This is a genomic window from Streptomyces sp. NPDC008121, assembly GCF_042957155.1.
Classification (GTDB): domain Bacteria; phylum Actinomycetota; class Actinomycetes; order Streptomycetales; family Streptomycetaceae; genus Streptomyces.
In genome coordinates, this window is record NZ_JBIBHT010000008.1 from 1 (window position 1) to 98,917 (window position 98,917).

Here is a 98,917-nt window from a genome sequence, read left to right on the forward strand (position 1 = left end):
GGTACTGCAGGGGGGACCCTGTGGGAGAGTAGGACGCCGCCGAACAATCATTGTGGGAAAGCCCCGCACCTTATGGTGCGGGGCTTTTCTGCGTTCAGCCCCGGGTCGTCGGGGAGACCAGGCCGGCGTCGTACGCCAGGATGACCGCCTGGACACGGTCCCGGGCGGCGGTCTTCGCCAGAATGCGGCTGACATGGGTCTTCACCGTGGACTCCGCCAGGTGGAGACGCTCGGCGATCTCCGTATTCGTCCAGCCCTGGGCGATCACCGTGAGGATCTCGCGCTCCCGCTCCGTCAGCGACGCCAGACGCGGCTCCGGCCGCGCGGAGCCGGCCCGCTCGGCCTGGCCGGCCTCGTCGTCCGCACCCGTGGGCAGATGGTGGATGTAGGCGTCCAGGAGACGCCGGGTCAGGCTGGGAGCCACCACCGCGTCGCCGCTCGCGACCGCGCGGATGCCCGCCAGCAGCTCCTCCGGCTGGGCGTCCTTCACCAGAAAGCCGCTCGCGCCCGCGCGCAGACCGTCGTACGCGTACGCGTCGAGGTCGAAGGTCGTGACGATCAGAACCCGGCTCGGGGCACCGAAGGCGATGATGCGGCGCGTCGCCTCGATGCCGTCGAGGCCCGGCATACGGATGTCCATCAGGACCACGTCCGGACGGTACCGGTCCACCAGGCGGACCGCCTCCGTGCCGTTCGACGCCTCGCCGACGACGGTCATGTCGTCCTGGCTCTCCAACAGCATGCGGAAGCCGAAGCGTTGCATCGCCTGGTCGTCCGCGATGAGCACAGTCGTCACGAGGGGGAATCCTCCAGCGGAAGTCGGAGCCGAACGCGCCAGCCACCGGACGGCAGCTGGCCCGCCTCGAGTGTGCCCGTATACAGGGTCGCGCGCTCCCGCATGCCGGCGATTCCCCGGCCTTCGCCCCGCGGAGCCCCGCCGCCGCTGCCCGAATCCGTCACCTCCACCGCCAACCCGCCCTCCCCGCAGGCGAGGACGACCGAGGCCCGCGCTCCCGGGCCCGCGTGCTTCAGGGTGTTCGTCAGGGCTTCCTGGACCACCCGGTAGACCGTCAGCTGCGCGCCGGCCGACACCTCCCCCGCCGCCGGCTCGTCGCGGGACTCCAGGCGTACCGGCAGACCCGCCGACCTGACCCCCGCGATCAGGGACGGCAGATCGGCGAGCGTCGGCTGCGGATCGCGCACCGCCTGCGGGGACTCGTCGCGCAGCACCCCGAGCAGCCGGCGCAGCTCCGTCAGGGCCTGGCGGCTGGTCGTGCCGATGGCGTCGAGGGCCTCGGCGGCCCGCTCGGGGCGCCTCGCCGCCGCATACTTACCGCCGTCCGCCAGACCCGTGATCACGGAGAGATGGTGGCCGACGATGTCGTGCATCTCCCGGGCGATCCGGGTGCGTTCGGCCGCCGCCGCCAGCCGCGCCTGCTGGTCGCGCTCCACCTCGAGGCGCCGGGCACGGTCGACGAGCGCGGCGGTGTAGTCCTGGCGGGAGCGGACCGCGACGCCGAGGAGGGCGACCATCGCGTACGCCCACAGCGCCGGTACGACCTGCTGGTCCCAACTCCCCTGCGGGAAACGGACCGCGCCGACCACCAGCGGCGCGGCGAGGAACACCGCACTCCAGGCCAGGAACCGGGGCGGCAGGCGCAGCGAGACATGGAAGACGAGGATCAACTGGAGATAGCCGGCCTGCAGAAAGGCCCCGCTCCACGTGCTGACCAGACAGGCGCAGGCCATCACCGCGAGCACCCTCATCGGGTGGCGGCGGCGCCACAGCAGCGGGACCGACAGGGCCAGGCTCAGGGCGAGCACCAGCCAGACCGGTACGGAGGGGTCGCGGGCGATGTTCCGCCAGCCGCCCGCCGCGTCCGTGAGGGCGGCGCCCGTCCAGAAGAGGGTCAGTACGGCGTCCCAGACCCGGGGCCGGCGGGCATCGAACTCCCGTACGCGCCGGGCCTGGAGCTGGAGGTACCGGCTGAGCGGCGGGGCGGCCGCGGGCCAGTCCGCGTCCTGCCCCCGGGTCGCCCCCGCGTTCTCCACCAGGGCGGACCCGTCGTCCGTCGGCCCTGGCCGCATGTCGCCCGTACCCGCCTCTGTGATCACGGGCTCATCGTCATACGTCACGGCGCTTCAGCAACAGAGCCGGTACGGCCAGAGCCACGGCCGCCCACAGGCAGAGGGCGAGCAGCGCGGCGCCGGGGGAGGCAGCGCCGGGCATCGGGGCGGCCGAACCGAGGGCGCCGGCGGCCTGGGTGGGGAAGTACCGTACGGCCGTCTCCACGGCGTCGTACGGCAGCGCTCCGAGAACCTCCGGCAGGACCATCACGCCGCCGATGAACGCTCCGATGGCGCCCGGTACGGAGCGCAGTGCGGCGCCGAGGCCGAGGGCGACGAGACCGAGGAGGGTGACGCCCGCGGCGTTGCCCGCGAGGGCCCCCAGGACACCGTCGTCGGTGAGGGAAGCGGCCTGGTCCGTGTCTCCGAGGAAGACCTGTGCGGTGAGGAAGGTGACGAGGGCGGCCACGAAGGAGACCGTGAAGACGGTGGCCGAGAAGACGGCGGCCTTCGCCCACAGCACGGGGAGACGGCGGGGGACGGCGGTCAGGGAGGCGCGGATCATGCCCGTCGCGTACTCACCGGCGGTGACCAGGATGCCGAGGACGGCCAGGCAGATCCCGCCGAGCTGGGAGCCGTAGAGGGAGAGGACGACGGTGTCGACGTCGGAGTCGCCGCCGTCGCTGGTGTACGTGGCGCCCATCAGGATGCCGACGCCGAGCACGAGGGCGGCGGAGGCGAGGAGGGTGATCCAGGTGGAGCGCAGGGTCCGGAGCTTGTGCCATTCGGAGCGCAGCACCCGAGCGGGCGTCACGCGGTAGGCGGCGGCGGTCATGGGCGCGGCGGTGCGGGTGGGGCCGGGGTGGGTGAGAGACGTGGTCACGCTGCTGCTCCTGCCGTGGTGGTGGCCTGGTACTCGACCGAGTCGTGGGTGAGGTCCATGAACGCCTGCTCCAGGGAGGCCTCCTGGGGGGTCAGTTCGTACAGCGGTACGCCGTGCCCCGCGGCCGTGCGGCCGATGGCGGCGGCTTCCACACCGGTGATCCGGAGGGTGTCGGGTCCCTCGTCGGTGATGCGGGCGGCGGCCGGCAGCAGGGTGCGCAGGCGGTGGGGGTCGGGGGTGACGACCTTGACCGAGCCGCCTCCCGCCTCCCGGACGAGCGCGGCGACGGTGGTGTCGGCGAGGAGGCGGCCCTTGCCGATGACGATGAGGTGGTCCGCGGTCAGGGCCGTCTCGCTCATGAGGTGGGAGGAGACGAGGACGGTACGGCCTTCGGCGGCGAGCGACCTGAGGAGGGTGCGGATCCAGAGGACGCCGTCCGGGTCGAGGCCGTTGACCGGCTCGTCGAGGATGACCGCGGCCGGGTCGCCGATGAGGGCGGCCGCGATGCCGAGCCGCTGGCCCATGCCGAGGGAGAAGCCCTTCACGCGCTTGCCGGCGACGTCGGCCAGGCCGGTGAGGCCGAGGACGTGCTCGACGCGGGAGCGGGGGATGCCGTGGGTGTGGGCGAGCGCCATGAGGTGGTGGAAGGCGGAGCGGCCGGGGTGCAGCGAGCGGGCTTCGAGGAGCGCGCCGACCTGGGTGAGGGGGGCCGGGTGGGTGGCGTACGACCGGCCGCCGATGGTGGAGCGGCCGCGGGTGGGGGCGTCGAGTCCGAGGAGCATCCGCATCGTGGTGGACTTGCCCGCGCCGTTGGGGCCGAGGAAGCCGGTGACCGTGCCGGGGCGGACGGTGAAGCCGAGGTCCTGGACGACCGTCTTGTCGCCGTACCGCTTGGTGAGTTTCTCTGCTCGGATCATGCTGACGACGCTAGGGAGCGGAGGGCGTCGGATCGTCCGACCGTGGGGGGAAGGGCGGCGCGGGCGTAGTACCGGGGTACGACGGGGGCGGGCAAAAGGCGTTGTCAGGGGGTGGCCGGATGGTGATGATCCCCGTATGGACTACACGATTCGAGCCATCCGCGCCGACGAGTGGGAGAAGACCCGCGCCATCCGGCTGGACGCCCTGCGGGACCCGGCCGCGGGCATCGCCTTCCTGGACACCTACGAGGCCGCCGTCGGGCGGCCCGAGTCGTTCTGGCGGGAGCGTGCCGAGGGGTCGGCCGAGGAGTCCGGCAGGGCCCGGCAGTTCGTCGCCGAGGCGCCGGACGGGAGCTGGGTCGGCACGGCCACGGTGCTGGTCGAGCGGCCTTCGGACGAGACGCGCTTCGGTGCGCCGGCGAAGGTCGACCAGACGCATGTCGTGGGGGTGTACGTACGGCCCGGGGCGCGGGGCACCGGTCTGACGGAGCGGCTGTTCCAAGGCTGTGTGGAGTGGTCCTGGGGGCTGTCGGAGCCGGTGGTGCGGCGGGTCCGGCTGTACGTCCACCAGGACAACGCGCGGGCTGCCGCGTTCTACCGGCGGTTCGGGTTCGTCGCCACGGGGGAGCGGGTCCCGGTGCCGGGGGACGCGTCGACGTACGAGTGCGAGTACGAGATCCGGCGGCCGGCGGCTCGGGCCTGAAGCGTGAGCCCCGGCTCGGGGCCGGTGGCGCTGGGTCAGGTGTGGGGCAGGGGTTCCGCCCAGCGGGAGCGGGCCTGTTCCCGGGATCGGAGGAGGACCGTGGTCGGCAGGCCCTCGTCGTGGCCGCGGGCCAGGAGGTCGGGGAGGCGGGGGAGCGGAGCCACGGCGGCGATGTCGTCGAGGACGAGCGTGAGTGGTGGGTCGAGCCGACCGTCGGTTGACCGTGCGGCCAGGCGGCGGCCGTGCTCGACCACGCTCGCGGTGAGGGCGGTCAGCAGAGGCATCGCACCGGGACGTGCGCGGGGGTCCTCGACCGGTTCACCCACCACGTAAAGGGTGCCCCCCTCGGCGATGAAAGATTCCAGCGTCAACGAATCCGTTCGATTCGGTGTGCACGCTTCCCGGATGTGGACCGAGGAGAGCGACGACAGGGCGCGTGCCGTCAACTCTTGCGCCATCTCGCGGCGTTCCGGGTAGGCGGTCAGCGCCGACTCCAGGAGTCCGGCGTGGCCGCCGGCCGCCTTGGGGTGGGTGCGGAGGATGCGTACGGGCTCGTGGGCGCCCGTGCCCTGAGCCCAGCGGTGGATCTGCCGGAACGGACGCTCGTCCACGGCGGCCGCGTGCAGCCAGCAGCGCAGGAGCGTTTCGGCGGTCTCGGCGACCGCGGCGTCGAGGCGGGACGGCGGGCGTACGGGGGCGAGGAGCGCGCTCGCCCGTTCCTGGGCCGTGGCCGGGTCCTCGCACCGGGTGGCCGGCGACCAGTGGAGCCGGGCGGGGGTGTCGCAGAGGTGACCGGGGTCGTAGACGAGGACGGGGCCGAGCTTGCCGCGGGCGTCCTTGGTCTCGGCCCAGACGGTCGGGTCGGAGGTCACGACGAGCGCGGGGCCCTCGGCGTCCTGGACGGCCTGGAGGGCGGAGGGGCGGCGGGCGGCGGGGGAGCCGTAGAGGAGGCGCGGTGCGCGGGGGGAGGGGAGGACGGGTTCAGGGGCGAAGGGCCCGGCGGCGAAGGGTCCGGCGGTGGAGGGCTTGGCGAGGGGGGCGGGGGCGTGGGCGGGGGCGGGCGCCTCGGGGGCCCACTCGTGGGTCGGCGCCGGGGCCGGGACCCGGCCGTGGTCCTGCGTCGGGTCCTGTCCTGGTTCCTGCGCCCGTACCGCTGCCGGCTCCCGTACCGTCTCCCGTAGCTCGGCCGGGCCTCCGGCGGGCAGGGGCGGTTCCGGCTCCCGTACTTCCCGTCCCGGCTCCCGTACCTCGGTCGTGGCCTGCGTCGGCTCGTACGCGCCGCGTCCGCCGGTCCGTCGGGCGGCCCGTACCGCTCTCCACCGTGCCAGCGTCCCCACCGCGAACACCACGAGGACCACCAGCACCATCAGTTCGCCGATGAGCAGGCCCCAGAACAGGCCGTACCCCGACAGCTCGGCCGCCGGGGTGTCGGGCCAGGCGCCCGGGAGGTCCTGCGGGCTGCCGATCAGGGCGCGGAGGGCGAGCGGGGTCCGGGTGAGGGTGACCCCGGTCGGCCATCCGCCCTTCGCGAGCAGACCGGCCAGGCCGGTCGCCGTCCACACCAGCACGCTCAGCGCGAACAGGAACCCCAGGAGCCCCACGAGAAGCCCGTCGGAGACCCCGCCCGACCGCTGGTCCTTCGCCATGTCATGCCACCGTTGACTCGGAGGGGCCGTTCACCTGCTGCTCGATGAGGGCGGCCCGTTGCTCGGCTTCCCACTCCGCGGCCCGCAGGTCCTCCGGGAGGTCGTCCGGAATCGAGGACTCGGTCATGGCGCGGTCGGTGTAGACGAGCGGGCGTTCCTTCTCGGTGATGAGGTGTTTGACCACCTGCACATTGCCGTTGACGTCCCACACGGCGATGCCGGGGGTGAGCGTCGGGATGATCTCGACCGCCCAGCGTGGCAGGCCGAGGACCCGTCCCGTGGCCCGGGCCTCGTCGGCCTTCTGGGCGTAGATGGTGCGGGTCGAGGCCATCTTGAGGATGGCCGCGGCCTCCCGGGCCGCCGCGCCGTCGACGACGTCGGAGAGGTGGTGGACCACCGCCACGAAGGAGAGGCCGAGCCGACGCCCGAACTTGAGCAGGCGCTGGAACAGCTGCGCGACGAAGGGGCTGTTGATGATGTGCCAGGCCTCCTCGACCAGGAAGATGCGCTTCTTCCGGTCGGGGCGGATCCAGGTGTGTTCCAGCCACACGCCGACGATCGCCATGAGGATCGGCATGGCGATGGAGTTGCGGTCGATGTGCGAGAGGTCGAAGACGATCAGCGGGGCGTCGAGGTCGATGCCGACGGTGGTCGGGCCGTCGAACATGCCGCGCAGGTCGCCGTCGACCAGCCGGTCCAGGACGAGCGCGACGTCCAGGCCCCAGGCGCGGACGTCGTCTATGTCGACGTTCATCGCCTCGGCCGATTCGGCCTTGGGGTGGCGCAGTTGCTCGACGATGTCGGTGAGGATCGGTTGGCGGTCGGTGATGTGTTCGTTGACGTAGGCGTGGGCGACCTTCAGGGCGAAGCCGGAGCGTTCGTCCAGGCCGTGGCCCATGGCGACCTCGATGATCGTACGGAGCAGGGCGAGCTGCCCGGTCGTGGTGATCGACGGGTCGAGCGGGTTGAGGCGGATGCCGGCGTCGACGGCGACCATGGGGTCCAGGCGGATGGGGGTTATTCCCAGCTCCTGGGCGATGAGGTTCCATTCGCCGACGCCGTCCTCGCCCTGGGCGTCGAGGACGACGACCTGCCGGTCGCGGAAGCGGAGCTGGCGCAGGACGTATGTCTTCTCCAGCGCGGACTTGCCGTTGCCGGACTCTCCGAGGACGAGCCAGTGGGGGGCCGGGAGCTGTTGTCCGTACAGCTGGAAGGGGTCGTAGATGTATCCCTTGCCGCTGTACACCTCGCGGCCGATGATGACGCCCGAGTCGCCGAGGCCGGGGGCGGCCGTGGGCAGGTAGACGGCCTGGGCCTGTCCGGTGGAGGTGCGTACGGGCAGCCGTGTCGTCTCCACCTTCCCGAAGAGGAAGGAGGTGAACGCCTCGGTGAGGGCGGAGAGCGGATCTCGCATGGCACGGGCCCCTTAGCGGCTAGCGGCGGATGCCGGTCGCGAACGGCAAGGTGTTCACAAAGGCCCGGTGGTGCTCGCGGTCGCACCACTCCAGCTTCAGGTACGACTTGCCGGCGGAGGCCCTGATCGTGCGCTTGTCCCGGGCCAGGGCCTCGGGTGAACGCGACGACACAGTGATGTACCCGACGAGGTTGACGCCCGCCGCGCCGCTGGCGAGATCTTCACCCCGCTGGTCGAGCCGGCCGTGGGCGGCGATGTCGCGGGGGTCGACGGTGCGGTTCATCTTGGCCTGGCGGGAGGCCTCGGCCTCGTCGTTGGTCTTCTCGGTGAGCATGCGCTCGATGGCGACCTCGGTGGGTTCGAGGTCCATGGTGACGGCGACGGTGCGGATGACGTCCGGGGTGTGGACGAGGAGCGGGGCGAGGAAGTTGACGCCGACGGGGGTCATCGGCCACTCCTTCACCCAGGCGGTGGCGTGGCACCAGGGGGCGCGGGTGGAGGACTCGCGGGTCTTGGCCTGGAGGTACGTGGGCTCCATGGCGTCGAGCTCGGCGGGCCAGGCGTTGCGCTTGGTCATGGCCTGGATGTGGTCGATGGGGTGGTCCGGGTCGTACATGGAGTGCACGAGGGAGGAGAGCCGGGACTGTCCGAGGGGCTGGCGGACCCGGATGTCTGCTTCGGCGAGGCGGGCGCAGATGTCGGTGAGTTCGCGGGCCATGACGACGGCGAGGCCGGCGTCGCGGTCGAGCTTGCGGGCGCCGGAGGCGTGGCGGGCGGCGCGGGCCATGGCGTTGGCCTCGGCGGCGAGTTCGCGGGTGTAGTGCATGCAGGCGACGAGGTAGGCGCGGTGCTGCTCGCTGGAGGTGGAGACCATCGACTGGAGCTGGTCGTACGACTCCTGGAGCCAGCCGGGTGCTTGCGGGTCGCCGCGCTGGCCGACGTCCTTGGCGTGGGCGTCGGGGTCGGCGGGGAGGGTGCGGGCGAGGATCTGGAGGCGGGTGACGAAGCCGTCGCCGTTGGCGACGTGCTTGAGGAGCGTGCCGAAGCGGTCGACGAGGGCTTCCTGGTCCTCGCTGTCGCGCAGACCGACGCCGGGGCCCTCGATCTCGATCGCGGCGGTGACCGTGCGCCGGTCGGCGTGGAGGAGGACGGCGATCTCGTCCGGGCCGAAGGGCGCGGACATCCAGCTGATCCTGCCGATGCCGGGTGGCGGGCCGACCTCGACCTCGCGGCCGTCGAGGCGGGTGCCGGCCTCGACGGCGGTGGAGCGGTAGGCCGTGCCGCGTTTGAGGGAGCGCTTGTAGCTGCGGTTGATCTCGAACCACTTGTAGAACGTGCGGTGCTTGTACGGGACGTAGACCGCGGCGAGCGCGAGCATGGGGAAGCCCGTGAGCAGCACGATCCGCAGGGTCAGGACGGGGACGATCAGACCGCTCATCATGCCGAGGAACGCGCCGGCGATGATCAGCGCGATCTCGCCCGTCTCGCGGTTCTTGCCGACGATCGCGTTCGGCCGGGCGCGGCCGATGAGATACGTGCGGCGGGGCGTGACCGGATGGGACTGGGTCGTCAACGCCCTCCACCTCCAGAGTGCTTTCGGTTGCTGTGCGGTGTGCCTGACGTGGGGCTGCTGCTACGCGGCGGGGGTGCGGCGGAGGGGACAGTTCCGCCGCCGCCCCCGGCCGCGCCGCCGCGGCTGCTGTGGGCCGCGACGCCGCCGGCGAGGGGGTTGGCGGGGCGGGCGCCGCCGCTGTTGGAGGCGGACTGGCCGCCTCCGCCGTCGCCGCGGCTGCTGTGGGTCTTGATGCCCTGGGAGACGAGGGAGGCGGGGGAGGAGAGGACGGCGGCGGCCGCGTTCTCGCCGGAGCGGTGGAGCCGGTTGTTGCGGGAGGCGACGATCTCGTCGCCGAAGCCGGGGACGAAGCGGTAGATCATGGCGGAGGCGAAGATGGCCAGCAGGATGATCGCGAGCCCGGAGACGACGGCGGAGAACGAGTCGGGTCCGGTGCCGGAGGAGAGCGCGCCGGCGAGTCCGAGGACGATGACGATGACGGGCTTGACGAGGATGACCGCGATCATGACCCCGGCCCAGCGGCGGACGTGGCCCCACATGTTCTTGTCGACGAGCCCGGCGTAGACGACGACGCCGAGGAGGGCGCCGACGTAGAGCAGCACGGCGCGCAGGAACAGCTCCAGGTAGAGCACGCCGGCGGCGAGGACGGTCACGAGCGAGACGATGATCAGCATGATGGGGCCGCCGCCGATGCTGTCGCCCTTCTGGAGCGCTTCCTTGAAGCTCCCGAAGAAGACGTCGGTCTGCCGGCCGGTGCCGGAGGCGATGACCTCGGTGACGGCGTCGGTCGCGGAGACGACGGTGTAGAGGATCAGCGGGGTGAAGGCGGAGGCGAGGACGGTCAGCCAGAGGAAGCCGATGGCCTCGGAGATGGCGGTGGTGAGGGGGACGCCGCGGATGGCTCGCTTGGCGACGGCGAGGAGCCAGAGGAGGAGGGTGAGGACGGTGGCGGCGGCGAAGACGACGGCGTAGCGGGCGAGGAAGGCTGAGTTGGTGAAGTCGACCTCGGCGGTCTCCTTCACGGCCTTGGAGAGCGCGTCGACGATGGAGACGGCGGCGTCGGCGCAGCCGTGGGCGAGGGAGGAGAGGGGGTCGAGGGCGGAGGTGGGGTCGTCGATGCGGGGGGAGCGGGTGCCGGCGGAGTCGCCGTCTTCGCAGTAGTCCCTGGCCTGGCCGACGATGAGGTCGCACGGGTTGTCGCTGCGGCTGGGCGACGGGGAGGGTGTCGGGGTGGGGGCGGCGTAGGCGCGCGCCGACAGCAGGACGACCGCGCTGGGCAGCGCGGCGGCCAGGGTGCCGAGCCTACGGAGACGGGTACGCCGGTCAGCGGGCATAGGTGAACCCTCCGTATCCCTCGACGGCCTCGGCGATCTCGTCCGCCACGGAGGCGCGGTTGTCGCCGTTGACCGGCGTGGGGCCTTCGGTCTGCTCGGACGTGACGATCTTCCAGTCGTTCTCCACCCACCGGAGCTTCTGGGTGATGGTGAACCAGTTGGAGGTGACCGGCTTGGTGGAGCCTTCGCCCGCCAGGCCGACGAGGCCGGTGCACCAGACGTCGACGGTGGCGGAGTCGGCGGTGAACTCCCGCACCTTGGCGCCGACGGGGACGGTGCGGGACACGAAGGTCATGCCGGTCGGCGCGGTGCCGTTGGCGTCCAGCCCGATGTTCGCCAGGAAACCGGGGGAGTAGGACTCGTCCAGCCTTTTGAGCAGGCCGCTGACCACCGCGGGGTCGTGGGTGGTCTCGACGATGGCCTGCCGGGGCCCCGCCTGGAACATGTCGACGGAGCCGAGCGCCACGGCGTAGTTCGACGCCGCGCTCTGCGCCCCCTGTTCGTCGTGGGCGAAGCCCGTGGGGATCTCGCCCGTTCTGCCCGTCACCGGGCGGACTCCCGTCGCCGAGGTCGGGGCGCCCGCGTCCGCGGGGGACTTGCCCTGGGAGGCGGCCGGGCCGTCCGTCGGGTCGCCGTCGCCGCGGTTGGCGAAGGCGATCGCGGCGATCAGCAGGACCACCACGCCCACGACCGTGATCAGCGAGCGCGAGCTCCGCGTCGGGGGGCGCCGGGCGCCGCCGCCGTGGACGTCGCCGCTGCCGCCCTCGGGCAGGCGGGTGCGGGTCTGGCCCGAGCCGCCCACGCCGCCGAAGCCGTCGTGCTCATCGCCGAGGCTCATGACGGGTACGCCCCCTCAACCGTTCGCGGGTACGACAGAAGTCGTGCTGTGCTCCGCGCGGGCGCGGTGTGGTGACTGGACATCAGGGATCGTGACCTCGGTGGTTAGACGGCCATCCCGTACACGATGGTGAACAGCGTCCCCAGTGACCCGATGATGAAGACGCCGGTGAGACCGGCCACGATCAGGCCCTTGCCCTGCTCGGCGCTGAACGTGTCCCGCAGGGCGGTCGCGCCGATGCGCTGCTTGGCCGCGCCCCAGATGGCGATGCCGAGGCAGAGCAGGATGGCCACGGCCATCACGACCTCGATCATCACCTTGGCCTCGTTGCCCAGGCTTCCGAATGGCCCCCAGTTCGGGGCGATTCCACCGATGATGGTGGTGATGTCGCCCTTTGGCGCCGCCAGGTACATGTAACTCACCGCCCCTGTTGGGTAGTTCGTCGCCCCTGCCGGATGGCATGGGTCATCGTCCTATCTTCGCTGATGAAACCGCTCGCGTGTGACGGCTTGACGGCTCTCTTTACCCGATCCCCGCACACGTGACCGATTCGGCCGCCTTGACCTGCGGCGGTGTGGCCGGTTTCTCTACGAAGAAGCGTATGGTCACTCTGTGTATCACGGGGTGTGACTCCGGGCAATGATTGTCGTTGTTGCACTCTTGGGGGTGTGGCGGGCCCGGGGCAGGGCGGCGCGGCGGTGGCGGGTGGTGCCGGAGGGTTTCTGACACATCCGGTCCGTCCTGTTCGTCCACGCCCCCGGCGGCCCCCCGCCGCCTAGACTCGACGGGTGGCGGACTGCCGGGACCTCGGGGGTGTTTGACGGTGCGAAAGGCGTGGCTCGTCGGCGGTGGGGCCATCGGGGTGTGCCTCGGCTTCGTCGCGCTGCTCGTCGTGGGGACGTACTCCGCCGCCGCCGGACTCCTCGGGGGCGCGGGGGACGCCAAGAACGGCACCGTCGGGCTGGCCAAGGGGGCCGTGCCCGCCGCGTACCAGAGCCTGGTGCAGAAGTGGGGGAACCTCTGCCCCGCCATCAATCCCGCCCTGCTGGCCGCGCAGTTGTACCAGGAGAGCGGCTGGAACCCGAAGGTCGTCTCCCCCGCCAACGCCATGGGCATCGCGCAGTTCATCCCCGGCACCTGGGCCGGGCACGGCATCGACGGGGACAAGGACGGCGACCGGGACGTCTGGGACCCGAAGGACGCGATTCCGTCCGCCGCCTCGTACGACTGCGAGCTGGCCGGCTATGTGAAGGACGTCCCGGGCGACCCGACGAACAACATGCTCGCCGCGTACAACGCCGGGGCCTACCGCGTCATCAAGTCCGGCGGGGTGCCGCGGATCCACGAGACGCAGAACTACGTACGGATCATCCGCTCCCTGGAGAAGAGCTTCGCCCGCCCGGTCGGCCGGGTCGAGCCGTCCCGTCAGGCCGCCGCGGCCATCTACTACGCCCAGCAGAAGCTCGGCACGCCCTACCTCTGGGGCGGTACGGGAACGGCGGCGCAGAATGGCCGATTCGACTGCTCCGGTCTGACCCAGGCCGCGTACGAGAGCGTCGGCATCCAGCTGCCGCGCGTCGCCAACGACCAGTACAACGCCGGGCCCCATCCGTCGCGTGACGAACTGTTGCCCGGCGACCTCGTCTTCTTCTCCGACGACCTCACCGACTCCCGTGCCATCAGGCACGTCGGCATCTACGTCGGCGGCGGCTATATGATCGACGCGCCTCGAACGGGGGCGGTGATCCGGTTCGACAAGATCGATACGCCGGACTACTTCGGTGCCACCCGGGTCACCAAGGACGGTGCGGCGGCGCTGCCGACCGGGCTGCCGCAGGCCTGACGCGGTGTCCGGAACCACCGGCCGCATGGCCGGAACTCTCCGTTAGGCGATGGCCCTGAGCTGCGACGACGTGTCACTCTTCGGTAACGTCGTGCCGATTCTCGGGGAAGAGCGGAACGCTCGCCTCAGGCGGTTCGTTCCCTGATCCGACCGCCCACGGTCGACTCACATGACAAGGCAAGGGGCCGCGGCAGATGGCTGGACTCGCATCGGACGGTTCGAACCCCGATGTCGGCCTGCTCTACGACATCAACGGACTGGCCAAGGACGCGCCGCCGTGGTTCGACCGCGTCATGGAGTTCGTCGGCGAGTACGGCATCATGCTCGGCCTCGTCCTCGTCGCCCTCTGGTGCTGGGTGAGCGTCCGCAGGCGCGGCACCCTCGCCGAGTCCGTCTCCGGCGTCGTGGGCCTCGTCTGGGCCCCCCTCGCCGCCGGTGTCGCCCTCCTCGTCAACATCCCCATCCGGGGCTTCGTCGAGCGCCCCAGACCCTTCAACGACCACCAGGGCCTCGAAGTCCTCATCGGCGGCAAGACCGACTTCTCCTTCGTCAGCGACCACGCCACCATGGCGATGGCCATCGGCGTCGGGCTCTTCGTCGCCCACCGCAAGTTCGGCCTCGCCGCCATCGCCCTGGCCTTCGCCGAGGGCTTCTGCCGCGTCTACATGGGCGTGCACTACCCCACCGACGTCATCGGCGGCTTCGCGCTCGGTACGGCGGTGGCCCTGCTCCTCGCCCCGCTCGCCCACGCCCTGCTGACGCCGGTCGTCTCCGCCGTCGCCCGCTCGTCGTACGGCGCCCGCCTCGTCCGCTCCCGGCGCGCCGCCGAGCGCTGCCCGGTCCCCGAGACCCTCGGCATCGCCGAGCCCCGGATCGGCTCCGGCTCGGGCGAGAGCGACCTCGCCGCCTAGGCGGCGACCGGACGGTTCCGTCACCCGGCCGTCTGGCGGTCGCCTCTCGCCACTGGGGCAGCCGTGTGGGCCTCCGCGTCCGTGCGGGCCCGTTCGCGTGATCGCCGGGCCGGGCCCGTCCAACCGCAGCCGCAGCGGGCTATCGCGAAGGAGCCGCGTTCCGTCGTGGTCGTGTGATGCGGAGCCTGCTCGTGCACCTCACCACCGTACTGCGCGTGACGGCGCGCCGGGACCGTCGTTATCCCGTCGGGCGGTCCCGGCAAGCAGCGGCACGGCGTTGGGGGTTGGCAGGCGATGGTGGTGCGGAGGTACGGACGCGGAACCGGGGCGATCGCCGTCGCCGCCGCTCTGGTCGGGGCGGCGGCGAGTGGGTGTTCCGCCCCCGCCGACGCCAAGCCCGGCGGCGACCCCACGGCGACCGTGCGCGGCGCGGCCGACGTGCTGGCCCGGGCCGGGACGTCCAAGGCGACCACCTCCATGGAGATGGCGGCCGGCGGGACCCGCGTGACCATCCGCGGCGAGGGCGGCTACGACTTCCGCAGGCGCACCGGCCGGCTGGAGGTCGTCCTGCCCAAGGACGCCGCCGGAGCCAGCGAGCACCGGCCCATCACCGAGCTCCTCAGCCCCGGCGCCCTCTACATGAAGAACCGCGGCGCCGGGGTCCCCGCCGACAAGTGGGTCCGCGTCGACACGACCACCCTCGACGACGGCAACCTCGTCACGGGCGGCGCCACCGACCCGGCGGCCGCCGCCGAGCTGCTGCGCGGCGCGCAGCGGGTGACCTACGTCGGCGAGGTCGATCTGGCAGGGGTGAAAGTCGGCCACTACCGCGGGACCGCCGACATCGCGGCCGCCGCCCGCACCGCGTCCCCGCAGGTGCGCGGGGCGCTCGCCGCGGCGGCGAAAGGGTTCGCCAAGGACACCGTGCCCTTCGACGCGTACCTCGACCACGACGGGCGGCTGCGCAAGGTCCGGCACCAGTTCAGCTTCACCAACCAGGGGCGCACGGTCGCGGTCGCCTCGACCACCCTGCTGTACGGATTCGGCACCCCCGTCGACGTACGCCTGCCGGCCCGGAAGGACCTCTACGCCGGGCGGATCAAGGGGTGACGGGGCGGTCGTAGGCCACGAGGGCGCCCTCAAATGGTCCGGACGTGTCATGCGCGGTGCGTGGCGCGCTCCCTACGCTGGGAGACCGACGCCGGCAGGAAGAGGTGACAGCGCGTGGCTCCGCCCCGTACCGCGACATTGCCCATCGAGCAGGACCGCGTCGCACTCGCCGAGATCGAGCTGTGCGGTGAGCTGATCATCGCGGCGTCGGCAGCCGACGGGGAGCGCCTCAGCGCCGACCGCATCGACGAGGTGCTGCGGGTCTCCGCCGAGCAGGACCGCTGACCGGCCGCCCCGCCGGCCCTGGCCGGCGGGGTATCCGGCCCGGAGCCCGCCGCCCGCCCCGGGGCCGCTCAGGTCCGCATCATCCGGGCGATGGCCTTCGTGGCCTCCTCGACCTTCGCCTCGATCTCGTCGCCGCCCTTGAGCGCCGCGTCGGCGACGCAGTGGCGCAGGTGCTCCTCGAGGAGCTGGAGCGCGAAGGACTGCAGGGCCTTCGTGGAGGCCGAGACCTGGGTGAGTATGTCGATGCAGTAGACGTCCTCGTCGACCATCCGCTGCAGACCGCGGATCTGCCCCTCGATCCGGCGGAGCCGCTTGAGGTGCTCGTCCTTCTGCTTGTGGTAGCCGTGCACGCCGTGGTCGTGGTCGGCCGGCGTGACGGTCGGCTCGACGGCCTCGGTGGTGACCTGGTCCGCCTCGGTGGTCGTCATCGCGTCCTCCCGTTGTCCATAAAGGGTTGGTATACCCCTCGTGGGTATATGGTACCGAGCTTCGCCGATCCCGGCGGGGGCCCGTGCAGATCACTGTGCCTGATGGGCGACACTGAAGGGACGCCGGTTAGCCGTGGCCGGATGATGCGCCTAGCATCAGCCTGACCGAAACCCAGTACCCCGAGGACCCCACGTGCGATTTCGTCTGACCCCCAGGGAGACGAGCTTCTACGACATGTTCGCCGCGTCCGCGGACAACATCGTCACGGGCTCGAAGCTCCTCATGGAACTGCTCGGAGCGGAATCCTCCGCCCGGGCCGAGATCGCGGAGCGGATGCGGGCAGCGGAACACGCCGGTGACGACGCCACCCACGCGATCTTCCACCAGCTGAACTCCTCGTTCATCACGCCCTTCGACCGCGAGGACATCTACAGCCTCGCGTCCTCCCTCGACGACATCATGGACTTCATGGAGGAGGCCGTCGACCTGGTCGTCCTCTATAACGTCGAGGAGCTGCCCAAGGGCGTCGAGCAGCAGATCGAGGTCCTGTCCCGGGCGGCCGAGCTGACCGCGGAGGCCATGCCGCACCTGCGGACCATGGAGAACCTCACCGAGTACTGGATCGAGATCAACCGTCTCGAGAACCAGGCCGACCAGATCCACCGCAAGCTGCTCGCCCACCTCTTCAACGGCAAGTACGACGCCATGGAGGTCCTGAAGCTCAAGCAGATCGTGGATGTGCTGGAGGAGGCGGCCGACGCCTTCGAGCACGTGGCGAACACGGTGGAGACCATCGCGGTCAAGGAGTCCTGAGCTTCGTGGACACCTTTGCCCTGATCGTGACCATCGGTGTCGCGCTCGGCTTCACGTATACGAACGGCTTCCACGACTCCGCCAACGCGATCGCCACCTCCGTCTCGACCCGGGCGCTGACCCCGCGGGCGGCGCTGGCGATGGCCGCGGTGATGAACCTCGCGGGCGCGTTCCTCGGCAGCGGGGTCGCCAAGACGGTCAGCGAGGGCCTGATCGAGACGCCGCACGGCGACAAGGGGATGGGCATCCTCTTCGCCGCGCTCGTCGGCGCGATCATCTGGAACCTGGTCACCTGGTACTTCGGTCTGCCGTCCTCCTCCTCGCACGCCCTGTTCGGCGGCATGGTGGGCGCGGCGCTGGCGGGCGGCACGGAGGTCATCTGGGGCGGCGTCCTCGACAAGGTCGTCATCCCGATGTTCATCTCGCCGGTCGTCGGCCTGGTCGCCGGTTACCTGGTCATGTGCTTGATCATGTGGATCTTCCGCAAGTCGAACCCGCACAAGGCGAAGCGCGGCTTCCGTATCGCGCAGACGGTGTCGGCGGCCGGTATGGCGCTCGGTCACGGTCTGCAGGACGCCCAGAAGACGATGGGCATCGTGGTGATGGCGCTGGTCATCGCCGATGTGCAGCAGGCCGGCGACGACATCCCGGTGTGGGTGAAGATCGCGTGCGCCGTGATGCTGTCGCTGGGCACCTACGCGGGCGGCTGGCGGATCATGCGCACCCTGGGCCGGAAGATCATCGAGCTGGACCCGCCGCAGGGCTTCGCGGCGGAGACGACGGGTGCGTCGATCATGTTCGGCTCGGCGTTCCTCTTCCACGCGCCGATCTCGACGACGCACGTGATCACCTCGGCGATCATGGGCGTGGGGGCGACGAAGCGGGTGAACGCCGTGCGCTGGGGCGTCGCCAAGAACATCATCATGGGATGGTTCATCACCATGCCGGCCGCCGCCCTGGTCGCGGCGGTCAGCTTCTACGTCGTCCAGCTGTTCTTCGGCTGACCCCGGAAGCACCCGGAACGTGTGTGGGCCCGGCTCCCCTGTGGGGGAGCCGGGCCCTTCGCCGTGCGGTGGCACCGCCATGCAGCACCGCAGGACGCCACGCGGCCGGGCCGCATGGTCCAGGGGCTATCCGAAGCGGCCGGAGATGTAGTCCTCGGTCGCCTGGACGCTCGGGTTGGAGAAGATGCGCTCGGTGTCGTCCAGCTCGATCAGCTTGCCGGGCTGGCCCACCGCGGCCAGGTTGAAGAAGGCCGTACGGTCCGAGACGCGCGCCGCCTGCTGCATGTTGTGCGTCACGATGACGATCGTGAAGCGCTCCTTCAGCTCGCCGATCAGGTCCTCGATCGCGAGCGTGGAGATCGGGTCGAGGGCCGAGCAGGGCTCGTCCATCAGCAGGACCTCGGGCTCGACCGCGATCGCGCGGGCGATGCAGAGTCGCTGCTGCTGACCGCCGGAGAGGCCGGAGCCCGGCTTGTTCAGGCGGTCCTTGACCTCGTTCCAGAGGTTGGCGCCCTTGAGGGAGCGCTCGACGATCTCGTTGAGCTGGGACTTCTTGTACGAGCCGTTGAGGCGCAGGCCCGCCGCCACGTTGTCGAAGATCGACATGGTGGGGAAGGGGTTGGGGCGCTGGAACACCATGCCGACCGTGCGGCGCACGGCGACCGGGTCGACGTGGGAGCCGTACAGGTTCTCGTCGTCCAGCATCACCTTGCCCTCGACGCGGCCACCGGGGGTGACCTCGTGCATCCGGTTCAGGGTGCGCAGGAACGTGGACTTGCCGCAGCCGGAGGGGCCGATGAAGGCCGTCACCGAGCGGGGCTCCACGGTCATGGAGATGTCGTCGATCGCCTTGTGGGCGCCGTAGTAGGCGGAGAGGCCGCTGACGTCGATTCGCTTGGCCATATCAGTTCACTTCCAAGGTGGCCGCGGTCAGCGGCCGGTCTTCGGGGCCTTCCAGCGGGCGATGCCGCGGGCCACCAGGTTGAGGATCATGACGAAGGCGATCAGGACGAGCGCGGCGGCCCAGGCGCGGGCCACGGCGGCGTCGGTGCCGACCGCGTACTGCTCGTACACGTAGAGCGGCAGCGAGGACTGGGCGCCTTCGAAGGGGTTCGGGTTGATCAGCTTCGTACCGAACACGAGGAGCAGCACGGGGGCCGTCTCACCGGTGATGCGGGCGACCGCGAGCATGACGCCCGTGGTGATGCCGCCGATCGCGGTGGGCAGGACCACCTTCAGGATCGTGCGCCACTTGGGGATGCCGAGGGCGAGGGAGGCCTCGCGCAGCTCGTTCGGGACGAGCTTGAGCATCTCCTCGGTGGAGCGGACCACGACCGGCATCATCAGGATGGCGAGCGCCATCGCGCCGGCGAAGCCCGAGGGGCCGAAGCCCAGCATCAGGTACCAGGTGGCGAGGATGAACAGGCCGGCGACGATCGACGGGATGCCCGTCATGACGTCGACGAAGAAGGTGACGGCCTGGGACAGCTTCCCGCCGCCGTACTCGACGAGGTAGACGGCGGTCAGCAGGCCGATCGGCGCGGCGATCAGGGTGGCGATGCCGACCTGCTCGATGGTGCCGAGCAGGGCGTGGTAGACACCGCCGCCGGCCTCGGCGTCGAGGACGCCGTTCATCGAGTGGGAGAGGAAGTACGGGTCGAGGACGGCCATGCCCTTGCTGATCGTGACCCAGGCGAGGGAGAGCAGCGGGATGACGGCCAGGACGAAGCAGACCCAGACGAGGCTGGTGGCGACGCGGTCCTTGGCCTGGCGGCTGCCCTCCACCTTGGAGGTGATCGCGTACGTGGCGAGGACGAAGAGGAGCGCGGCGATCAGACCCCACTGGATCCGGCTGTGCCAGCCGGCGGCGAGTCCGAGGCCGACGGCGGCGGCGATCGACCCGACGGCGATGGCGGCCGGGGTCCAGCGCGGGAGGCGGGCGTGGCGCAGCGGGTCGTGGCGCACGACGGCGGTCGCCACCGGCGGACGGTCCTGTACGGCGTTGCTCATGCTGTGCCCCCAACCGTGGCTTCTCCGCCGACGCGGTGCGAAGGTGCGGCTTTCGCTGTGGTCTGCGGCCGGCGGGCCGCGAGTGCGTCGCTCACGCGTTGGCCCCCGAGTACTCCTTGCGGCGGCCGATGATCCACCGGGCCGCGCCGTTGACCAGCAGGGTGATGGCGAAGAGGACGAGGCCGGAGGCGATCAGGGCGTCGCGGCCGAACTCGTTGGCCTCGTTGAACTTCGCCGCGATGTTCTGGGCGAAGGTGCCGCCGCCGGGGTCGAGGAGGTGCCCCGAGATGAGGAAGCTGGGGGAGAGGACGACCGCCACGGCCATCGTCTCGCCGAGGGCGCGGCCCAGGCCGAGCATGGAGGCCGAGATGATGCCGGAGCGCCCGAAGGGGAGGACCGACATGCGGATGACCTCCCAGCGCGTGGCGCCGAGGGCGAGGGCGGCCTCTTCGTGCATCTTCGGGACCTGGAGGAAGACCTCGCGGGTCACGTTGGTGATGATCGGCAGGATCATGATCGCCAGCAGGATGCCGACGGTGAACAGCGAGCGGGCGGGGCCGTCGCTGGACTTGTCGAAGAGGTACGTCCAGCCCATGTAGTGGTCGAGCCATTCGTTCAGCCCGGCCAGATAGGGGACGAGGAAGATGGCGCCCCACAGGCCGTAGATGATGCTGGGGACGGCGGCGAGCAGGTCGACGACGTACGCGAGCGGCTTGGCGAGCCTGCGCGGCGCGTAGTGCGAGATGAACAGCGCGATGCCGATGGCGACCGGCACGGCGATGACCATGGCGATGACCGACGAGACGACCGTGCCGAAGGCGAGGACGGCGATGCCGAAGACCGGCGGCTGGCCGGAGGGGTTCCACTCGGAGGTGGTGAGGAAGTTCGTGGAGTCCTGCGAGATGGCGAGGACGGCGCGGTAGGTGAGGAAGACCGCGATCGCGGCCATGATCACCAGGAGGGTGATGCCGGAGCCGCGGGACAGGCCGAGGAAGACCTTGTCGCCGGGGCGGGTCGCGCCCTTGGCGCGGCCGCTTTCACGTATGGGTGGTGGGCTTGTCGTAACCATCGGGTCTCTCCGGTCTGCGGAGCCGGTACGTGCGTACGGGTTCCTGGCGGCGGTGCACCGGATGCCGGGGCCGGCCCGTCGGTGTGGCTGACGGGCCGGTCCCGGCCGGGGATCAGGACAGGGTGGGGACGATCTCGCGGACCTTGGTCGCGATCTCGGCCGGGAGCGGGGCGTAGCCGGCGTCGGTGAGGACCTTCTGGCCCTCCTCGCTGACGGTGTAGTTGAGGAACGCCTTCAGGGTCGGCAGGGTCTCCGCCTTGTTGCCCTTGTCGCAGGCGATCTCGTAGGTGACGAGGATGAGCGGGTAGGCGCCCTCGGCCTTGGTGGCGTAGTCGAGGGAGAGGGCCATGTCGCTGCCGGTGCCCTTGACCTTGGCGGCGGCGATGGCCTTGGAGGCGTTGGCGGAGGTGGCCTCGACCGGGGCGGAGGCGCCGGTGTTCAGGTCGACCGTGGAGATCTTGTTGGCGGTGGCGTAGGAGAGCTCGAAGTAGCCGATGGAGCCCTCGGCGTCCTTGACCGCGGTGGCGACGCCGGAGGAGCCGTTGGCGGCCTGGCCGCCGGGGGCGGGCCACGACTTCGTCTTCGGGTCGTGCTTCCAGTCGGCCGGGGCGGCCTCGGAGAGGTACTTGCCCAGGTTCTGGGTGGTGCCCGACTCGTCGGAGCGGTGGAAGGCCTGGATGGTGGAGTCCGGCAGCTTGACGCCCGGGTTGAGCTTGGCGATCGCCGGGTCGTTCCACTTCTTGATCTTCGTGTCGAAGATCTTGGCGAGGGTGGGGGCGTCCAGGACGAGGTTGTCGACGCCGTCCAGCTTGTAGCCGATGGCGATGGGGCCGCCGACCATCGGGAGGTTGATGCCCTTGCCGCTCTTGCAGATCTTCTGCGACTCGGCGACCTCCTCCTCCTTCAGCGCGGAGTCGGAGCCGGCGAAGGCGACCTGGCCCTGGTTGAACTTGGTGATGCCGCCGCCGGACCCGATGGCCTGGTAGTTGACCTCGACGCCGGAGCAGGCGGCCTGGAAGTTCTTGACCCACAGGTCCATGGCGTTCTTCTGCGCGCTGGACCCGGCGGCCAGGAGCTGGCCCTTGGCGCCGTCGCACTTGACGTTCGACGCCGCGGCGGAGGTCTTGTCGCCGGTCGGGGTCGTGCCGGTGTTGTCGTCCGAACCACACGCCGAGAGGACCAGGGCGCCGGAGACGACGAGGGCACCGATCGCGGAGGCGCGAAGCCCGTTCTTGCGCGAAAGCTTCACTGTCGGGTGTTCCTTCCAGAAGCCGCCCACGGGGACCGGGTGTCCTCATCGTTTGTACGGCGGCGTGTGTCGGGGTCGAGGATGCGGCGCGGTGAGCGAGCATCTTGTACGGCCGAAATTAGGCAGAACAGGTGAAGCCGTCGACCGAGGAGAGTGAACGGCAGGTGAACCGTGCCGTAAGCCCCGGTGCGGGGTGGCGGGAAGGGGTGCGGGGAGCACGAGAGGGGCCTTCGAAACACGCCTCAGCGGGCCGTCGTGGCGAGCAGGGCGTCGAGGAGGTCGCGGTCTCTCGGCTGGGTGAGGCGGGCGCGGGCCGAGGGCGGTGCCAGCCACAGGAGCCGGTCGACCTCGCGGCTGGGCGTGAACGTGCCGCCCAGGGCGCGCGCCGACCAGTACACGACCTCCTTCGGGCGGCCGTTCGCGACGTAGCGGAGCGTCGGGAGGCGACGGCCCAGCTCACACGCCTGTCCGGTCTCCTCCATGATCTCGCGGAGCGCGCACTCCCGGATCGTCTCGCCCGGCTTCAGCTTCCCTTTCGGGTGGGACCAGTCGTCGTATTTCGGCCGGTGGACGAGGGCGATCTCCACGCCGCGGCCCGACGCGTCCGGCCGCCACAGCACCCCGCCCGCGGCCCTGATCACGGGACGGCCGCCGTCGCTCTGTGCCAGGTCCGCTGGAAGGTGAACCTGGCCGCCTCGACCTCGTGGCGCTGGTCGGCGTGGAGGACGCCCAGGGCGTAGGCGGTGGCCGGGGCGATGCGGGGGGTGCGGGCCGCCGTGGCCGCGGCGGCGGCCGCCTCGGAGGCGTCGCGGTGGCGGTCGAGCGCGCGACCCGCCTCGTACAGGACGGGGTCCGGTCCGCTGCCCCCGTGCAGGACCTCGCAGGCGTACCGGTGCAGGCGCAGCAGGAGCCGGGTCTGGTGCCAGGGCGCGTCCTGGGACTCGCCGGTGGCGAGGGCGAGGGCGTCGGCGTTGTACGGGTGGGCCGCCCGGGCCAGCGGCAGGGCCGCCACGGCGTCGTGGAGCCGGCGCTCGACGGTCTCGGCCGGCGTGTCCAGGACCTCCAGCGCAGGGGCCGCGGCCGCGGGACCCAGCGGGACCTCGGAGGCCAGGAGCGCGACCGCGTCCGCGACGGCGTGAAAGCGGGAGGAGCCGAGCGCCTGGAGCGCGGCCGAGTGGGCGCGGGTACGGGCGAGGGTGAGCTGACGTTCGAGGAGGGCGCCGGCGCGGGCGGCGCCGACGCTGAGGCCCGCCGTGTCCGCGCCCCGCGCCGCCGGTACGGGACCGCCGCCGTGCGAGAGGCGGGACAGCGCGTCCACCAGCCGGACCAGGCGCGAGGTGCAGGCGTGCTCCAGGGCCAGGGTGCCGGAGAGCCAGGCGAGCTCGGTGCGGAGCTGGTCGGCCCACGGGGCGTCGAGGAGCGGCCGGAAGGTGTGCAGGGTCCCGCTGATCCTGCGCGCGGCGGCCCGCAGCGACCAGGCCGCCTCCTCGGCGCCGGTGGTGTCCGCGCCCCGCTCGGCGTGGAGCCGCAAGGCGCGCAGGAAGTCGGCGGCCCGGGCGTGGAGGTAGGGGGAGAGGACCTCGCCGGCGGTGACGCCCGCGGTGACACCCGTACCGATCACGCTGCCGTGCCCCGCCGGGAGCCCGGCGCTGCCCGGCCCCGCGGCGGCCCCTGGGGCGAGTCCGGCGCGAGCGCCGGCCGGGACGCCGCCGGTGACCGCGGTCGCGAGTCCGGCCGGCGGGGCGGTGAGGGCCGCCCTCGTCATCCGGCCGGTGTCGGTGCCGGGGGCGGCTCGGCCGCCGCCGTCCGTGTCGGCGTTCGCCGTGGCCCGGCCGCCGCCGTCCGCCGCGGTGTCCGCCGGCGTGGGGAGGCCGGGCGAAGGGGCCGCCGGGCCTTCCGGGGTGAGGTCGTGGTCAGGTTTGGGCACGCCTGCGCCTCCGCGCGTCGATGAGCATCTCCTGGACGTGCCGTAGCGGCTGGCCCTCCGGGTCGGTCGCGTGCCGCGTCCAGTTCCCGTCCGGGCCGAGGTGCCAGGAGGAGGTCGTGTCGGACATCCCGGTCTCCAGGAGCCGGGTGAGGGCGGCCCGGTGGGCCGGGTCGGCGACCCGTACCAGGGCCTCGATGCGCCGGTCGAGGTTGCGGTGCATCATGTCGGCACTGCCGAACCAGACCTCCGGGTCGCCGCCGTTGCCGAAGGCGAAGATCCGGGAGTGCTCCAGGAAGCGGCCGAGGATCGAGCGGACCCGGATGTTCTCGGAGAGGCCGGCGACCCCGGGCCGTACCGCGCAGATGCCCCGCACCCAGATGTCGACCGGCACGCCCGCCTGCGCCGCGCGGTAGCAGGCGTCGATGACGGCCTCGTCGACCAGCGAGTTGACCTTGATGCGGACGTAGGCGGGCCGCCCGGCCCGGTGGTGGACGATCTCCTTGTGGATCCGCGAGACCAGCCCGTCCCGCAGGGACTTCGGGGCGGTGAGGAGCCGGCGGTAGGTCTCGCGGCGGGAGTAGCCGGAGAGCCGGTTGAACAGGTCGGAGAGGTCCGCGCCGACCTGCGGGTCGGCGGTGAGCAGGCCGAGGTCTTCGTAGAGCCGGGCCGTCTTGGGGTGGTAGTTGCCGGTGCCGACGTGGGAGTAGCGGCGCAGCAGCTCGCCCTCCTGCCGGACGACGAGGGAGAGCTTGCAGTGCGTCTTGAGGCCGACGAGGCCGTAGACGACGTGGCAGCCGGCCTCCTCCAGCTTGCGCGCCCACTTGATGTTGGCCTGCTCGTCGAAGCGGGCCTTGATCTCGACGAGGACGAGGACCTGCTTGCCGGACTCGGCGGCGTCGATCAGCGCGTCGACTATCGGCGAGTCGCCCGAGGTGCGGTACAGCGTCTGCTTGATCGCCAGGACGTCCGGGTCGCCGGCCGCCTGCTCCAGGAACGCCTGGACGGAGGTCGAGAAGGAGTCGTACGGGTGGTGGAGCAGGACGTCCCGCTCGCGCAGCGCGGCGAATATGTCCGGCGCGGAGGCGGACTCGACCTCGGAGAGGTCCCGGTGGGTCCCGGCGACGTACTTCGGGAACTTCAGCTCGGGCCGGTCCAGGGAGGCGATGCCGAAGAGGCCGGTCAGGTCGAGCGGTCCGGGCAGCGGATAGACCTCGGCGTCGGAGACCTTCAGCTCGCGGACGAGGAGGTCGAGGACGTACGGGTCGATGGACTCCTCGACCTCCAGCCGGACCGGGGGTCCGAAGCGGCGGCGCATCAGTTCCTTCTCCAGCGCCTGGAGCAGGTTCTCGGCGTCGTCCTCCTCGACCTCCAGGTCCTCGTTCCGGGTCACCCGGAACATGTGGTGGGCCAGCACCTCCATGCCGGGGAACAGCTCCTCCAGGTGTGCGGCGATGACGTCCTCGAGGGGGACGTACCGCTGCGGGGAGGCCTCCAGGAAGCGGGAGAGCAGCGGCGGGACCTTGACGCGCGCGAAGTGGCGGTGACCGCTGACGGGGTTGCGGACGACCACGGCGAGGTTGAGGGAGAGGCCGGAGATGTACGGGAAGGGGTGCGCGGGGTCGACGGCCAGCGGGGTGAGGACGGGGAAGATCTGCTGCCGGAACAGGGTGAAGAGCCGGGCCTGCTCCTTCTCGGTCAGCTCGGGCCAGCGGATGAGGTGGACGCCCTCGTCGGCGAGGGCCGGGGCGACGTCCTGCTGGAAGCAGGCGGCGTGCCGGGCCATCAGCTCGCGGGACCGGGTCCAGATGAGGTCGAGGACCTCCCGGGGCTGGAGGCCGGAGGCGGAACGGGTCGCGACGCCGGTGGCGATACGGCGCTTGAGGCCGGCGACGCGGACCATGAAGAACTCGTCGAGGTTCGACGCGAAGATGGCGAGGAAATTAGCCCGTTCGAGGAGGGGGGTGGCGGGGTCCTCGGCCAGTTCCAGGACCCGCTCGTTGAACGCGAGCCAGCTGCGCTCGCGGTCCAGGAAGCGGCCCTGGGGCAGCTCGCCGGTGGCGCCGTCGTCCTCGTACGCGTCCGGATCGGCGTCCAGGTCGGGGGCGAGGTCGGAGACCGGGCCCGGCTGGACGGCGTGGGGGCGGTGCGCGGCTATGGATCCGACGGTCGGCTGGCCGTTCCGGCCGCTCTGGCCGTGAGGGGCGTTCTGACCGTGCGGGGTCGGCGTCGCGGACGGCTGTGCGGAGGGCTGGACCGGGACCTCGGCGGGCTGCTGGCTCATGGCCCCATTCTTCCGCGCGAAGGGCTGGTCAAGCGCGTCGGAGCGGGCCGCGGTGGAGGGAAGTCTCCCTTTCGGGAGCGCCTGGCGGGGCGCGTGCGCGGCGGGCTTCATTGCGTGAGCGTCGCAAGCGCGTCTGAATGGCCGGTAACGGGGACGTGTCGTCCGGGGATCGGCGGCGGATCGGCGAGCGGACCGTGGCGGGGCGGCGGCGGGGCGATGGCGGGCCCGGGCGGGCAGGCGGGGGCCGGCCCCGCGCCCGCCACGGTCCGCCCCGCCCGGGCCCGGCCCGCCCGGCGCCGGACCGGCCGTATGGTTCCGCCCCGCCACGGCCCGCCCCGCCCGGAACCGCCCCGCGCGCGGAGGTCAACCGCCCCCTGTTCGGCGGGGTTTCGGGGGGACCCGGCGGGCCCCGGACCTCAGGACTCCGTGCGGTACATGAGGTCCACCTCGTGTGTGACGAAGCCCAGCCGTTCGTACACCGTCACGGCCGCCGTGTTGTCGGCGTCCACGTAGAGCATCGCCGTCGGCAGGGTCTGCGCCGCGAGGTGCCGCAGTCCGATCGCGGTGAGCGCCTTGCCGAGGCCGCCGCCCTGGGCGTCCGGCAGGATGCCGACCACGTACACCTCGCCGAGCTGCTCCTCGGCGTGCACCTTCGTCCAGTGGAAGCCGATCAGCCGGCCCTCCTTCTCCGCGAGGAAGAAGCCCTTCGGGTCGAACCAGGGCTCGGCGATCCGGTCGTCCAGGTCGCGCTGGGTGAGCGAGCCCTGCTCGGGGTGGTGGGCGAAGGCGGCCGCGTTCGCCGCCAGCCAGGCCGCGTCGTCCTGGCCGGGGACGAACGTCCGGACGGTGACGCCCTCGGGCAGCACCGGCTCGGGGATGTCGAGCGGCACCAAGGGCCGGCGGAGCTGGCGCAGTTCCCTGAAGAGGGTCAGGCCGAGGACCTGGGCCAGGTGCCGCGCGGCCGACTTCCCGCCGTGCGCCCACACCCGCAGCCGCTTCCCCGAGGCGGCCAGCAGCGCCGTGCCGAGCGCCCGGCCGTGCCCGCGGCCGCGGTGCGAGGGGTGGACGACCAGCTCGGCCGCCGGGGCCTCCACCGGGTCGGTGTCCTCCAGCTGGGCGTAGCCGTAGAGGTGGGGGCCGACCGTGAGCAGGAAGTGCCGCACGCCCTCGCGGCTGCCGCGGCGCAGGTACAGCCGCCCCTGCTCGGACACGGCGTGCATGCCGTCCGAGTGCTCAGCGGCTTCCAGCAGGGCGAACACGTCCTGGACCTGCCCGGGGGAGAGCTCGTCGAGGGTATGGATCTGCCGGCCGGGTTCGAGGGCCGGCGCCACGTCAGAAGTCATGGTGCGAGCCTACGGAATCAACCGAGTCGTAACCCACTACCCCCTGTTGCGCTACGCGCGTTGACTCTAGGCTGCGCGGCAGACTGACTCACAGGAACCAAGGGGAGCGATGTCAGCGACACCGAAGAAGAACAGGGCGAGGCGGCGGATTCTCGCCGCCGGTGCGGGACTTGCCACCGTCGGCGCGCTGGTGGCCGCGATGCCGGCCGGCGCGGCCCAGGACCGGGACCGGTCGTACGGCCACGGCTGGGGCCGGACCGTCGACGTCCAGCTGCTCTCCTTCAACGATCTGCACGGCAATCTGGAGCCGCCGGCCGGCTCCTCCGGCCAGGTCACCCACCTCCACGAGGACGGGACCACCTCGAAGATCGACGCGGGCGGCGTGGAGTACCTCGCCACGCACCTGCGCCAGGCGCGTCAGGGGAATCGTTACTCCATCACCGCCGCGGCGGGTGACATGATCGGCGGCTCGCCGCTGCTCTCGGGGCTCTTCCATGACGAGCCGACCATCGAGGCGCTGAACAAGATGGACCTCGACGTCACCTCGGTGGGCAACCACGAGTTCGACGAGGGCGCGCGCGAGCTGGCCCGGATGCAGAACGGCGGCTGCCACCCGGTCTCCGGCTGTGCCGCGCCGGGCAAGAAGTTCCGTGGCGCCGACTTCCCGTACCTCGCCGCCAACGTGACGAAGGAGAAGACGGGGAAGCCGCTGCTCGACCCGTACTTCGTCTGGGAGCGGAACGGCGTCAGGATCGGCTTCATCGGCGTGACCCTGGAGGGCACCCCGAACATCGTCACCGCCGAGGGCGTCAAGGGCCTGAAGTTCGGCGACGAGGTCGAGACGATCAACAAGTACGCCAAGATCCTGGAGCGCAAGGGCGTCAAGTCCATCGTCGCCCTGGTCCACGAGGGCGGCGCGCCCGCCTCGGCCGCGTACAACTACGACTGCGACAGCCCCGGCCCGGGCGACGGCATCTCCGGTCCGATCACCGAGATCGCCAAGAACGTGACCCCGCAGGTCGACGCGCTGGTCACCGGCCACACGCACCAGGCGTACGTGTGCACCGTCCCGGACCCGGCCGGCAAGCCGCGTCTGGTCACCTCGGCGTCCTCGTTCGGCAAGCTGTACACGGACACCACGCTCACCTACGACCGCCGCACCAAGGACATCGTCCGGACGACGGTCGCGTCGGCCAACCACGTCGTCACCCGTGACGTGCCCAAGGCCGGGGACATGACCAAGCTGATCGGCGACTGGAACACGCTGGCCGCCCCGGTCGCGAACCGGCCGCAGGGCTGGATCGCCGCCGACATCAACGGCCGCGGCTCGACGGCGTACGAGAAGCCGCTCGGCGACCTGATCGCCGACGCCCAGCTGGAGGGCCTCGCCCCGGCGGACAAGGGCGGCGCGCAGCTGGCCCTGATGAACCCGGGCGGTATCCGCGCGGACCTGGTGCACAAGGCGTCCGGCGCCGAGGGCGACGGGGTGGTGACGTACGGGGAGGCCTTCACCGTGCAGCCGTTCACCAACATGATGAACGTCGTGGACCTCTCCGGCGCGAACCTGCTGGCCGCGCTGAAGCAGCAGGTCAGTGGCGCGAACGCGACCTCGGTCAAGATCCTGCAGGTCTCCAGGGGCCTGACCTACACGCTGGACATGACCAAGAGCGGCGCGGACCGCGTCGTGGACGGCTCGGTCAAGCTGAACGGCGTGGCGATCGACCCGGCGAAGACCTACCGGGTCGCGATGAACGAGTTCCTCGCGGGCGGCGGCGACGGCTTCCCGGCCCTGGCGGCCGGCACGAACAAGCTGGTCGGCGCGTCGGACCTGGACCTCTTCAACGCCTACCTGGCGGCCCACTCGACGGCCGCCTCCCCGCTGCCGGTGCCGGCGGCGGACCGGATCACGGTCGTCCAGTAGGACCCGCGGACGAGGCGGCCCGTTTCGACGGGCCGCCTCCTCTCTCTGGCGTTGTTTGACGCGTACCCGTCATACTCGCGTGCCATGGACCGACGAAGCTTTCTCGCGGGAGCCGCGGCGACCACCGCCACCGTCCTCATCGGAGCCCCGCCCGCCCGGGCGCGCTCCCGTGTCCTCGGGACGCAGGACTGGATGGCGGGCCACGGCGACCCCACCCCGCTCCAGAAGCTCACCATCCCCGGCACCCACGACTCCGGCGCCCGGTTCGGCGGCCTCTGGGCCGCCTGCCAGAACACCACCATCGCCCAGCAGCTGGACAGCGGAATCCGCTTCCTGGACATCCGCTGCCGGGTCACCGGGGGCTCCTTCGCCATCCACCACGGCGCCGCCTACCAGAACATGATGTTCGGCGACGTCCTCGTCGCCTGCCGCGCCTTCCTCGCCGCCCACCCCTCCGAGACCGTCCTCATGCGCGTCAAACAGGAGTACTCCGAGGACTCCGACGCCACCTTCCGGCAGATCTTCGACGACTACCTCGACGTGCGCGGCTGGCGCTCCCTCTTCCGCATCGGCGCCGGGATCCCCGCCCTCGGCGAGGCCCGCGGCCGGGTCGTCCTGCTCGCCGACAACGCCGGCCTGCCCGGAGTCCGCTACGGCGACGGCGCGCTCTTCGACATCCAGGACGACTACATGGCCGAGCCGGGCGCCAAGTACCCGAAGATCGAGTCCCACTTCCGCAAGGCCGCCGGCCAGCCGGGCAAGCTCTTCCTCAACTACGTCTCGACCTCGGCCTATCTCCCGCCCCGCTGGAACTCCGACCGCCTCAACCCCCGGGTCCACGCCTTCCTCGACGGCGCGGAAGCCGCCGGCTGGAAGGGCCTCGGCATCGTCCCGCTGGACTTCCCCGCCACCCGCTCAGGACTCGTCGAATCCCTCATCCGGCACAACTGACCCGTCCGGCGGGGGAGTCGGCGCGCCCGGCAGGCTGATCACCGCCGCCGTGCCGCCGCCCTCCGCCGGCGTCAACGCCACCGTGCCGCCCGCCTGCTGGACCGTACGGGCCACGATCGACAGCCCCAGGCCCGACCCGGGCAGACTGCGCGCCGACGGCGAACGCCAGAAGCGGTCGAAGACGTGGGGCAGCTCCTCGGCCGGGATGCCCGGCCCGTGGTCGCGGACCGTCAGCTCGCCCCGCATCAGGCTCACCTCCACCACGCCCCGCGGCGGCGAGAACTTCACCGCGTTGTCCAGGACGTTCACCAGGGCCCGCTCCAGCGCCGCCGGCTCCGCCCGTACGTACCAGGGCGCCAGGTCGGTACGGAAGGTCAGCTCCGGCCCCCGCAGCCGGGCCCGGTCGAGCGCCGAGCGCAGAATGCCGTGCAGCGGCACCACCTCCAGCGGCCCCCGCTCCACCGCCTCCGGACGGGCCAGCTCCTGCAGGTCGCCGATGAGCGCGGCCAGCTCCGTCATCTGCGCCTTCACCGAGGCCATCAGCGCGGCCCGGTCCGCCGCGGGCAGCGCACGGCCCGTCTGCTCGCTGCGGACCAGCAGCTCGATGTTGGTCCGCAGCGAGGTCAGCGGGGTGCGCAGCTCGTGGCCCGCGTCGGCGATCAACTGCGCCTGCAGGTCCCGCGAGGTGGCCAGCGCCGCCGTCATCGCGTTGAAGGAGCGCGACAGCCGGGCCACCTCGTCCTCGCCCTCGACGGGGATGCGGACCGTCAGGTCCTCCGTCCGCGCCACGTGCTCGACGGCCTCCGTCAGCCGGTCCACCGGCTTCAGCCCGGCCCGCGCCACCCACAGCCCGGCCGCGCCCGCGCCGACCACCCCGATCCCGGAGACCAGGAGCAGCACCCAGCCGAGCGTGGACATCGAGTTGTCGATCTCCGCCAGCGGCCGGGCGATGCTGATGCCGATCCCGCCCCGCAGCGGGTCCTGCGGATAGGTGTGGACGCGCATCTCGACGCCGTTGTCGGCCTTCGTCGTGTGCAGCGCGTAGGCCGCCTCGCCCCGCGCCACCGCGAGATCGCCCGGCTGGACGGGGATCGGCGAGGAGCCGTACGTACAGACCTTGCCGTCGGCCAGCACGATCTGCCAGGTGTACGCCGAGCCGGTCGCCGGGACGACCGTGTCCCGGCTCTGGGCGCAGTTGAGGATCAGACTGCCCACCGAGCGCTCGTCCAGCCTGCTGTCGCGCAGCGACGAGTCCATCTCCGCCTCCAGCTGCGCGCGGGTCACGAACCAGCACGCCGCCGACACCGCGGCCACCGCGAGGGCCACCGCCAGCGCCGTGAGCAGCGCCAGCCGGGACCGCAGCGGCCGCGACCGGAACCAGGCGACCGGACCGCTCACTCCGGTCCTCCGCCGCGCAGCACATAGCCCACGCCCCGCACGGTGTGCACCAGACGCGGTTCGCCGCCCGCCTCCGTCTTGCGCCGGAGGTACATCACGTACACGTCCAGCGAGTTCGAGCTGGGCTCGAAGTCGAAGCCCCAGACGGCCTTCAGGATCTGCTCCCGGGTCAGCACCTGGCGCGGGTGGGCGAGGAACATCTCCAGGAGCGTGAACTCCGTCCGGGTCAGCTCCACCGGCCGGCCGGCACGGGTCACCTCGCGCGTCGCCAGGTCCATCCGCAGGTCGCCGAAGGACAGCACGTCGCCCGCCGGTTCCGCGGCCCCGGCCGCCGTCGCGGCGTACGAGCTGCGGCGCAGCAGGGCCCGGATCCTGGCGAAGAGCTCGTCCAGCTCGAAGGGTTTCACCAGGTAGTCGTCCGCGCCCGCGTCGAGCCCGGTGACCCGGTCGCCGACCGTGTCGCGGGCCGTCAGCATGAGGATCGGGACGGTGGAGCCGGAGGAGCGGATGCGGCGGGCCGCCGTCAGGCCGTCCATGCGGGGCATCTGGATGTCGAGGACGACGAGATCGGGGGCGTACGTCCCCATCTTCGCGAGGGCGTCGAACCCGTCGACGGCCTCCTCGGTCCCGTACCCCTCGAAGGCGAGGCTGCGCCGCAGGGCTTCCCGTACGGCGGGCTCGTCGTCGACGATGAGGATGCGGCCGCCTTCATTCACCGGACCTGTCATGACCCCAGCGTCGCACGGCTCGCCCGGGCCCCCGTTCAGTTGCCGCCGCCGGAGCGCAGGCCGTCCAGGTCGGCCTTCAGGGTGTCGACCGGGATGGCGAATCCGAGGCCGACGCTGCCGGCCGCGGAGCCGGTGGCGGCGCTGGGGGAGTACATGGCCGAGTTGATGCCGATGATCCGGCCGTTCATGTCGATCAGCGCGCCGCCGGAGTTCCCGGGGTTGAGCGAGGCGTCGGTCTGGATCGCCTTGTAGGTCGTCTTGGACGAGCCGGTGTCGCCGTTGAACTCCCGGCCGCCGAACTCGAAGGGCCAGCCCTGCCGGGGGTCGTACTGCTGCTGCCCCTGCCCCTGGCCGCCTTCGTCCTTGGCGACGGTCACGTCGCGGTCGAGGGCCGAGACGATGCCGCTGGTGACCGTGCCGGTCAGGCCCTCGGGCGAGCCGATCGCGACGACCTCGTCGCCGACCTTGACGTCGTCGGAGTCGCCCAGGGTGGCCGCCTTCAGGCCGGAGGCGCCCTTCAGCTTGATCAGCGCCAGGTCCTTGTCGGGGGCCGTGCCGACGACCTCGGCGGCGTAGGTCCTGCCGTCGGAGAGGCGCACGGACAGCTGGGTGGCGCCGGAGATGACGTGGTTGTTGGTGACGATCTCGCCGTCGCCGGTGATGATCACGCCGGAGCCGGTGGACTTGCCGGCGGCGGAGGTCGCGGAGATCTCCACGATGGACGGGGAGACGGCCTTGGCGACGCCGGCGACCGTGCCCTTGTCGCTCGCGGACACGTTGGTGCCGCTGACGCCGGAGCCGGCCGTCGGGGCGCCGTCCGCGGTGAGCTGCTGGACCAGGGTCGCCGCGCCGCCGCCGATCGCGGCCGCGGCGATCGCCACGGCGGCCATCAGGCCCACGCCGCGCCTGGCGCGGCGGTGCGGCCGGGCGGCCGGGACGGGCGCGGGCGCGGCCAGGGCGACGGGAGGGCCGGCCGGCGGGGGCACCTGACCGCCGTGGCCACCGCCCGGCCAGACCGTCGTGCCCGGCTCGGTGACGACCGGCCCGCCGTGACCCGGCGCCGCCGCCTCGTACGCCGTGCCGTACGTACGGTCGTACGCCGGGTCGTACGGCGGGTGCGGGGGCTGCGGCGGGAAGTACGGCTGCTGCGGCTGCTGCTGGGAAGAGTCCGTCATGGGGACGACTCTCGGATCGACAGATGAGAGGCCCCTGAGGAACGCCTGAGAAGCCCGGCAGAAGTGCGTATGCCCGATATAAAGGCGGCCCGGCCCGCGGTGCGAAGGGACGGCGGGCGGTTATCCGCAAGCGCGGCGGGCGGTTATCCGCAGCCGCAGGAGCGGCGGACGATCAGCGCGGAGGGGAACTGCTTCACCCGCTCGCGCTTCGACCCCGCCACCCGCAGCGAGTCGTCGAGGACCAGGTCGACCGCCGCCCGGGCCATCGCCGGGCGGTCGGAGGAGATGGTCGTCAGCGGCGGATCGGTGAGCGCCGCTTCCTTCACGTCGTCGAAGCCCGCCACGGCCAGCTCGCCGGGCACGTCGATCCGCAGCTCGCGGGCGGCCCGCAGCACGCCGAAGGCCTGGTCGTCGGTGGAGCAGAAGATGGCCGGCGGCCGCTCGGGTCCTGAGAGGATCTCGAGCGCGATCCGGTAGGCGTCGTAGCGGTTGTACGGGGCCTGGAAGAGCCGGCCCTCGATCGAGCGGCCGGCTTCCAGCATCGCGCGCCGCCAGCCCTCCTCGTGGTCCGCGACCGGGTCGCCGACGGCCGGGGTGTTGGGGACGCCGCCGAGGCAGGCGACGTACGGGTGCCCGTGCTCCAGGAGATGCCGGGTGGCGAGCTGGGCGCCGCCGATGTCGTCCGTGACGACGGCGACGTCGTCGAGCGCCTCGGGCCGCTCGTGCAGCAGCACCACGCGCGCGTCCCACGCCTCGATCTCGCTGGCGGCCCGCTCGCTCATGCCCTGGCTGACCAGGATCAGACCGGAGACCCGCATGCCGAGGAAGGCCCGGAGGTAGTGGACCTCGCGCTCGTCGCGGTAGTCCGAGTTGCCGACGAGGACCATCTTCCCGCGCTCGGCCGCGGCCTGTTCGACCGCGTGCGCCATCTCCGCGAAGAACGGCTGCCGCGCGTCGGGGACGATCATGCCTATGAGGTCGGTGCGGCGGGAGGCCATCGCCTGGGCCACCCGGTCGGGGCGGTAGCCCAGCTCCTTGATGGCGGCGAGGACACGCTCGCGCGTGGCCGGGGCGACCGGCCGGGGTCCGTTGTTGATGACGTAACTCACGACCGCGGTCGAAGTACCCGCCAGTCGCGCTACGTCATCCCGCGTCACCTTGGCCACGCGCGGCAGTCTACGCGGGGGGACCTAGCCATTGGCAGGGCGGACTGTGGCGTGCGCCACGTCGGCCGGTTCCGCCGTCGGGGTGACGGAGCGGGCCGTGCCCTTGGCGCGGTCGTCCTTCGCCCGCGCCTCCTCCTTCGCCCGTGCCTCCTCGGCCGCGCGCTCCACCTTCTCCGGCGTGACGAAGCGGTATCCCACATTCCGGACGGTGCCGATCAGCGACTCGTGCTCGGGGCCGAGCTTCGCCCGCAGCCGCCGGACGTGGACGTCGACCGTCCGGGTGCCGCCGAAGTAGTCGTACCCCCACACCTCCTGGAGGAGCTGGGCGCGGGTGAAGACCCGGCCCGGGTGCTGGGCGAGGTACTTCAGGAGCTCGAACTCCTTGAAGGTGAGGTCGAGGACGCGGCCCTTGAGCTTGGCGCTGTAGGTCGCCTCGTCCACGGAGAGGTCGCCGTTGCGGATCTCCATCGGGGAGTCGTCGGCGACGATCTGCTGGCGGCCCATGGCGAGGCGCAGCCGGGCCTCGACCTCGGCCGGGCCCGCGGTGTCGAGGAGCACGTCGTCGATGCCCCAGTCGGCGGTGACGGCCGCGAGGCCGCCCTCCGTGACGACGAGGATCAGCGGACAGCCGGGGCCGGTGGAACGGAGGAGCTGGCACAGGCTGCGGACCTGCGGGAGGTCGCGCCGGCCGTCGACGAGGATGACGTCGGCACCGGGGGTGTCGACGAGCGCGGGGCCCTCCGCCGGGGCCACCCGCACGTTGTGCAGCAGCAGGCCGAGTGCGGGGAGCACCTCGGTCGACGGCTGGAGGGCGTTGGTCAGGAGCAGCAGTGAGCTCATCGCCTCCCGCCCTCCAGCTCTTCGCTGCGCTCGGGCAGGGGGTGCCCCCACTCGGTCGTCGGTCGGTCGTGCTTCGTTCGCTCGCCCATAACGTCGGTTCCTCCTCGGTCCCTGCGAGGACGTTCTGCGGCACTTACGCACTGCTGGTCACACCACTGCGGTCACGCGGCTCTCTCGCGCCCTGAGAGCTTTTGTTCACCCGGTCGTAACACCGGGCGGAAAAGACAAAAGGACCCGGGGGCTGCGTCGCCCGGATCCTCTGCCGAGCACAATAGCCCACATGAGTTCCGAGGCAGAGGGCCGATTTCACATGGTGGATGTTTCCTCGATCACGTACGGCCCTCGGCGCGCCACTCTCCTCACGGACGACGGTGTCCGTATCGAGGCGGTTTACGAACCGTGTACGGCAAGTGTCACCGAAACGGGCGGTGCCGCAACGGCTGTCGTCGTGGCGCACGGTTTCACCGGTTCGGTGGACCGGCCGGCGGTACGGCGGGCGTCCCGGGTCCTCGCCGAGCGGGCGGCGGTGGTCACCTTCTCCTTCCGCGGTCACGGCAGGTCCGGGGGCCGCTCCACCGTCGGGGACCGGGAGGTCCTGGACCTTTCGGCGGCGGTCCGCTGGGCGCGGGAGCTGGGCCACGCGCGCGTGGTGACCGTCGGCTTCTCCATGGGCGGGTCGGTGGTCCTGCGCCATGCCGCCCTCGAGCGGCCGACCGGGGACCGCGCGCCGGGCGACGGGGAGCCGGAGGAGGGCGGGAGCCCGGAGAAGGGCGGGGAGCGCGCGCGGGACGGCAGGGGGTACGCCGGGGGCGCGCGGCAGCGCCCCGGGGCGTACGCGGACGCGGTCGCCGCCGTGAGCGCTCCGGCCCGTTGGTACTACCGGGGGACGCCGTCGATGCGCCGGGTCCACTGGGTGATCACCCGGCGGGCGGGCCGTCTGGTCGGCCGCCTCGGCCTCCGCACCCGGATCCACCACCGGGACTGGGACCCGGTGCCGCTCTCCCCGGTGGAGGCCGTCCCGCTGATCGCGCCGACGCCGCTGCTGATCGTGCACGGCGACCGCGACCCGTACTTCCCCCTCGACCATCCGCGGATGCTGGCGGCCGCCGGGCCGGCCGAGCTGTGGCTTGAGCGGGGCATGGGCCACGCCGAGAACGCGGCCGGTGACGAGCTGCTGCGCCGTCTGGGGGACTGGCTCACGCGCGCATAGCCCATCATGGGGAGCGGCGCGCACACGAACGAAGGGAGCGCCGCTATGGCAGCGGGAACCATCCGCTACTGGGCCGCGGCCAAGGCCGCCGCCGGTACCGCCGAGGAGCCGTACACCGCCGAGAACCTGGCGGAGGCCCTCGACGCGGCCCGCGAGAGGCACCCGGGCGAGCTCGTCCGCGTCCTCCAGCGGTGTTCGTTCCTCATCGACGGCGACCCCGTCGGGACCCGCGCGCATGAGACCGTACGGCTGGCCGAGGGCGGCACGGTCGAGGTGCTCCCGCCGTTCGCAGGAGGGTGAACCCCACAGCATGAGCAGCGATCAGCAGCATCCGTACGACCCGTCGTACCAGCCGCCGTACGACCCGTACGCCGACCCGTACGCCGCGCGCCCGGCGGCGCCCCAGGCGCCCGGGCAGCAGCCCGGGTACGACCAGCGGGCGTACGGAGAGCAGTACGGCCAGCAGCAGGCGTACGGGCAGCAGCCCGGATACGGGCAGCAGGCCCACGCACAGCAGGGGTACCCCCCGGCGGGCGGCGAGCAGCAGCCGTACGTGCAGCCGCGGCACGCCCAGGACCCCTACGCCCCCCAGGCGCACGGTCCGCAGGACCCCGGCGTCACCCAGACGTGGGAGGGCCAGACCTGGGACACGCAGTACCAGCCGACCGTCCGGCCGCAGCCCGCCGCGCCGCAGCCGGCCGCTCACGACACCGCGTACCCGCCTCCGCAGGGCCCGTCCGGCTACGAACCGCAGCCCCCGACGCCCCCGCAGCACCACGAGCCTCAGGCACCCGACCCGTCCGCAGCTGTGTCCGCGTCCGCGTCCGTGGCCGAGCCGGGGTACTCCACGCCGACCACCGGCGGCGACACCCGGATCACCGACGCGCAGCGCGCCCGCGCCGAGGGCCGGTCGCCGATCATCGATCCCGGGATGCGGCCCGCCGCGCTCACCGCCGTCCTCGGCGGCCTGCTCGCCGCCGGAGCGGCCGTCGGCCCGTACGCCCTGCTCGTACCGCTCGTCCTGCTGCAGGCCGTCACCGCCGCCGGCTGGTTCCGGCTCAACGGCATGTGGCCGGCCCGCCAGGGCATCGCCCTCGCCTTCCTCGGCGGCGTCACCGCCGACATCGCGCTGCTCGCCGCCGGCCGGGAGCACGCCCCCGCCGCGATCCTCGGCACGCTCGGCGTCTGGGTGCTGCTGACCCTCGTCCTGCAGCTGCGCAGCCGCGCCGACGCGGACGAGCGGATGTACGGCCTGATGGCGACCGTCGCCTCCGCCGCCCTGACGATCGTGGCCGCCGGGCATCTCGGCGCCGACCCCGACGCCGTCGTCGTCGGCGGGATCGCGGTCGCCATCGCCACCCTCACCCGCGCCCTGTCGCTCCCCGGGCCCGTCTCGGTCGTCGTGGCCCTGCTCGCCGCGGTGGGCGCCGGGATCGCGGCCGGCGGGGTCACCGACCTGGGCTCCTCCGGGGCGCTCCTCGGCCTGGGCGCCGGGGTCTGCGCGCTGGTCGGCCTGCGGGCCGCGGCCTACGACTATCCCTCCCGCTTCGTCCACATGACGGCCGGTGTCGCGCTGCCGCTGGCCGCCGCCGCCCCCGCCGTCTACCTGCTGGGCCGCGCCCTGGCGTGACGCCCGTCGCAGCGCCTCCGGGAACCAACCGGCCCCCCGACACGTCGATCAACGTGTCGGGGGGCCGGAGACTTTGGGGGGATGTACGGGCCATGCGAGCACTGCGCGTACTGCTGATCACGGCCGTCGTACTGGGCGGCCTCTTCGTCGGTGTGGACCGGCTCGCCGTCTCCTACGCCGAGTCGGAGGCCGCCGACCGGGTGCGGCTCGGACCGGCCAGGGCCGGCTCGACCGAGGTCGACATCAAGGGCTTCCCGTTCCTGACGCAGCTCATGGACAAGCGCCTCGACGACGTCGACGTGAAGCTGACCGGCGTCCAGGCGACGGCCGGCGAACGCCGGATACGGATCAGCGAGCTGTCCGCCGCCCTCCACGACGTGACGGTGACCGAGGACTACGCGAGCGCCCGCGCGGGCAGCGCCACCGGCACCGCGCTGATCTCCTACGCCGACCTGACCGCCGCCTCCGACAGCGACGTGACCGTCGCCTACGGCGGCGACGGCAAGGTGAAGGTCACCGGCGGCATCGAGATCCTCGGCCGGAAGGTCACCCGCAGCGTGCTCTCCACGGTGACGGTGACCGGCGGCGACACGATCCGGGTCCGCGCGGACGAGGTGCCCGGCGAGGGCATCCCCGGCATCGAGGGCCTGATCCGGAAGCGCACCGATTTCGACCGCACGATCGGCGGTCTGCCGCAGGGCATGAAGCTGGAGAAGGTCGAGGCGCGCGAGGACGGCGTCGCGATCGCCGTGAACGGCAAGGACGTGGCCCTCTCGGGCTGACGCCCCCTCGCGACGGCCCGGGCGACGCGGAGGCCCGGGCGGACGTTTCCGGCCACCGAAGCCCGCCCCCGGACCGCCCCCGCGCCCTCTCGGCCACATGGTGAGACGGCGCCGTCCGAACCGTAGATACAGCGCCCCGACGCCCCCGCGCGGAGACGTCCCGAGCCCCGGCGCGCCCGCAGCCCGTCTCGTATCTCGGACGATCGCGTCTCAAAATACGACACACCGGTGACACGGCCGCCCGTCCGTCCCTACGATCGTGGGCATGAAGCGACAGGCGGATCTCACGAAGCGGCGGGCAGTAGACCTGTGCCGCGTCGCCGCCATGCTCTGTCGCCCCGTCTGAGCGGAGCCTCCGCGCCCCGCATTCCCCAGGCCCCGCGCCCCGCACGGTCGGGGCCCCTGTGTAGCCGTACGCACGCGATGCCGCGTACCCGCACCACCTGCGCCACACCGCCGAACACTGCCCCGGAGGAGAACAGCATGAGCCGCAGCGACGTCCTGGTAGACGCCGACTGGGTCGAGGCGAACCTCGACAACCCCCAGGTCGCGATCGTCGAGGTCGACGAGGACACCTCGGCCTACGAGAAGAACCACATCCGCAACGCGGTCCGGATCGACTGGACCCAGGACCTGCAGGACCCGGTCCGCCGCGACTTCATCGACCAGGAGGGCTTCGAGAAGCTCCTCTCGGCCAAGGGCATCGCGAACGACACCACGGTCGTCCTCTACGGCGGCAACAACAACTGGTTCGCCTCCTACGCCTACTGGTACTTCAAGCTGTACGGCCACCAGGACGTGAAGCTCCTCGACGGCGGCCGCAAGAAGTGGGAGCTCGACTCCCGCGACCTCGTCGACGGCTCCGACGTGCCCGCCCGCCCGGCCACCACGTACAAGGCCAAGGCCCAGGACGCCTCGATCCGCGCCTTCCGCGACGACGTCGTGTCCGCGATCGGCGCCCAGAACCTCGTCGACGTCCGCTCGCCCGACGAGTTCTCCGGCAAGCTGCTCGCCCCGGCGCACCTCCCGCAGGAGCAGTCGCAGCGCCCCGGCCACGTGCCGAGCGCCCGCAACATCCCGTGGTCGAAGAACGCCAACGACGACGGCACCTTCAAGTCGGACGACGAGCTCAAGGCCCTCTACGAGGCCGAGCAGGTCGACCTGGCGAAGGACACCATCGCGTACTGCCGCATCGGTGAGCGCTCCGCGCTCACCTGGTTCGTGCTGCACGAGCTGCTCGGCGTCGAGAACGTCAAGAACTACGACGGCTCGTGGACCGAGTACGGCTCCCTCGTCGGCGTGCCGATCGAGCTCGGCGCCAACAAGTAGGACCCCGGACCTCCTCCCTCTCCGGACCCCTCGACCGTAAGGACAGAACAGACATGTGTGGAGCGCAGCCCGGCGGCCCCGACGCCTCGACGATCAAGCCCGGTGAGACCACCATCCAGGGCTTCGTGACCAAGGACGGCCAGCCCGTCACCGGTTACGTCCGCCTCCTGGACTCGACCGGCGAGTTCACGGCCGAGGTCCCGACCTCCGCCACCGGCCAGTTCCGTTTCTACGCGGCCGAGGGCACCTGGACCGTCCGCGCCCTGATCCCCGGCGGCACCGCCGACCGTCAGGTCGTGGCGCAGCACGGCGGCCTCGCCGAGGTTGCCATCGCGGTCTGACCGACGCGACGCGAACCGGCCGAAGGGCCGTGCCTCCTGGGGGGTTGGACGCCATTCCCGGGACTTGAGGCACGGCCCTTCGGTCTGCCCGGCGGCGGATCCCGGTCGTACGCTGGAGGCATGTACGCACGCCGGCGGCATGTCTACTTCTGGATGATGGGCATCTGCCTGGCGCTCTTCGTGGGCGCCTGGGCCGTGGTGCGGCTGTTCTCGATGCCCGTCGCCGTCGGCATGTGCGTGGTCGCCATGGTCCTCCCGCCGGTCGCCGCGGTGGTCGCGAACCGGCGGGGACCCGAGGACCGGTGGTGGGACGATCCCTCGGGCGACCCGAAGTCGGACGAGTGGTGGGACGAACTCGACGGCAAGAAGCGCCGGGGGCGGTGAGAGGGAGCCGGCCGGACGGCCGGCCGGCGGCCGGAGATCAGTAGACGAGCGCCTGGGCGCCGTCGGTCATGGCCTCCTGGACGAAGACCTGCGCGCCGGCGATCCGTACGCCCTCCAGGACGTCCTTCTCCGTGATCTCGCGACGTGCCGCGCACTGCGTGCACAGCGTGATGCGGCCGGCCGCCAGGATCGAGTCGATCAGATCGGGCAGCGGAGCCGCGTGCGGCAGCTCGAACTCGGCCGCGCGCCCCGGGAGCGCGAACCACGACGACTCGCCCGTCAGCCAGAGCGACACCTCGACCCCGCTGGCCACGGCGACGGCCGCCACGGTGAAGGCCTGCGAGCAGCGTTCGGGGGCGTCGGCCCCTGCGGTCACCTTGATCACGAGCTTCTTCGCCATATACCGAACTGTAATGCGAACCGCTGCAACCCCATGCATGACTCACGTGTCAGTTGGGTGCGCGGGTTACGGAATCCGCGCTTCAGGTCTCGTGGGGGGACTTTTTGAACGTCGAAGGAAACACCCCGGATCCGCTGTCGCCTCCTCCGCCGGAGGAAGCGCCGGAAACCGCCCCGGAGCCGGCGCCGGCACCGCGGCGGCGGGGCGCCCGGACCATCGGGCTGATCGCCGTCGCGGCCGTCCTCGGTCTCGTGGGCGGTACCGCGGTCGGATACGGCATCCAGGCCGAGCGCGAGCCGACACCGCTGCCGGCGCTGAACCAGCTCGACCTCGCCTACCCGGCGAAGCCGCTGCCGAAGGGCCAGGAGCCGAAGCCGCTGTCCGCGGCCGAGGACCGCGGGGTCAGGATGGACGGCGATCTGCGCAAGCTGCTGCTGCCCAAGCCCGCGGGCGCGCGGGCCGCGGAGTTCCGGGCGGCGGACGGCTGGATGCGGGTGGCCTCGTACGCCGGCGGATTCAAGGACGAGGGCTACATGCTCGAGTTCCTGAACGAGAGCCGGGTCCGGCGGGTCGCCGAGCGGAGCTGGCAGACGGGCGAGCACCGCGAAACCGTCATCCACCTCGTGCAGTTCAGCCCGAGCGACACCCTGGGCGCGGCCGACCATGCCGAGGGCCAGATGGACTACATGCCCGAGGACGACCACGCCGGGAACGCGGGCGATCCGGTCAAGGGCAGCGGCAACGGCCGCTACTACCTCTACCCGGTGGAGAAGAAAGCCGGATACCTGGACTTCTACGAGGCCCGGGCGATCCTCCACCGCGGCGACGTGATGGTCGACATCCACGTCTTCGACACGGAGAAGATCAGCAAGAAGGACATCCGCACGCTGGCCGAGCGACAGCTGGAGCGCCTGTGAACGACGACCGGACTCCAGAGCAGGCTCCGGAGCAGGCGGACGGCCCCGAGGCCGCCGGCCAGGCGGCGGGCCGTGCGGGTACGCCCCGCAGGGGGCGGGCACGCACGCTGCTGCCCGTGGTGCTTCCCGTGGTGCTCGTCCTCGGGGCCGTCGGCGGCGGTGTCACGTACACCGCCGTCACCGTGGACGGGGCCGACCGTTCCGCCCCGACGATCGTGTGGGAGGCCTCCGACACGACCGGCGGCGAGGACCCCGCCCTCGGCGCGGCGCGGGGCGACGCCTCGACGCCCCTCAGCAAGCTGCTGTTGCCGGCGCCCGAGGGGTACCGCCTCGGCCCGGACGTCGAGTCGTACGGGAACGACGGCGAACTCGGCGATCAGGAGGCCGTGGCGCTGTTGAAGAGCGAGGGCCGCGGCCTCGCGGGCAAGAAGCGCCGCGACTACGAGAAGCGCGTCGACAAGCTGGGCGTGCAGGGCATCGCCGTCCGCTCCTTCGCCTCCGAGGACGACGAGCTCCTCGTGGAGGTCCAGGTCATCCGCATGAAGAACAAGAAGCGGATCCACGACATGTACGAGATCAAGCAGGAGCTCGCCGAGCTGTTGGAGTTCCCGAAGGGCCCGAAGATCCAGGGTCACCGGAACTCCTTCTGCCACTCGATGCCGGACTGGGGCGTGAAGGACGACGACAAGACGGCGGAGCTCGACGGCATGAGCTGCTCCGCGTACGACTCCGAGCTGCTGGTGACGGTCACGTCGTCGGGGTCGAAGCCGTTCGACAAGGCGGCGGTCGCCGCGCTGGTGAAGAAGCAGCTCGACCACATCAAGTCCCCGGGGGAGTACGTATGAGCGAGCGGACCGACACCGTTCCGGAGCGGTCGGACACGGCGGCGCCCGCCGGGACGGAGGCCGCTGTCACCGCCGTTCCCGAGGCGGTCACCGCCGTCCCGGAGGCGGCCGTCGCCGAGCCGGGGCCGGTCACCGCGGTGCCGGCGGGCGAGGCCGCCGCGCCGCAGGCCGAAGCCGTGCCTCCAGTCGCCCCCGCCGCGACGCGCGGCTCCGCCCGCCGGGTGCTGTGGGCCGTCGCCCGCTGGACCGCGGCCGTGGTCGTGTGCGGCGGCCTCGGCGCCGGGACCGCGATCGGCATCACATCGATGGAGCGCACCGACGTCCCCGGTCTGGAGACCGAGCACGACGGCCGGTGGGAGTACCCGAAGCTGAGCCTCCCGGCTCTGCCGCAGGGCTCCCCGCGCCCCTTCAGCGAGGGCAACGAGGGCGAGGTCCACCACGCGGACCCACGCGCGCTCCTGCTGCCCGCACCCGCCGGTGCCACCGTCGATCCCCGGTCGAACGGTGGATGGGTCAGCGTGGACCAGTACCTGGCGACGTACCAGAAGGACTACCGGACCGAGCTGAGGCAGACCCTCGCCGACTCGGCCCTCCGCCACGTCGCGGCCCGCGCCTGGACCACCCCGGACGGCACGACGACCCGCGTCCACCTGCTGCGGTTCGCCTCCGTGGCCTACGCCGAAGCTTTCAAGGACGACGTCGGCTCGGTCGACGGGCCGGCCCTCGAAGGGGTTGGCAACGTGCGGATGGACACCTCCCTCATGGGCGTGATCAGTGTCCAGTACACGGCTCGCTACGCGTTCGTGGAGGAGCCCGCGGACACCGAGCAGACCCGCTGGGCCTACGTCCAGGCCGGCGACACCGTCGCCCTGATCACCCAGACCCGCAAGGGCGAGGCGCTCACCGTCCCGTTCCAGCAGACCGTCGCCCTGCAGAACCAGCTCCTGGGATAGCGGGCCGGGGACATCGAGGGGGCTTGAGCCACCTCACAGAGAGGGCCGGGCGCCAGGCCACTAAGCTGGGGTCCGGCCCGTTCCGCCTTCATCGCTCATTCGAGGAGCACCTGTGATCATCTTCTTCGAAGCCCTGCTGATCCTGGTCTGCGTCGGCGTCCTCGCCTTCACCGGCCTGGCCGTGAAGAAGCTGTACCAGGGCCAGCGTTAATCCCCCTACAGATCGACAGAGCTGCTCATGATCGAGATCCCGTCCGACCTCAACCCGGACCTCGTCCCCCTCGCGTTCCTCCTCGGGACGTGGGAAGGCGCGGGCGTCTCCGACTTCCCCGGCGCCGAGAAGTGCAACTTCGGTCAGTCCGTGACGTTCAGCCACGACGGCCGGGACTTCCTCGAGTACGTCTCCCACTCCTGGGTCCTGGACAACGAAGGCAACAAGGTCCGCCCGCTGGAGAGCGAGAGCGGCTACTGGCGGATCGACAAGGACCGCAAGGTCGAGATCGTCATGGTCCGTGACCAGGGCATCGTCGAGATCTGGTACGGCGAGCTCGCCGACCAGAAGCCGCAGATCGACCTCGTGACCGACGCCGTCGCCCGTACCGCCGCCGCCGGCGCGTACAGCGGTGGCAAGCGGCTCTACGGCTACGTCAAGGGCGACCTGATGTGGGTGGGCGAGAAGGCCACCCCCGAGGTCCCGCTGCGGCCGTACATGTCGGCGCACCTGAAGAAGGTCGTGTCCCCGGAAGAGGTCGCGGAGATGGCCCGCGGCCTCGGCGACCTGCCGGACGACGGCATCGCCTTTTTCAAGTAGGTCCGCCGAACCCCTCGGGATGCCGCCACGCCCTCCTACACTGGGGGCGTGGTGAGCACCGACTGGAAGAGCGACCTGCGGCAGCGCGGCTACCGGCTGACGCCCCAGCGCCAGCTTGTCCTGGAGGCCGTCGACACGCTCGAACACGCGACGCCCGACGACATCCTCGGCGAGGTCCGCAAGACCGCGTCCGGCGTCAACATCTCCACCGTCTACCGCACGCTGGAGCTGCTGGAGGAGCTGGGCCTGGTCAGCCACGCCCATCTGGGCCACGGCGCCCCGACGTACCACCTCGCCGACCGGCACCACCACCTCCACCTGGTGTGCCGTGACTGTACGGACGTCATCGAGGCGGATGTCGACATCGCCGCCGAGTTCACCGGCAAGCTCCGCGAGACGTTCGGCTTCGACACGGACCTCAAGCATTTCGCGATCTTCGGCCGCTGTGCGGACTGTTCGAACAAGGACGAGGCCGCGCGGTCGTAGGCTGGTCCCCATGCAGCGTCATTCCACGCACAGCCCCCTGCTCTCCCTGCCCGGCGCCGTCCCCGCCGAAGGCCGTGACGAAGGCGTCGCCGCGCACTACGGCGACCTGTTCCGCGAGCAGCGCGCCCTCGCCGGCGGCACCGGCTTCGTCGATCTCTCGCACCGCGGTGTCGTCACCGTCACCGGGGACGACCGGCTGAGCTGGCTGCACCTGCTGCTCACCCAGCACGTCTCCGAGCTGCCGGTCGGCCAGGCCACCGAGGCGCTGATCCTCTCCGCCAACGGCCACATCGAGCACGCCCTCTACCTCGTCGACGACGGCGAGACCACCTGGGCGCACGTCGAGCCCGGCACGCAGGACGACCTCATCGCCTATCTGGAGTCGATGAAGTTCTTCTACCGGGTCGAGGTCGCCGACCGCACGGCGGACGTCGCCCTCGTCCACCTGCCCGCCGGCTCCATCGCCGAGGTGCCCGACGGCGTGGTCGTACGGGAGACCCCGCACGGCCGCGACCTGTTCCTGCCCCGCGCGGAGCTGGAGGCCTTCGGCGCCGCGCACGGCCCCGCCGCCGGGATCTTCGCGTACGAGGCGCTGCGGGTCGAGACGCACCGGCCCCGGCTCGGCTTCGAGACCGACCACCGGACCATCCCGCACGAGCTGGGCTGGATCGGCAGCGCCGTGCACCTCCAGAAGGGCTGCTACCGCGGCCAGGAGACGGTGGCGCGCGTCCACAACCTGGGGAAGCCGCCGCGGCGGCTCGTCTTCCTGCACCTCGACGGCAGCGAGGTCCACCTGCCCGGTCACGGCACCCCGATCCGGCTCGCCGCGGACGGCGCCGAGGGCCGCCAGCTCGGCTTCATCACCACCTCGGCGCGCCACCACGAGCTGGGGCCGATCGCCCTGGCGATGCTGAAGCGGAACGTGCCGGTGGACGCGGAGCTGCTCGCCGGCGACACGGCGGCCGCCCAGGAGACGGTCGTCGAGCCGTAAAGGCCGTCGCGTCGAGCCATAAGGGCCGTCGTGTCGAGCCGGCAAGGGCCGCGAACGGCCCGCGGGGCCCCGAGCGCCCTCGGGGCCCGGCGCTCAGACCTCGATCAGGAGGGTGAACGGGCCGTGGTTCGTGAGCGAGACGCGCATCTCCGCTCCGAACCGGCCCGTCTCCACCGTCGCCCCCAGCTCGCGCAGCCGCGCCACCACCTCGTCGACGAGCGGTTCGGCGACCGGCCCGGGCGCGGCGGCGTTCCACGTGGGCCGGCGACCCTTCCGCGCGTCCCCGTAGAGGGTGAACTGAGAAATCACCAACAAGGGCGCATTCACGTCCGAACAGGATTTCTCGTCCTCCAGGATCCGGACGGACCACAGCTTCCTGGCCAACTGGGCGGCCTTCTCCGGTGTGTCGTCGTGGGTCACTCCCACCAGCACACACAGCCCTTCGCCGGCGATCCCGCCGACCGTCTCTCCTGCGACGACGACGCTCGCGCCGTCCACTCTCTGCACCACTGCACGCATACGGACCAACCTACAGACCGACGCATCTGGGGCTGAACGGGTGCAGAGCGCCTGCACACACACGTGCGGGGGTGGCACGATGCGTGTCAGGCGGTGCGGCTCCGCACCGGTCGAGGGGACGATTCACATGAGTGCACATGGCGCCGGGCAGACGCCGTCCGGTCCCGTACCGCTGACCCGAGTCGGCGCGGCCGTACGTCCACCGACACAGCGCACGGCGGCTCCGTCGCTGCCACCACCGCCACAGCCGGACATCGCCGCCCTCCGGCTGCCCGAGCTGCGCGCCCTGCGCCGGGACGCGCAGGGCGACGAGGCCGACCTCAGCTACGTCCGGCGGATGCTGCAGGGCCGGATCGACATCCTCCGGGCCGAGCTGGCCCGGCGTACCGATCCGGAGGCGCCGGTCCTGGACCGGCTCTCGGAGATCCTCGCGGACGCGCCCTCGCGGCTGCGGACCTCGGCGCGGCACGTGACGCTGTCGACGCCGCGGAGCGAGGAGTACCGGCGGCTCGCCAACGAGATGCTGTCCGAGGTCGAGTTGTCGGACCTCTGCGCGCGTACGGACGACGAACTGCACACGGCGATGGGCCGGCTCGCGGGCTACGAACAGCAGGTCTCGCAGCGCCGGCAGCAGCTCCAGCGCACCGCCGACGACTGCAGCGCGGAGATCGCCCGGCGGTACCGGGAGGGCGAGGCCCAGGTCGACGACCTGCTGATCTGAGGGGCCGGACCCGGGCCTTCCGGCCGGGCGGAAACTCGCGTGCGGCGCCCAGAGGCCCCGCATAGCCTCGGGGCATGGTCCTCGAAGTGCGCCCCGTCGCCGAGTCCGAGTACGCCGAATGGCTGCGGGCGGCCCGCGCCGGCTTCCTGCTGCCCCCCGTCGTCTCCGACGCCGAGGTCGCCGACCGGCTCCCGCACATCGACCTGGCCCGTACCCTCGGCGTCTTCGACCGGGGCCGGGCCGTCGCCACCTTCCGGTCCTTCACCCAGGAGCTGTCGACGGTCGGCGGCGGCACGCTCGTCGCCGACGCCGTCTCCAACGTCACCGTCTCCGCGACCCACCGCCGCCGGGGCCTGCTCCGGCGCATGATGGCGGCCGACCTCGCCGCCGCGACGGAGCGCGGCGACGCCGTCGCCACCCTGATCGCCGCCGAGTACCCGATCTACGGACGGTACGGCTTCGGCCCGGCCACCTGGACCACCCAGTGGACCGTCGACGTCCGCCGCGCCGGCCTCGACCCACGCCGCTCCGGCCGTCCCGAGGACGGCGGACGGATCGACTTCGCGGACGGCGAGGAGATCCGGAAGACCGGCCCCGGACTGCACCGCCGTCTGGCCGCCGCCCGCGCCGGGATCGTCGGCCGCGACGCCCGCGGCTGGGACCTCGGCACCGGCCTCGGGCACCACACCACGCCCTGGACCGAGCCGTTCTACGCCGTCTACCGCGACGAGGACGGAACTCCGCAGGGCTACGCCGCCTACACCTGCGACGACAAGTGGGAGGACGGCAAGCAGCCCCTCAACACCGCCGCCGTCCGCGACCTGATCGCCGTCACCCCGGCCGCCGAGCGCGCGCTGTGGACGTTCCTGTGCTCCCTGGACTGGGTCACCACCGTCACCTCCGGCCATCGCGCCCCCGACGACCTCCTGCCGCTGCTGCTCCCGGACCCGCGGGCCGCCCGCGTCACCACCCACGCCGACATGCTGTGGGTCCGGGTCCTGGACGTCGCCAAGGTCCTGGAGGGCCGTACGTACGGCACCTCGGGCGGACTCGTCCTCGACGTGCGCGACGCCGACGGGCCGGCCGGTGGCCGCTACCGCCTCGACGCCTCCCCGGACGGCGCGGCCTGCACCCGTACCACCGAGTCCGCCGATCTCGTCCTCGACGTCGCGGAGTTGGGCACCCTCTCGCTCGGAGACGAGTCGGTCGTACGGCTCGCGGCCCTGGGCCGCGTGGAGGAGGTCACCCCGGGCGCCGCCGCCCTCGCCGACCTGCTGCTGCGGAGCCCGCGCCGCCCCTGGTGCCCGGACGTGTTCTGACGTGTTCTGGCGTGTTCTGACGCCGACGTGTCCCGGCGCTGGGGCCGTCCGGGCGGGGACGCGACGGGGCCGTCACCTCGTACGCAGCCGGAACAGGCTCTCCGACGCCGCCACCGCCAGGGCGAACAGCCCGGCGCACCAGGCGAGGGCGATCCAGGGGGTGTTGCCCACCGGCTGGTCGAGGAGCAGCCCGCGCAGGGACTCGATGACCGGGGTCACCGGCTGGTGTGCGGCGAAGCCGTGCAGCCAGGTGGGCATGGTGTCGATCGGCACGAACGCACTGCTCGGGTACGGCAGGAACATCATCAGGAAGGTGAACCCGCCGGCCGCCTCCGGTGTTCTGGCGAGCAGCCCGGCCGCCGCCGACAGCCACGACACGGCGGTGATGAAGGCGACGAGCAGGCCGAGGGCCGCGAGCCACCCGGAGGCGCTCGCCGAGGGGCGGAAGCCGATCAGGAAGGCGACGCCGAAGACGAGGACGGTGGCGAGGAGGTTGCGGGCCACGCTGGCGCCGACATGTCCGGCGAGGATGGGGGTACCGCCGATGTCGAGCGAGCGGAACCGGTCGATGATCCCGCCCTTCATGTCCTCGCTGACGCTGACGGCGGTGCTCGCGGAGCCGAATCCGGCGCAGAGGAGGAGGACGCCGGGGACGACGTAGGTCACGTACCGCGTCCCGGTGTCGATGGCTCCGCCGAAGAAGTAGACGAAGATCAGCATCAGCATCACCGGCAGCAGCATGGAGGTGATGACGGCGTCCAGGTTGCGGCGGCTGAGGCGGATGCCGCGGCCGGTCAGGACGCTCGCGGTGGTCAGCGCGTCAGACATGGGCGGGCTCCTGAGGGTCGCGGTCGGTGGGTGCGGGGGTGGTGGGCTCGCCGGCGGGGGCGTGGGTTGCGGCGTCGGTTCCGGTGAGGGTCAGGAAGACGTCGTCGAGGGTCGCGGTGTGCAGGGTGAAGCGGAGGATGTCCCGGCGCTCCGGGTCGAGTTCGTCGAGCAGGGCCCGGACGTGGGCGGCGCTGCCGTCGGTGGGGATCCCGAGGGTGCGCGTCTCCGGGGAGCGGTGGACCGCGCGGCCGGTCAGTCGGAGGTAGGCGGCCTCGTCGGCGAGGACGAGGTCGAGCCGGTGGCCCGCGACGCGTGACTTGAGCGCGTCGGCGGTGCCCTCCGCGACGATCCGCCCGGAGTTCATGACGGCGATCCGGTCGGCGAGGCGGTCGGCCTCCTCCAGGTACTGGGTGGTGAGGAAGACGGTCGTGCCGCCGGCCGTCAGGTCGCGGACGACCTCCCAGAGGTCCTGGCGGCTGCGGGGGTCGAGGCCGGTGGTGGGCTCGTCTAGGAACATCACCTCGGGCGCGCGGACCAGTCCGGCGGCGAGGTCGAGGCGCCGGCGCATGCCGCCGGAGTACGTCCTGGTCAGGCGGCCGCCCGCGTCGGTGAGGCCGAAGCGGTCCAGGAGCTCGGCGGCGCGCCGGGCGGCGTCCCGGCGGGACAGTCCGCTGAGCCGGGCGGCCATGCGGAGGTTCTCGGCGCCGGTCTGCATGGCGTCGACGGCGGCGAACTGCCCGGTGAGGCTGATGGCCCGGCGGACGGCGGAGCGCTCCCGGACCACGTCGAGCCCGGCCACGCGCGCGTGGCCGGCGTCGGGCGGGGTGAGCGTGGCGAGGATGCGGACGGTGGTGGTCTTCCCCGCGCCGTTGGGGCCGAGGAGGGCGAAGACGGAGCCCCGGTCGACGCGGAGGTCGAGGGAGTCGAGGACGGTGACGGCTCCATAGGCCTTGCGGAGGCCGACGGCCTCGATCGCGGGGGCGGGGCCGGCTGCCGTGGCATGGGCGTGGTGGGCGGGTGGCGCGGTGGGCTGCATGGCGGCTCCTGCTCGGTGAGCGGGGACTCGTACCGCGTCCGGACGCGGGTCGTCGAGGCCCGGGCCGGCACGCACTACGTACTGCGTATGGTCTACGCGTTACTGTGTAAGGGTTACGCATTACTAGGATGGTCGTCAAGCGCGCAGGGCGAACGCGATCCATGGAGGCGGCGACCGATGGCGGACGACAACGGCGGGGGCGGCACGTTCCTGCCCGCGAGCATCGAGGCCGCCTGGGGCCTGCGGGAGCGGCCCGCCAAGGGCCCCAAGCCCGGGCTGACCCTGGACCGGATCGTCACCGCGGCCGTGGGCATCGCCGAGGCGGAGGGGCTGGACGCCGTTTCCATGGGGCGGATCGCGAAGGAGCTGGGCGTCTCCCCGATGTCGCTCTACCGCTACGTCGGCGCGAAGAGCGAGCTGTACGTCCTGATGCAGGACGCGGCGACGGGCGCCCCGCCGGAGATGTTCGCGCCGGGCGCGCCGTGGCGGGAGGCGATGGAGGCGTGGGCGTGGGCGATGCGCGAGATCTACCGCCGCCACCTCTGGATGGTCCGCGTCCCCCTCACGGGCCCGCCCGCGACGCCCCGCACCGTCGCCTGGTGGGAGCGGGCCATGGTCGCCCTCGGCGGCACCGGCCTCGACGAGGGCGCCAAGATCTCGGTGATCCTGCTGGTGAGCGGCTTCGTGAAGAGCGACGCCCTGATGCTGGCCGACCTCGCCGCCGCGATCGACGCGAGCGGTGAGGAGGCGCCCGTCGTGATGGTCCGCTACGCCGCGACCCTGCGCCGCCTCGCCGACCCGGCCCGCTTCCCGGCGGTGGCGCGGATGCTGGACTCGGGAGTGCTCGACGAACCGGACGAGCCGGACTACGAATTCCGCTTCGGCCTGGCCCGGCTCCTCGACGGGGTCGCGGTCCTGATCGACGGCGGGGCGGGGGGCGGGTGACCCGACCGGGCCGAGTCGGTGCGTGCGGTGCGACACACTTGCAAGCGAGTGCTTGCAATAGTTAGCAGGAGCTGGCAGGGTCGCAGCATGGCATCACTCAACGTCGGCAATCTTGGCGAGTACCTCCGCGAGCAGCGGCGCACCGCGCAGCTGTCCCTGCGGCAGCTCGCCGATGCCGCCGGGGTGTCGAACCCGTACCTCAGCCAGATCGAGCGCGGGCTGCGCAAACCCAGCGCCGAGGTGCTGCAGCAGGTCGCGAAGGCGCTGCGGATCTCCGCCGAGACGCTGTACGTGCGCGCCGGGATCCTCGACGAGAAGGAGCGGGACGAGCTGGAGACGCGCGCCGTCATACTGGCCGATCCCTCGATCAACGAGCGGCAGAAGCAGGTGCTGCTCCAGATCTACGACTCCTTCCGCAAGGAGAACGCCGCCGAGAACGCCGCCGAGAGCGCCGCGGAAGGCGCGGCCGCCTCCGGTGCGGACACGGGTGCCGACGCCGACACGGGTGCCGACGTGGATGCCGAACGATCCTCGAACGACCCTCGAACCAGTACGTGACGTCCGGGAGGACCACAACCATGGCCATCATCGAAGAACTGCGTACCCCCCTCTACTTCGCCGCCGGTACCGCCGATCTCGCCGTCCAGCAGGCCAGGAAGGTCCCCGGGCTGATCGAGCAGATCGCCGCCGAGGCCCCCGCGCGGTTCGACGCCGTACGCAAGACGGACACCAAGGCCGTACAGGAGAAGGTCTCGGAGCGGGCCAAGGAGGCGCAGTCCACGGTGCAGTCGAAGCTCGCCGAGGTCGTCGGCACCTTCGACACCGACCTGAAGAAGCTGGGCGAGACCGCCCAGGACTTCGCCCTCCGCTCCGTCGGCGTCGCCGCCGAGTACGCCGTCAAGGCGCGGGAGAAGTACGAGGAGGTCGCCGCCCACGGCGAGGAGACCGTGCGCGCCTGGCGCGGTGAGGCCGCCGAGGAGATCACCGAGATCGCCATCGCCGTCGAGCCGGACTCGAAAACGGACGCGGAGAAGGCGCGGGAGCAGAAGGCCGCGCAGGCGGAGACGACCGAGGCCACGGCCGGCGCCGACGAGTCCAAGGCCGCCCGCAAGCCCGCCGTCCGCAAGCCCGCCGCCAAGAAGACCGCGGACGCGACGGAGCTCTGACCCCGACCGTTCATCGAAGCCCGGGCACCAATCGGGGTGCCCGGGGCGTTGGACCGGGTACGTTGGCCGCGAGGCGCTCCATCCACTCACGAGGCGGTGCTACGCATGTTGCGCGCGGGATTCGACTCCATCATCTGGCTGGTGATCGGCCTGGTCTTCATCGGCTTCGCCATCACCGCGCTCGTCTTCGCGGCGATGGCGCGCGAGGACGCCTACCGCGCGGCCGACAAGCAGACCAAGAAGTTCTGGCTGATCCTCCTGGGCATCAACCTCGCCCTGAACCTGCTGCTGCCGATGCTCTTCCTGCAGATCGCCGGCCTGATCGCGGCCATCGTCTTCATGGTCGACGTCCGGCCCGCCATCCGGCAGATCTCGGGCGGCGGCGGCCGTCGCGGCGGCTCCAGCAGCGACGGGCCCTACGGCCCGTACAACGGCGGCCGCTAGCGGCGGCCTACAACGGCAGCCCGTACAACGGCGGCCCGTACAACGGCGGTCGGTCGCCAGCTGCCGGACGTACCGCACGCGCCGTACGAGCAGCGCGAGCGGGATCCGTACGGTGAGGGCCCGGGCTTCAGCCCCGGGCCCTTTCCAGTGCCAGGACCGCCACGTCGTCCGTCAGCTCGCCGCCGTTCAGCGACCTGACCTCCGTCACCGCCGCCTCCAGCAGCTCCTCGCCCCGCAGGCCCTCCGCCAGCTGCCGGTTGATCATCGCGACCATCCCGTCCTGGCCGAGCCGCGGCGAGTCCGGGCCCGCCGAGCGGCCCTCGATCAGCCCGTCCGTGTACATCAGCAGACTCCACGTCCCGCCCAGCTCCACCTGGCGGCGCGGCCAGCGGGCGCGGGGCAGCAGGCCGAGGGCCGGGCCGCTGTCCTCGTACGGCAGGAGCCGCGCCGCGGCCCCCGCCCGGGCGATCAGCGGCGAGGGGTGCCCGGCCAGGCAGAGGCCGGCCCGGCGCCCGTCCGGCGCGATGTCGACCGTGCAGAGCGTCGCGAAGATCTCCTCGCTCTCCCGCTCGTGCTCCAGGACCTGCTGCAGCGTCGACAGGAGCTCGTCCCCGCACAGACCGGCGAAGGTCAGCGCCCGCCACGCGATGCGCAGCTCCACGCCGAGCGCCGCCTCGTCCGGGCCGTGCCCGCAGACGTCGCCGATCATGGCGTGGACCGTGCCGTCCGGGGTGCGGACGGTGTCGTAGAAGTCGCCGCCGAGCAGCGCGCGCGAGCGGCCGGGGCGGTACCGGGCCGCGAACCGCAGGTCCGAGCCCTCCAGCAGGGGGGTGGGCAGCAGCCCGCGCTCCAGGCGGGCGTTCTCCTGGGCCCGCAGCCGCGACTCGGCCAGCTTCACCTGGACCGCGTCGGCCCGCTTGCGCTCGACCGCGTACCGGATCGCCCGGCTCAGCAGCCGCCCGTCCAGCTCCTCGCGGAAGAGGTGGTCCTGCGCCCCGACGCGTACCGCCTCCGCCGCCAGCTCCGCGTCGGCCGAGGCGGCCAGCGCCAGGACGGCGTGCCGCGGCGCGAGCCGCAGGACGTGCCGCAGCGGCGCCAGCGGGTCGTCGGCGGCCGCCCGGGGCCCGGGGAGGGCCAGGTCGACCAGGACGCAGTGCACGTCGTCGGTGAGCAGCCGCTCGGCCTCGGTGAGGTTGCGGGCGGTACGGATCCGGACGCGGGTCCCGTCGGCGTCGAGCATTTCGGGTACGGCGAGGGCCCCCGCCGGGTCGTCCTCGACGACCAGCAGGGTCAGATCGGTGCCGGTCGTCGCCGTGGCGACGGTGGCGGGCGTGCCGCCGGGGGCACCGGCGGTACCGGCGGCAGCGGTGACAGCGCCTGGCGCCGCAGCAGAGACGGTTCTCTGACGCGGTACGGGTACGGGCATCGGCTTTGTTTCCTTCCCTCCCCCCGAGGGCGCGGCGCGACGACGAACGACGTCCCGCCAGACGGGGACCATAGCGCCACCCCGCCGGACAACGGAATGGTGATCACGGCACGAGCACGGAAGCGAGGTTGGCATATGCCGCGCATGGGGAGGTTGTCGCCCGTCGGGCCATGACGAACATCACGCGCCGACGGGCTTGGAAGCCCTCGTTCCGCGAGCCGGCGCCACGGGCGGTCCGCAGACCGTGGTCACAGCGACGCCCCCGCGGGTCCGGTCCGTCACTCCGGCCGGACGACTCCCAGGATCTCCATCGAGCCCGCTCCCGCGATCGTCACGTTCCGGCCCGGACGCGGGGCGTGCACCATCGCGCCGTCGCCGATGTACATCCCGATGTGGCTGGCGTCCTTGAAGTAGACGATCAGGTCGCCCGGCCGCATGTCCTTGATGTCCACGCGCGGCAGCAGCCGCCACTGCTCCTGCGAGGTGCGCGGGATGTTCCGGCCCGCCGCGCCCCAGGCGCTCTGGGTCAGTCCGGAGCAGTCGAACGACCCCGGCCCCTCCGCGCCCCAGACGTACGGCTTGCCGATCTGCGCCGTCGCGAACGTGACCGCCGCCTTGCCGCGGGCGGTCGCCGTCCCGTCGAGCCCCTTGAGGACGCCGGTGTCCAGCCAGGCGGACTGCGCCCGGTGGCGCTCCTGCTCCTCCAGGCGCAGCAGCCGCGCCCGCTCCTCGGCCTCCAGCTCGGACTCCAGCTTGCGGGCCGCGGCGATCTTGGCGTCGATCTCCTTCTTCGCCTTGGCCTGCTTGACGCGGTTGGCCTCCAGCTTGGTCCAGTTGGTGCCCGCGTCCCGGGCGTAGACCGTCAACTCCGTCTGCGTGCGGTTCATTTCGCCGAGGAGGTCGCTGGTGGCCTTGTGGCCCTGCTTGAGTCGGCCCGCGTGGTCGAGGAAGAGCTGCGGGTCGTCGGTGAGGACGAACTGCGCGCCGTCGGGGAGGCCGCCGTTGCGGTACTGGGCGCGGGCCGCCGCGCCCGCCTGGGCCTTGAGCCGGTCGATCTTCTCGCGGCCGGCCACGATCATCCGGGCCAGCTTCACGATCTCGGCGGACTGTTCCTTCGTCTGCTCCTCGGCGAGGTTGTACGCGTCGGTGGCGACGGCGGCCTGGCGGTACAGGCCGTCTATCTCCTTGCGGACCTCTTCGAGGGTCTTCTTCGGCCCGGCGGGCGCCCCCGGCGGCAGCGGCGCGGCCGACGCGGACAGGGTCAGCGCGGGTGAAGCCAGCACCGTCAGGGCGCAGACCACGGTGATCGCGGTGGTGGCACGGCGGCGTCGGTTCACTTATCTCCCCCTTGGACGGCCTTGCATCCCGCATCTGATTTACCGTCAGTAACTTGTCGGTGACCTTGGCGATAGTGCCATGCGAAACGGGAAAACGACAGGGGAAACCCGGTCTTGTCGGGTCACGTCCCCCGACCAGGGACGAGTGCACGGCGTGTCGCGTTCCGTCGGCACCGGAAATTCGACGGGATGTGACGAGAACGACGCGCGCGGCGCCCGGTCACGGGGCGGCCCCCGGGGCCCGACGGGCGGGGGAGGGGGGCGTACGGCGGGGGAGCGGGGCGCTCAGGAGGCCGGAGCCAGCGCCTCCCAGCGCACCGTCACCTCTCCCTGCCGCCACCGCCCGTGGCCGTCCGTCAGGGGCCAGTCCGCCGCCAGGTCGCGTACCGCCCGGATCCAGCGCTGCCGCGCGCCGAGCGAGGCGTACGGAGCCGCCGCCGCCCACGCCCGGTCGAAGTCGCGCAGGAAGGCGTGCACCGGCTCGCCCGGCACATTGCGGTGGATGAGGGCCTTCGGCAGCCGCTCCGCGAGGTCCGACGGCCGCTCCAGCGAACCGAGCCGGGTCGCGAAGGTCACGGTGCGCGGCCCGGACCGGTCGAGCGCCACCCAGACGTGCCGCCGCCCGATCTCGTCGCACGTCCCCTCCACGAGCAGCCCCCCGGGGCCGAGCCGCGCGCACAGGCGCGCCCACACCGCGGCGACCTCGCCCTCGTCGTACTGGCGCAGCACGTTCGCGGCCCGGATCAGCGAGACCTCGCCCGGCACCGGGACCTCGAAGCCGCCGTGCCGGAAGGTCAGGCCCTCGCGCTCGTACGGGCGGGCGGCCGCGACCCGGGACGGTTCGATCTCGATGCCGACGACCTCGGTGCGCGGATCGGCGGTCCGCAGCCGGCCGAGCAGCTCGACAGCCGTCCAGGGGGCGGCTCCGTACCCGAGGTCGACGGCGACGGGCGGGACGGGCGACCGGCGCAGCGCCGGGCCGTGGACGGCGGCGATCCAGCGGTCCATGCGGCGGAGCCGGTTGGGGTTGGTGGTCCCGCGGGTCGCCGTGCCGACCGGCCGGGCCCCGGCGGGCGGGGAGAGAGGTGTGCGCCCCCGGGCGGAGCTGGGGGTCAGGGGGGTGCGCGGGGCCATGGAACGAGCGTAAGCGGTGCGCCGGACCTCGCCCCCACGCCCCATTCGCCTCACCCGTCCCGCCCCCGCCCCCCGTCGACGAACCGGCCGGGCAATGAATTGGCAAAACGGAAATGGATGGCGGTATTCCGGTGTTGTGCCGCCTGGAGGGCGACGTAGGCCGTCCGGTTCGCCGTGCCCGTACCCGCGCGGTGCTCCGGGACCGCGCTCGCGGCGCCCCCGCTGACCGCTGCAGCAAGCCCTGCCCTCCCTCCGAGCGGAAGGACCGTCGACGTGAGCCAGTACGTGTCCCGGCTCGCCGGCTCCCTGGCGACACCGTCCAGGCTCCGGCTCCCCGGCCGTCACCGCACCCCTCGCCGGGTGGCCATGCTCAGCGTCCACACCTCGCCCCTCCACCAGCCGGGGACCGGCGACGCAGGCGGCATGAACGTCTACATCGTCGAGCTGGCCAAGCGCCTCGCCGCGATCAACATCGAGGTCGAGATCTTCACCCGCGCCACCACCGGGGGCCTGCCTCCCGTGGTCGAGCTCGCGCCCGGTGTGCTCGTACGGCACGTGGACGCCGGCCCGTACGAGGGCCTGGCCAAGGAGGAGCTGCCGGCCCAGCTGTGCGCCTTCACGCACGGCGTCATGCAGGCGTGGGCGGGCCACCGCCCGGGCCACTACGACCTGGTCCACTCCCACTACTGGCTCTCCGGCCACGTCGGCTGGCTCGCCGCCGAGCGGTGGGGCGTCCCGCTCGTGCACGCGATGCACACGATGGCCAAGGTCAAGAACGCGGCGCTCGCCGAGGGCGACACCCCCGAGCCCGCCGCCCGCGTGATCGGCGAGACCCAGATCGTCTCCGCCGCCGACCGGCTGATCGCCAACACCGCCGAGGAGGCCGACGAGCTCGTCCGCTTCTACGAAGCCGACCCCGGCAAGGTCGCCGTCGTCCACCCCGGTGTGAACCTCGACCACTTCCGCCCGGCGGACGGCCGCGCCGCCGCCCGGGCCCGGCTCGGCCTCCCCGCCGACGCGTTCATCCCGGTCTTCGCGGGCCGGATCCAGCCCCTCAAGGCCCCGGACATCCTCCTGCGGGCGGCGGCCCTGCTCCTCGAACGTGACCCGTCGCTGCGCACCCGCATGGTGGTGCCGGTGGTCGGCGGCCCGAGCGGCAGCGGTCTGGCCAAGCCGGAGGGCCTGCAGAAGCTGGCCGCCCGGCTCGGCATCGGCGACGTCGTCCGCTTCCACCCGCCGGTCGGCCAGGATCGGCTCGCGGACTGGTTCCGCGCGGCCTCGGTCCTGGTCATGCCCTCGTACAGCGAGTCCTTCGGCCTGGTCGCCATCGAGGCGCAGGCGGCCGGCACGCCCGTCGTCGCGGCCGCGGTCGGCGGCCTTCCGGTCGCGGTGCGCGACGACGTCACCGGCTACCTCGTGCAGGGCCACGACCCGGCCGACTACGCCCGCGCGCTGGGCCGGTTCCTCGACGACCCGGACCTGTCCGCCCGGATGGGCGCGGCGGCCGCCCGGCACGCCGGTTCCTTCGGCTGGGAGACGGCGGCGTCCGGCACGGCGGACGTCTACACCGCGGCGATGCACGAGCACCGGATGCGCGACCAGAGGGCGCGCGAGCAGCGGATGCGCGAGAACCGTCGTCGCGTACGCTCGCACCATGGCTGACGTCGCACGCGCCCAGCAGGTCATCGAGGACACCCTCAAGGACGCCGAACTGGAGTGGGAATCCCCCGAACCCGGTTCGTACGTGGTCAAACTGCCGGGCACCCGCAAGCTCTTCACGACCCTCTCCCTGCGCGTCGGCCGCCACTCCCTCTCCCTCAACGCCTTCGTCATCCGTCACCCCGACGAGAACGCGACGGGCGTCCACCGCTGGCTGCTGGAGCGCAACCTCAAGCTGTACGGCGTGAGTTACGCGATCGACCGTCTCGGGGACATCTATCTGACCGGCAAGCTGCCGCTGGCCGCCGTCACCCCGGAGGAGCTGGACCGGCTGCTCGGCTCGGTCCTCGAAGCGGCCGACGGGTCCTTCAACACGCTGCTGGAGCTGGGCTTCGCGAGCGCGATCCGGCGCGAGTACGAGTGGCGGGTGTCGCGTGGCGAGTCCACCCGGAACCTGGACGCGTTCACGAACCTGACTCAGCGCCCGACGGGCTGACCCTCCGTCCCCTCTCGCTGTTCCCGCACCACCCCTTCCGTGCCCTGCCCTGGCCGTGCCATGCTCACGCTCGGCGCAGATCTGAACACCGTTCATGTACATGAAAGGGGCTCGGGGTATGGCAGCACTCGGCAGGCGACGGTTCGTGGGCGGCGCGGTGGCGGTGGCGGCGGCCGCCATGAGACGGGCACGGGGTTCGCCCCCGCTCCCGCCCCCGCTTCCTCCTCCCCCCGGACGCCGCCCCTCCGGGCTCCCTTGCGGCCCTCCCTCTGGGAGGAGTACGCGGCCGCCCCCTACACGCACCCCCAGATCCCCTACGTGGGCCGCGCCGGCGCCCGCCGGGGCGCCGTCCGTCTCGCCCGGCCGCGGATCGTCGCCGATGTCCGCGCCTTCGGCGCCACCCCCGACGGCTCCACGGACTCGGCGCCCGCCATCAACCGCGCCCTCGCGCACGCCGGGGAGCGCGGCGGCGGCACGGTGGTCGTCCCGCCGGGGACGTACCGGATCGACGGGCTGATCCACATCGGCCACAGCGGTGTCGTCCTCCGCGGCGCCGGCTCGGGGCGGACGAGACTGCTGGCGACCCGGCACCTCACCGAGCTGATCGGCCCCTACGGCTCCCGCTACGGCGGCGACAAGTCCTCCTGGTCCTGGGCCGGCGGACTGATATGGCTCAGCCCGCGCGCCCGCCACGCCTCCCTCGTCGCCGCGATCAGGGCCCGCACCTGGCCGTTCGAGGGCTGGACGGGCAACAGGCGCGACGAGTGGAGCACCCTTTCGGCCGTCCGCCCGGCCCGCCGCGGCGACTGGACGGTGACGGTCGACGACCCGTCGGCCCTCCACCCGGGGCGGATCGTTCTCCTCCGCCTCTCCGACGACGCCGGGCACACGCTCCTGGAGCACATGGCGGGCGGCGGGCCGGGACCGGAGGCGTACACCTGGGACGACAAGACCAAGCTGACGAGCTACCTCCCGTACGAGTGGCCGGTGCGGATCGCGTCCGTACGGGGCCGGAAGGTCACGTTCGAGCGGCCCCTGCCCCTCGACGCGCGCCCGGAGTGGGACCCCCGGCTGACCACCCTCGCCGAGCCGCTGACCGACGCGGGGGTGGAGGGGCTGACCCTGGAGGCGGTCGAGACGCCCCAGGCCCCGCACCTCCTGGACCGCGGCTACAACGGCGTCACCTTCCAGTGCGCGTACGACTGCTGGGCCGACGACGTCGTCGTCCGGCACGTCGACAACGGCTTCGGGCTGGTCGCCGCCTCCGCCTGCACCCTGCGCCACACGCGCGTGGAGGGCCGCGGCTCCCACCACCCGTACTTCTGCCGGGAGGGAGCGCACGACAACCTCGTGGCGGACTTCCGCATCGCGGCCCGTACGGTGCCGGCGCCGGCCGGGACCCAGCTGCACGGCATCAACGTGGAGGGCCTGTCCAGCCACAACGTCTGGTCACGGGGCCTGATGGAGACGGGCACCTTCGACACGCACCGGGGCATGCCCTTCGCCAACGTACGGACCGAGATCACGGTCGAGAACGACGGCCGTCACGGCGGCGACGCGTCGGCCGGGCCGCTGTACGGGGCCCGGTTCGCGCACTGGAACGTGACGGTCACCAACGGGCGGGCGGGACTCGTCAGGATCGACACCGTCGCTCCGTACAGCGTGACCGCCGGCATCAGCGAGGTCCGGGAGTTCGACCAGATCGACGTGCCGGACTTCGCGGGCGAGCTCCACGCGCGCGTGGAGGCGTACGGGGACCCGGGGGCGGTGCGCCCCCGGAACCTGTACGAGGCCCAACGGGCGATCCGGGTCAGGCGCTGACGGCGGGCTTCTGGTCGGGGAGGTCGCCGGGGCGGGGCGGGAGGTCACCGGTCGCGTCCGGGTCCCGGGCCACCACCCGGATCTCCCCCGGGGCCGGCCCGGCCGCCACGGCGGGAAGCGGGGCGGGGGCTTCCGCCGGTACAGGGTCCGGCACGGCATCGCGCACCGAGTCCGGCAGGGCATCGCGCACCGGGTCCAGCAGGGCGTCCGGCACTGCCGGCTCGTTCTCGCTGAGGGCCGTGCGCAGGCGAGTGGCGTAGCCGAGGGCGGCGACCGACCCGATGACCGCACAGGCCACCCACAGCACGTCGGGTCCCGGCCCGTCCACGACCCAGCCGGCCAGGATCGGCGCGACGAACCCGGCGACGGCCCAGGACATGCCCATCACGCCCTGATAGCGGCCCCGGGCGTGCTCCGGGGCGAGCCGGGCGGTGGCGGCGGCGTTGGTGGGGACGTGGATCATCTCGCCGATGGTCCAGATGACGACGGTGGCGGCGAAGACGACGGGCGACCCGGCCAGGGCGGTCGCTCCCGTACCCACGGCGAAGAGCAGCGAGGAGACGGTGAGGAGCATCGTCGGCGAGCGCTTGTCGGTCACCCTGTTGACCAGCAGCTGGAAACCGACGATGACCACGCCGTTGACGGCGATGACCGCGCCGTACGAGGCGGGGGAGAGGCCCTGGGCGGTCATGGACAGCGGCAGACCGATCCAGGGGGCGGTGAAGACGAGGCAGACGAGGAGGTTGAGGAGGACGAGGGTGCGGAAGGGCGCGTCGCGCAGCACGTCGAGCACGCTCAGACGCTGCTCCTCGACGACCTGGCCCGCGGTGTCGCGTCGGGCCTCGGGGCGGGTCTCGGGCAGCCGGAGGAAGACGATCAGGGCGCACAGGACGGTGGCGACGGCGTCGACGACGAACAGGGTGCGGTAGCCGAGGAAGACCGCGGCGCCGCCGCCCAGGGCGGCGATGGCGAAGCCCAGATTGAGCGCCCAGTAGTTGAGCGCGTAGGCCCGGCGCAGGTCGTTCTCGGGGACCATGTCGGCGATGGTGGCGTTGATCGACGGCCGGACGCCCTGCATGGCGACGCCCATGAGCAGGACGACGGTGGCGACGGCCCAGGCGCTGCTGACGAACGCGAGGGCGGCGGCGCAGGCCGCGCCCGCCAGGTGCATGGTGACCATGGTGGGCCGTCGGCCCCACCGGTCGGTGAGCATGCCGCCGAGCGGGGAACCGGCGACTCCGCCGAGGCCGTGCAGCGCGACGACGAGACCGGCGAACCAGGCCGAGTGGCCGAGCTCGTGGACGAGATAGAGGGAGAGGAAGGTGAGGACGAAGGCGCCGGTGCGGTTGACGAGGGTGGAGAGCCAGAGCCACCAGAATCCGCCGGGGAGCCCGGAGACCGTCGCGCGCGCTGATCGTCTGAGCGAATCGATGGACATGTGTGGCCGGCCCCCTGGCGTCTGTAAGTCCCTCTTGGCGAATCCGAAACTTACGCATCTCATGTGTCGGACGCCAGCGAATTGCCGGGGGCGTCGAGCGTCGGGCGTCGATTAGGCTCGTGCGCATGGCCGACGCACCGTACAAGCTGATCCTCCTCCGCCACGGCGAGAGCGAGTGGAACGCGAAGAATCTGTTCACCGGCTGGGTGGACGTCAACCTCACGGAGAAGGGCGAGAAGGAGGCGGTCCGCGGCGGTGAGCTGCTCAAGGACGCCGGCCTGCTGCCCGACGTACTGCACACCTCCCTCCAGAAGCGCGCCATCCGCACGGCGCAGCTCGCGCTGGAGGCCGCGGACCGCCACTGGATCCCGGTCCACCGCTCCTGGCGCCTGAACGAGCGGCACTACGGCGCGCTCCAGGGCAAGGACAAGGCGCAGACGCTCGCGGAGTTCGGCGAGGAGCAGTTCATGCTCTGGCGCCGCTCGTACGACACCCCGCCGCCGGCGCTCGAGGACGGCACGGAGTTCTCCCAGTCGGACGACGCGCGCTACGCCACGATCCCGCCGGAGCTCCGCCCCCGCACGGAGTGCCTGAAGGACGTCGTGGACCGCATGCTGCCGTACTGGTACGACGGCATCGTCCCGGACCTCCTGACCGGCCGCACGGTCCTGATCGCCGCGCACGGCAACAGCCTGCGCGCCCTGGTCAAGCACCTCGACGGCATCTCGGACGAGGCGATCGCGGGCCTGAACATCCCGACGGGCATCCCGCTCAGCTACGAGCTGGACGAGACCTTCAAGCCCCTCAACCCGGGCGGCACGTACCTGGACCCGACCGCGGCGGCGGCGGCGATCGAGGCCGTGAAGAACCAGGGCAAGAAGTAGCCCTGACCTACGAGAGAGCCCCCTGCCTGCTGGTTTTCAGCGGGTAGGGGCTTTCTCGTGGGCTGGGGCCGCATGATGCCCGGGCTCCGGCTCCCGCCTCGCTTCGGCCCGGGCGCCGGCCCTCCTGAGGACGGCGACAGCGTCGTCGGCCAGGTCCTGGGGCCGCTCCTCGAGGACAACGACCGGTGCCCGCCGCATCAGCACTTTGCTGTGCCAGAGGCTCAGCCCCGTCACTTCGCGCACGGCCCGGACCACGTCCGTCTCGCGGGCCCCGCAGTCGAGGAGCACGACGGCATACGACGGCTCGTCGCAGACCAACATGAAGTACTCGGCCACGTCTCCGCCCCCCCATCGCGCCCCCCGCTTCCTCGATGACGGGGAGCGTATGCGCCCTGAAAGACGACAGCCACGGCTTTTCGGGCACGCTCCCGACTGCCCGGCATGAGGTGCGCGTACACCCGCAGAGTCAGGCCCGGATCAGAGGGGTCCCACGGCCCTCGCCTCTGACCCCGCCCCCCGAAGGGCCCCCCGAGCCCCCCAGAAAGCCCCCCCCGCAGGCCCCCCGAACCCCCGGCCCCCTACCCCCTCAGCCCTTCACCCCCCGCACTGGCACGGTGCCCCCGACTGGCAGCCGCAGCCGCAGCCGGGGCCGCAGCCGCAGGCGCCGAGGACGAGCAGGTGGAGTGGGGCGCGTGCGGGCTCCGGCTGGGGGTCGGTGGTGGCGGTGTCGGCCATGGGTACCTCCTGGCAGGCGAAGGCGAAGGCGTCCGTCGCCCTTTCCCATTGCACGCCCGCCGTGCCGGGCGCATCAACGGCGCACAGGAGTGCGACCGCCGCCCCCGGAGGGCTTACGCGCCCTCGACCGGCGCGTCCGACTGCTGCAGCTCGTCCGCGTGCTCGCCCGTCACCAGGTACACGACCCGCTTCGCCACGGACACCGCGTGGTCCGCGAACCGCTCGTAGTACCGGCCGAGCAGCGTCACGTCCACCGCCGTCTCGATGCCGTGCTTCCACCGGTCGTCCATCAGGTGCTGGAAGAGCGTCCGGTGCAGCAGGTCCATCTCGTCGTCGTCCTGCTCCAGCTGGAGCGCCAGGTCGACGTCCTTCGTGATGATGACCTCCGCCGCCTTCGCCATCAGGCGCTGCGCCAGCTGCCCCATCTGCAGGATCGTGGCGTGCAGGTCCCGCGGCACGGCCGTGTCCGGGAACCGCAGCCGCGCCAGCTTCGCCACGTGCTGCGCCAGGTCGCCCGACCGCTCCAGGTCGGCGCTCATCCGCAGCGAGGTCACGACGATCCGCAGGTCCGTCGCCACCGGCTGCTGCCGGGCGAGCAGTGCTATCGCCCGGGCCTCCAGGTCGTGCTGCAGATCGTCGACCTTCTGGTCGGCCGCGATCACGCTCTCCGCCAGCTTCAGATCCGCGTCGAGCATCGCCGTCGTGGCGCGTCCGACCGCCGATCCGACGAGCCGGGCCATCTCGACCAGGCCCTCGCCGATCGAGTCAAGTTCCTCGTGGTACGCGTCCCGCATCGATGTCCCTCTCTCACAAGCGCTCTCACAAGCGTCCGGGGTCCGGGTGGGGCTCGGACCCCCACGCTGCCACGTTCGGACCCGTACGCGTCGGGTTCCTCCCGCTCACATGAACCGACTCTTTCCCCTCGGTGAACTCTGGGCGACGCACGCCGGCGCACCGCTGGGGGCAAATGAACCGGCGCCGTCCCCATGGTGAACTCTGGGCGACGACTGTTCGAGCAGCCACTCGCACGGCTGGGAGAGTGTCCTCCGCCCCGCATAACCTTGATGGCATGGACGTGAACGCGGCAGTCGCCGCATTGGCAGCGATCGCCGGGGTGTGCACCGGCGTGATCGCCATGCTGGCGTTCCGCTGGAGCGAACGCGACCAGGCGCGACCCACTCGTACCTCCCTGCACACCGACGCCGTGCTCCCGCCCGGCGTCGACACCGTCCTGTCCGTCCTGCGCTCCTCCGCGGTCGTCCTCGACGAGAGCGACTCGGTCGTCAAGGCCAGCTCGGCGGCGTACGCCCTCGGCCTGGTCCGCGGCGGGAAGCTGGCCGTCGAGCCGATGCTCAACATGGCCCGCGACACCCGCCGCGACGGAGAGATACGGCAGGTGGAGCTGGACCTGCCCCGGCGCGGCACCGGACGCGGCGAAGCCCTCGCCGTCTCCGCCCGCGTCGCACCGCTCGGCTCCCGCCTGGTGCTCCTCCTGGTCGAGGACCTCACCGAGGCGCGCCGCATCGAGGCGGTACGCCGCGACTTCGTCGCCAACGTGAGCCACGAGCTCAAGACGCCCACCGGCGCGCTCTCGCTGCTCTCCGAGGCCGTCATGGACGCCTCGGACGACCCCGAGGCGGTCACCCGTTTCGCCGGCCGCATGCAGATCGAGGCGACCCGCCTCACCAACCTCGTCCAGGAGCTCATCGACCTCTCCCGGGTGCAGAACGACGACCCGCTGGAGGACTCCGAGCCGGTACGCGTCGACGAGCTGGTCGCCGAGGCCATCGACCGCTCCCGGCACACCGCCACCACCAAGCAGATCACCATGGCTTCGAACGTGTGGCTGCCCGAAGGGCCCGAACAGGGCGGTGGTGGGCGACGGGAGGGCGGCTCCGCCGACCTGTTCGTCTGGGGCAGCCGCGGCCAGCTCGCCGCCGCCCTCGGCAACCTCGTCGAGAACGCCGTCAACTACTCGCCGGCGCGCACCCGCGTCGGCATCGCGGCCCGCAAGATCACCGCGCCCGGCGGCGACCTCATCGAGATAGCCGTCACCGACCAGGGCATCGGCATCCCCGACAAGGACAAGGAGCGCATCTTCGAGCGCTTCTACCGCGTCGACCCGGCCCGTTCCCGCGCCACCGGCGGTACGGGTCTCGGCCTGGCCATCGTCAAGCACGTGGCCGCCTCGCACGGCGGGGAGGTCTCCGTGTGGAGCACCGAAGGCCAGGGTTCCACCTTCACCCTGCGGCTCCCCGAGGCGGGTGCCGTACGGGACCGCCGCTCGCACGGCTCCCCCTCCGTCTCTCCCACCCCCGATCTCATGACCGAACCTGCCCCGGAGGTCCTTCCGTGACCCGAGTGCTCGTCGTCGAGGATGAGGAATCCTTCAGCGACGCCCTGTCGTACATGCTCCGCAAGGAAGGCTTCGAGGTCGCGGTCGCCGCGACCGGGCCCGACGGCCTCGACGAGTTCGAGCGCAACGGAGCGGACCTCGTGCTCCTCGACCTGATGCTGCCCGGGCTGCCGGGCACCGAGGTCTGCCGCCAGCTGCGCGGCCGGTCCAACGTCCCGGTCATCATGGTGACGGCCAAGGACAGCGAGATCGACAAGGTCGTCGGCCTGGAGATAGGAGCCGACGACTACGTGACCAAGCCCTTCTCCTCGCGCGAGCTGGTCGCCCGCATCCGGGCGGTCCTGCGCCGCCGCGGCGAGCCGGAGGAGGTCACGCCGGCGGCGCTGGAGGCCGGCCCGGTCCGCATGGACGTGGACCGCCACGTCGTCACGGTCGCGGGCGGCAAGGTCGACCTCCCGCTGAAGGAGTTCGACCTGCTGGAGATGCTCCTGCGCAACGCCGGCCGGGTCCTGACCCGGATGCAGCTGATCGACCGGGTCTGGGGCGCGGACTACGTCGGCGACACCAAGACCCTCGACGTCCACGTCAAGCGCCTGCGCGCCAAGATCGAGCCCGACCCGGGCGCGCCGCGCTATCTGGTGACGGTGCGCGGTCTGGGCTACAAGTTCGAGCCGTAGGCGGACCGCCGGGCCGACCGGAGCCCGTGACGCGGAGAAGGGGCGCCCCGAACGGGGCGCCCCTTCTCCCATGCCTGGGTACGGTCCCGGCGGGCCCGTACGGCCGTGTACGGGCCGTCAGTGACCGGCCTCGTGGTCCGCCTCGCCCCCGTGCTCCGCCTCGCCCGTCGGCGTGGCCGACGGCGACGGGGAGGTGCCCGGCGGCTTCGGGACCTCGACCGGGCCGAACTCCTTGAAGTAGCTGGTCGCCGGGACGACGAAGGCCTCCAGGCCCACGTCACCGGTCTTGCTCAGCTTGAAGACGACGTCCTGCGCGTTGCCGTTCTTCGCGGCCTCGTGGCCGGTCTCGATCGTGGCGGAGGCGTTGCCCTTGCCGCCGATGATGACCGAGCCCAGCGCGGGGACGGTGATCGGGCCGGTGCCCTGGGCGGGCTTCAGCGTCACCGTCGCGTTGGTGCCGGGCAGGGTGATCGCGTCGAGCGTCTGGGGCGTGGTGCCGTTGTTGAAGACCGTGGCCGAGACGACGGCCGGGCCCTTCACGGCGGCGTCCGGCTGGGTGATCACGAGCGCGTTCTGGATCTTGACGTCGTCCACCGAGACGGCGGCGTTGTCCGGCCGGACGCCGAGCGTCTGCGCGTTGTTCCCCGCGCCACATGCGGACAGCGAGGCGATCGAGAACACGATGGCGGTGGCGGCGAGGGCGCCGCGTCGAAGGCTGCGGCTCACGGCGGCGGCATCTCCTAGGCGTACGGACGGGCGAGGGACAGGCCGGCTGGGGTCGAACGTGGAACAACCGGCCACGGGTGAACTCATGGTGCGTCAGCGCGCTCAGGTTACCGAGCCGCACTCTCCGTCCCGCACCCGACCCGCCCCTTCGGCGCTCCGGTGCGCTCCGTCCGCGCGCCGGAGGCGGGGGGCGGCGCGCGCGACACTCCCGGCTCCGCCGCTCCCGATGTTTCGCGCCACGGCCGGATCACGGCCCATTGACCCGCCGTTCACATAACCGTCGTGATCAATTCGAGGGTGGGCCGCGTATTCCGTGAGCCTCCCCGCGGAAAAGCGACGGGCGGTCTCGCGGTGATCAATTCGGGATTCGCGCCGGGATGCATCCGTACGAGTGACCGATCCTCGAACGGAGTACGCGAAGAGGGGCGCGCCGAACCCGACAAACCGGGACATCGCACCTTCTTCGTCCGGCCCCGGATGGGTGTAACGTCCGCGTATCCCTCCGTCCGCGCAGCGGCTCCGACCTGCGAATACCCCCTTCCGGAAGCCCGTCGCAGCACGTTCGTGTTGCTGTTGTCAAGCCCCGAGATATGCCCTGACCTGCGAAAACGCCATTCAGAAGAAGCCGTATCCGTGTTACCCTGGATAGCCACGGAAGGGGTACCTGTCACATGACGTTCAAGGTTGGCGACACCGTGGTCTATCCCCATCACGGGGCCGCGCTGATCGAGGCCATCGAAACTCGCCAGATCAAAGGCGTGGACAAGACCTACTTGGTGCTCAAGGTCGCCCAGGGCGACCTGACGGTTCGTGTGCCGGCGGACAATGCGGAGTTCGTCGGAGTTCGCGACGTGGTCGGTCAGGATGGGCTGGACCGGGTCTTCGAGGTGCTGCGCGCGCCGTACGCCGAAGAGCCCACGAACTGGTCCCGACGCTACAAGGCAAATCTCGAGAAGCTCGCCTCCGGCGATGTCATCAAGGTCGCCGAAGTAGTGCGCGACCTGTGGCGCCGGGAGCGCGAGCGCGGGCTTTCCGCAGGTGAGAAGCGCATGCTCGCCAAGGCTCGGCAGATCCTGGTGAGCGAGCTTGCTCTCGCGGAGAACACGAACGAGGACAAGGCCGAGGCTCTCCTCGACGAGGTCCTCGCGTCCTGAGCAGCGATGCCGCGGTGCCCGATGACGTGCTGTGAAGATCACAGTGCCGTCGCCGGGCGCTGCGGCATGTCCATCTCCCGCACCTGACCTGCCCCAGCATCACTGCACCGAACCACCCCACGTCCGTGGACTCCCGACCGACGTCCGACCGGCGTCGCGGCCCTGGCCGCACGGCACCGCACGGCGCCCAGGGAAGGCTCCCGGCACCGCGCGGTCGTTCACGGAAAAAAGCCCCGCAGTCCCTGTCCCCTTGGTCCCCTCGCGCCACATCCCCTGTGCCCGCCGCGATACGCCCCCGACCGTCGTCACGGAAAGGGCCCGGTCAAGGCGTCGCGTCCGGCACGGTGAGGCCATACCCATGTCGGCCGAGGAAACAAACCTGCCGGAGTGCAACCAATGACAGACCCAGCGCGTCCTGTCCGTACCGCCGTGGTGATCCCCGCGGCCGGCCGGGGCGTACGGCTCGGCCCGGGCGCCCCCAAGGCGCTCCGGGCGCTGAACGGCACCCCCATCCTCATCCACGCCGTCCGCGCGATGGCCGCCTCCCGCGCGGTCTCCCTCGTCGTCGTGGTCGCCCCCTCCGACGGCGCCCCCGAGGTCAAGAACCTCCTCGACACCCACGCCCTCCCCGAGCGCACCGACTACCTCGTCGTCCCCGGCGGCGAGACCCGCCAGGAATCCGTGCGGCTCGGTCTCGAAGCACTCCCCGAGGGCATCACCACGGTCCTCGTCCACGACGCGGCCCGCCCCCTCGTCCCCGTCGACACCGTCGACGCGGTCATCGAGGCCGTCCGCGACGGCGCCGTCGCCGTCGTCCCCGCGCTGCCCCTCGCGGACACCGTCAAGGAGGTCGAGCCCGCCGCGGAGAAGGGCCGGCCCGAACAGGTCGTCGCCACCCCCGAGCGCTCCCGGCTCCGCGCCGTCCAGACCCCGCAGGGCTTCGACCACGACACCCTCGTCAACGCGCACGCCACCATCGCCCTCACCGGCGACGGCGCCACCGACGACGCCGGCATGGTCGAACGCCTCGGCGCACCGGTCGTCGTCGTCCCCGGCCACGAGGAGGCGTTCAAGGTGACCCGCCCCCTCGACCTCGTCCTCGCCGAGGCCGTACTCGCCCGCAGGAGGGCCAACGATGGCTTCTGACCTCCCCCTCGTCCCCAGGACCGGTATCGGCACCGACGTCCACGCCTTCGAACAGGGCCGTGAGCTGTGGTGCGCCGGTCTGCTCTGGGACGGGCCCGAGAACGACGGCTACGGCCTCGCCGGCCACTCCGACGGCGATGTCGCCGCCCACGCCGCCTGCGACGCCCTCTTCTCCGCCGCCGGCATCGGCGACCTCGGCGCCCACTTCGGCACCTCCCGCCCCGAGTGGTCCGGCGCCTCCGGCGTCACCCTCCTCGCCGAGGCCGCCCGGATCGTCCGGGCCGAGGGGTACGAGATCGGCAACGTCGCCGTCCAGGTCATCGGCGTCCGCCCCAAGGTCGGCAAGCGCCGCGACGAGGCGCAGAAGGCGCTGAGCGCGGCGGCCGGCGCGCCCGTCTCCGTCTCCGGCACCACCACCGACGGCCTCGGCCTCACCGGCCGAGCCGAGGGCCTGGCCGCGATCGCGACGGCCCTCGTCTACCGCGCCCCCTGACGGGACGGGCCCGCCGCCCCGTCCCCGTACGGAAAATTCGTGCCCCGCGACCGGCAATCGGTCGCGGGGCACTACCACACGGCCACTACCCTGGAGTGGTGACTATTCGCCTGTACGACACCAGCGCCCGGCAGATCCGTGATTTCACCCCGCTCACACCGGGCTGTGTCTCGATCTACCTCTGCGGTGCCACCGTGCAGGCCGCCCCGCACATCGGCCACATCCGGTCGGGGCTGAACTTCGACATCATGCGCCGCTGGTTCGAGTACCGCGGGTACGACGTCACGTTCATCCGCAACGTCACCGACATCGACGACAAGATCATCGCCAAGGCGGTCGACCAGGGCCGCCCCTGGTGGTCCATCGGCTACGACAACGAGCGCGCCTTCAACTCCGGCTATGACGCCCTCGGTTGCCTCCCGCCGACGTACGAGCCCCGCGCCACCGGTCACATCACCGAGATGGTCGAGATGATGCGCGGCCTCATCGAGCGCGGGCACGCCTACGAGGCCGACGGCAGCGTCTACTTCGACGTGCGCTCCTTCCCTGGCTACCTCGCCCTGTCCAACCAGGACATCGACGACCTGCGCCAGCCCGCCGAGGACGGCATCACCGGCAAGCGCGACCCGCGCGACTTCGCCATGTGGAAGGCGACCAAGCCCGGCGAGCCCGACTGGGAGACGCCGTGGGGCCGCGGCCGCCCCGGCTGGCACCTGGAGTGCTCGGCGATGGCGCACAAGTACCTGGGCTCCGCCTTCGACATCCACGGCGGCGGCCTCGACCTGATCTTCCCGCACCACGAGAACGAGATCGCCCAGGCCAAGGCCTACGGCGACGACTTCGCCTCGTACTGGGTGCACAACGCCTGGGTCACCATGAGCGGCGAGAAGATGTCGAAGTCCCTCGGCAACTCCGTCCTCGTCTCCGAGATGGTCAAGCACTGGCGCCCCATCGTCCTGCGCTACTACCTCGGCACCCCGCACTACCGCTCGATGATCGAGTACAGCGAGGACGCCCTGCGCGAGGCCGAGGCCGCGTTCGCGCGGATCGAGGGCTTCGTCCAGCGCGTCACCGAGAAGGCCGGCAAGACCGTCCCGCCCGCCCCGGACGTGCCCCTCGCCTTCGCCGAGGCCATGGACGACGACCTGGGCGTCCCGCAGGCGCTCGCGATCATCCACACCACCGTCCGGCAGGGCAACAGCGCCCTGGCCGCCGACGACAAGGACGAGGCCATCGCCCGCCTCGCCGAGGTACGCGCCATGCTCGGCGTCCTCGGACTCGACCCGCTCGACCCGCACTGGGCCGGCGAGGCCGACCGCGGCGAGGACCTCCACGGCGTCGTCGACACACTCGTACGCGTCGTGCTCCAGCAGCGCGAATCGGCCCGCGAGCGCAAGGACTGGGCCACCGCGGACGCGATCCGCGACCAGCTCACCCAGTCCGGCCTCGCCGTCGAGGACAGCCCCGAGGGCCCCCGCTGGACGCTCGGCAACCGCTGAAGACGTGCCGCCCGGGCCACCGGGCGGCACACTTCATCTACAGACTTATGCACGCAACACCGAGGAATAGGTAGTCATGGCCGGGAACAGCCAGCGCAGGAACCGTCGCACGTCCAACAAGAAGGGTGCGACGGTCGGCAGCGGTGGCCAGCGGCGCAAGGGCCTCGAGGGCAAGGGCCCCACGCCGCCCGCCTCCGCCCGCAAGGGTCACAAGAAGAACCGCGTCGCCAACGCCCAGGCGAGGCAGGCCGCCACCCGGCGCCCCGCCCCGCGCCGAGGCGGCCCCAAGGGCACCTCGGAGATGGTCGTCGGCCGTAACCCGGTCTTCGAGGCGCTGCGCGACGGCGTCCCCGCCACCACGCTCTACGTCCAGCAGTTCATCGACAACGACGAGCGCGTCCGCGACGTCCTCAAGCTCGCCGGCGAGCGCGGCAACATCAACCTGATGGAGGCCCCGCGCCAGGAGCTCGACCGGATGACGAACGGCCTGAACCACCAGGGCCTCGTCCTCCAGGTCCCGCCCTACGAGTACGCCCACCCCGAGGACCTCACCGCGGCCGCCTACGACGCCCACGAGGACCCGCTGATCGTCGCCCTCGACGGCGTCACCGACCCCCGCAACCTCGGCGCGATCGTCCGCTCCGTCTCCGCCTTCGGCGGCCACGGCGTCGTCGTCCCCGAGCGCCGCGCCGCCGGCATGACCGCCGGCGCCTGGAAGTCCTCGGCCGGCACCGCCGCCCGCACCCCGGTCTCCCGCGTCACCAACCTGACGCGCGCCCTGGAGGGCTTCCAGAAGGAGGGCCTCACGGTCGTCGGCCTCGCCGCCGACGGCGAGCACACCGTCGAGGACCTGGAAGCGCTCGACGGCCCCGTCGTCATCGTCATCGGCAGCGAGGGCAAGGGCCTCGGCCGTCTCGTCGGCGAGACCTGCGACTACCGCGTCCGCATCTCGATGCCCGGTGGCGCCGAGTCGCTGAACGCCGGCGTCGCCGCGGGCATCGTCCTCTACGAGGTCGCCCGCCGCCGCACCCGCTGACGGCGCTTCGCGCCGGGCGAGCCGCCCCGCGGCGCGCGCGCCGACACTCCGTACGCCCCCTCGTTCGGCGTACTCCGGGAAAGGGTCCACCTCGCTGAGCTGGGCCCTTTCCCCGCACGGGCGATCTTGACGGGTCTCGGACATTCACTGCCCGTCAAGGCAGTGTCCTTATCCCGCGTCACTCGGTTAGATGAGTGTGGACACCAGAACGCCCCGGCCGGGGTTCGACGATCAGCCCGCGCTGAGCATGGTCAAAGTGGATTCCGACCCCGCGCAGGTCATCGTGAACCACGCCAGCTTCCGTGTGCGGCTCGCGCCGACCGCCCAGCAGCCGAAGTTCGCCGTCGCCCCCCGCCTCTCCGTACTCGGCGGAGCCGGAGCGGCCGCGGGCGCGGCCGCCGGCGCGGCGGGCCGCCGCCGCCCCGTCGTCTGGACCGGGAAGTCCGCACCGGGCGACCCCGGCGCGACCGGACTCCTCCAGGCCATGCGCGAGTCCTCCGTCTCCACGCTGGAGCCGCCCGCGACCCACCAGGCGGGCGCCACCCAGGCCATCCCGCGCATCGACGACACCATGCCGACCCCGGTCGTCACCGGCGACGCGCCCCCGCTGCTGCCGCCCATGCGGCGCGCCGAAGGGGCCTACGACCCGCCGCAGGACGACGCTTACTCCCCGCCGTACCGCCCCGCCTACGGCGACGAGGGCCCGGAGGCCGACGACACCGACACGGAGCGCGCCCGCTCCCACCGGCACGGCGCCGAGACCGTCCGGCACGCCTATTACCCCGGGCGCCGCATGAACCTCGGCGTCGTCCTCCTCCCGCTCCGCGTCTTCCTCGGCTTCATCTCCATCTACGCCGGCATGGGCAAGCTCTGCGACCCCGTCTACTTCGACGGCGGCGAGCGCGGCTCCATGGTCAAGTGGCTCAACTCGCTGCACCCCTGGGCCCTCGCCGAACCCCTGCGGGACTTCGCCCTCCAGCACCCCGTCGGCGCCGGCCTGACCGTCGCCTTCCTCCAGGTCGTCGTCGGCGTCCTGACCGTTCTCGGGCTCTGGCAGCGCGTCGCCGCCGTCTTCGGCGCCCTGCTCTCCGCGGCCCTGATCCTCACCGTCAGCTGGAAGAGCGTCCCCGTCTACGACGCCCCGGACATCATCTTCCTCGCCGCCTGGTCGCCCCTCGTCATCGCCGGCGCCCCCGTCTACTCCATCGACGGACGCCTCGCCGGCGAAGCCTGGCGCACCCTCGGGCCCCGCTCCGCACTCTGGGACCTGCGCCGCCGCGTCCTGCGCCGGGGCGCCGTCGTCACCGCCGTCGTCGTCGGCCTCACGCTCCTCACCGGCTCCATGCTCGGCGGAGCCGTCCGCTCCACCGACATGGTCACCGTGCCCGGGCCGAACGACGACCCGATCAACCACCTCCCCGGCCAGCCCCTCCCGCAGGAGCCCGGCGAGCGCACCCCCTCCACCTCCGCCTCCGTCCGCCCCAAGCCGTCGGAGACCGCCGGCGCGAGCGGCGAGCGCGAGGACGAGGAGAGCGCCGCTCCGACCGAGACCGTGCGGGAGACCGGCCGCATCGAGGAGAGCCGGCCCACCGCCACCCGCGGCACCGACAGCTCCCCGACGCAGTCCAAGCCCGCGCCCCCGCCGTCCACCGGCTCCGGCCCCACCAGCAGTGGCGGCAGCGGCGGTGGCAACAGCGGCGGCTCCGGCGGCGGCGGCGACGGCGGCAGCACGGACGGCGGCTCGACCGGCGGCGGGAACCGCAACCCCATCGGCGGCCTGCTGGGCTGACCCCCGGCCCGCCGGACGACGAAGAAGGGCGGCACCGCGCATCCGCGGTGCCGCCCTTCGCGTACCCGCCGGGCGGTGGCGTACGAGAGGCCGTACGAGGCTCCTGCGAGAAGGCCGTACGAGGGAGTCGTACGCGAGAGAGTCGTACGAGCGGCTGTCAGGCCCCGTGAGCCGACAGTTCCTTCGCCGCCTCGGTCAGGTCCTTCGCCGTGTCGATGGCCCGCCAGTACGCCCCCTGGGGCAGCGGGAAGCCCGCCAGGCGCCGCTCACGGGCCAGCCGGGGGAACGTCGTCCGCTCGTGGTCGCCGAGCTCCGGCAGGAGGTCGGTGAAGGCCGCGGAGAAGACGTACACCCCCGCGTTGATCAGATACGGCGACGGCGGCGACTCGATGAAGTCGGTGATGTGCCCGAACGCGTCGGTCTCGACGGCGCCCCACGGGATCCGGGGGCGGGCGAGGGCGAGGGTGGCGGTGGCGTCCCGCTCGGCATGGAACTCGGCCATCTCCCGCAGGGAGAAGCGGGTCCAGATGTCGCCGTTGGTGGCGTACCAGGGCTGGTCGGGCTCGGGCAGGCGCGCGGCCGCGTACTTCAGTCCGCCGCCGCGGCCCAGCGGCTCCGTCTCCACGACCGTCGTCACGCGCAGGGGGAGGACGGCGGAGGCCAGCCACTCCTGGAGCACCTCGGCGAGATGGCCGCACGAGACGACGACATCGGTCACGCCCTCGTCGGCGAGCCAGGAAAGCTGATGGCCGATGATCGGGGTCCCGGTGCCCGGGATCTCGACCATCGGCTTGGGGCGGTCATCGGTGTAGGGGCGAAGGCGCGAGCCCTGGCCGCCCGCCAGGACCACGGCCTGCGTCGGGGTGGTGTGCATACCGGAACGATATGCGTACCTCGTGAGGCTGAACCGCTGTCGGCGTGGACGGTTCAGCTCGCGTACATCACGCCCGTCGCGAAGGAGGTGTCGCAGACCGGACGGGAGTAGGACTGGGCGCGCGTGGGGCCGTAGTACTGCACGGCGGCACGGCCGAGGGCGCGGGCGATCGACACGCAGTGCTTGGCGAGCGAGGGGCGGTTCTCGACCTCGCGCTGCAGGTGGGTGAGAGCCGTCCCGGGGTCCTTCTCCTGAAGCTCTGCGAGGAGCCGGTCGCGGAGAATATCCTGCGGGGCGCGGGACTTGGCGGGGGCGGAGACGTCCTTGGAGGATGCGGTCAGCATCTGGGTCCCGGAGCCCTGGCCGGCCCACGGAACGGCGGACACCGCGAGCGTGCCGGAGAGCACCAGGACGACGGGCAGGACGAGGGCGAGAGAGCGGCCGATACGGCGGGCAGTGTGCGTCACGCAGGCGAGCGTAGCGGTCCGTACAGATATGGCGACATTTAGTCACTCTCGCGAGGGATGGTTCGAGGCGTCTTTTCGAATCCCGTGTTGACGCCGGGCCGTGGATCCTGTCCGAATTGACGGGTCTGCCGGGGTATTTGTCGACAGCGTCCCGGAGCGCCGCCGAGGTACGCGAACGGCCCCGCGTCCGACTCGGACGCGGGGCCGTTCGCACTGCTTCGGGGGCGGTCAGCCGGAGAGGCGCTCGCCCGTCGACGTCGAGAAGACGTGCAGCTCGTCGGCGCGCGGCACGACGTGCAGGGTGGAGCCCTTCTCCGGCACCGCGCGGCCGCCGACGCGGACCACCAGGTCCTTGTCCTCGCTGCCGACGCGGGCGGAGCCGTAGACGTAACCGTCGGCGCCGAGCTCCTCGACCACGTTAACGGAGACGGCCAGGCCCTCCTTGCTGGTGGCGCCCGAGACGTCGAAGTGCTCGGGGCGGATGCCGACCGTCACCGTCTGGTCCCCCCGGGCGGAGGCGGCGGACAGCGCGTCGCGGGAGACCGGGACGATGCTGTTGCCGAACTTCACGCCGCCCTCGGTGATCGGCACCTCGACCAGGTTCATGGCGGGGGAGCCGATGAAGCCGGCGACGAAGAGGTTCGCGGGCCGGTCGTACATGTTGCGCGGCGAGTCGACCTGCTGAAGCAGACCGTCCTTGAGGACCGCCACCCGGTCGCCCATGGTGAGCGCCTCGACCTGGTCGTGGGTGACGTACACCGTGGTGATGCCGAGGCGGCGCTGGAGCGACGCGATCTGCGTACGGGTGGAGACGCGGAGCTTGGCGTCGAGGTTCGACAGCGGCTCGTCCATGAGGAACACCTGCGGCTCGCGCACGATGGCACGGCCCATGGCGACGCGCTGGCGCTGACCGCCGGAGAGCGCCTTCGGCTTGCGGTCCAGGTACGGGGTGAGGTCGAGGATCTTCGCGGCCTCTTCGACCTTGGCGCGGATCTCGCTCTTGTTGACGCCGGCGATCTTCAGGGCGAAGCCCATGTTGTCGGCGACGGTCATGTGCGGGTAGAGCGCGTAGTTCTGGAACACCATGGCGATGTCCCGGTCCTTGGGCGGCAGGTGCGTGACGTCGCGGTCGCCGATGCGGATGGCGCCGCCGTTGACGTCCTCCAGACCGGCCAGCATGCGCAGGGAGGTCGACTTGCCACAGCCGGAGGGGCCGACGAGGACGAGGAACTCGCCGTCCTCGATCTCGATCTCGAGCTGGTCGACGGCGGGCTTGTCGGACCCCGGGTAGAGCCGGGTCGCCTTGTCGAACGTGACGGAGGCCATGGTGATGTGTCCCTTCACCGGCAGGAACGTGCCGGACGATCCGTTGTAAAGGAAGGATGTGGTGTAGTCCACCGGAGTGAACTGGGGGTGACGCTACCTTGGCGATGTCCGGTCTGTCAGTAGCGGGAGGCGGGGGAATTCGTCCCCTGGCCGTTCGTGGCGCTGTGTAGAGTGGGGGAGCCTCGCGCGTGAGCACCGCCGCGGGCGATGCCCCCTTAGCTCAGCCCGGCCAGAGCGCCGCACTTGTAATGCGTAGGTCGTCGGTTCGAATCCGACAGGGGGCTCCACGATTCCTGTGTCCCGGACCGCTCTGGTCCGGGACACTTGTGCGTTACGGGGGCGTAGACGCACGAGTGGGGTGTTTCCGGGGAGGGGTACGGCGGATGAGCCGGCGTTCCAGTGGGTTGATCGGGGCTTGGGCCGAGGCGCAGCGGGTGGCGCAGCGGGAGCGGGAGGGGCAGCTGCAGGCGGTGGTGCGGCAGCAGCGGGACGCGGAGCGGGCGCAGCGGGCGCACGAGCGGGATGTGGCGCGGATGCAGCGGGAGCAGCGGGCGGCGTACCGGCAGCACCGTGACGCGGACGCGCTGCGGCGGACGCGGGAGTTGGACGAACGGGTCGAGCTGTTGTCGGGGCTGCTGGCGCGGGGGTGCGGGGCGCCGGCGTTCGGGGCGGAGGCGATGCGGCGGCCCGAGGAGGTCGAGCCGTTCGCTCCGGGGCCGCTCGGGCAGCCGGTGGCGATGCCGGACCAGCGGCACTACCAGGCGCAGGGCGGCTGGACGGCGTCCGGACGGGCGCAGGCGGAGCAGGAGGCCCGGGCGCGGTTCGAGCGGGACTGGTACGCGGCGCAGGGGGCGGAGGCGCGGCGGCAGCAGCAGCTGGCCGCCTACCGGGCGCAGTACGACGCGTGGGCCGCGGAGCGGCTGGCGGAGATCCGGGCGCACAACAGCGGGATCGCCGGGATGGTGGAGTCGTTGCGGGACGGCGATCCGGAGACGGTGGTGGAGTTCTTCTCGGCCGTGCTGTACGCGTCGACGGCGTGGCCGGAGGGGTTCCCGCGGCAGGTGTCCGCCGCGTACGACCGTGCGGGCCGGGGTCTGGTTCTGGACTGGGACCTGCCGGGGTTCGACGTGGTGCCGGAGGCCAAGGGGGTCAAGTACCTGCCCAGCACGGACCAGGAGAAGGAGGTTCCGCGGCCGGTGACGCAGCGGCGGGCGCTGTACCGGGACGTGGTGGCGCAGAGCGTGCTGCTCGCGGTGCGGGAGCTGTTCGCCGCCGACCGGTTCGGGGTGCTGCGGAGCGTGGCGCTGAACGGCTTCGTGGACGGGGTGGACCCGGCGACGGGGCTGGCCGCCCGGCTCTGTCTGGCCTCGGCGCGGGTGGAGCGGACGGTCTTCGACGGGCTGAACCTGGAGCTGGTCAGCGCGGTGGACTGTCTGACGGGGGCGCTGTCGGGCCGGCTGTCGACGAAGCCGGACGAGCGGGTGGTGGTGCAGCCGCTGGCGGTGCCGGAGCAGGTCGGTTCGGGCGTGCAGCTGCACGGCGAGGGCGAGGAGCCGGATCTGCTGGCGATGGACCCGATCGCGTTCGAGGGTCTGGTGGCCGAGCTGTTCCGGGCGCGGGGGCTGCAGGCGGTGACGACGCGCCGGTCCAACGACGGCGGTGTCGACGTGGAGGCGCTGGATCCGGATCCGATCAGCGGCGGGTCGATCATCGTGCAGGCGAAGCGGTACCGGAACACGGTGCCGCCGAGCGCGGTGCGCGATCTGTACGGGACGGTGCAGGGGGCCGGCGCCAACAAGGGGGTGCTGGTGACGACGTCCGGGTTCGGGCCGGGGTCGTACGCCTTCGCCAACGGCAAGCCGCTGACGCTGATCTCGGGCGCGGAGCTGGTGGACCTGCTGCACCAGCACGGTCTGCGGGGGCGGTTGGGGACGGGGGTGTCGTCGGAGGCGCCGACGCTGGTGGCCGTGGCGCCCGTTCCGCCCGGGGACGACGAGGACGCCAACGTGCTGGGGATGGTGTGGTCGGGGTCGGTGGCCCTGGACGTGTGCGCGTTGGTGTGCGAGGGCGGCAGGGTGCTGGGGGAGGAGCACTTCGTCTTCTTCAACAACGCCTCGACGCCGGAGGGCGCGGTGCGGATGGTCCCCGCTCTCTGGGGCGACAAGGCCGCCGTCCGGGTGGGGTTCGACGCCCTGCCCGCCCGGGCGGACCGGCTGGTGCTGGTGGCGGCCGTCGATCCGGAGGTGAACCCGGACGCGGATCTGGCGGGGTTCGCGGACGCGGGGATCCGGCTGCGGGACGGGTCGGGCGCCGAGTTGGACCGGCTCGACGTGTCGGACGGCCGGGCGGGGGAGACCGCGCTCGTCCTGGGGTCGTTCCGGCGGCGGACCGGGGGCGACTGGGACTTCGTCCTGGGCGGCAAGGGCTACCGCGGCGGATTGGCGGAGCTGGTGGGTGACTTCGGTATCGAGGTGGAGTAAGGGGAGTGGTCACGGGCGGGGGCCCCGGGCCTGGGGGAGGTCCGGGGCCTTCGGCGTGCCGGACTCCGCGGTCGGGCCGGCGCGGGTCAGCGGCCGGAGAGCCGGTCGGCGAGACGGGCGATGCGGGAGGTCTCCGCGCGGTGGGTGGTGCGCTCCCGGCGGTCCGCCTCGCGGTAGGCCGCGTACATCGCCTGGACACCGAGCCAGCGCAGCGGCTCCGGTTCCCACCTGCGGACCTTGTGGCCGACCCAGGGGAGCGCGGTGAGGTCGGTGGGGCCGGACTGGCCCGAGTCCTGCTGGATGAGGTCGCGGAGGGTGCGGGCGGCGAGGTTGCTGGTGGCGACGCCGGAGCCGACGTAACCGCCGGCCCAGCCGAGGCCGGTGGTGCGGTCGAGGGTGACGGTGGCGCACCAGTCGCGGGGGACGCCGAGGACGCCGGACCAGGCGTGGTCGATGCCGATGCCGGCGAGGGTGGGGATGAAGCGGACGAGGATGTCGCGGAGGGCCTCGACGGTCTGCGGCTGGGTGCGGCCGTCGTTGTCGGTCCTGGAGCCGTAGCGGTAGGGGACTCCGCGGCCGCCGAGCGCGATGCGGCCGTCGGCGGTGCGCTGGGCGTACATGTAGGCGTGGGCCATGTCGCCGAGGGTCTCCAGGCCGTTCCAGCCGATGGTGTCCCACTGGGCGTCGGTGAGGGGCTCGGTGGCGATCATCGAGGAGTTCATGGGCAGCCAGGCCCGGCGCTGTCCGGCGAGCGAGGCGGTGAAGCCCTCGGTGCAGCGCAGGACGTACGGGGCGCGGACGGTGCCGTACGGGGTGACGGCGTGCTTGGGCTTGATCTCGGTGACGGGCGTCGACTCGTGGAGGGTGACGCCGAGCGCCTCGACGGTGTCGGCGAGGCCCTTGACGAGCTTCGCGGGGTGGAGCCGGGCGCCGTGGGGGGTCCAGGAGGAGCCGACGGCGCCGGTGACACGGATGCGGTCGGCGGTCCTGCGGGCTCCGTAGAGTTCGCGGTCCTTCTCGCCGAAGGCGATCTCCCGGGCGTGGAAGGCCTTCAGGCGGGCGAGCTGGGCGGGGGTGTGGGCGATCTCGAGGACGCCGCCCTGATGGATGTCGGCGTCGATGCCCTCCTCGGCGGCGACGCGGACGACCTCGGTGACGGTGTCGTTCATCGCCTGCTGGAGGCGGACGGCGGCCTCGTGGCCGTGGAGCGCGGCGTAGCGGTCGCGCCCGGCGATGCCGTTGTAGAGCCAGCCGCCGTTGCGCCCGGAGGCGCCGTAGCCGCAGAACGAGGCTTCGAGGACGGTGATGTCGAGGAAGGGGACGGCCTTCTTGAGGTAGTAGGCGGTCCAGAGGCCGGTGTAGCCGCCGCCGACGATGCAGACGTCGGCGGTGGTGTCGCCGGGCAGCGGTTCGCGGGGGGCGGGGGTGCCCTCCTGCGCGTACCAGAACGATATGCCGCCGTTGACCGTGCTGCTCATGGTGTCCTCTGTCCCTGTGGGGCCTCTGGGGTTGGTGGGCGGGAGGGTACTGGAGTGCCGGGGCGGGCGGGTGTTGAGGGGTGGGGGGCGGGGGCGGGTGTCTAGCATCGGGGTGTGATGCGTGTTCCCGAGGAGCTGGTGGCGTCGCAGATCCGGTTCAACGGTGAGGCGGGGCGGGCTTTCGTCGCGGCGTTGCCGGGGCGGGCGGAGGAGTTCCTGGACCGGTGGGGGCTGCGGCTGACGGGGCCTTCGATGTACGGGGTGGCGTCGTGGGTGCTGCCGGTGACCCGTGTCTCGGACGGTACGCCCGCGGCGCTGAAGCTGCAGCTGCTCGACGAGGAGTCCGCGGGCGAGCCGGTGGCGCTGCGGGCCTGGGACGGGTCGGGGGCGGTGCGGCTGCTGGCGGAGGACCCCGGGACGGGCACGATGCTGCTGGAGCGGCTGGACGAGGGCCGGCACCTGTCGGCGTCCGGGGACGTACGGGGCGCGGTGGGCGTCCTCGCCGGTCTGTTGGCCCGGCTGGTGGCGGTCCCGGCGCCTGAGGGGCTGCGGGGCCTGGGGGAGATCGCGGCCCGGATGGTGGCGGCGGCCCCGGAGGCGGCGGCCCGGCTGGGGCCCGAGGACGCGGCGCTGGTGCGGGACTGCGCGGCGGCGGTGCGGGAAGTGCTGGGGGAGCCGGGGGACCGGCTGCTGCACTGGGATCTCCACTACGACAACATCCTGGCGGCGGAGCGGGAGCCGTGGCTGGCGATCGACCCGAAGCCGCTGGCGGGGGACCCGGGGTTCGAGCTGCTTCCGGCCCTGACGGACCTGTGGGAGGCGGATCCGTCGGCGGGGACGCGGTGGCGGTTCGACCTGCTGACGGAGCGGCTGGGCCTGGACCGGGGACGGGCGCGGGCGTGGACGCTGGGCCGGGTGCTGCAGAACGCCCTGTGGGACGTGGCGGACGGCGAGCCGGCGCTCGATCCGGACCAGGTGTCCATCGCGCGGACACTGCTGGCCCCGGGCGGCTGAGCGTGTGCAGGCTGGTTGCATGATCCGTACCGCCACGCCTGCCGATGTCCCGGTGATCCACACGATGATCCGCGAGCTCGCGGAGTACGAGAAGTCGCTGCACGAGGTGCGCGCGACGCCGGACTCCCTCCACGACGCCCTCTTCGGCCCGCACCCGGCCGCCTTCGCCCACCTGGCGGAGACGCCGGCGGGCGAGCCGGTGGGCTTCGCGCTGTGGTTCCTGAACTTCTCGACGTGGCACGGCGTCCACGGCATCCACCTGGAGGACCTGTACGTCCGCCCGTCGAGCCGCGGCGGCGGCTTCGGGAAGGCGCTGCTGGCGGAGCTGGCGCGGATCTGCGTGGAGCGGGGCTACGAGCGCCTGGAGTGGGCGGTCCTGAACTGGAACACGCCGTCGATCGACTTCTACGAGTCGGTGGGGGCGCGGCCGCAGGACGACTGGACGGTGTACCGGCTGACGGGTGAGGCGCTGCGGGGACTGGGCGGCGCGGGGTAGCCACCGGGCGCCTGCCCGGGCGCCTGCGACGGGGAGGCGGGCGCCCGGGCCGGACGCCTGCCCGGGCGCTCCGGGCGGGCGAGGGGGCGGCCGGGCAGGCGAGGGGGCGGCCGGGCCGGTCATGGTGCGGTCAGCCGGTCGTCGGGACCAGGCGGTCCGGCGCGTCCGGCCGGACCCGCTCACCCCTGCCCGGCACGGGGGCCGGGCCGGCCCCGGGGTCAGGGGATCAGGACGACCTTGCCGATCGTGCCGCGGGATTCCAGGGCCCGGTGGGCCGTGGACGCCTCGGCGAGGGGGAAGCGGTGGACGGCGGGGCGGAGGGTTCCTTCGGCGGCGGCGGTGACGGCTGCGTGTTCGAGGGTGCGGATGTCGCCGCCCGCCTTGCGGATCATGACCGGGCCGAGCACGTTCTCGGAGGTGATCCCGCGCGCGGTGAGTTCCTCGTCGGTGAAGGTGAGGGGTTCGCCGTCGTGCGGGCCCGTGCCGTGCCAGCCGAAGACGACGTGGTGGCCGCCTTCGCCCAGCAGGTCGACGGTGGCGCGGCCGGTGGCGCCGCCTACGGAGTCGAAGACGACCGTCGCCCTGCGGTCGCCGAGGAAGTCGCGGACCGTCGTGGGCCAGTCCGGTCGCAGGTAGTCGACGGCGAGGTCGGCGCCGTTCTTCTCGACCAGGGCGGTCTTCTCGGGGCCGCCGGCCAGGCCGATGACGGTGGCGCCGGCGTTCTTCGCGTACTGGACGAGGAGGGTGCCGATGCCCCCGGCGGCGGCGGGGATGACGGCGAGGGAGTCGGGGCCGAGGTCGGCGAACTGGAGGATGCCGAAGGTGGTGCGGCCGGTGCCGATCATGGCGACGGCCTCGGCCTCGCCGAGGGTGTCGGGGAGGGCGTGCAGCCGGCCGGCGTCGGTGACGGCGAGTTCGGCGTAGCCGCCGGGGCCCTGGCCGAGGTGGGTGACGACGCGCTTGCCGAGCCAGCCGGGGTCGGTGCCCTCGCCGAGGGCGTCGACGGTGCCGGCGACTTCGCGGCCCGGGACGGTGGGGAGGGAGGCGGGGGCCGGGAAGGGGCCGCTGAGGCCCAGGCGCAGGGCGGTGTCGAGGAGGTGGACGCCGGCCGCGGCGACGCGGACGCGGACCTGGCCGGGGCCGGGGACCGGGTCCGGGACCTCCTCGTAGGTGAGGTTCTCGGCCGGACCGAAGGCGTGCAGGCGGATGGCGTGCATGGCGGGCTCCCCGTCGGATGCGTAGTGGTGCACCAGTGGTTCGTGGTGACGGGCATCAGCTTTCAACCTCAAGTCCGCTTGAGGTCAAGGGGTGTGGCGCGCAGGGCCAGGGACACCGCTTCGACGGCGCTGGTGAAGGAGACCTCGGAGAGGACGCCGGGTGCGGCGACCTGGTCGCCGGCGAGGTAGACGCCGTCGCCGCGGTCGATCGCCGGCCGGTCGCGCCAGGTGGTGCCGGGCCGGTCGACGGCTCCCGTACGGCCGGTGGAGACGGCCTCGCGGCGGTGGACGGTACGGTCCCGCCAGCCGGGGAACCCCAGGTCGAGCAGGCGTTCCGCGTGGGCGACGCCGTCGGCCTTGGATGCGCCCGGGCCGATGGGGAGCTGGGCCTGGAGGAGCTGTTCGCCGGCCGGGGCGAGCGTGGGGTCCTGGGCGGTGAAGCGCTCGATCCAGCCGGGGGCGTCCAGGTCGGAGATGACGAACGGATCGCCCGCGCGGCGGCGCAGCGCCAGGTCCAGCAGGACGGTCCGGCCGCTCTCCCAGGTCAGGCTGGGGTCCTGGAGGAGGCGGGAAGCCGCGGCGAGGGAGGTGGCGACGACGACGGGCCCGTCGGTGAGCGGCGGAACGTCGACACGGGACCCGGTCTCGACACGTACCCCCAGGTCACGGGCGTGCGCGGCCATCCGGTCGATCAGCCGCCCCCAGCCGCCGCGCGGGTAGTGGGCCTCCGGCGGCAGGGCGGTGGACCGGCGGAGCCGTTCCTGGACGAAGCGGGCGGAGAGCGCGCCGGGGTCGTGGTGGAAGAGGGCGACCGCGCTGTACGCGGCGGCGGCGCGGGCGGCGCGCGGACCGGCGACGCGGGTGGCCCAGGTGAGGAAGTCGACGTCGACCGGGGCCTCTTCGGGCCTGCGGCGGCTGAGGCGCAGGAAGCCGAGGGGCGGGACGCGGCGCAGGGCGCCGTCGCGGTGGAAGCGCAGCCGGGCGGCTTCGAGGGGCGGCAGCGGCGCGAGCGGGCCGAGCAGGCCGCGCTGTTTCAGCCAGGTCCAGTGGGGGCCGCCGCTGTAGAGGGCGTGGGGTCCTTCGTTGGTGCGGTACGGGCCTTCGGCGGTACGGGCGCGGCCGCCGAGGGTGTCGTGCGCTTCGTGGAGGGTGACCTCCGCGCCGGCCTCGGCGGCGGTGACGGCCGCGGTGAGGCCGGCGAAGCCCCCGCCGATGACGGTGATGCGCTTGATGTGCCTGCCTGCCATGTCCCTCTCCCTGGTGGTGCTGTGGTGGGGGTGAATCCGGTTTCACGGAGGCGACGGACCGGGGGCCGTGGTTCGTGACATCCGGGGCGTTGTCAGTGGCGCACGTCACTATGAGGGCATGGCGACACGAAGCGGGAAGAAGGCGGCGGTGGCGGCGGTGCGCAGGCCGGAGGTGCGGCTGCCGCCCCTCGCCGCGTACGAAGGGGGGCTGGAGCCGGACGGTGACTATGACGGCCTCGAGTTCCGGGGCCTGGACCTGGCGGGGCAGGACGGGGCGGGCGCGCGGTTCATGGACTGTGCGCTGCGGGAGTGCGCGGTGGACGAGGCGCGGCTGACGTCGGCGCGGGTCCTGGACTGTGTGTGGAGCGAGGTCAGAGGGGTGGGGACGGACCTCGCGGGGGCGACGCTGCGGGACGTGGAGGTGCGGGACGCGCGGCTCGGCGGGACGCAGCTGCACGGGGCCGTGCTGGAGCGGGTGTGGGTGCGCGGAGGGAAGATCGACTATCCGAACCTGCGGATGGCGAAGCTGAAGGACGTCCTCTTCGAGGGGTGCGTCCTCGGCGAGCCGGACTTCGGGGGCGCCCGGCTGGAGCGGGTCGAGTTCCGCGACTGCGTGCTGGCCGGCGCTGACTTCGGCGGCGCGGTGATGAAGGACGTGGACCTGCGGACCGTGGAGCGCCTGGAGATCGCGCGCGGAGTGGACGCCCTGGCCGGCGCGGTGATCGGGACGGGCCAGCTGCTGGACCTGGCGCCGGTGTTCGCCGCGCAGTTGGGGGTGCGGGTGGAGGACTGAGCCGGGGGGGCCCGGGGGCCGGGGTGCGGGGGCTAGGGAACGCGGGGGAAGCGTGCCTGGAGGTCCCAGATCGCGGGGTTGTCGCCGAGGCCCTCGTGCATGTCGGTGAGGTCGGCGATCAGGTCGTGCAGGAAGTCGCGTGCCTCGCGGCGCAGTTCGCGGTGGCCGAAGGTGAGGGGGGCCTCGTCGCCGGGCATCCAGTCGGCCTCGACGTCCACCCAGCCGAAGCGGCGCTCGAAGAGCATGCGGTCGGACGACTCGGTGAAGTCGAGCTCGGCGTGCTGGGGGCGGGCGGCGCGGTTGCCGCGCGGGTCGCGGTCGAGCTGCTCGACGATGTCGCACAGCGCCCAGGCGAAGTCGAGCACCGGCACCCATCCCCAGGCTGTGGACAGCTCCCGGTCGGCCTTCGGGTCGGCGAGGTAGACGTCCCCGCAGAAGAGGTCGTGGCGCAGGGCGTGGACGTCCGCGCGGCGGTAGTCGGTCTGCGGGGGGTCGGGGAAGCGACGGGAGAGGGAGTAGCCGATGTCGAGCACGGGTCGATGGTCGCACGCCGCAGGAGCGCGCGGCACGGGGCAGGGGCGGGGCTTGGCCAGGGGCGGTGGCCAGGGGGCGGGGGAGGGCTTGGCCAGGGGGACGTGGCCAGGAGTCGGGGCCCGGCGTCCCGCCCCCGCCCCCCGGCGCCTTCAGGCGCCCGTGCGCGTATGGGCGTGGAGGGTGCGGGCCAGGCGGGGGCCCAGCCAGCGCTTGAGGCGGCGCAGCGGCTCCAGGCGTCCGGCGGCCCGGTCGATCCGGTAGTAGAGCTGGGGCGGGACGTGCGGGAGCAGCGGGGAGTGGCGCTGGCCCAGGAGCGCGAACATCTGCGCCGGCTCCAGCCGCATGTAGCGGGGCAGGTTCTCGTACCACTGCGCGCTGTAGCGGGCCGCGCTCTGGGCCGACAGGAGCTCCGCCCGCCGCCGGTGGGCGTAGCGGGTGAGCGCCCCGTCCAGGTCCCCGGCGCCCTGCCGGTCGCGCAGGGCGGTCGCGAGGGCGAGGGCGTCCTCCAGGGCGAGTGTGGTGCCCGCGCCGATGGAGTAGTGGGTGGTGTGGGCGGCGTCGCCGAGGAGGACGAGGTTGCCGCGGTGCCAGACGCGGTTGGTGAGCGTACGGAAGTTCAGCCACTGGGCGGCGTCGTCGGCCTGGGCCCGGCCGATCAGCGCGTGGCCGTCGAGCAGGTCGTGGAAGAGCTTCTCCATCAGGTGGAGGCTGTCGGCCTCGCCCAGGGTGTCGAGCCCGAGGCCCGACCAGGTCTCCGGGGAGCACTCGACGACGCAGGTGGACTGCTCGCCGCTGAAGCCGTAGGCGTAGCACCAGATCCAGCCGTGGTCGGTCTCCTTGAACGCGAAGCTGAAGGAGTCGAAGACCTTGGTGGTGCCGAGCCAGATGTAGCGGTTGCGGCCGGTGGCGAACGCGGCGCCGAAGTGGTCGCCGTGGGCCTCGCGCAGCACGCTGTTGACCCCGTCGGCGGCGACGACCAGGTCGGCGTCGGCGAGTTCGGGGCAGTCCGCGCCGGTGATGTCGTGCTCGAACTCCACCCGTACGCCGAGCGCTTCGGCCCGCTCGGCCAGGAGGGTGAGCATCCGGCGGCGGCCGATGCCGAAGCCCTCGTCGCCGCGGTGGACGGTCCGCTCGTCGCGGACGATCGCGACGCCGTCGGTCCAGCGCACGGACGCGGCGCTGATGGCGTCGGCGGACTCCGGGTCGCCGGCCCGGAGCTTGTCGAGGAGCCCGGCCCAGTACGTCACGCCCCAGCCGTAGGTGGAGCCGGCCGGGTTGCGTTCGTAGACGGTGATGTCGTGGGACGGGTCCTGTCGCTTCATCAGGATCGAGAAGTACAGGCCGGCCGGGCCACCGCCGACGCAGGCGATCTTCACACGCGCTCCCACATATCTGACACCTTGTGATGAATCAGCGACGCAGGGTAGCAGGGGGGAGGGGCCGGGGCGGGGGAGGCGCGGCTCAGGGCAGCAGGCGTTGTTCCTTGGCGACGGCGACGGCGCCCGCCCGGGTGTCGACGCCGAGCTTGGCGTAGATCCGGCCCAGGTGGGTCTTCACGGTCGCCTCGCTGATGAACAGCGCCCGGGCGATCTCGCGGTTGCCCAGGCCGTGGGCGAGCTGGCCGAGGATGTCCCGCTCGCGGTCGGTCAGCGTCGGCCCGGCCGCGCCGCGCATCCGGTCCATGACGCGGCTGGCGACCGGCGGGGAGAGGGTGGTGCGGCCCTGGGCGGCGGAGTGGATCGCCGCGAACAGCTCCTCGGGCCGCTCGGCCTTCAGGAGGTAACCGGTGGCGCCGGCCCCGATGGCGCGGGTGATGTCGGCGTCGGTGTCGTAGGTGGTGAGGACCAGGACGTGGACGTCGGGCGTGGCGATCCGGCGGGTCGCCTCGACGCCGTCGATGCCGGGGCCGAGCTGGAGGTCCATCAGGACCACGTCGGGAGCGAGCTTCGCCGCCATCGCCACCGCCTCCTCCCCGCTGCCGGCCTCCCCGACGACCTCGATGTCGGGGGCGCTGCCGAGGAGGGCGAGCAGCCCGGCGCGGACGACGGCGTGGTCGTCGCAGAGCAGGATGCGTACCGTCATGAACCGGCCTCCGGAGATGTCGACAGGGGGATCGCGACGGAGAGCACCGTGCCCTCACCGGGGGTGGACTCGAGGGTGAGGGTGCCGCCGAGCTGCTGGGCGCGCACCCGCATGGCGGGCAGGCCGTGGCCGCGCACCCCCGGATCGCGGGCCGGCGGCCGCGGGTCGAGGCCGCGCCCGTCGTCGGCGATGTCGAGGACGACCTGATCGTCGAGGTAGGTCAGGGTCACGGCGGCCGAGGTGGCGGCGGCGTGCTCGCGGACGTTGGCCAGGGCGCCCTGCGCGATCCGCAGCAGCGCCGACTGCACCCGGTCGGGCAGCGGGACCGGCGTCCCGTCGGTGCGGAACGCGGCGGATTCGCGGGCGGCGAGGGTGCGCAGCGCCTCTTCGAGCCCGCCGCCCTCGGCGAGGTCGGCCGGAGCGAGGTCGTGGACGAAGCGGCGGGCCTCGGCGAGGTTCCGCTCGGCGATGGACTCGGCCGTACGGACATGGCGGCGCGCGGTCGACGGGTCGCCGTCCCAGGTGCGGTCGGCGGCCTGGAGCAGCATCTGCTGGCTCGACAGGCCCTGGGCGAGGGTGTCGTGGATCTCCATGGAGAGCCGCTGGCGTTCGGCGAGGGTGCCCTCGCGCCGCTCGGTGGCGGCGAGTTCGCGCCGGGTGCGGATGAGGTCGTCGATCAGGGCCCGCTGCCGGTCCGCCTGGCGCTGCGCGTGGACGAAGACGGCGGTGGCGATGGCCGCGACGGCCGGCGGCGCGATGATCAGGTTCGGGTCCCAGCCGCCGTGGGAGAGCTGGACCTGGGCGGTCACCACGAAGAGGGTCAGCAGCGCGACCAGGACGAGGGCGGCGCGCGGCGGGAGGGTGCGCAGACCGGTGTAGAAGAGCGGGACGGCGCACCAGGCGAAGCTCGGCGCGAGGACGACCAGGAGCATCCAGACGGCGACGACCGTGAAGAGCCAGGCGATCCGGCGGGGGGTGGCGCGGGCGCCGGGGACACGGTCCAGGAGGTAGAGGACGGCCAGCGCGGCGGAGAGGGCGACGATCCACGGGCCGCGGTCCTCCCACGGGTGCCGCAGGAGGAAACGGGCCAGGGAGGCGCCGAGGAGGAGGAAGAAGGCGACGTGCATGACCCGCGCCAGCCAGCGGGCGTCGGGGTCCTGCTCCCTCACGTGCGTCGCCTCTCCATCCGTCGTACCTGTCCTGACCTGGGTGTACGGATCCATGGTGGCCCCGGGGGACCACACGGGCATCAACCGATCGGCTGACCCGCGTGTCGTCCGTACCGCGTGGCGGACGCAGCCGCTCCGTCGAGCGTACCGGCCCGGTTCCGGCCGGAGGATCGAGGGCAGAGCGACTCACGCAGCGATCCCAGGAGTTCCCCGTGAAGAAGATCCTCATCGGCGCCACCGCGGCCGCCGCCCTCGCCGCCGGCACCTTCGGCGCCGTCTCCGCGAACGCCTCCGCCCCGGCGGCCCCGGCCGCCGCCCCGGCCGCAGCGGCCAAGGCCGACGCCGCGAACAAGAACCTCCAGCAGTCCACGCACCTGACGATCGAGGCCGCGACCAAGGCGGCGCAGGCCACCCTGGACGCCGCCGAGGACGAGAACCAGCGCGTGACGGTCGCGGTCGTGGACCGCAACGGCAACACCCTCGTGACCCTCCGCGGCGACGGCGCGGGCCCGCAGTCCTACGAGTCGGCCGAGCGCAAGGCGTTCACCGCGGTCTCCTGGAACGCCCCGACCTCGGTCCTCGCCGGCCGACTCGCCCAGGCCCCGAACCTGAAGGACATCCCCGGCACCCTCTTCCTCGGCGGCGGTGTCCCGGTCACCGCCAAGGGCGCCCCGATCGCGGGCATCGGCGTGGCCGGCGCCCCCAGCGGCGACCTGGACGAGAAGTTCGCCCGCGCGGGCGCGGAGGCCCTCGGCAAGTAACCCCCGGACACGGAACCGGGGCCGCCCGGGCGAGGCCGCCCGGCCCCCCCGGGCGCGGCCGCCCGCCCCTCCCGGGCGCCCCCGGTTCCGTACGTCGGTCACCACGCCGCGCGGCCACCCGGCCCCCTTCCTGGCGCCCCGCCCCGCCGCCCCTCCCAGGCCACGCCCCGGAACACGCCCTAAGATCGTTCCGTGGAAGCACGTAGCCGGGTCGTCCTCGCAGCCGTCACGGCGCTGGTCCTCCTCGTGGGGGCCGGCGGGTGCAGTGGTGGGCAGGACGGCGGGGTCGGGGGGAGCCCCGGGGCCTCCGGCGTACGGGACCCGTACTTCCCCAAGCTCGGCAACGGCGGGTACGACGTCACGCACTACGCCCTCGCCCTCGACTACGACCCCGCCACCGGCCGCCTCGACGCCACCGCCGACATCGTCGCCCGTGCCACCCAGGACCTGAGCGCCTTCAACCTCGACCTCGACGGGCTCACCGTCGGCCGCGCCACCGTCGACGGGGCCCCGGCCGCCGTCAACCGTGCCGGGACCGAGCTCACGCTCCGGCCCCGCGAGGAGATCGACCGGGGCAGCACCTTCCGGACCACCGTCGCCTACTCCGGCGTCCCCCGGAAGATCACCGACGCGGACGGGGCGGGCGAGGGCTGGCTGAAGACGAAGGACGGGGCGCTCGCGCTCGGCGAGCCGGTCGGCTCCATGGCCTGGTTCCCCGGCAACCACCACCCCTCCGACAAGGCGACGTACGACATCACCCTCACCGTCCCCGAGGGGCTGCGCGCCGTCTCCAACGGCGTCCTGCGCAGCGAGCGCACCGCGAACGGCCGGACCACCGCCGTCTGGCACAGCGCCGAGCCGATGGCGAGCTATCTGGCGACGGTGGCCATCGGCCGCTACCGCGTCACCACGGCCAAGACCCCCTCCGGCGTCGCCGTCCTCACCGCCGCAGACCCGGCCGTCGCCGATGCCGGTGCCCCGCTCCTCGCCCGCATCCCCGAACTGCTGGAGTGGCAGGCGGAGAACTTCGGGCCGTACCCCTTCTCCGCGGCCGGCGCGATCGTCGAACCGACCGGGGACGCCGACTACGCCCTGGAGACGCAGACCCGGCCCGTCTTCCCGCAGGACTCCTTCGACGCCCCGACCCTCGTCCACGAACTGGCGCACCAGTGGTTCGGCAACTCGGTCTCCCCCGCGAGCTGGCGGGACATGTGGCTCAACGAGAGCTTCGCGACCTACGCGGAGTGGCTCTACGCCGAGGACTTCGAGGACACCCCCGCCAGGACCGGCTTCGACCGGGCCTTCGCCGAGGACGCCAACTGGGCCTTCCCGCCGGCCGAACCGCCGGCGGCGGAGAACCTCTTCGACCCGCCGGTGTACCAGCGCGGTGCGATGGTGCTGCACAAGATCCGGGAGACGGTCGGCGACGACACCTTCTTCGAGATCCTGGCGGGCTGGCCCGCGAAGTACCGGCACCGCAACGCCTCCACGGAGGACTTCACCGCCTACGTGGAGGAAGTGGCGGGCGAGGACCTGAGCGAGCTGTGGGACGTGTGGCTGTACGGGGACGACAAGCCGGACCGCCCCCGCTGAGCCCGGGCCCGCCCCCGGGAGCACCCCGCACACGACCCCCGCACGCCGCCCGCCGGCCTACAGCCCCTTGCGGAGCACCACGCAGGGCCGCCCCTTCTCCCGGTCGGCGCGATGATCCGCCGTCTCGTAGCCGAGGGAGGTCCAGAAGGCGAGGGCGCGCGGGTTGTTCTCCAGGACCGCGACCTTGACTCCCGTACGGCCCTCGGAGCGGAACCGCTCCTCGAGCGTGCCGGCCAGCGCGCGGCCGTGGCCGGAGCGCTGGGAGCGCGCGTCGACCATCAGCAGGCCGATCCAGGGATCCGGGTCGTCGGGGTCCGGGTGGTGGTCGAGGATCGCCGCCACGCCGATCAGCCGGCCTTCGGACCGGGCGAGGAGCACCTCCGCGCCGGGGACGGCGAGTTCGTCGGCGAGGGCGGCGGCGACCTGCTCCGGCCGGATGTCGTCCGGGTCAGGGAAGTCGCCGGTGATCGCGTGGAAGTCGCGGTGGGAGGCGTACAGCTCGGTCAGCTCGGGGAGGAGCGGGCCGGGCAGGGCGTGGTCGGTGGAGGCGTACGGCTCGACGATCATGCGGAAACGGTAAGGCCCCGGCCGGAGCCGGGGCCTTGACGCCGTGAGGGTGTCGCGGCGGATGCCTGCGACGGTCAGAGGTTGACGCCGAAGTCGCGGGCGATGCCTTCCAGGCCGGCGGCGTAACCCTGGCCGACGGCGCGGAACTTCCACTCCGCGCCGTTGCGGTACAGCTCGCCGAAGACCATGGCGGTCTCGGTGGCGGCGTCCTCGGAGAGGTCGTAGCGGGCGATCTCGGCGCCGCCGGCCTGGTTGAGGATGCGGATGTAGGCGTTGCGGACCTGGCCGAAGTTCTGCGAGCGGCCGACCGCGTCGTAGATGGAGACCGGGAAGACGATCTTGTCGACGTTCGGGGGCAGGGCCGCGAGGTTGACGTTGATCTGCTCGTCGTCGCCGCCGCCCTCGCCGGTGCGGTTGTCACCGGTGTGGACGATGGTCTGGTCCGGGGTCGCCTTGTTGTTGAAGAAGACGAAGTGCGCGTCGGAGGCGACCTTGCCGGCTGCGTCGACGCCGATGGCCGAGGCGTCCAGGTCGAAGTCGGTGCCGGTGGTCGTACGGACGTCCCAGCCGAGGCCCACGGTGACGGCGGTGAGGCCCGGGGCCTCCTTGGTCAGGGAGACGTTGCCGCCCTTGGACAGGCTTACAGCCATGGGAAGTCCCTTTCGTCGTGATGTCGTCACACGCATTAACGCGGACGGGGCCCCGTCGGTTCCGCCCGGAGCCGGTGGCCGAGGAGCCGGGGGCCGAAAACAGGATGACGTGCGGGGCCCGCTGCGGGGAACATGGGGGGCATGTCCGGTCCGTATGTCATCCGCGGCTCCGTCTCGCTTCCTGAGGCCGAGCTGATGTGGCGTTTCTCCCGTTCGTCCGGGCCGGGCGGACAGCACGTCAACACCAGCGACTCCCAGGTGGAGCTCCGCTTCGACCTGGAGCGCACGGACGCGCTGCCGGAGGTGTGGAAGGCGCGCGCCCTGGAACGGCTGGCGTCGCGCCTGGTGGGCGGGGTGCTGACGGTACGGGCGTCGGAGCACCGCTCCCAGTGGCGCAACCGCGAGACGGCGGCGGTCCGCCTCACCGCCCTCCTCGCCGAGGCCACGGCCCCGCCGCCGAAGCCGCGCCGGGCGACGAAGATCCCCCGGGGCATCAACGAACGCCGGCTGCGGGTCAAGAAGCAGCGCGCGGAGACGAAGCGCGGCCGTCAGGGCCGCGACTGGGGCTGAGCCCCGGCCGGCCGCGGGGGACGGCCTCCGGGTGCGGCCGCCGGTTGCGGTGGCGGGCGCCTGGTGCGGTGGCGGTCGCCGTCACCCTCAGGCCAGGTGGCGGTACTTCCCCTTGAAGTACGTCAGGGGTGAGCCCTCCCCCGAAGGGAACGCGGCCGTCAGGACGCGGGCGATCACCAGGGTGTGGTCGCCGGCGACCACGCGGCTCTCCGTACGGCACTCCAGGGTCGCCAGCGCGCCGCCGATCAGCGGGGCGCCGCTCTCCTCGCCGCGGGTGTACGGCACGTCCTCGAAGAGGAGGCGGTCGCTCACCCGCCCCTTCATCGCGAAGCGGCCCGCGACATGGCGCTGGCTCTCCGAGAGGACCGAGACCGCCCAGACGGGGATCTCGTCCAGCAGGTCGTCCATCCGGGAGCCGTTGCGGAGGCTGACCAGCACCAGGGGCGGGTCCAGCGAGACCGACATGAACGCGGTCGCCGTCATCCCCACGTCCTCGCCGCGCGGGCCGTCGTCGGGGTCGTGCACCGTCACCAGCACCACGCCCGCGGCGAGGCGGGACATCGCCGCCCGGAACTCGTCGTCGCTCACCCCCTCAGCATGAGGGATGCCCGCATCCGACACGGGAGGCGGGGGCGGCGGGGACGGGAGGGACCCCGGGGACGGGAGGGTGAGGCTCTTTCGCAGCACCCTCGCACGCTAATCCGGAGCCACCCGCCGCCACATCGGGCCCGGGGACCAGACCGCCCACCCCCGCCGGTCCTAGGACCCGCCCCGCCCCGCCGACCGGCGCCCCTCGGCCCTCCCGTCTCCCGTACCACCGGTCTACAACACCCCCTTTGCGTTCAAGAAAGCGTGGGAGCGCTCTCTCCCGCAGTAGGCAACGCCTCACACACAGTTGTGACTTGAGTCACAGACCGCAGTATTTGTTGACCCTGTGTACCGGCGGTGCAGCTCGCTGTGATTCAGTGGCGGAGACAGTGCAGCACGAAGCCGATGAGAACCCTGGAGTTGCTGTCGAGGTCTCGGGGAGAGCGAGCGATGGAGACCGAGTCGGAGCCGTACGTCCGTCTTGCGACCCTGCGGCAGCTGCATCAGGTCGTGGCCGACCTCAACACAGCCCGCAGCCTGGCGGACACCCTGCAAACCGTCGCCGACGGCATCGTCGCAGGCCTCAACTATGAGCTGGCCTGCGTCAACCTCGTACGCCCCGACGGAGACCTCGTCGTCGCCGCCTTCGCCGGCAGCCCCGCCGCCGAAGCACTCATCACCGGCCGCGTCGGCTCCCGCGCCTCCTGGGAACGCCGCCTCTCCATGGGCGTCGCCTGGGGCGACCTGCGGTTCATCCCGCACACCGAAGGCTGGGTCCTCATCGAGGACGACGTCCCCCAATGGCACACCGAAGGCCCCGCCCCCCGCTTCGAAGACGAATGGCACCCGCACGACCGGCTCTACGCCCCCATGTACGCCTCCGGCTCCGGCCGCGAACTCCTCGGCGTGATCTCCGTCGACCGGCCGCGCAACGGACGACACCCCGGGCCCTGGGGCCAGGAAGCCCTCCAGATGTACGCCTCCCAATCGGCCATTGCGATCAGCAACGCACGCCTCAGAGCAAACATGCAGCGCGCCCTCGTCCGCCTCGAACGCGAACAGCAAGCCCTCCGCGCCAGCGAAGAGTCGTTCCGGCAAGCCTTCGAATACGCCCCCTCCGGCATGGCCATCGCCGAAATGGGCGGCGACCAGCACGGCCGCCTCCTGCGCACCAACGACGCCCTGTGCCGCCTCCTCGGCCGCCCCGCCTCCGTCATGCGCCGCTACTCCTTCGCCGACCTCGTCCACCCCGAGGACATAGGAACCCTGCTGCGCACCTCCGCCGAAGGCGGCCGCGCCGAACTCCGCCTCGCCCGCCGCGACGGCACCTACGTCTGGGTCTCCCTCCGCAACTCCGTCGTCGCCGACACCGCCGACGGCCCCCGCTTCCTCCTCACCCACGTCGAGGACATCGAAGAACGCAAGCGCCACGAACTCCAGCTCGCCCACCGCGCCTCCCACGACGCCCTCACCGGCCTCCCCAACAGCGCCGAACTGCGCTCCCGGCTCAGCGCCCGGCTCTGCGAACGCCCCCACACCTCCCGCGCCGCCGACGGCCCCGACAGCGGATACGACTCCCCGTACGGCCACGAACACGGCTTCGGCTTCGACCCCGCCCCCGGCGCCGCCACCGGCGGCCCCTACGACCACCACGTCCACACCGTGGCACCCACCGGGGGTGACATCGACGACGGCACCAAAGGCCTCGCCGTCCTCTTCTGCGACCTCGACGGCTTCAAATCGATCAACGACCGCTTCGGACACCACACCGGCGACGCCGTCCTCATCGAAGTCGCCCGCCGCCTCACCACCGGCGTACGCGACGGAGACACCGTCGCCCGGCTCGGGGGTGACGAATTCGTCGTCCTCGCCGACGGCCTCGGCGCCGCCGACGCCGCTGACCTGGCCGTACGCCTCCGGAACGCCATCATTCCGCCGATCCGCGTCGACGGCCGGGCCGTCCGCGTCGGCGCCAGCTTCGGCATCGGCTGGGCCGAATGCGGCATGACCGTCGAAGAGGTCCTGAACTCCGCCGACCAGCGGATGTACATCGAAAAACGCTCCCGCGCCAAGGTCCACCGCCGCGCCGGATAGCCCTCCCCGTCACCCGCCGGTCACGCTCCGCACGGTCAAGGACCGGACCGAAGCGTTCCCCGTTCGAGGTAGGCTCGGCCGGTCGGCGACGGCTGGCGAGCATGGATAGGAGTGACCAGGGATGGCTGCCGGTAACGACGGCGCGAACACGCCCGAGGACGACGATCCGTTCGGCTACCTGTACGCGGACGGCCAGGCGGCGGGCGCCCAGCCCCCCGGCCAGGGCGGTGGCTACGGCTACCCCGGCCCGGCCGCGCAGCCCGGCGTCCCCAGAACCTCGTACAACCAGGTCAGGACGGTCGGCGAGCGCCAATACGGCGGCCCCGCACAGGCCCACGTGCCGCATCAGCAGAGCTACGGCGGCCAGCAGCAGTACGGCCAGCCGAACCCGCAGTACGCGGCGCCCGAAAGCTACCCCGGCGCGGACCGCACCCGCCCCACGCCGATGCAGCAGCAGCGCGGCCGCGGCCCCAACACCAAGGGCCTGCTGATCGGCGCGATCGCGGTCGTCGCGGTCGTCGTGATCGGAATCACGGCCGCCGTCCTCAACAACGACAACGGCGACGACAAGGGCGGCAACGCGGGCGGCACCCCCACCGACGGCTCCTCGCAGGTCCAGGAGACCCCCAGCGGGCAGCCCAGCGCCGACGAGACCCCCGTCGAGCTGCCGAAGCAGGACGCCGCCACGCTCAAGCTCGGCGGTTCGGCCGTGCTGGCCAAGGACATCAAGGGCGCCGAAGGCGCGGACGGCGCCTACGTCACCGGATTCAACGCCGTCGGGTCGTCCGTGACCTGGCAGGCCGACATCGCCGAGCGCGGCGACTACTACCTGTACGTGCGCTACGCGATCCCGGCGAAGGACGCCAACGCCACCCTCTCCGTCAACGACAAGCCCAACGGTTCGCCGATCGGGCTGAAGAACTTCATCTCCTCCTCGGACCCGAACCTCGAGAAGAACTGGCAGACCACCTGGGCGCCGGTGAAGCTCAAGCAGGGCACGAACACGATCAAGCTGTCGTGCGAGCAGGGCAACCAGTGCGACGCGGTCTTCGACTGGCTGAAGATCAGCAAGACGAAGCTGAGCGGCTGAGCCCGCCCGCCTGACGGCGGCCCGATCACCGGAAGTGGGGCGCCGGGGCGGCCCGGGGGGGGGCGGGCCCGGGCGCGCCCCCCGGGCCGGGGGCCGGGCCGCCCCCCCCCCCCCGGGGGCCGGGGGGGGCCGGGGC

At 72.4% G+C, this 98,917-nt stretch carries 99 protein-coding genes, 1 tRNA gene and 1 pseudogene; 51 read left to right on the forward strand and 50 right to left on the reverse strand.

Features of this window, described 5'->3' with window-relative positions; translation table 11 throughout:
• Positions 1 to 94: 94 nt before the first annotated feature.
• The 4 genes from ACFZBD_RS24995 to ACFZBD_RS25010 are packed head-to-tail and all read right to left on the reverse strand — an operon-like array spanning position 95 to position 3,867.
• Positions 95 to 796, reverse strand: a complete 702-nt coding sequence (locus ACFZBD_RS24995) for a response regulator (RefSeq protein ID WP_391143380.1) — start codon at positions 794 to 796, stop codon at positions 95 to 97.
• Complete coding sequence (locus ACFZBD_RS25000) at positions 793 to 2,112, reverse strand: histidine kinase (RefSeq protein WP_391144337.1); 1,320 nt, start codon at positions 2,110 to 2,112, stop codon at positions 793 to 795. Before ACFZBD_RS25000 ends, ACFZBD_RS24995 begins: the two co-directional genes overlap by 4 nt.
• Before the next feature lie 13 nt (positions 2,113 to 2,125).
• Positions 2,126 to 2,902: an ABC transporter permease gene (locus ACFZBD_RS25005; RefSeq protein ID WP_391144340.1), complete on the reverse strand. Its 777-nt coding sequence runs from the start codon at positions 2,900 to 2,902 to the stop codon at positions 2,126 to 2,128.
• Between the two features lie 44 nt (positions 2,903 to 2,946).
• A complete protein-coding gene (locus ACFZBD_RS25010) occupies positions 2,947 to 3,867 on the reverse strand; it encodes an ATP-binding cassette domain-containing protein (protein ID WP_391143383.1) in 921 nt (306 codons plus the stop codon).
• A 136-nt stretch (positions 3,868 to 4,003) separates the two neighbouring features.
• Here ACFZBD_RS25010 and ACFZBD_RS25015 point away from each other — a divergent pair, with 136 nt between their 5' ends.
• Complete coding sequence (locus tag ACFZBD_RS25015) at positions 4,004 to 4,570, forward strand: GNAT family N-acetyltransferase (RefSeq protein ID WP_391143385.1); 567 nt, start codon at positions 4,004 to 4,006, stop codon at positions 4,568 to 4,570.
• Positions 4,571 to 4,605: 35 nt separating this feature from the next.
• On the opposite strand, the gene ACFZBD_RS25020 is transcribed toward ACFZBD_RS25015, so the two are convergent.
• The 6 genes from ACFZBD_RS25020 to ACFZBD_RS25045 all read right to left on the reverse strand — a co-directional run bounded on the left by ACFZBD_RS25020 (position 4,606) and on the right by ACFZBD_RS25045 (position 11,788).
• Entirely contained in the window at positions 4,606 to 6,216 is a 1,611-nt protein-coding gene (locus ACFZBD_RS25020; RefSeq protein WP_391143389.1) for a type VI secretion protein, read from the reverse strand.
• A 1-nt stretch (position 6,217) separates the two neighbouring features.
• Entirely contained in the window at positions 6,218 to 7,630 is a 1,413-nt protein-coding gene (locus ACFZBD_RS25025) for an ATP-binding protein (RefSeq protein WP_391143391.1), read from the reverse strand.
• 19 nt (positions 7,631 to 7,649) lie between these two features.
• Positions 7,650 to 9,203 carry an SCO6880 family protein gene (locus tag ACFZBD_RS25030; RefSeq protein ID WP_391143394.1) on the reverse strand — a complete coding sequence of 518 codons (1,554 nt, stop codon included), beginning with the start codon at positions 9,201 to 9,203 and terminating at the stop codon, positions 7,650 to 7,652.
• Positions 9,200 to 10,537, reverse strand: a complete 1,338-nt coding sequence (locus ACFZBD_RS25035; protein ID WP_391143396.1) for a hypothetical protein — start codon at positions 10,535 to 10,537, stop codon at positions 9,200 to 9,202. The genes ACFZBD_RS25030 and ACFZBD_RS25035 overlap by 4 nt, the downstream gene beginning before the upstream one ends.
• Positions 10,527 to 11,375, reverse strand: a complete 849-nt coding sequence (locus tag ACFZBD_RS25040) for a hypothetical protein (RefSeq protein ID WP_391143399.1) — start codon at positions 11,373 to 11,375, stop codon at positions 10,527 to 10,529. Before ACFZBD_RS25040 ends, ACFZBD_RS25035 begins: the two co-directional genes overlap by 11 nt.
• 104 nt (positions 11,376 to 11,479) lie before the next feature.
• The gene (locus tag ACFZBD_RS25045; RefSeq protein WP_365718875.1) at positions 11,480 to 11,788 is read right to left on the reverse strand and encodes a hypothetical protein; all 309 of its coding nucleotides are present in this window, start codon (positions 11,786 to 11,788) and stop codon (positions 11,480 to 11,482) included.
• Between the two features lie 410 nt (positions 11,789 to 12,198).
• Between ACFZBD_RS25045 and ACFZBD_RS25050 the strand changes: the two genes are divergently transcribed.
• The 4 genes from ACFZBD_RS25050 to ACFZBD_RS25065 all read left to right on the forward strand — a co-directional run bounded on the left by ACFZBD_RS25050 (position 12,199) and on the right by ACFZBD_RS25065 (position 15,524).
• Complete coding sequence (locus ACFZBD_RS25050) at positions 12,199 to 13,218, forward strand: NlpC/P60 family protein (RefSeq protein ID WP_391143402.1); 1,020 nt, start codon at positions 12,199 to 12,201, stop codon at positions 13,216 to 13,218.
• A gap of 194 nt (positions 13,219 to 13,412) precedes the next feature.
• A complete protein-coding gene (locus ACFZBD_RS25055) occupies positions 13,413 to 14,129 on the forward strand; it encodes a phosphatase PAP2 family protein (protein WP_391143405.1) in 717 nt (238 codons plus the stop codon).
• Positions 14,130 to 14,423: 294 nt separating this feature from the next.
• On the forward strand, positions 14,424 to 15,239 hold the full coding sequence (locus ACFZBD_RS25060) for a hypothetical protein (protein WP_391143408.1): 816 nt from the start codon (positions 14,424 to 14,426) through the stop codon (positions 15,237 to 15,239).
• A gap of 114 nt (positions 15,240 to 15,353) precedes the next feature.
• Complete coding sequence (locus ACFZBD_RS25065) at positions 15,354 to 15,524, forward strand: hypothetical protein (RefSeq protein WP_391143410.1); 171 nt, start codon at positions 15,354 to 15,356, stop codon at positions 15,522 to 15,524.
• A gap of 68 nt (positions 15,525 to 15,592) precedes the next feature.
• On the opposite strand, the gene ACFZBD_RS25070 is transcribed toward ACFZBD_RS25065, so the two are convergent.
• Positions 15,593 to 15,952: a metal-sensing transcriptional repressor gene (locus ACFZBD_RS25070; RefSeq protein WP_391143412.1), complete on the reverse strand. Its 360-nt coding sequence runs from the start codon at positions 15,950 to 15,952 to the stop codon at positions 15,593 to 15,595.
• Between the two features lie 193 nt (positions 15,953 to 16,145).
• Between ACFZBD_RS25070 and ACFZBD_RS25075 the strand changes: the two genes are divergently transcribed.
• Both ACFZBD_RS25075 and ACFZBD_RS25080 read left to right on the forward strand, forming a co-directional pair.
• Positions 16,146 to 16,766 (forward strand): DUF47 family protein, encoded by a 621-nt coding sequence (locus ACFZBD_RS25075; protein ID WP_391143414.1) that lies wholly within the window; start codon positions 16,146 to 16,148, stop codon positions 16,764 to 16,766.
• A 5-nt stretch (positions 16,767 to 16,771) separates the two neighbouring features.
• Positions 16,772 to 17,770, forward strand: coding sequence for an inorganic phosphate transporter (locus tag ACFZBD_RS25080; protein ID WP_391143417.1), 999 nt, complete (start codon positions 16,772 to 16,774; stop codon positions 17,768 to 17,770).
• A gap of 126 nt (positions 17,771 to 17,896) precedes the next feature.
• On the opposite strand, the gene pstB is transcribed toward ACFZBD_RS25080, so the two are convergent.
• The 8 genes from pstB to mshD all read right to left on the reverse strand — a co-directional run bounded on the left by pstB (position 17,897) and on the right by mshD (position 27,649).
• Positions 17,897 to 18,673, reverse strand: a complete 777-nt coding sequence (gene pstB / locus ACFZBD_RS25085) for a phosphate ABC transporter ATP-binding protein PstB (RefSeq protein WP_391143419.1) — start codon at positions 18,671 to 18,673, stop codon at positions 17,897 to 17,899.
• 27 nt (positions 18,674 to 18,700) lie between these two features.
• Positions 18,701 to 19,780, reverse strand: coding sequence for a phosphate ABC transporter permease PstA (pstA, locus tag ACFZBD_RS25090; RefSeq protein WP_391143422.1), 1,080 nt, complete (start codon positions 19,778 to 19,780; stop codon positions 18,701 to 18,703).
• Between the two features lie 91 nt (positions 19,781 to 19,871).
• Positions 19,872 to 20,849 (reverse strand): phosphate ABC transporter permease subunit PstC, encoded by a 978-nt coding sequence (gene pstC / locus ACFZBD_RS25095; protein ID WP_391143424.1) that lies wholly within the window; start codon positions 20,847 to 20,849, stop codon positions 19,872 to 19,874.
• Positions 20,850 to 20,961: 112 nt separating this feature from the next.
• The gene (gene pstS, locus ACFZBD_RS25100) at positions 20,962 to 22,098 is read right to left on the reverse strand and encodes a phosphate ABC transporter substrate-binding protein PstS (protein WP_391143426.1); all 1,137 of its coding nucleotides are present in this window, start codon (positions 22,096 to 22,098) and stop codon (positions 20,962 to 20,964) included.
• Positions 22,099 to 22,340: 242 nt separating this feature from the next.
• Positions 22,341 to 22,739: an NUDIX domain-containing protein gene (locus tag ACFZBD_RS25105; RefSeq protein WP_391143428.1), complete on the reverse strand. Its 399-nt coding sequence runs from the start codon at positions 22,737 to 22,739 to the stop codon at positions 22,341 to 22,343.
• Positions 22,736 to 23,863, reverse strand: a complete 1,128-nt coding sequence (locus ACFZBD_RS25110) for a CHAD domain-containing protein (protein WP_391144343.1) — start codon at positions 23,861 to 23,863, stop codon at positions 22,736 to 22,738. The genes ACFZBD_RS25105 and ACFZBD_RS25110 overlap by 4 nt, the downstream gene beginning before the upstream one ends.
• A 148-nt stretch (positions 23,864 to 24,011) precedes the next feature.
• Positions 24,012 to 26,306 carry an RNA degradosome polyphosphate kinase gene (locus ACFZBD_RS25115; RefSeq protein WP_391143431.1) on the reverse strand — a complete coding sequence of 765 codons (2,295 nt, stop codon included), beginning with the start codon at positions 26,304 to 26,306 and terminating at the stop codon, positions 24,012 to 24,014.
• A gap of 416 nt (positions 26,307 to 26,722) precedes the next feature.
• Positions 26,723 to 27,649, reverse strand: a complete 927-nt coding sequence (gene mshD, locus ACFZBD_RS25120; RefSeq protein ID WP_391143434.1) for a mycothiol synthase — start codon at positions 27,647 to 27,649, stop codon at positions 26,723 to 26,725.
• Positions 27,650 to 27,758: 109 nt separating this feature from the next.
• Here mshD and ACFZBD_RS25125 point away from each other — a divergent pair, with 109 nt between their 5' ends.
• Both ACFZBD_RS25125 and ACFZBD_RS25130 read left to right on the forward strand, forming a co-directional pair.
• Positions 27,759 to 29,570, forward strand: a complete 1,812-nt coding sequence (locus ACFZBD_RS25125; protein ID WP_391143437.1) for a 5'-nucleotidase C-terminal domain-containing protein — start codon at positions 27,759 to 27,761, stop codon at positions 29,568 to 29,570.
• A gap of 84 nt (positions 29,571 to 29,654) precedes the next feature.
• Positions 29,655 to 30,521 carry a phosphatidylinositol-specific phospholipase C domain-containing protein gene (locus ACFZBD_RS25130; RefSeq protein WP_391143439.1) on the forward strand — a complete coding sequence of 289 codons (867 nt, stop codon included), beginning with the start codon at positions 29,655 to 29,657 and terminating at the stop codon, positions 30,519 to 30,521.
• Here the strand turns inward: ACFZBD_RS25130 and ACFZBD_RS25135 are convergent.
• The 5 genes from ACFZBD_RS25135 to ACFZBD_RS25155 all read right to left on the reverse strand — a co-directional run bounded on the left by ACFZBD_RS25135 (position 30,486) and on the right by ACFZBD_RS25155 (position 35,828).
• On the reverse strand, positions 30,486 to 31,919 hold the full coding sequence (locus ACFZBD_RS25135) for an ATP-binding protein (RefSeq protein ID WP_391143441.1): 1,434 nt from the start codon (positions 31,917 to 31,919) through the stop codon (positions 30,486 to 30,488). The two genes, ACFZBD_RS25130 and ACFZBD_RS25135, sit on opposite strands and share 36 nt — an antisense overlap.
• The gene (locus ACFZBD_RS25140) at positions 31,916 to 32,647 is read right to left on the reverse strand and encodes a response regulator (RefSeq protein WP_391143443.1); all 732 of its coding nucleotides are present in this window, start codon (positions 32,645 to 32,647) and stop codon (positions 31,916 to 31,918) included. The genes ACFZBD_RS25135 and ACFZBD_RS25140 overlap by 4 nt, the downstream gene beginning before the upstream one ends.
• A 35-nt stretch (positions 32,648 to 32,682) precedes the next feature.
• Positions 32,683 to 33,822, reverse strand: a complete 1,140-nt coding sequence (locus ACFZBD_RS25145) for a trypsin-like peptidase domain-containing protein (protein ID WP_391143444.1) — start codon at positions 33,820 to 33,822, stop codon at positions 32,683 to 32,685.
• Between the two features lie 143 nt (positions 33,823 to 33,965).
• Positions 33,966 to 34,988, reverse strand: a complete 1,023-nt coding sequence (locus ACFZBD_RS25150; RefSeq protein WP_391143447.1) for a substrate-binding domain-containing protein — start codon at positions 34,986 to 34,988, stop codon at positions 33,966 to 33,968.
• A gap of 24 nt (positions 34,989 to 35,012) precedes the next feature.
• Positions 35,013 to 35,828, reverse strand: coding sequence for a winged helix-turn-helix domain-containing protein (locus ACFZBD_RS25155; protein ID WP_391143449.1), 816 nt, complete (start codon positions 35,826 to 35,828; stop codon positions 35,013 to 35,015).
• Between the two features lie 280 nt (positions 35,829 to 36,108).
• On the opposite strand from ACFZBD_RS25155, the gene ACFZBD_RS25160 reads away from it, so the two are divergent.
• The 8 genes from ACFZBD_RS25160 to ACFZBD_RS25195 all read left to right on the forward strand — a co-directional run bounded on the left by ACFZBD_RS25160 (position 36,109) and on the right by ACFZBD_RS25195 (position 41,504).
• On the forward strand, positions 36,109 to 37,038 hold the full coding sequence (locus tag ACFZBD_RS25160) for an alpha/beta fold hydrolase (protein WP_391143452.1): 930 nt from the start codon (positions 36,109 to 36,111) through the stop codon (positions 37,036 to 37,038).
• A 45-nt stretch (positions 37,039 to 37,083) separates the two neighbouring features.
• A complete protein-coding gene (locus ACFZBD_RS25165; protein ID WP_391143455.1) occupies positions 37,084 to 37,338 on the forward strand; it encodes a MoaD/ThiS family protein in 255 nt (84 codons plus the stop codon).
• A 10-nt stretch (positions 37,339 to 37,348) separates the two neighbouring features.
• The gene (locus ACFZBD_RS25170; RefSeq protein WP_391143457.1) at positions 37,349 to 38,668 is read left to right on the forward strand and encodes a hypothetical protein; all 1,320 of its coding nucleotides are present in this window, start codon (positions 37,349 to 37,351) and stop codon (positions 38,666 to 38,668) included.
• 92 nt (positions 38,669 to 38,760) lie between these two features.
• Positions 38,761 to 39,450 (forward strand): LmeA family phospholipid-binding protein, encoded by a 690-nt coding sequence (locus ACFZBD_RS25175; RefSeq protein WP_391143461.1) that lies wholly within the window; start codon positions 38,761 to 38,763, stop codon positions 39,448 to 39,450.
• Positions 39,451 to 39,715: 265 nt separating this feature from the next.
• Positions 39,716 to 39,796: an Ms5788A family Cys-rich leader peptide gene (locus tag ACFZBD_RS25180; RefSeq protein ID WP_351229977.1), complete on the forward strand. Its 81-nt coding sequence runs from the start codon at positions 39,716 to 39,718 to the stop codon at positions 39,794 to 39,796.
• 137 nt (positions 39,797 to 39,933) lie between these two features.
• Positions 39,934 to 40,779, forward strand: coding sequence for a rhodanese-like domain-containing protein (locus tag ACFZBD_RS25185; protein ID WP_391143463.1), 846 nt, complete (start codon positions 39,934 to 39,936; stop codon positions 40,777 to 40,779).
• 53 nt (positions 40,780 to 40,832) lie between these two features.
• On the forward strand, positions 40,833 to 41,120 hold the full coding sequence (locus ACFZBD_RS25190; protein WP_391143465.1) for a DUF1416 domain-containing protein: 288 nt from the start codon (positions 40,833 to 40,835) through the stop codon (positions 41,118 to 41,120).
• Positions 41,121 to 41,240: 120 nt separating this feature from the next.
• Positions 41,241 to 41,504, forward strand: coding sequence for a DUF3099 domain-containing protein (locus tag ACFZBD_RS25195; RefSeq protein WP_391143467.1), 264 nt, complete (start codon positions 41,241 to 41,243; stop codon positions 41,502 to 41,504).
• Between the two features lie 37 nt (positions 41,505 to 41,541).
• Here ACFZBD_RS25195 and ACFZBD_RS25200 read toward each other — a convergent pair whose 3' ends face one another.
• A complete protein-coding gene (locus tag ACFZBD_RS25200) occupies positions 41,542 to 41,904 on the reverse strand; it encodes a DsrE family protein (protein WP_391143469.1) in 363 nt (120 codons plus the stop codon).
• A 104-nt stretch (positions 41,905 to 42,008) separates the two neighbouring features.
• Here ACFZBD_RS25200 and ACFZBD_RS25205 point away from each other — a divergent pair, with 104 nt between their 5' ends.
• From ACFZBD_RS25205 to ACFZBD_RS25230, 6 genes are all read left to right on the forward strand, one after another.
• On the forward strand, positions 42,009 to 42,821 hold the full coding sequence (locus tag ACFZBD_RS25205) for a hypothetical protein (protein WP_391143472.1): 813 nt from the start codon (positions 42,009 to 42,011) through the stop codon (positions 42,819 to 42,821).
• Positions 42,818 to 43,666, forward strand: a complete 849-nt coding sequence (locus tag ACFZBD_RS25210; protein ID WP_391143473.1) for a hypothetical protein — start codon at positions 42,818 to 42,820, stop codon at positions 43,664 to 43,666. The genes ACFZBD_RS25205 and ACFZBD_RS25210 overlap by 4 nt, the downstream gene beginning before the upstream one ends.
• Positions 43,663 to 44,619 carry a hypothetical protein gene (locus tag ACFZBD_RS25215; protein WP_391143476.1) on the forward strand — a complete coding sequence of 319 codons (957 nt, stop codon included), beginning with the start codon at positions 43,663 to 43,665 and terminating at the stop codon, positions 44,617 to 44,619. The genes ACFZBD_RS25210 and ACFZBD_RS25215 overlap by 4 nt, the downstream gene beginning before the upstream one ends.
• Positions 44,620 to 44,857: 238 nt before the next feature.
• The gene (locus ACFZBD_RS25220) at positions 44,858 to 45,430 is read left to right on the forward strand and encodes a heme-binding beta-barrel domain-containing protein (RefSeq protein WP_391143479.1); all 573 of its coding nucleotides are present in this window, start codon (positions 44,858 to 44,860) and stop codon (positions 45,428 to 45,430) included.
• Between the two features lie 48 nt (positions 45,431 to 45,478).
• The gene (locus ACFZBD_RS25225; RefSeq protein WP_391143483.1) at positions 45,479 to 45,916 is read left to right on the forward strand and encodes a transcriptional repressor; all 438 of its coding nucleotides are present in this window, start codon (positions 45,479 to 45,481) and stop codon (positions 45,914 to 45,916) included.
• A gap of 10 nt (positions 45,917 to 45,926) precedes the next feature.
• On the forward strand, positions 45,927 to 46,907 hold the full coding sequence (locus ACFZBD_RS25230; protein WP_391143486.1) for a YgfZ/GcvT domain-containing protein: 981 nt from the start codon (positions 45,927 to 45,929) through the stop codon (positions 46,905 to 46,907).
• Between the two features lie 93 nt (positions 46,908 to 47,000).
• Here ACFZBD_RS25230 and dtd read toward each other — a convergent pair whose 3' ends face one another.
• Positions 47,001 to 47,426: a D-aminoacyl-tRNA deacylase gene (dtd, locus tag ACFZBD_RS25235; protein WP_391143488.1), complete on the reverse strand. Its 426-nt coding sequence runs from the start codon at positions 47,424 to 47,426 to the stop codon at positions 47,001 to 47,003.
• A 127-nt stretch (positions 47,427 to 47,553) separates the two neighbouring features.
• Here dtd and ACFZBD_RS25240 point away from each other — a divergent pair, with 127 nt between their 5' ends.
• Both ACFZBD_RS25240 and ACFZBD_RS25245 read left to right on the forward strand, forming a co-directional pair.
• The gene (locus tag ACFZBD_RS25240) at positions 47,554 to 48,147 is read left to right on the forward strand and encodes an ABC transporter substrate-binding protein (RefSeq protein WP_391143491.1); all 594 of its coding nucleotides are present in this window, start codon (positions 47,554 to 47,556) and stop codon (positions 48,145 to 48,147) included.
• Between the two features lie 74 nt (positions 48,148 to 48,221).
• On the forward strand, positions 48,222 to 49,466 hold the full coding sequence (locus tag ACFZBD_RS25245; RefSeq protein WP_391143494.1) for a GNAT family N-acetyltransferase: 1,245 nt from the start codon (positions 48,222 to 48,224) through the stop codon (positions 49,464 to 49,466).
• Positions 49,467 to 49,538: 72 nt separating this feature from the next.
• Here the strand turns inward: ACFZBD_RS25245 and ACFZBD_RS25250 are convergent, their stop codons facing one another.
• Both ACFZBD_RS25250 and ACFZBD_RS25255 read right to left on the reverse strand, forming a co-directional pair.
• A complete protein-coding gene (locus ACFZBD_RS25250) occupies positions 49,539 to 50,294 on the reverse strand; it encodes an ABC transporter permease (protein ID WP_391143497.1) in 756 nt (251 codons plus the stop codon).
• The gene (locus tag ACFZBD_RS25255) at positions 50,287 to 51,330 is read right to left on the reverse strand and encodes an ATP-binding cassette domain-containing protein (RefSeq protein WP_391143500.1); all 1,044 of its coding nucleotides are present in this window, start codon (positions 51,328 to 51,330) and stop codon (positions 50,287 to 50,289) included. Before ACFZBD_RS25255 ends, ACFZBD_RS25250 begins: the two co-directional genes overlap by 8 nt.
• A gap of 177 nt (positions 51,331 to 51,507) precedes the next feature.
• Between ACFZBD_RS25255 and ACFZBD_RS25260 the strand changes: the two genes are divergently transcribed.
• The 4 genes from ACFZBD_RS25260 (at position 51,508) to ACFZBD_RS25275 (ending at position 53,885) form a co-directional block, all read left to right on the forward strand.
• Positions 51,508 to 52,275, forward strand: coding sequence for a TetR/AcrR family transcriptional regulator C-terminal domain-containing protein (locus tag ACFZBD_RS25260; RefSeq protein WP_391143503.1), 768 nt, complete (start codon positions 51,508 to 51,510; stop codon positions 52,273 to 52,275).
• A gap of 87 nt (positions 52,276 to 52,362) precedes the next feature.
• Positions 52,363 to 52,833 (forward strand): helix-turn-helix domain-containing protein, encoded by a 471-nt coding sequence (locus ACFZBD_RS25265; protein ID WP_391143506.1) that lies wholly within the window; start codon positions 52,363 to 52,365, stop codon positions 52,831 to 52,833.
• Positions 52,834 to 52,853: 20 nt separating this feature from the next.
• Positions 52,854 to 53,441, forward strand: a complete 588-nt coding sequence (locus ACFZBD_RS25270) for a hypothetical protein (RefSeq protein ID WP_391143509.1) — start codon at positions 52,854 to 52,856, stop codon at positions 53,439 to 53,441.
• 105 nt (positions 53,442 to 53,546) lie between these two features.
• Positions 53,547 to 53,885 carry a DUF2516 family protein gene (locus ACFZBD_RS25275; protein WP_391143512.1) on the forward strand — a complete coding sequence of 113 codons (339 nt, stop codon included), beginning with the start codon at positions 53,547 to 53,549 and terminating at the stop codon, positions 53,883 to 53,885.
• Positions 53,886 to 54,012: 127 nt separating this feature from the next.
• Here the strand turns inward: ACFZBD_RS25275 and ACFZBD_RS25280 are convergent, their stop codons facing one another.
• The 3 genes from ACFZBD_RS25280 to ACFZBD_RS25290 form a co-directional block, all read right to left on the reverse strand.
• Entirely contained in the window at positions 54,013 to 55,311 is a 1,299-nt protein-coding gene (locus tag ACFZBD_RS25280; RefSeq protein ID WP_391143513.1) for a SpoIIE family protein phosphatase, read from the reverse strand.
• Between the two features lie 278 nt (positions 55,312 to 55,589).
• On the reverse strand, positions 55,590 to 56,648 hold the full coding sequence (locus ACFZBD_RS25285) for an NlpC/P60 family protein (RefSeq protein ID WP_391143516.1): 1,059 nt from the start codon (positions 56,646 to 56,648) through the stop codon (positions 55,590 to 55,592).
• A gap of 285 nt (positions 56,649 to 56,933) precedes the next feature.
• Positions 56,934 to 57,782, reverse strand: coding sequence for a class I SAM-dependent methyltransferase (locus ACFZBD_RS25290; RefSeq protein ID WP_391143518.1), 849 nt, complete (start codon positions 57,780 to 57,782; stop codon positions 56,934 to 56,936).
• 273 nt (positions 57,783 to 58,055) lie between these two features.
• Here ACFZBD_RS25290 and mshA point away from each other — a divergent pair, with 273 nt between their 5' ends.
• The 3 genes from mshA to ACFZBD_RS25305 all read left to right on the forward strand — a co-directional run bounded on the left by mshA (position 58,056) and on the right by ACFZBD_RS25305 (position 61,758).
• A complete protein-coding gene (gene mshA / locus ACFZBD_RS25295; RefSeq protein WP_391143520.1) occupies positions 58,056 to 59,444 on the forward strand; it encodes a D-inositol-3-phosphate glycosyltransferase in 1,389 nt (462 codons plus the stop codon).
• A complete protein-coding gene (locus tag ACFZBD_RS25300; RefSeq protein WP_391143522.1) occupies positions 59,437 to 59,937 on the forward strand; it encodes a YbjN domain-containing protein in 501 nt (166 codons plus the stop codon). The genes mshA and ACFZBD_RS25300 overlap by 8 nt, the downstream gene beginning before the upstream one ends.
• Positions 59,938 to 60,192: 255 nt before the next feature.
• Entirely contained in the window at positions 60,193 to 61,758 is a 1,566-nt protein-coding gene (locus tag ACFZBD_RS25305; protein ID WP_391143525.1) for a glycosyl hydrolase family 28-related protein, read from the forward strand.
• On the opposite strand, the gene ACFZBD_RS25310 is transcribed toward ACFZBD_RS25305, so the two are convergent.
• Positions 61,748 to 63,196, reverse strand: coding sequence for an MFS transporter (locus tag ACFZBD_RS25310; protein ID WP_391143527.1), 1,449 nt, complete (start codon positions 63,194 to 63,196; stop codon positions 61,748 to 61,750). The two genes, ACFZBD_RS25305 and ACFZBD_RS25310, sit on opposite strands and share 11 nt — an antisense overlap.
• 125 nt (positions 63,197 to 63,321) lie before the next feature.
• Here ACFZBD_RS25310 and ACFZBD_RS25315 point away from each other — a divergent pair, with 125 nt between their 5' ends.
• Positions 63,322 to 64,080: a phosphoglyceromutase gene (locus ACFZBD_RS25315; protein WP_391143530.1), complete on the forward strand. Its 759-nt coding sequence runs from the start codon at positions 63,322 to 63,324 to the stop codon at positions 64,078 to 64,080.
• Positions 64,081 to 64,116: 36 nt separating this feature from the next.
• Here the strand turns inward: ACFZBD_RS25315 and ACFZBD_RS25320 are convergent, their stop codons facing one another.
• From ACFZBD_RS25320 to phoU, 4 genes and pseudogenes are all read right to left on the reverse strand, one after another.
• Complete coding sequence (locus ACFZBD_RS25320) at positions 64,117 to 64,416, reverse strand: ribosomal protein L7/L12 (protein ID WP_391143532.1); 300 nt, start codon at positions 64,414 to 64,416, stop codon at positions 64,117 to 64,119.
• A gap of 59 nt (positions 64,417 to 64,475) precedes the next feature.
• Positions 64,476 to 64,562, reverse strand: a pseudogene (locus tag ACFZBD_RS25325) (integrase); the annotation flags it as partial.
• Positions 64,563 to 64,674: 112 nt separating this feature from the next.
• Complete coding sequence (locus tag ACFZBD_RS25330; RefSeq protein ID WP_391143534.1) at positions 64,675 to 64,815, reverse strand: hypothetical protein; 141 nt, start codon at positions 64,813 to 64,815, stop codon at positions 64,675 to 64,677.
• Between the two features lie 113 nt (positions 64,816 to 64,928).
• Positions 64,929 to 65,609: a phosphate signaling complex protein PhoU gene (gene phoU, locus ACFZBD_RS25335; RefSeq protein WP_391143536.1), complete on the reverse strand. Its 681-nt coding sequence runs from the start codon at positions 65,607 to 65,609 to the stop codon at positions 64,929 to 64,931.
• Between the two features lie 275 nt (positions 65,610 to 65,884).
• On the opposite strand from phoU, the gene ACFZBD_RS25340 reads away from it, so the two are divergent.
• Both ACFZBD_RS25340 and ACFZBD_RS25345 read left to right on the forward strand, forming a co-directional pair.
• Positions 65,885 to 67,171: an ATP-binding protein gene (locus ACFZBD_RS25340; RefSeq protein WP_391143538.1), complete on the forward strand. Its 1,287-nt coding sequence runs from the start codon at positions 65,885 to 65,887 to the stop codon at positions 67,169 to 67,171.
• Positions 67,168 to 67,848 (forward strand): response regulator transcription factor, encoded by a 681-nt coding sequence (locus tag ACFZBD_RS25345; RefSeq protein ID WP_015035162.1) that lies wholly within the window; start codon positions 67,168 to 67,170, stop codon positions 67,846 to 67,848. The genes ACFZBD_RS25340 and ACFZBD_RS25345 overlap by 4 nt, the downstream gene beginning before the upstream one ends.
• A 117-nt stretch (positions 67,849 to 67,965) precedes the next feature.
• On the opposite strand, the gene ACFZBD_RS25350 is transcribed toward ACFZBD_RS25345, so the two are convergent.
• On the reverse strand, positions 67,966 to 68,574 hold the full coding sequence (locus ACFZBD_RS25350) for a DUF461 domain-containing protein (protein WP_391143540.1): 609 nt from the start codon (positions 68,572 to 68,574) through the stop codon (positions 67,966 to 67,968).
• A 671-nt stretch (positions 68,575 to 69,245) separates the two neighbouring features.
• Here ACFZBD_RS25350 and ACFZBD_RS25355 point away from each other — a divergent pair.
• From ACFZBD_RS25355 to ACFZBD_RS25380, 6 genes are all read left to right on the forward strand, one after another.
• The gene (locus ACFZBD_RS25355) at positions 69,246 to 69,728 is read left to right on the forward strand and encodes a CarD family transcriptional regulator (protein WP_003953493.1); all 483 of its coding nucleotides are present in this window, start codon (positions 69,246 to 69,248) and stop codon (positions 69,726 to 69,728) included.
• A gap of 396 nt (positions 69,729 to 70,124) precedes the next feature.
• Positions 70,125 to 70,874, forward strand: coding sequence for a 2-C-methyl-D-erythritol 4-phosphate cytidylyltransferase (gene ispD, locus ACFZBD_RS25360; protein WP_391143542.1), 750 nt, complete (start codon positions 70,125 to 70,127; stop codon positions 70,872 to 70,874).
• Positions 70,864 to 71,367: a 2-C-methyl-D-erythritol 2,4-cyclodiphosphate synthase gene (ispF, locus tag ACFZBD_RS25365; RefSeq protein WP_391143544.1), complete on the forward strand. Its 504-nt coding sequence runs from the start codon at positions 70,864 to 70,866 to the stop codon at positions 71,365 to 71,367. Before ispD ends, ispF begins: the two co-directional genes overlap by 11 nt.
• A 98-nt stretch (positions 71,368 to 71,465) precedes the next feature.
• Positions 71,466 to 72,866 (forward strand): cysteine--tRNA ligase, encoded by a 1,401-nt coding sequence (gene cysS, locus ACFZBD_RS25370; protein ID WP_391143545.1) that lies wholly within the window; start codon positions 71,466 to 71,468, stop codon positions 72,864 to 72,866.
• Positions 72,867 to 72,942: 76 nt separating this feature from the next.
• Positions 72,943 to 73,902, forward strand: a complete 960-nt coding sequence (gene rlmB / locus ACFZBD_RS25375; protein ID WP_391143548.1) for a 23S rRNA (guanosine(2251)-2'-O)-methyltransferase RlmB — start codon at positions 72,943 to 72,945, stop codon at positions 73,900 to 73,902.
• Between the two features lie 190 nt (positions 73,903 to 74,092).
• Positions 74,093 to 75,691 carry a DoxX family membrane protein gene (locus ACFZBD_RS25380; RefSeq protein ID WP_391143550.1) on the forward strand — a complete coding sequence of 533 codons (1,599 nt, stop codon included), beginning with the start codon at positions 74,093 to 74,095 and terminating at the stop codon, positions 75,689 to 75,691.
• A gap of 157 nt (positions 75,692 to 75,848) precedes the next feature.
• On the opposite strand, the gene ACFZBD_RS25385 is transcribed toward ACFZBD_RS25380, so the two are convergent.
• The 3 genes from ACFZBD_RS25385 to ACFZBD_RS25395 all read right to left on the reverse strand — a co-directional run bounded on the left by ACFZBD_RS25385 (position 75,849) and on the right by ACFZBD_RS25395 (position 78,358).
• Positions 75,849 to 76,565, reverse strand: a complete 717-nt coding sequence (locus ACFZBD_RS25385) for a sugar phosphate nucleotidyltransferase (protein WP_391143553.1) — start codon at positions 76,563 to 76,565, stop codon at positions 75,849 to 75,851.
• 53 nt (positions 76,566 to 76,618) lie between these two features.
• Positions 76,619 to 77,032, reverse strand: a complete 414-nt coding sequence (locus ACFZBD_RS25390; RefSeq protein ID WP_391143556.1) for a hypothetical protein — start codon at positions 77,030 to 77,032, stop codon at positions 76,619 to 76,621.
• 228 nt (positions 77,033 to 77,260) lie between these two features.
• Complete coding sequence (locus ACFZBD_RS25395; RefSeq protein WP_391144347.1) at positions 77,261 to 78,358, reverse strand: sn-glycerol-3-phosphate ABC transporter ATP-binding protein UgpC; 1,098 nt, start codon at positions 78,356 to 78,358, stop codon at positions 77,261 to 77,263.
• Positions 78,359 to 78,567: 209 nt separating this feature from the next.
• Here ACFZBD_RS25395 and ACFZBD_RS25400 point away from each other — a divergent pair.
• Positions 78,568 to 78,645: transfer RNA gene (locus ACFZBD_RS25400), tRNA-Thr, on the forward strand.
• A 96-nt stretch (positions 78,646 to 78,741) separates the two neighbouring features.
• The gene (locus tag ACFZBD_RS25405; RefSeq protein ID WP_391143559.1) at positions 78,742 to 80,838 is read left to right on the forward strand and encodes a restriction endonuclease; all 2,097 of its coding nucleotides are present in this window, start codon (positions 78,742 to 78,744) and stop codon (positions 80,836 to 80,838) included.
• 86 nt (positions 80,839 to 80,924) lie between these two features.
• Here the strand turns inward: ACFZBD_RS25405 and ACFZBD_RS25410 are convergent, their stop codons facing one another.
• A complete protein-coding gene (locus ACFZBD_RS25410) occupies positions 80,925 to 82,316 on the reverse strand; it encodes an FAD-dependent oxidoreductase (protein ID WP_391143560.1) in 1,392 nt (463 codons plus the stop codon).
• Positions 82,317 to 82,433: 117 nt separating this feature from the next.
• Between ACFZBD_RS25410 and ACFZBD_RS25415 the strand changes: the two genes are divergently transcribed.
• Both ACFZBD_RS25415 and ACFZBD_RS25420 read left to right on the forward strand, forming a co-directional pair.
• Positions 82,434 to 83,330: an aminoglycoside phosphotransferase family protein gene (locus ACFZBD_RS25415; RefSeq protein WP_391144349.1), complete on the forward strand. Its 897-nt coding sequence runs from the start codon at positions 82,434 to 82,436 to the stop codon at positions 83,328 to 83,330.
• Between the two features lie 19 nt (positions 83,331 to 83,349).
• Positions 83,350 to 83,826, forward strand: coding sequence for a GNAT family N-acetyltransferase (locus ACFZBD_RS25420; protein WP_391143563.1), 477 nt, complete (start codon positions 83,350 to 83,352; stop codon positions 83,824 to 83,826).
• A gap of 218 nt (positions 83,827 to 84,044) precedes the next feature.
• Here the strand turns inward: ACFZBD_RS25420 and ACFZBD_RS25425 are convergent, their stop codons facing one another.
• Positions 84,045 to 85,043, reverse strand: a complete 999-nt coding sequence (locus ACFZBD_RS25425; protein WP_391143565.1) for a zinc-binding dehydrogenase — start codon at positions 85,041 to 85,043, stop codon at positions 84,045 to 84,047.
• A 68-nt stretch (positions 85,044 to 85,111) separates the two neighbouring features.
• On the reverse strand, positions 85,112 to 86,275 hold the full coding sequence (locus ACFZBD_RS25430) for an FAD-dependent oxidoreductase (protein WP_391144353.1): 1,164 nt from the start codon (positions 86,273 to 86,275) through the stop codon (positions 85,112 to 85,114).
• A gap of 133 nt (positions 86,276 to 86,408) precedes the next feature.
• On the opposite strand from ACFZBD_RS25430, the gene ACFZBD_RS25435 reads away from it, so the two are divergent.
• Entirely contained in the window at positions 86,409 to 87,083 is a 675-nt protein-coding gene (locus ACFZBD_RS25435; RefSeq protein ID WP_391143568.1) for a pentapeptide repeat-containing protein, read from the forward strand.
• 32 nt (positions 87,084 to 87,115) lie between these two features.
• Here ACFZBD_RS25435 and ACFZBD_RS25440 read toward each other — a convergent pair whose 3' ends face one another.
• From ACFZBD_RS25440 to ACFZBD_RS25455, 4 genes are all read right to left on the reverse strand, one after another.
• Complete coding sequence (locus tag ACFZBD_RS25440) at positions 87,116 to 87,616, reverse strand: hypothetical protein (protein WP_391143571.1); 501 nt, start codon at positions 87,614 to 87,616, stop codon at positions 87,116 to 87,118.
• A 150-nt stretch (positions 87,617 to 87,766) separates the two neighbouring features.
• A complete protein-coding gene (locus ACFZBD_RS25445) occupies positions 87,767 to 88,993 on the reverse strand; it encodes an FAD-dependent monooxygenase (RefSeq protein WP_391144356.1) in 1,227 nt (408 codons plus the stop codon).
• Between the two features lie 85 nt (positions 88,994 to 89,078).
• Positions 89,079 to 89,699, reverse strand: coding sequence for a response regulator (locus tag ACFZBD_RS25450; RefSeq protein ID WP_391143573.1), 621 nt, complete (start codon positions 89,697 to 89,699; stop codon positions 89,079 to 89,081).
• Positions 89,696 to 90,826 carry a histidine kinase gene (locus ACFZBD_RS25455; protein WP_391144359.1) on the reverse strand — a complete coding sequence of 377 codons (1,131 nt, stop codon included), beginning with the start codon at positions 90,824 to 90,826 and terminating at the stop codon, positions 89,696 to 89,698. The genes ACFZBD_RS25450 and ACFZBD_RS25455 overlap by 4 nt, the downstream gene beginning before the upstream one ends.
• A 254-nt stretch (positions 90,827 to 91,080) precedes the next feature.
• Between ACFZBD_RS25455 and ACFZBD_RS25460 the strand changes: the two genes are divergently transcribed.
• Together ACFZBD_RS25460 and ACFZBD_RS25465 are read left to right on the forward strand one after the other, a co-directional pair.
• Entirely contained in the window at positions 91,081 to 91,629 is a 549-nt protein-coding gene (locus ACFZBD_RS25460) for a heme-binding protein (RefSeq protein WP_391143576.1), read from the forward strand.
• A 192-nt stretch (positions 91,630 to 91,821) separates the two neighbouring features.
• Positions 91,822 to 93,222, forward strand: a complete 1,401-nt coding sequence (locus ACFZBD_RS25465) for a M1 family aminopeptidase (RefSeq protein WP_391143579.1) — start codon at positions 91,822 to 91,824, stop codon at positions 93,220 to 93,222.
• A gap of 57 nt (positions 93,223 to 93,279) precedes the next feature.
• Here ACFZBD_RS25465 and ACFZBD_RS25470 read toward each other — a convergent pair whose 3' ends face one another.
• Together ACFZBD_RS25470 and ACFZBD_RS25475 are read right to left on the reverse strand one after the other, a co-directional pair.
• Positions 93,280 to 93,789, reverse strand: a complete 510-nt coding sequence (locus tag ACFZBD_RS25470) for a GNAT family N-acetyltransferase (RefSeq protein WP_391143580.1) — start codon at positions 93,787 to 93,789, stop codon at positions 93,280 to 93,282.
• 74 nt (positions 93,790 to 93,863) lie between these two features.
• Positions 93,864 to 94,439, reverse strand: coding sequence for a TerD family protein (locus ACFZBD_RS25475; RefSeq protein WP_391143583.1), 576 nt, complete (start codon positions 94,437 to 94,439; stop codon positions 93,864 to 93,866).
• Between the two features lie 132 nt (positions 94,440 to 94,571).
• On the opposite strand from ACFZBD_RS25475, the gene arfB reads away from it, so the two are divergent.
• Positions 94,572 to 95,009 (forward strand): alternative ribosome rescue aminoacyl-tRNA hydrolase ArfB, encoded by a 438-nt coding sequence (gene arfB / locus ACFZBD_RS25480; protein WP_391143586.1) that lies wholly within the window; start codon positions 94,572 to 94,574, stop codon positions 95,007 to 95,009.
• Positions 95,010 to 95,096: 87 nt separating this feature from the next.
• Here arfB and ACFZBD_RS25485 read toward each other — a convergent pair whose 3' ends face one another.
• Positions 95,097 to 95,597 (reverse strand): flavin reductase, encoded by a 501-nt coding sequence (locus tag ACFZBD_RS25485; RefSeq protein WP_391143588.1) that lies wholly within the window; start codon positions 95,595 to 95,597, stop codon positions 95,097 to 95,099.
• Positions 95,598 to 96,047: 450 nt separating this feature from the next.
• On the opposite strand from ACFZBD_RS25485, the gene cdgB reads away from it, so the two are divergent.
• Together cdgB and ACFZBD_RS25495 are read left to right on the forward strand one after the other, a co-directional pair.
• Positions 96,048 to 97,691 carry a diguanylate cyclase CdgB gene (gene cdgB / locus ACFZBD_RS25490; RefSeq protein WP_391143591.1) on the forward strand — a complete coding sequence of 548 codons (1,644 nt, stop codon included), beginning with the start codon at positions 96,048 to 96,050 and terminating at the stop codon, positions 97,689 to 97,691.
• A gap of 121 nt (positions 97,692 to 97,812) precedes the next feature.
• Positions 97,813 to 98,781 (forward strand): CBM35 domain-containing protein, encoded by a 969-nt coding sequence (locus ACFZBD_RS25495; RefSeq protein WP_391143593.1) that lies wholly within the window; start codon positions 97,813 to 97,815, stop codon positions 98,779 to 98,781.
• Positions 98,782 to 98,917 lie beyond the last annotated feature (136 nt).

Coding starts and splice junctions, on each gene's coding strand:
- ACFZBD_RS25215 (WP_391143476.1), top strand. CDS start 43,663: ATGAGCGAGCGGACCGACACCGTTCCGGAGCGGTCGGACACGGCGGCG.
- ACFZBD_RS25230 (WP_391143486.1), top strand. CDS start 45,927: ATGCAGCGTCATTCCACGCACAGCCCCCTGCTCTCCCTGCCCGGCGCC.
- ACFZBD_RS25170 (WP_391143457.1), top strand. CDS start 37,349: ATGAGCAGCGATCAGCAGCATCCGTACGACCCGTCGTACCAGCCGCCG.
- ACFZBD_RS25200 (WP_391143469.1), bottom strand. CDS start 41,904: ATGGCGAAGAAGCTCGTGATCAAGGTGACCGCAGGGGCCGACGCCCCC.
- ACFZBD_RS25395 (WP_391144347.1), bottom strand. CDS start 78,358: ATGGCCTCCGTCACGTTCGACAAGGCGACCCGGCTCTACCCGGGGTCC.
- ACFZBD_RS25155 (WP_391143449.1), bottom strand. CDS start 35,828: ATGAGCTCACTGCTGCTCCTGACCAACGCCCTCCAGCCGTCGACCGAG.
- ACFZBD_RS25475 (WP_391143583.1), bottom strand. CDS start 94,439: ATGGCTGTAAGCCTGTCCAAGGGCGGCAACGTCTCCCTGACCAAGGAG.
- ACFZBD_RS25410 (WP_391143560.1), bottom strand. CDS start 82,316: ATGAGCAGCACGGTCAACGGCGGCATATCGTTCTGGTACGCGCAGGAG.
- mshD (WP_391143434.1), bottom strand. CDS start 27,649: ATGACTTCTGACGTGGCGCCGGCCCTCGAACCCGGCCGGCAGATCCAT.
- rlmB (WP_391143548.1), top strand. CDS start 72,943: ATGGCCGGGAACAGCCAGCGCAGGAACCGTCGCACGTCCAACAAGAAG.
- phoU (WP_391143536.1), bottom strand. CDS start 65,609: ATGCGGGACGCGTACCACGAGGAACTTGACTCGATCGGCGAGGGCCTG.
- ACFZBD_RS25025 (WP_391143391.1), bottom strand. CDS start 7,630: ATGCGAGATCCGCTCTCCGCCCTCACCGAGGCGTTCACCTCCTTCCTC.
- pstC (WP_391143424.1), bottom strand. CDS start 20,849: ATGGTTACGACAAGCCCACCACCCATACGTGAAAGCGGCCGCGCCAAG.
- ispF (WP_391143544.1), top strand. CDS start 70,864: ATGGCTTCTGACCTCCCCCTCGTCCCCAGGACCGGTATCGGCACCGAC.
- ACFZBD_RS25180 (WP_351229977.1), top strand. CDS start 39,716: ATGAAGCGACAGGCGGATCTCACGAAGCGGCGGGCAGTAGACCTGTGC.
- ACFZBD_RS25245 (WP_391143494.1), top strand. CDS start 48,222: ATGGTCCTCGAAGTGCGCCCCGTCGCCGAGTCCGAGTACGCCGAATGG.
- ACFZBD_RS25330 (WP_391143534.1), bottom strand. CDS start 64,815: ATGGCCGACACCGCCACCACCGACCCCCAGCCGGAGCCCGCACGCGCC.
- ACFZBD_RS25450 (WP_391143573.1), bottom strand. CDS start 89,699: ATGACGGTACGCATCCTGCTCTGCGACGACCACGCCGTCGTCCGCGCC.
- ACFZBD_RS25405 (WP_391143559.1), top strand. CDS start 78,742: ATGAGCCGGCGTTCCAGTGGGTTGATCGGGGCTTGGGCCGAGGCGCAG.
- ispD (WP_391143542.1), top strand. CDS start 70,125: ATGACAGACCCAGCGCGTCCTGTCCGTACCGCCGTGGTGATCCCCGCG.
- ACFZBD_RS25140 (WP_391143443.1), bottom strand. CDS start 32,647: ATGACAGGTCCGGTGAATGAAGGCGGCCGCATCCTCATCGTCGACGAC.
- ACFZBD_RS25175 (WP_391143461.1), top strand. CDS start 38,761: ATGCGAGCACTGCGCGTACTGCTGATCACGGCCGTCGTACTGGGCGGC.
- ACFZBD_RS25125 (WP_391143437.1), top strand. CDS start 27,759: ATGTCAGCGACACCGAAGAAGAACAGGGCGAGGCGGCGGATTCTCGCC.
- ACFZBD_RS25145 (WP_391143444.1), bottom strand. CDS start 33,822: ATGACGGACTCTTCCCAGCAGCAGCCGCAGCAGCCGTACTTCCCGCCG.
- ACFZBD_RS25240 (WP_391143491.1), top strand. CDS start 47,554: ATGAGTGCACATGGCGCCGGGCAGACGCCGTCCGGTCCCGTACCGCTG.
- ACFZBD_RS25300 (WP_391143522.1), top strand. CDS start 59,437: ATGGCTGACGTCGCACGCGCCCAGCAGGTCATCGAGGACACCCTCAAG.
- ACFZBD_RS25130 (WP_391143439.1), top strand. CDS start 29,655: ATGGACCGACGAAGCTTTCTCGCGGGAGCCGCGGCGACCACCGCCACC.
- ACFZBD_RS25070 (WP_391143412.1), bottom strand. CDS start 15,952: ATGACGACCACCGAGGCGGACCAGGTCACCACCGAGGCCGTCGAGCCG.
- ACFZBD_RS25260 (WP_391143503.1), top strand. CDS start 51,508: ATGGCGGACGACAACGGCGGGGGCGGCACGTTCCTGCCCGCGAGCATC.
- arfB (WP_391143586.1), top strand. CDS start 94,572: ATGGGGGGCATGTCCGGTCCGTATGTCATCCGCGGCTCCGTCTCGCTT.
- ACFZBD_RS25010 (WP_391143383.1), bottom strand. CDS start 3,867: ATGATCCGAGCAGAGAAACTCACCAAGCGGTACGGCGACAAGACGGTC.
- pstB (WP_391143419.1), bottom strand. CDS start 18,673: ATGGCCAAGCGAATCGACGTCAGCGGCCTCTCCGCCTACTACGGCGCC.
- ACFZBD_RS25045 (WP_365718875.1), bottom strand. CDS start 11,788: ATGTACCTGGCGGCGCCAAAGGGCGACATCACCACCATCATCGGTGGA.
- ACFZBD_RS25115 (WP_391143431.1), bottom strand. CDS start 26,306: ATGAGCCAGCAGCCCGCCGAGGTCCCGGTCCAGCCCTCCGCACAGCCG.
- dtd (WP_391143488.1), bottom strand. CDS start 47,426: ATGCGTGCAGTGGTGCAGAGAGTGGACGGCGCGAGCGTCGTCGTCGCA.
- ACFZBD_RS25015 (WP_391143385.1), top strand. CDS start 4,004: ATGGACTACACGATTCGAGCCATCCGCGCCGACGAGTGGGAGAAGACC.
- ACFZBD_RS25470 (WP_391143580.1), bottom strand. CDS start 93,789: ATGATCGTCGAGCCGTACGCCTCCACCGACCACGCCCTGCCCGGCCCG.
- ACFZBD_RS25005 (WP_391144340.1), bottom strand. CDS start 2,902: ATGACCGCCGCCGCCTACCGCGTGACGCCCGCTCGGGTGCTGCGCTCC.
- ACFZBD_RS25380 (WP_391143550.1), top strand. CDS start 74,093: ATGAGTGTGGACACCAGAACGCCCCGGCCGGGGTTCGACGATCAGCCC.
- ACFZBD_RS25315 (WP_391143530.1), top strand. CDS start 63,322: ATGGCCGACGCACCGTACAAGCTGATCCTCCTCCGCCACGGCGAGAGC.
- ACFZBD_RS25055 (WP_391143405.1), top strand. CDS start 13,413: ATGGCTGGACTCGCATCGGACGGTTCGAACCCCGATGTCGGCCTGCTC.
- ACFZBD_RS25415 (WP_391144349.1), top strand. CDS start 82,434: ATGCGTGTTCCCGAGGAGCTGGTGGCGTCGCAGATCCGGTTCAACGGT.
- ACFZBD_RS25270 (WP_391143509.1), top strand. CDS start 52,854: ATGGCCATCATCGAAGAACTGCGTACCCCCCTCTACTTCGCCGCCGGT.
- ACFZBD_RS25185 (WP_391143463.1), top strand. CDS start 39,934: ATGAGCCGCAGCGACGTCCTGGTAGACGCCGACTGGGTCGAGGCGAAC.
- cdgB (WP_391143591.1), top strand. CDS start 96,048: ATGGAGACCGAGTCGGAGCCGTACGTCCGTCTTGCGACCCTGCGGCAG.
- ACFZBD_RS25425 (WP_391143565.1), bottom strand. CDS start 85,043: ATGCACGCCATCCGCCTGCACGCCTTCGGTCCGGCCGAGAACCTCACC.
- ACFZBD_RS25310 (WP_391143527.1), bottom strand. CDS start 63,196: ATGTCCATCGATTCGCTCAGACGATCAGCGCGCGCGACGGTCTCCGGG.
- ACFZBD_RS25280 (WP_391143513.1), bottom strand. CDS start 55,311: ATGCCCGTACCCGTACCGCGTCAGAGAACCGTCTCTGCTGCGGCGCCA.
- ACFZBD_RS25020 (WP_391143389.1), bottom strand. CDS start 6,216: ATGGCGAAGGACCAGCGGTCGGGCGGGGTCTCCGACGGGCTTCTCGTG.
- ACFZBD_RS25165 (WP_391143455.1), top strand. CDS start 37,084: ATGGCAGCGGGAACCATCCGCTACTGGGCCGCGGCCAAGGCCGCCGCC.
- ACFZBD_RS25110 (WP_391144343.1), bottom strand. CDS start 23,863: ATGACGAGGGCGGCCCTCACCGCCCCGCCGGCCGGACTCGCGACCGCG.
- ACFZBD_RS25250 (WP_391143497.1), bottom strand. CDS start 50,294: ATGTCTGACGCGCTGACCACCGCGAGCGTCCTGACCGGCCGCGGCATC.
- ACFZBD_RS25385 (WP_391143553.1), bottom strand. CDS start 76,565: ATGCACACCACCCCGACGCAGGCCGTGGTCCTGGCGGGCGGCCAGGGC.
- ACFZBD_RS25355 (WP_003953493.1), top strand. CDS start 69,246: ATGACGTTCAAGGTTGGCGACACCGTGGTCTATCCCCATCACGGGGCC.
- ACFZBD_RS25455 (WP_391144359.1), bottom strand. CDS start 90,826: ATGCACGTCGCCTTCTTCCTCCTCCTCGGCGCCTCCCTGGCCCGTTTC.
- ACFZBD_RS25255 (WP_391143500.1), bottom strand. CDS start 51,330: ATGCAGCCCACCGCGCCACCCGCCCACCACGCCCATGCCACGGCAGCC.
- ACFZBD_RS25290 (WP_391143518.1), bottom strand. CDS start 57,782: ATGGCCCCGCGCACCCCCCTGACCCCCAGCTCCGCCCGGGGGCGCACA.
- pstA (WP_391143422.1), bottom strand. CDS start 19,780: ATGAGCAACGCCGTACAGGACCGTCCGCCGGTGGCGACCGCCGTCGTG.
- ACFZBD_RS25060 (WP_391143408.1), top strand. CDS start 14,424: ATGGTGGTGCGGAGGTACGGACGCGGAACCGGGGCGATCGCCGTCGCC.
- ACFZBD_RS25195 (WP_391143467.1), top strand. CDS start 41,241: ATGTACGCACGCCGGCGGCATGTCTACTTCTGGATGATGGGCATCTGC.
- ACFZBD_RS25495 (WP_391143593.1), top strand. CDS start 97,813: ATGGCTGCCGGTAACGACGGCGCGAACACGCCCGAGGACGACGATCCG.
- ACFZBD_RS25040 (WP_391143399.1), bottom strand. CDS start 11,375: ATGAGCCTCGGCGATGAGCACGACGGCTTCGGCGGCGTGGGCGGCTCG.
- ACFZBD_RS25035 (WP_391143396.1), bottom strand. CDS start 10,537: ATGCCCGCTGACCGGCGTACCCGTCTCCGTAGGCTCGGCACCCTGGCC.
- ACFZBD_RS25420 (WP_391143563.1), top strand. CDS start 83,350: ATGATCCGTACCGCCACGCCTGCCGATGTCCCGGTGATCCACACGATG.
- ACFZBD_RS25340 (WP_391143538.1), top strand. CDS start 65,885: ATGGACGTGAACGCGGCAGTCGCCGCATTGGCAGCGATCGCCGGGGTG.
- ACFZBD_RS25160 (WP_391143452.1), top strand. CDS start 36,109: ATGAGTTCCGAGGCAGAGGGCCGATTTCACATGGTGGATGTTTCCTCG.
- ACFZBD_RS25435 (WP_391143568.1), top strand. CDS start 86,409: ATGGCGACACGAAGCGGGAAGAAGGCGGCGGTGGCGGCGGTGCGCAGG.
- ACFZBD_RS25220 (WP_391143479.1), top strand. CDS start 44,858: ATGATCGAGATCCCGTCCGACCTCAACCCGGACCTCGTCCCCCTCGCG.
- ACFZBD_RS25275 (WP_391143512.1), top strand. CDS start 53,547: ATGTTGCGCGCGGGATTCGACTCCATCATCTGGCTGGTGATCGGCCTG.
- ACFZBD_RS25190 (WP_391143465.1), top strand. CDS start 40,833: ATGTGTGGAGCGCAGCCCGGCGGCCCCGACGCCTCGACGATCAAGCCC.
- ACFZBD_RS25265 (WP_391143506.1), top strand. CDS start 52,363: ATGGCATCACTCAACGTCGGCAATCTTGGCGAGTACCTCCGCGAGCAG.